Below are 115,343 nucleotides of genomic sequence, written 5' to 3'. Positions count from 1 at the left end.
CCGCGCGATCGAAAGCCCTGCCCAATTTCGTCAGTGCCAGAGCGTGCGAACCATCCGGCGGCGGTGTCACAGTGAGCCTCCCCTGGAGAATCTCCACGCGGTGGCCAGGCAGTGCACGGGCAAGCTGGTCGGCAGCCTCGCCCAGGGTCAGCTCCTGCTGCGGTACGGCCATGGCGTCCTCCTTTTCGGGGCCCACTCTCCGACGAGAGTAACCGGGGACGGGCGGCTTCCGCCCATGATCACCCATACGGTTAACAGCCCAGCTCAGAAGGCATCCGACGGCACATGGGTCCCCCAAACCTCGCGCAGTGCATTGCACACCTCGCCCACCGTCGCGCGGGCGCGCAGCGCCTCCTTCATCGGGTACAGCACGTTGTCCTCGCCCTCGGCCGCCTTCTTCAGCGCGGCCAGGGCCGAGTCAACCGCGGACCGGTCCCGTTCCGTGCGCAGCCTCGCCAGCCGGGCCGCCTGCCGGGCCTCGATCGCGGGGTCCACGCGCAGCGGCTCGTACGGTTCCTCCTCGTCCAGTCGGAAGCGGTTGACGCCGACCACCACCCGCTCGCCGGAGTCCGTCTCCTGGGCGATGCGGTAGGCACTGTGTTCGATCTCGCTCTTCTGGAAGCCGTGCTCGATGGCGGCGACCGCCCCGCCCAGTTCCTCGACCTTGCGCATCAGCTCCAGCGCCGCCGCCTCCACGTCGTCCGTCATCCGCTCGACGGCGTACGAGCCCGCGAAGGGGTCGACCGTCGCCGTCACATCCGTCTCGTGGGCGAGGACCTGCTGCGTACGGAGGGCCAGCCGGGCCGACTTGTCCGTCGGGAGGGCGATCGCCTCGTCGAAGGAGTTGGTGTGCAGGGACTGGGTGCCGCCGAGCACGGCCGCCAGGCCTTGGATCGCGACCCGGACCAGGTTCACCTCGGGCTGCTGGGCCGTCAGCTGGACCCCGGCCGTCTGGGTGTGGAAGCGCAGCATCAGCGACTTGGGGTTCCGCGCCCCGAACTCCTCCCGCATCACCCGCGCCCAGATCCGCCTGGCCGCGCGGAACTTCGCGACCTCCTCCAGCAGCGTCGTACGGGCCACGAAGAAGAAGGACAGCCGGGGGGCGAAGTCGTCGACGTCCATGCCCGCCGCCGCCGCCGTACGGACGTACTCGATGCCGTCCGCGAGGGTGAAGGCGATCTCCTGCGCGGGTGAGGCACCCGCCTCCGCCATGTGGTAGCCGGAGATCGAGATGGTGTTCCATCTGGGGATCTCGGTACGGCAGTACTTGAAGATGTCTGCGACGAGTCGGAGTGAGGGCTTGGGCGGGAAGATGTACGTCCCCCGCGCGATGTACTCCTTCAGGATGTCGTTCTGGATCGTGCCGGTCAGCCGGTCGGCGCTCACCCCCTGTTCCTCCGCGACCAGTTGGTAGAGGAGCAGCAGCAGCGCGGCCGGGGCGTTGATCGTCATCGAGGTCGAGACCTGGTCCAGCGGGATGCCGTCGAACAGCACCCGCATGTCGTCGATCGAGTCGATCGCCACGCCCACCTTGCCGACCTCGCCGTGGGCGAGCGGGGCGTCGGAGTCGTGGCCCATCTGGGTCGGCAGGTCGAAGGCGACCGACAGTCCGGTCGTGCCGTGGGCGATCAGCTGCCGGTAGCGGGCGTTGGACTCCGTCGCCGTGCCGAAGCCGGCGTACTGGCGCATCGTCCAGGGGCGGCCGGTGTACATGGAGGGGTAGACGCCACGGGTGAACGGGTACGCCCCCGGCTCGCCCAGCCGTTCCGCCGGGTCCCAGCCCTCCATGACCTCCGGCCCGTACACCGGCTCGATGGGCAGTCCGGACTCCGACTCACGCGTCATGGTCTCGCCTCCGCGTCGCTTCCTCGCACCGGGATCTCACCGGGGCCTCGCACTGGGACCTCGCTCACCACCATGCCCCCTGGTTCGCGAACGGTCACACCCGGGAAACCTCTCCGGAGTGAGATCGGCGGGAACCGACAACCGGACACCACCGTCGCACCTCGGGGCACGACGCGGTGCGGCGTGAGACGTGTGAGACGACGGGGGGGCCGAATGCGCGCCAAGGACATACGGAGATCGGCGGTCGCGCTCGCGGCACTCGTCGTGGTCGGCGGCTGTACCGGCCAGCCGGTCGATGTACGGACCGGCCAGCGACAGCCCGTACGCGTCGACGCGACGGCCACGCCCACCACCCCCGACGGCGGCGTCCCGAAGCAGGACACCGACGACGGGCTCGGCGGAACGGGCACCGACAAGAGCGACGACGGCCGCACACCGACGGCCCCGCCCACGACGCCCCCCGCCGCACCTCCCGTCCACACCCCCACCCCAACACCCACCCCCACGCCCAAGGTCCTGTGGTCACTCGGCGACGAGGGGCTGGAGGTACGGGAGTTGCAGGCGCGCCTGCGGCAGGTCGCCTGGCTGTACGTCGGGCCCACGGGGACGTACGACGATCTGACCGTACGGGCGGTCAAGGGGTTCCAGGGCAAACGGGGGCTGCCGCAGACCGGCAGGACCGACAGCGAGACCTGGCGGCGACTGGTCAACATGACGCACGAGCCGGGCAAGTGGGACCTGTACGCGTACGGCGGTCAGCCGGCCGCCGCACCGGACCCCCGGTGCATGAGCGGCCGGGTGCTCTGCATCAGCAAGACGAGCCGCACGATGCGCTGGATGGTGAACGGGCAGACCCTGTCGAAGGTCGAGGTCCGCTTCGGCTCGGACTCCACACCCACCCGGGACGGGGTCTTCAGCGTGTACTTCAAGTCCCGCCACCACTGGTCGACCCTCTACGACACCGCCATGCCGTACGCGATGTTCTTCAGCGGCGGCCAGGCCGTCCACTACTCCTCCGACTTCGCGGCCCGGGGCTACTACGGGGCGTCCCACGGCTGCGTCAACGTCCGCGACGAGGCGGCGATCGCGAACCTCTTCGCGCAGGTGCGGAACGGGGACAAGGTCGTCGTCCACTGGTGACGGCGAGAGGAGGGGGTTATGGGGCGCGGGCGGGACCGGGGGAACGTGTCCCGCCCGCGCCAGGTGCACGAGCCGTAGGTACGGGGGGAACCCCGGCTCAGTGCGACGGCCGATGACCAGTCGGCTCACTCATTACTGCGCCCGGACCGCCAAAAGTGTTACCCCTGCCGGAAAGATTTTCCGACGAGGAAGGAAAGTGCAGGTCAGAGGGGGTGGATTGGGGAGCCCTCTCATACGAGGCAGACTGCAGCGCCCCTTCAGGGGCGCGGGGCTGTGTTTGATCTGCGGCTTCCGCCGCGTGGGCGCGACCAGCCACATACGGCCAGCAGCCCGCAACGAACAAGAGCCGGCAGACGAGACCCGGGAATCAGACCGGCTGCGCTCCGCCATTGCTCCGGTGGCCGTTGCCGCCCTTGCCGCTGCCCTTGCCGCTCTTACCCTTGCCGCCCTTGCCGTGACGCTTCCCGTTGTCGTCACCCGCACGGTCGGAGTCGTCATCATCGGGGTCGAGGCCGGAACGGGTCTTGGTACCGGCACCGGACCCCGAGTCGCCGGACCCCTTGCCCCCTCCGGCACCCTTGTCCGACCCGGTGCCGGTGCCCGCACCCGGAGGGTTCGCACCCCCGCCCGACAGAAGGCTGTCGCAGTACTTCTTCAGCCACTCCTCGCCCTTGCCGCCCGCCGCGTCCTCCAGACCACGGCGGCGGTCGGAGTCGAGCCCCTTGCCGTCACGGACATCACGGCAGGAGGAGAAGACCCGGTTCCACCACTCCTGGGAGCGGTCGTCACCCTTGTCCTCATCGGTGTCGTCCTCGGACTTCTCGTCCTCGGTGGCGCCACCCGAGCCCCGGCCCACGCCGGTGTCGCCCTTCGACACACCCCGCGACGACCGGGGCGTCGGCTCGCCCTGCGCCTCCGGCTCGGCATCGTCCTCATCCGTACCGGGCGGGCTCGGCGACACCAGCCGGCGCTCCGGGCTCTCGGCCGCGGGAACGGAGACGGAGGGTTCCGGTTCATCATCGCGGAACGCGCTCAACGCACCCGTTCCGACCACCGCACCGACCCCGCCCAGCATTCCGGCGGTCAGCGCCGCGGCCAGCCCGAAACGCACCGGGCGGCGGCCCCAACGGGCCCGCCGCGCCTCGACCGCCACCCTCCCCAGACGGATGAGTCCGGCATCGGCGACGGCCCCCGAGGCCGCCGTACGACCACCGTGGCCGGGCGCGGCCCCGGGGTCCTCCCCCGTCGCCGTACGAGCGGCCTCACCGTTCGCGGCAGCAGCCGAGCGAACGGCGCGGGCCGAGCGGAAGGCGGCCAACGCGGCTTCCTCGCCCGGGAGTTCGACATCCGACGGAGAGGAGGGAGAGGGCGCAGAGGAGGGAGAGGACAGAGGCGACGCGGACGGCGACGGGGACATCTGAGTCGCTTCGGCGGTCAGTGCGGCGAGCGCCTCGGCGAGCCGGTCGGCCTGGGCGCGGGCATCGGCGTCGACGGCTTCGAGCGGCTCACCACGCAGCAGCCGCTCCGCGGCGTCGCGGCTCAGCCACCTGTACTGCTCGTCGGCCATCACACATCCTTCTGCGTCCGCGAACGCGTATGCGTCACACCCGTGGACGAGGCCGCACGGGTACGCGGTTCTCTCGGCGGGGGTACGGCGTCGAGGGGCCCGCCGGATTCCGGATCGGCCGCCGCGGCCCCCTCCGGATTGTCCCCGATCAGTTCCGCGAGCCGCTTCAGACCCCGGTGCGCCGCCGTACGGACCGCGCCGGCGCGCTTGCCGAGCGTCTCGGCGGCGGTCTTGGCGTCGAGGCCGACCACGACACGCAGCACCACCGCCTCGGCCTGGTCCTGGGGCAGCTGGGCTATGAGCGACAGGGTGTGGTTGGTGGCGAGGGCCTCCATGGCCTCGCTCGCCGTGTCGGACTCGGCCGGCTTCCCGGTCAGCTCGGTCTCGTCGCCGCCGATCGCGGGACGGCGCCCCCGCATCCGTATGTGATCGAGAGCACGGTTACGGGCGATCCTCGCCGCCCAGCCGCGGAACCGGTCGGCGTCCCCCTCGAACCGCTCCAGATCGCGGGCTATCTGCAGCCACGCCTCGGAGGTGACGTCCTCCGCGTCCGGATCGCCGACCAGCGTCCGTACGTACCCGAGCAGCCGTGGGTGCACGGCGCGGTACACAGTCCGGAACGCGGTCTCGTTCCCGTCCTGTGCCGCAAGCACCGCGGCGGTCAGCTCCGCGTCGTCCCCCAGCACCCGTGCGCGCCCCTCTTTGCGCCTAGACCGGCGCCGCTCTCGCGGTCGCCCCTTGCGCCTAAACCGGCGCCGCTCTCGCGGACCGGGTTCGCCCTCTTTGCGCCTGAACCGGCGCCGCTCTCGCGGACCGGGTTCTCGCCGTCGTGGTTCCTCAATTGATGGTTGCGGCCTGAGGACCGCAGTGGTTGCGGTGGTCTTCCGCGTGCCGCGCGATCCGGCGCGAATGGCACGTTACGGCCTGAAACCGTTGCCCGTCCATGTCCGTAGAACATGCAACTAACTCGTGATGCGGGGAGGTGTGACAGAAATCGGGGGTACGGCGCTGTAGGTAGTACGGGCCGCCGCGCGGTCCGTGCCGCGCGACGGCCGGGGCCTCTCCTGTGGGGGGTGGCGGCCCCGGCCGTTGCCATCGGCGGAGTCGGCCGGGTGCCTTGCGAGTACGGGGGTCTTGCGAGCACGCCGGCCTTACTTCTTTCGCCGGCGGTACATCGTTCCCCGACTTCCACCGTGGACGCCGCCTTCACTTCCTGGCCTTCTGCTCGCCCTGGTCGCTCTGGCCCGCCTGGTCGTTCTGGCTGTTCTGGTCGCTCTGACCGCTCTGCTTCTCCGGTTCCGCGGTCCCGGCCGTCCCGCCGTTTCCGTCCGGCCGCCGCGCCTTGTCCTGTGGGGCCTCGGTGGCCTCGCTGGGCTGCTCCGGCTTCTCCGGGGTCTCCGTAGCGGCCTCGCCCGGCGTCTTCGTACGGTCCTGGCCGCTCTCCCCGTCGCAGGACGTGCCGTTCTTCCGCTCCTCGTTCTTCTTCTGGGTGTCCTCGGTCCTGTCGGCGCGGCAGTCCGCCTCGGGGTCCGGATTCCGCCCCGGGCGGTCGCCCGGACGTCCCCGCGCGCCCCGGTCCTCCGTGGTGCCGGGCCCGTAGGGGTCGCCGTCCGAGGAGCCCGTACGCCCGTCCCGCTCCCCCCGGTCGTAGCCGTAGCCGTGTCCGCCCCCGTCGTCGTGGTGGGACGCCGTGCCGATCGCGGCGAAGGCGGCTCCGCCGAGGGTGAGGCTGGACAGGGCCACGGCCAGGGTGGTGCGGAAGGAGAGCTGGACGCGGCGGCGGGGGTTGGGGCGCCAGTCGTCGCGGCGCCGGGTGCGTGCGGAGCGTACGCCCTGTTCCCGGGCCGTCCGGAAGGCGGCGAGGGCGCGGGCCTCGCCCTCGCCGCCGGCCTCGGGACGGCCCCGTACGGCGTTGGCGAGGAGGGCGTCGACGGTCTGGGAGCCGAGGAGGGGGGCGGCGGAGGTGGGGGTGCTCGTGGTCCGGGGGGCGTTCCCGGCCCCTGTGTCGTGTCGCTCACCCATGTCCGACTCCGTCTCCGCCCCCGAAGGCGGTGTGTCGCGCCCTTCGCCGTCGCCGAGCCGCCCGCTGCCACCGTGGCCGGGGCGGCTGCCGTCGCTGCCGTTCATCCCGACTCCCCCAGCGTCCGGGAGCCGTCATCCGTCACACCCTCGATGCGCAGGAGCTGGGCCAGCCGCTTCAGGCCCCGGTGGGTGGCGGTACGGACGGCGCCGGGGCGTTTGCCGAGGACACGGGCGGCGGCGGGGCCGTCCAGACCGACGACGACCCGGAGCAGTACGGCCTCGGCCTGGTCGCGCGGCAGCCGGGCGATCAGGGCGAGGGCCTGCTGGGTGGAGAGGGTTTCGAGGGCCTGGTCGTGGGTGCTGTGGGTGCCGGGGAGGTCCAGCAGGTCGTTCTCCAGCGCGGTGCCCCGGGGTCTGACCCGTTGGCGGCGCAGATGGTCCAGGGCGCGGTGCCGGGCGATCGTCGCGGTCCAGCCCCGGAAGCCGGCCCCGTCGCCCTTGAACCGGCCGAGGTCACGCGCGATCTCCAGCCAGGCGTCCGAGGCGACATCCTCCGCGTCGTCCCCGACGATGCCGCGCAGATAACCCAGCAGCCCCGGCTGCACCAGCCGGTAGGCCACCGCGAACGCCGCCTCGTCCCCGGTCTGGGCCCGCGCGACCGCCTCGCCCAGTTCCCCGTCGTACGCCTGCACTCGGCGAGGTTCCCCTCCCTGGCCCCTGAGCGGTTCCGGCCGCGACCGGTACCGCTGTCCGGGACCCGTACCCGGCGGGTCAGGGTCCCCATGGCCATCTGCGTCGGGCCGCGCGGAAGTGTCACAGCCACCGGCCGCGCCACCGCCGCCGATCCCGACTCCGGATGCCGCCGCCGCGCCCACGCCGACCCCGGCTCCCGGTACCACGGCCGCACCGACGCCCTCGCCGGGCCCGGACCCGTGTTCCGCCGCCGTACGCTCCGCCGTGCCCCTCACGTCCCGGACGTCATCGCGTCCCGGCACAGCAGCCGGAGCGAGCCGTCGCCCTCGAAGCAGCGGCGGGCCTCGTCGAAGGGGTCCCAGAAGCGGCCGTCCCGGGTGCGAACCCAGTGGCCGCCGCCCGACTCCACCCACTCACCCCCGGCGCACCTCACGACGACCTCCCCGGCGTACGCCCCGAAGCCCCGCAGCACCCCCTCGACGGCGGCGTACGGGGTGCCTTCGCCGCGTATCTCCTCGATCACGCGGTCGACCCGCCACAGACTTCGCGCCGAGTAGTCGAGGCGTACCCGCGCCCCCTCCCGCATCGTCGTGACGGCGTCCGCGGCCCACCGCACGGGCTTCGGCACGCTTCGAACGGTGCGTGGAAAGGTGACGGAACCGAATGTCTGCTGTGCGCTCACACTGGGGAAAGCGCGCGGCCCGCGCCGGATGTCACACGAATGCGGCGCGTGCGCCACACCGGTGCAGGACCACCACACCCCGCCCCAGGACACCCACAGGACCCGCTCAGAAACGAGGTTTACGCCTGGGGCGCCACCGCGAGGTATACCCACGCGAGGCTCACGCCGGGCGCCGCGCGGGGTGTCGGGCGAGGCTCGCGCCGGGCGCCGACGAGACGCACGCCGAGCCGCCCCGAGGCTCGCGCCAACCGTCGGGCGCCGCCGGGCGCCACCCCGAGGTCTACCCCGCACGAAGCTCGCGCCGAGTGCCGCGCCAGGTGTCACGCGAGGCTCGCGCCGCACGTCGAGGCTCGCGCCGAGCGCCGCCCCGAGGTCCACTCCGCGCGTCGGGCGAGTTCGCGCCGCGCGTCGGGCGCCGCCCGAGGTTCGCGCCGCGCCCGGCGCGACTGCGGGGGCACCCCAGGCCCGGCCCCGCCTACCTCCGCCGAGCCCGGCGCGACACGACCGCGCGCAGGACCCGTCGTCCCTCCGTGGACACGTCGAGTGCCTGGCGGACACCGGCGGTGCCATGGGCCGCGAGGAGTTCGAGGATGATCATCTGGCGTCGCAGTTCGGAGCCGACGAGGTGGCCGACGCCCTCGGTGCCGCCCTCGCGGCAGGCCGCCACGGAGTCGAGGGTCCCCCTGTCCAGGGGGTCCAGCAGCTGATGGATGCGCAGGGCGGCGACGGAACTCGTCTCGGCCCACGCACGGAGCACATCGGCGGACCACTCCTGGGGAATCCCGCCGAGGATGCGCCGGGCGAGCGCCACGACGTCGTCGTCGGCCTCCTCGGCAACGGAGGAAGGGGCCGTGGCACCGGAAGCGGCGGCGGCAGCCGAAGCGGCGGCCTCCAGCTCACCCCGTGCCTTCGTCACCCGCTCCCCCCACTCACCCCCCTCCACCAGTCCGGCCCACAGGGGGCGCAGGGTCTCGTCGTCGCCTCCGAGAAGCGGTACACAGCGGTCCAAACAAGCCAACCCGGTTGCCGCCAGGCCACGCTCGTCGGCCTGGGCGATCAGTTTCACCAGGCTCATCACGCCCTCCCTCGATCTCGCCGAGGCCCCACTCGACCCCCCTCGATCCCGCTCGTATCCCCACCGAACCCGCCCCACCGAGCCCGCAGCTATACGGAGCCCACACTTCCCCTTACCGTGTGCGACGGTCCGGGGGTGTCACAGAGGCATGACCCCGAGCCGGTCGAGCAGTCGGAAGAGGATGTTTTCAGCCAACGGGTCCGCCGGTCCAGGTTCCGAGGTCAGCACGTCGACGAGTGAGCGTTCGACGACGGTCCGGCCCGCCTCGGCCGCCCAGGCGACGGCCCGCTCGGCGGCGTCATGTGGTTGCAGAAAGTAGTCGTCGACGGAGCGACCCTCACCGCCGTCACCGTCACCGTCACCGTCGCCGTCGCCGTCGCCGTCGCCGAGACAGCGGGCCATGGCGCGACGGGCCAGACAGGTCGTCCACGCCCCGCTCTCCGGCCCGGCGGCCTCGACGACCACGCACTCGCTGCCCATGACGAAGCCGAACAGCGCGGGCGCCCCGGTCTCCAGGGCGAGCGTGTTCATGTTCCCGACGTCACCGGCGTCCTCGTCCATGCCCGTCGGGTAGACCCAGAGCTGCCATCCGTCGGCCGCGTGCCGCCAGAACCGCAGATCCTCGGCCCCGGCCAGCGTGCGCAGTTCGGCGAGGGGTCGCTCGCTGCGGCCGACGACGTAGTACCCCCAGAACCCCATGCCGGGAATACACCACAGCCGTACGGGAGTTCGCGCCCGGAATGCCGCCATCCGCACGGTTGCGCGGAGGCGGTCCGGGTGGGTGGCGCGACGCCAGGGCGGGCGTCAGACGGCGGCGGGCTCCGGCGCACGCGGGCCGCTGCGGGCCTTGTCGTCCTGCATCCGGGTGAGCGTCAGGATGAAGAGGACGGCGAGCACGGCGCTCGGGATCTCGACGGCATCGGCGAACAGGACCTGCTCGGTGGCCGAGTGGATCTCCTCGGGCGTCTCGGCGGCGCGGTAGGCCCGCCAGCTGACCTGGCTCGCGACCCCGCTGATCAGCCACATCGTCCACCAGGCGTTGACGAGCGCATGCGAACGGGGCCTGCCCCAGGGGCCGCTGGCGTCCCAGCTGTCGAGGGCGATCCGGCGCGGGAACCACAGGTTCACCACCGGCACGAACCAGCCACCGATCGCCCAGCCCCGCTTCTTCCGGTGCCCGAACGGTTCGAAAACCTCGGCGTTGACCCGCACCCGGTGGAACCAGATCAGGAAGACGACCGCCGAGGCGAGGTAGGTGACGAACTGGGCGATTCCGGTCATCCCGTAGATCTGGTCGGCCCGGTCGGCGTCCTCCTCCAGGGCCACCCCGTACTCGCCGTCCACGATCCTGCCCAGGACGTCGAGCATGTTCAGGTCCGCCCACACGGCGGCCAGGTCGGTGAGGGCGACCACCCCGATCAGGATCGCCGCGGCCCGTCCGAGCCCCACCGGCGACTGCAGCCAGGCCCCCTTGGCGGCCGGGACGCCGGCCGTGAACGGCGGAGCCTGCGGCAGCCCGCCCGCCGGGCCCGGACGGGTGCCCGGATGCGCGTCCGCCGCCTCGCAGGCCCGGCACAGCACACCGTCGGGCGCCGCTTCGAAGCGGGCACAGCGCAGACAGGTCATGGATGAAGCCCCCCGTGTAGGTCGCGTAGTTCGCGTAGATCACATACGTCGCGAGTGAGCCGAACGGGGTCCTCCCCAGACCTTCACGCTCGGCGATCAGAACATGCGGAACATACGGTTCGGACACCTCACCCGTCCACCCGTTTGCCCGCGCATCGGAGAAGCCGTTCCCCTGCGCCGGAGAAGCCGCTCTCCTGCGTCGGAGAAGCCGTCCCCGGTCCCGGAGAAGCCGCGTCCCCGACGCCGGGGAAATCAGCTCACCTCGCCCGCCAGCGTCCGGAACTCCGCCCAGGTCATCCCCGGCTTCCGCGCGTCCCACAGCTTCTGGGAGAGCGCCCGCAGCGGCATCCGCACCCCGGCCGCCACCTGCGCCTCGGTCTGCCGGTCGGCGAGGTCGCACCAGACGGCGAAGACACCACCGAGGATCTGATCGTCGTACTGCGCGGGCACGGCGGCGGTCTTGCGCAGCACCCTCGGCGTCCACTGCTCGTAGATGCGCTGCCCGGTCGGATAGAAGAACTGGTTGGGCTCGCCGAGGACGTAGTACAGGAACTCGTCGTTGTAGTTCACGACCTGCCGCCCGGCGCTCAGATACTCCACCGGCTGCCGGGCCCCGATCTCCTTGCCGGTCCAGTAGGCGACCTGGATCTCCTTCGCCGCCTGCACCGACCCGCCCCGGAAGAACCCGTCGTTCCAGGCCCGTACGGTCCGGTCATGGCCGAGCATGACCTTCGCCCGGTCGTTCAGCCAGCCGGTGGCGAGGTCGGCGACGGTCGCCCCGGCGCCGTACTTCTGCCGCGCGGCGGTGGCCAGCTGCGGATACGACGCCTCGGGGTTCGACACCATCAGCGCCCGGTACTCGTCGCCCCCGAGATGCCAGTTCCGCCCCCGGAACAGATCCGCGTACTCATCGAGCAACTCGTCGACGACCTCGGCGGCCTCCGGCTTCGAGATGTCGACGGCACCCCGCGCGGCCACCCCGGAGGCGTTCACCAGCTGCAACTCCGGGTTCCCGGCGATCACGGCCCCCAGATGCCCCGGCGAGTCGATCTCCGGCACGACCTCGATGTGCCGGCTCTCGGCGAGAGCCAGGATGTCCTTCACCTGGGCCTTGGTCAGATGCTGCTGGGACACCACCTCGGGATGGGTGCTGGACTCGATCCGGAAGCCCTGGTCGTCGGAGAAGTGCAGCCCGAGCTGGTTGTACTTGAGGTCGCCCAGCTCACGGATGCGGTCCTCGATCCAGTCGGCCGTGAAGTGCTTGCGGGCGATGTCGAGCATGAACCCGCGCTGCGGCTTGGCCGGCTCGTCCCGTACGACGCCCTCCGGCGCCGTCCGGCCGCCGCGCACCTCCTGCTTCAGGGTGCGGGTCCCGTAGAAGACCCCCGCCTCGGCGGGCGCGGCGATCCGCACCCGGCCGCCCTTCACGGTCATCGTGTACGCCTCCGAGCCGGACGTCCCCGACCCGCTGAGCACCAGCTCCACGTCCCCGTCCCGGGGCGCCGCCTTCCCCGCGTACGACAGCCCCAGCTCATCGGCGGTCAGCCGCCCCTCGTCGGCCAGCGCATCGCCGTTGACGACGACCCGGGCCCCCTTGGACGGTTTCCAGCCGGGCCCGCGCGCGGCCTCGTGCTCGCGCACGGCCGGAATGGTGCGCGGGGCCTTCGACAGCGGATACGAGCGCGTGGGCGACGGAGAGGGCGAGGGCTGCGCCTCGGCCGCCGCGCCCACGGACGACCGCGCCCGGGAGGGCTCCGACCCGCTGGGCACACCCGTCTCCCCGCCGGGCCACACGGTCGCGGCCACCGCGACCGCACCACCCGCCACGGCGACACCCGCGCCGAGGAGCAACCCTTTCGAGGTGATCGCCGTCTTCCCATCAGGGGCCCGGCGCCGACCACGGCTCACGACATGCCCCCGGTCACCGTCCGCCACATCTCGCACCCTTCCTCACACCCGATACGCCCGATGTTCCGAAGCGGCCCCCGCGCCTCCCCGAAACGTTCCTCTCGAACCTACGACGTCCCCGCACCCCATCAGTCCACCACAGGTTCCGAAACTCCCCCGTACAGGTGAATTTCGGGCATCGAACGGACAGCCCATGACCCGCCTCGATAACGTGGTGGCCCATCTCGCACACCCTGCCCCGCCACCCCCTACGCACCGCCGAGGACCCACGCTGCCTCCGCACCGTCTCCCGCATCTCCCCGGCCACGTAGCCCTACCCGTACCGGAGCAGGCCCCGAGCCCTTCGGCCCTGAAGGCGTTCAACGAAGCCCCCGCCCGCGCGGCGCAGCACACCCTCCTCACCTGCCTGCGCAGCCTCCGCTGGGCCGACCGCCTCACCGCCCACCGCCCCTACCCCGACCTGGGCTCCCTCCTGGCCGCCTCCGACGAGGCCGCCTACGACCTGACCCCGTCCGACCTGGCCGAAGCCCTGGCCGGCGAGTCCCTCCCCACCCTCCCGGACGACACCTACGGCGTGGCCCACACGGCCCTCAACGCCGCCCACGCCGCCTACGAGGCCCGCTTCGGCCACGTCTTCGTGATCGCCCTGGACAAAACCCCACCAACCGAACTCCTCAACCACTCCCTGGAAGCGATCAGGTCACGATTGTCAAACGACCCGGAGGAGGAGCGCATGGTGGTATCAGAGGAACTACGCCGCCTGGCGAGAACAAGGCTGAGCAGCAAATTCTGAGGGCGAAGCCCGAAAAAAGGGGCGCGGGGCTGTGACATCTGCGGCTCCGCCGCGGGGCGCGACCAGCCACAACACACCCGCACCCGCCAAACAACCAGAACCCCCGAGCCATTAGGCACCCCGCTTAAGCCAAGCGCCGCGGCATCGCTAACATGGCCGGGGCCGGTGGACCGTACCCGGCCGGGTCAGACCGACACAGAAAGCCGGCCGGCCCCAATCCCCGCTCCCGGAGGGTTCTTCCGTGCCGGCTGGAACGCTGTACCGCGGCCGGGAAGGAATGTGGTCCTGGGTGGCTCACCGAGTCACCGGCGTCCTCATCTTCTTCTTCCTGTTCGTACACGTGCTGGACACCGCTCTCGTCCGTGTCTCCCCCGAGGCCTACGACAAGGTCGTGGCCACGTACAAGACGCCCCTCGTCGCGCTGCTGGAGTACGGCCTCGTCGCCGCGATCCTCTTCCACGCGCTGAACGGTCTTCGGGTGATCGCCGTCGACTTCTGGTCGAACGGCCCGCGCCACCAGAAGAAGATGCTCTGGATCGTCGTCGGCGTCTGGCTGGCGCTGATGCTCGGGGCCCTGTACCCCGTCCTCGGCCACGCCGTTCGTGAAGTCTTCGGGAGCTGAGGCAGATGTCCACCACTGAGACCACCGCTTCCGGCATCGGCCCCGTCGAGGGCACCGGCGCGCTGGCGGGCTACGGCCCGGACAACCCGGCCCCGGTCATCGAGCCGCCCCGCAAGCGCACCAAGAAGACCCCCCGGACGACCCGCGGCAACTTCGAGATGGCCGCCTGGCTGTTCATGCGGCTGTCCGGCATCCTCCTGGTCGTCCTGGTCATCGGCCACCTGGTCATCCAGCTCGTCCTCGACGGCGGCGTCTCCAAGATCGGCTTCGCGTTCGTCGCCGGCCGCTGGGCGTCCCCGTTCTGGCAGGTCTGGGACCTGCTGATGCTGTGGCTCGCGATGCTGCACGGCGCCAACGGCCTGCGCACGGTCATCAACGACTACGCGGAGCGCGCGAACACCCGGCTGTGGCTGAAGGGCCTGCTCTACACCGCCACGGTGTTCACCATCCTGCTGGGCACGCTGGTGATCTTCACCTTCGACCCGAACATCCGCTAGGCACGGGGCTGAGGCAACCACCATGAAGATCCACAAGTACGACACCGTCATCGTCGGCGCCGGTGGCGCCGGTATGCGCGCGGCCATCGAGTCCACGAAGCGCAGCCGCACCGCCGTGCTGACCAAGCTGTACCCCACCCGCTCCCACACGGGCGCCGCGCAGGGCGGTATGGCCGCCGCGCTCGCCAACGTGGAGGAGGACAACTGGGAGTGGCACACCTTCGACACGGTCAAGGGCGGTGACTACCTGGTCGACCAGGACGCCGCCGAGATCCTGGCGAAGGAGGCCATCGACTCCGTCCTCGACCTGGAGAAGATGGGTCTGCCGTTCAACCGCACCCCGAACGGCACGATCGACCAGCGCCGCTTCGGCGGTCACTCCCGCAACCACGGTGAGGCGCCGGTCCGCCGGTCCTGCTACGCGGCCGACCGCACCGGCCACATGATCCTCCAGACGCTGTACCAGAACTGCGTCAAGCACGGCGTGGAGTTCTTCAACGAGTTCTACGTCCTGGACCAGCTGATCACCGAGGTCGACGGCGTCAAGAAGTCCGCCGGTGTCGTGGCGTACGAGCTGGCGACCGGTGAGATCCACGTCTTCCAGGCGAAGGCCGTGATCTACGCGTCCGGCGGCTGCGGCAAGTTCTTCAAGGTGACGTCGAACGCGCACACGCTGACCGGTGACGGCCAGGCGGCCGTGTACCGGCGTGGGCTGCCGTTGGAGGACATGGAGTTCTTCCAGTTCCACCCGACCGGCATCTGGCGCATGGGCATCCTGCTGACGGAGGGCGCCCGCGGTGAGGGCGGCATCCTCCGCAACAAGGACGGCGAGCGCTTCATGGAGAAGTACGCGCCGGTCATGAAGGACCTCGCGTCCCGTGACGTCGTCTCCCGCTCCATCTACACGGAGATCCGCGAGGGCCGCGGCTGTGGCCCCGAGGGCGACCACGTCTACCTCGACCTCACCCACCTCCCGCCGGAGCAGCTGGACGCCAAGCTCCCGGACATCACCGAGTTCGCGCGGACGTACCTCGGTATCGAGCCGTACACGGACCCGATCCCGATCCAGCCGACCGCGCACTACGCCATGGGCGGCATCCCGACGAACGTCGAGGGTGAGGTCCTGAGCGACAACACCACCGTCGTCCCGGGTCTGTACGCGGCCGGTGAGGTCGCGTGTGTGTCGGTGCACGGCGCCAACCGCCTGGGCACCAACAGCCTCCTGGACATCAACGTCTTCGGGCGGCGGGCCGGTATCGCGGCGGCGGAGTACAGCCAGAAGGCCGACTTCGTCGAGCTGCCGGAGGACCCGGAGTCCCTGGTCGTCGAGCAGATCGAGCGGCTGCGCGCCTCCACGGGCAACGAGCGCGTGGCGGACCTCCGTCGTGAGCTGCAGGAGACCATGGACGCCAACGTCATGGTGTTCCGCACCGAGCAGACCATCAAGACGGCGGTCGAGAAGATCACCGAGCTGCGCGAGCGCTACAAGAACGTGGCGATCCAGGACAAGGGCAAGCGGTTCAACACCGACCTCCTTGAGGCCATCGAGCTGGGCAACCTGCTCGACCTCGCCGAGGTCATGGCCGTCTCCGCCCTCGCCCGCAAGGAGTCCCGCGGCGGTCACTACCGCGAGGACTATCCCAACCGCGACGACGTCAACTTCATGCGTCACACCATGGCGTACCGCGAGGTCGGCGACGACGGCACCGAGACCGTCCGCCTCGACTACAAGCCGGTCGTCCAGACGCGCTACCAGCCGATGGAGCGTAAGTACTGATGGCTACCCCTGTTCTGGACAAGGTCGAGGCGGAGGCCAAGGCCTCCCCGTACATCACGGTCACCTTCCGGGTGCGCCGCTTCAACCCCGAGGTGTCGGCGGACGCGGAGTGGCAGGACTTCCAGCTGGAGATCGACCCGAAGGAGCGTGTGCTCGACGGTCTCCACAAGATCAAGTGGGATCTGGACGGCACGCTGACGTTCCGTCGCTCCTGCGCGCACGGCATCTGCGGCTCGGACGCGATGAGGATCAACGGCAGGAACCGTCTTGCCTGCAAGACCCTCATCAAGGACATCAACCCCGAGAAGCCGATCACGATCGAGCCCATCAAGGGCCTCACGGTCCTGAAGGACCTGGTCGTGGACATGGAGCCGTTCTTCCAGGCGTACCGGGACGTGATGCCCTTCCTGATCACGAAGGACACCAACGAGCCCACGCGTGAGCGGTTCCAGACCGCCGAGGACCGCGAGCGGTTCGACGACACCACGAAGTGCATCCTGTGCGCCGCCTGCACCTCGTCGTGCCCGGTGTTCTGGAACGACGGCCAGTACTTCGGTCCGGCCGCGATCGTCAACGCCCACCGCTTCATCTTCGACTCGCGTGACGAGGCCGGTGAGCAGCGTCTGGAGATCCTCAACGACCGTGACGGCGTGTGGCGTTGCCGCACCACGTTCAACTGCACGGACGCCTGCCCGCGTGGCATCGAGGTCACCAAGGCGATCCAGGAGGTCAAGCGGGCGCTGATCACGCGCCGCTACTGATCTCCCAGGTGGTACATGCTGAGGGCCCCGCTCCGGGATCGGAGCGGGGCCCTCAGCATTCTTGCCGTGTCACGGTGTCACTTGTGCGGTGTCACTGTGACGCCGAGCCGGTGAGCGCCGGGCTCAGCCGCGCAGCACACGACCCTGGGAGTCGGTGCGGTCGTTGCTGGTGAGGAAGATGATGCCGTCGATCAGCGCCCAGATGCCGAAGCCACCGCAGGTGAGGAGCTGTGCGACACCCACACCGGCGTTGCCCACGTAGAAGCGGCCGATGCCGAGGCCGCCCAGGAAGAGCTGCAGGATGCCGGCGACGATCTTCGACTTGTCGGAGTACGGACGGCCCTGCGGGTCGTAACCGAACGGGGCGTCAGGGGTGGGGACGGTCATGAAAGTTGCTCCTGGAAGTACTGACTGAAAGACCGAGGCGGATTCGCCTCGGGGGGATTCCAGGAGGGAAGGCGCGGCGATACCGGACACCGAGTGGGTACGGCGAACACCGGCACCCTGCGAGCACGACGTATCCCCCGTCATCCCCCCTGTTGCCGTTGCAGCGTATGGAGAGCGGCGGGCCGACGGGAGGGGGTTCGGACGATCGTTCCTGTTCCGTGACACGGTTCCAGCCAAGTTGCCACAAGTCCTCGACATAAAGGTCACGTAAGGGATTTACGGGGTCGGGAAAAGGGAAGGGAGGCCGACCCGTCTCGGCTCAGCGGAGGTTGCGGAGGACCGTCCATGTCACGGCGAGGGCGAGGATCGCGGCCTGGGTGCGGGGCTTGAGACGGGGGCGCCAGCGGCGTCCGCGCAGGCCCTCCACGGCCCAACGGCCCAGCAGGGCCAGGGCGAAGGGGGCGGCGAGGAGCAGCGCCCTGTTGTCGTGCCAGGCGGCGGCGAAGTGGCCGTGCATCAGGTCGTACACCATGCGGGTGCCGCCGCAGGCGGGGCAGAGCAGCCCCGTGACATAGCGGAACGGGCACTGCGGCAGCAGATGGCTCGGCTCATGCGGGTTGGTGCCGTACAGATAGGCGGCGCCCGCCAGCCCGGCGGCGGCCACCGCGAGCGGGGCCGTCGCCGGATGCCGGAGGAGCTGGGGGCCGCGCTCAGCCACGCAGGACACGCCCGTTGGAGTCGGTGGTGTTGCTGCTGGTGAGCAGGACGATGCCGTCGATCAGGGCCCAGATGCCGAAGCCACCGCAGGTGAAGAGCTGACCCAGGCCGAGACCGACATGGCCGAGGTAGAAGCGGCCGACGCCGAAGGAGCCCAGGAAGAGCGAGAGGATACCCGCGACGATCTTCGACTTGTCGGAGTACGGCCGGCCGTAGGGGTCGTACCCGTAGGGGGCGTTGGGGTCACCCGTGTACGCGCCGCCGGGCGTCGGAGGCGCCTGGTAGCCATAGCCCGGCTGAGCCCCCGCCGGGTAGCCGTAGCCCGGCGCGGCACCCGGCTGCTGGTAACCGCCCTGGGCGCCGTACGGGTCACCGGCCTGCTGGGCGCCGTACGGGTCCGCGCTCGGCGGGGTGCCGTACGGATTGGCCCCCGGCGCCTGTCCCGGAGCCTGGTTGGGGTACCCGTATCCGGGCTGCGGCGGCTGCGGGGGCTGAGCGGGCTGCTGGGGCTGCTCGGTCACGGTACTGACTCCTGCGCGTTGATTGGTCGAGCGTTATGGGCTGTCCGTCATATTGCAGGAGAAGTGGCCCCGGAGAGAAGTTGTTACCTCGCGGTCACACCTGGCGTTCACAGTTGGCTGAGGATCGTCGGGTCCGTGATCTCCGTGTCCTTGGCGAGCAGCATCGCTTTGCTGAGGATGACCGCGAGCATGCGGTCGCCCTCGAAGGGGAGATAGCCGGTCGTGGTGTTTCGGTTCCCGGGAACGATGCACAGATACCGGTCGTTCGGCGACATCAGGATGTTCCCCGAACCCAGATGAATCCTGTACGTGTGCAACTCCCCCTTGACGTGCAGGAACCGCCCTTCGACCGTGCACCGGTCGGCGATCGCGAGCCGGGGTATCAGCCGTTCCAGGAGGACCCGGCGGGTCTCGGCGCTCTCGTTCAGCTCCCCGAAGCCGTACGACGTCCAGTACTCGCGGAACCGGCCGCCGGGCCCGCCGTCCTGCCAGGTCGGGTCGTTGCCGACGCTCGCGACGCCCACGAACAGGTCGACGTCGCGCAGGACTTCGGAGAGGACGAGCGGGGGGATGTCGGTGAGGGGGACCGGGTCGAACGGGTGTTGGCCGTCCCGCAGCCACATCGAGTACGCGCCTCCCCAGCAGGGCGCCTGGTTCTCGGGAGCCTCGATCGGATAGAAGCGGACCTGGTCGGTCCGCAGCCGCAGAAAGCTGCCGGAGTCGGTGAGATCCTCACCGAACTCATGCCCGTCGCCCTCGATCCAGTACTCGGCGCGCAGCCCCCACCGCGGCAGTTCGCGGGTGGCGGGCGGGGCGACGTCGTCGACGCTCAGCCGCAGTCTGTTGCGCCAGCCCCGGATCGCGGCGAGGGAGTTGAACTGGTGCTGACGCAGGATGTGCGCCGCGAAGCGGTTGGAGTACGTGCCGGTCGCGCGCTCGGCGTCGGTGAGCAGATACACCTCGCGGTGGGCCTGCTTGAAGGGCTGGGTGATGCCGTGCCGCTCCAGCCAGTCCCGCCAGGCCACGACCTCGGAGGGGTCGCGGCCGACGGGGTGCCACAACTCGACCTCGCCGCTCTCGGGGGCGGGGGCGCCGTCGAGGGTGCGCGGTTCGCCGGCGGCGGCTTCGGTGCCGGCTGTCGGCCCGGGCAGCGGGCTGTCATCGAGCGTACGCAGCTCACCGTCGGCGAACCCGACCGTCGTACCGTCCACGGTCCACAGCAGCCGGCGGGCGAGCGTCCCCACGAGCGGATGGTCGAGATACCGCTCCCGCCAGGCCCCGTACTCCCAGGTCCGCCGGGCGAGGAACTGCCGGTCCAGCCGCTCGCTCTGCGCGGTGAGCATCTTGTCGATGTCCTTGACGGCGGCCTTGAGTTCCTTCAACTCGTCGGTGTGCTCGTTCCGTACGACGGCGGGCACGCTCTTGACGGCCTTGCCGGAGGCGTTGCGCCAGCTGAGCACGGCCCGGGTGCCCTGGACGTCGATACGGGCGGTGACCTCCCCGAACCGATGCGTCGTATGGCCCACCTCGGTGAGCCCGTACGCCGGGACGGCCAGCTCCTCGATCTCGTCCCTGCTGAGCCCGAGGGCGGTGGCGCGGGCGGTGAGGGCGGTGTCGAGGAGCTTGGCGGTGTTCTTGTAGGTGACGCGGGTGGCGAGCCGGGCCAGTTCGGCGAGGGCGCTGTCGTCGGCGATCCGGGAGAGGGCGACGACTCCGGCGTTGGCGACCTTGGGGTTGCGGGGCCCGAGCCCCGCGACCTTCTTGAGCGAGGTCTCCACGAGCGCGCCGAGGGCACGGGCCGTCTCGGGGTGCGGTGGGAGCAGGGAGAGCAGCCAGGCGAGGCCGCGCAGGGCGTTGGCGTTGTAGGGGTCGTAGGCGTTGTTGACGTCGGGCTCGTAGGGCTGGCGCTCCAGCGGGATGGTGCGGGGGCGGCCGACGAGGGTGAACCAGGACAGCACGACGGCGCGGACCCGGTCGGCGCCGACGGCGTCGACGAGGGGGCGGGCCCGCTGGTCCCACTTGGCGGTTGGTTTGGCGGCCGTGGCCGTGGTGGCATGGGCGAGCAGCGCGTGGATGTCCGGGTCGGAGGCGTCCCGGTCGGCCTGCTCGGCCCACTCCTCGCCGACGTTGACGACCGGGTGGGTGAACTTCTTTGCCAGGGCCTTCAGCTCGGGGGACTGGTAATCCTCCAGCGCCGCGCGGCGGAAGACGGCCACGACGGCGGGGGCGAGGGGGCGGCCGGTGGCCAACTCGGCCTCGGCGAGGCCCTCGTGGCGGTCTCCGATCCACAGGGAGAACCGGAGGCCGAGTTCGTCGAGCTTCCGCCGCCGCTCATCGGGGAGCCTGTCACCCGGCAGCCCGTGGGAGACCATGCCGAGCAGGGTCAGGGCGTTGTCCTGGGCGACCGGCCCAGCCGCCTCCGCGTGGTACCGCACCACCAACGCGTCGCCGAGCGCCGCGCGGATCTCGGCCGGCAGCAGGCGCAGTTCGTCCAGCACCCGTTCCCAGAGGCCGGTCCAGTTGCCGCGGTTCACGATCGCGGCCTTCAGCAGGCCGACGGCGAGCGCGTCCATGTCACCGTCGGCGGCGTGCTGCCGGATGATCTCCTTGGTCCTCTGCACATGCCCCATCGTCATCCCCCCACCAGCGGCACGAGCTTCAGGAACGTGACCTCGGTACCGAGGGCGAGGTCGATCTCCTCGTCGATCTCGGTGACCTGCCGATCCCCCACGAGCACGAGAAACCCATTACCGGCGAACGCCTTGAGCGCGAGCGCGGCCTGCTTCTCGGCGTCGATCCGCCGAGGCGTCCGCAGGGCATACCCGTTGAGCACCCGCTCGGTGTCCTCGGGCCGCACCAGCCCCTGGAACACCTCGTCGGGCCGGTTCCGCGCATGGAACTCGGCGACCTCCTGAAACACCCGTCGCCGTATCAACTCCCCCACGGACACCCGCTCCTCGGCGATATCAAGCCACCGGCTCTCGCCCCGCACCCCACTGGTCGTCTCATCGACGAAGGTCACCGTTGCCATGGGAGGACAGTAAGGGGAGGCACTGACAACGAGGTGGGACAGATCGCCGTTGGCCGGATAGCGCGCAACGTTCGTGACGGATGGGGCGGTTGGTTACAGACTGCGGCCATGAACTCCCTGAGGAAAGCCGCCGCCGCGCTGTCGGCCGCGGCCGCGATCCTGATCGCGATACCCCCCACTGCCTCGGCAACGACCGCCTCGCACGATGCGGGCGCCCCACAGACCCTGAGCGGGCCGTACGGCAAGAACCTCGTGCGGGAGAACTTCGACCGCCTCCCCCTCGGCCCGGTGACCCAGGGCCGGGGCTGGACCACGGACACCTCCAACGGCACGCTGAGCGTCGAGCCCAGCGCCGACGGACGCGGCCGTGAACTCCGTATCCGGACGGAAGGGAACGGCCGGGCCTTCGTCGTCTTCCCCGACCTGGCCCCGCCCGGCAACAGCTTCTGGGCCCGGGTGCGCCTGCGCGTCGCCGAGTTCCCCACGGCCCCCGACTGGGCCCACTGGACCCTCGCGGAAGCCTCCGGCACCGACTCCCCCACCCTGGTCCGCCCCCTCGGCGGCCAGTACGCCCCCACCGACCAGGGCAACTTCTGGGGCGTCGGCTCGGACCTGGGCCCGACCGGCGACTGGACCAACTGGCGAACGTCCGCCCCGGCCACCGCCGCGAAGTGGACCTGCGCCGAGTTCCACCTCGACGCCACCGACAACCGCGTCACCGTCTACTTCGACGGGATGGAACAGCCCGACCTCACCGTCTCCACCACCGAACACGGCGGCACCACCGACGACTTCACCTTCCCGACCTTCGACAGGCTGAAGCTGGGGTGGCAGCTGTACCAGTCCGGGCCCACTCCGGCCTCGTACGACGTGCGGATGGACGACATCGCGCTGAGCACACGCAGGGTGGGCGGTTGCACGGCCGATCGATCCTGACGACCGGCCGACGCTCAGGCTGGGCCCCGGGCTCCGCCCGCCCATCGCTCCGCGCCCTCTCCGCCCGCCACCTCCGGCGCGGGCGCTGTCGTTCCTCGGCGCTGTGAGGCGGTCGCCTTCCATGGGCGGGCGGGGTTCGAGGTGGGGTTTCAGCTGGACGAGGCCGGGATCGCGTTGTTGAAGGTGGGGAAGGAGACGCCGGGGCCGCTGCTCCGGCTGGAGGAGGCCTTGCACCGGCGGGAGCCGGTGTGGGCGTCGGCGGCGCGGGTGTGGCTGGAGGTGCGGGACGCCCGTGCCGCCGCACGGGCGCTCGCGGCGGCCGGAGTTGGGGCGGAGTACGTAACCCAGCCCACACAGGCGCCGCTTGAACACGTTCAAAAACAGGTCTACAGTCTCTCCCGTCGAGAGTTTTGAACGTGTTCAAGAAGCCCTGGAAGGGGTGGGGGAATGGACCTCACGGTCGTCGCATACGTCATCTATCTGCTGGTCAGCGTGGGGCTGACGGTCTGGGTGGCGCGGACGCTGAGCAGGAACGGGCGGATCTTCCTCTCGGACGTACTGCGGGGGAACGAGAAGCTCGCGGACGCGGTGAACCATCTGCTGGTCGTCGGGTTCTATCTCGTGAACCTCGGGTTCGTCGCGCTCTATCTGAACGAGGACGGGGCGATCGACAGCCCGCGTGAGGTGTTCGAGGCCGTCTCGGCGAAGCTCGGCGTCGTCCTGCTGGTCCTCGGCGCACTGCACCTCGGCAATGTCTACGTCCTGAACAAGTTCCGGCGCCGGGGCGTCATGGAGCGCGAACAGGTGCCGCCGGTCGCCCCGCAGGGCTGGGTGCCGCCCACCACCACGCCCACCGCGCCTCCGGCCGGGGCGTGACCGCGGTGACCGAGACAGCGACAGCGGCAAAGGCAGCCGCCGAGGGCTGGGACGCCGAGCGTGTCCCGGCCCCGGTGGTCGTCCCCGTCCGCTCGCTCACCGTCCTCTTCGACGCCCAGTGCGGCCTCTGCGCCTTCCTGCGAGAATGGCTCGGGCGGCAGCGGCAGTTGGTGCGGCTCGACTTCGTGGCGGCGGGGTCGGCGGAGGCCCGGCAGCGGTTTCCCTCGCTGGACCATGCGGCGACCCTGGAGGAGATCACCATCGTGGGGGACGGCGGCCAGGTGTATCGGGGGCCGGCGGCCTGGGTCGTCTGTCTCTGGGCGCTGCGCGACCACCGCCCGCTCGCCCACCGGCTGAGCACGCCCTCGGGAGCGCGGCTCGCTCGCGGCGCCGTCCTCGCCGCCGCCAAGTGGCGGGGGTCGCATCGGCCGCGTACGGGGAAGGGCGGGGCCGAGTTGGAGGGATGGGTGTACGACCGCCGCTCCGGGTGGACCTACTCCTCGTCCGACGGCTGTGACAGCGGCACCTGCCCCACTCGTTAGGCTCACCCCGTGCCCGCACCGATCGACAGCCCCGAACCCGAGTCCGCGTCCGAGCCTCGACCGGAAGGGGAATCCGCGCCCGAGCCCGAGCCCCGGCCCGAACGGGAATCCGCGCCCGAGTCCGCGCCCATGGGCTCCGCCAAGCCCGACTCCAAGAGTCCCGCCAAGTCCGAGCAGACCCGCGCGCTGATCCTGGAGACCGCCCTGCGGCTCTTCCAGGAGCGCGGGTACGACAAGACGACGATGCGGGCCATCGCCAAGGAGGCCGGGGTCTCGGTCGGCAACGCGTACTACTACTTCGCCGGCAAGGAACATCTGATCCAGGGCTTCTACGACCGGATCGGCGCCGAGCATCTCGCGGCGGTGCGGCCGGTGCTGGCGCGGGAGACCGATCTGGAGGCGCGGATCGCCGGGGTGCTGAAGGTGTGGCTGGACGTGGCGGAGCCGTACCACGAGTTCGCGGCGCAGTTCTTCAAGAACGCCGCCGATCCGGACAGTCCCCTCAGTCCTTTCTCCCCCGAGTCGGAGAAGCCGCGCGAGGAGGCCATCGCCCTCCATCGGGAGGTCCTCGCCGGGGCGAAGGCCAAGGTGCCGGACGAGTTGAAGGACGCGCTTCCCGAGCTGATGTGGCTCTCCCAGATGGGACTGGTGCTGTACTGGGTCTTCGATCGGACGGAGGGGCGGGAGCGCAGCTACCGGCTGGCCGAGCGAGGCGCCCGGCTCACCACCCGGGGGGTCTCACTGGCCCGCTTCCGGGTGCTGCGGCCGCTCGTCCACGAGGTGCATGAGCTGTTCACCGACTTTCTGCCGGGGATGACGGGGGTGGTGAGGGCACTGCCGGGTGCGGGGGTCAAGGGGCGCGGCTAGCGATCACTTTTGGGTGAACGGGGTCGAACGGGCCGTCTGGCCTCGTTCCTGCCTACGATGATGGTCTCGACACCAGCCCACAGGAGGCACGTGATGTCCGCAGCATCCGTCGAGCGGCCCCATGGAGACCGTCCGCTGATCGCGGAGGCCAATCGGCTCATGGACCGCAATCCGGGGTATCGCGTCGAGATCATCGGAGGCACGATCGTTGTGACGCCGCCGCCCAACGTCGCCCACGCCCGCGCGTTGTCCAGGTTGAGGGACCCTTTCACGACCGCAGGCCTGGCCGGCGGAGAATCCGAGGTTCTCGAAGGAGTGGGGCTTTGGCTCCCGAATGGGGCCGAGGACTACGCGATCCCGGATCTTGTAGTCGTCGACGGCGACATCGAAGACCATTTCGTCGAAAACAACTGCTACGACCCGATCGCCTTCCGTCTGGTCCTGGAAGTGACCTCCAGCAATTACCAGAACGACCTCCGTGCCAAGGTCACCGCGTACGCCCAGGCGAAGCTTCCCGTCTACGTCATCGTCGACCGTAGGCACCAACGCCTTCACGTCCTCACCGACCCGGCCGGAGACGAGTACGCGAACCACCGCATCCACGCCCCCGGCGAGGTTGTGACACTCCCCGACTCCATCGGCGCCGAGGTCACCCTGGACGTCGACGAAATCCTCAAAGCCGGGCAGACGAAAGCTAATTGACCGCGTCCACCTCCCCCTCCCGCGCCCCCGCCAACCCCACGTCGTACAGCAACGCCCCCTCCCCCACGACCACTTGCCGCGCATGGGCGTCGTACGACCTCGAAGTCGCCGCCAGGAGATAAGTACCCGGCCCGGGGACCGCCAGGATGTACGAGCCGTCCGCCAACGACGTCACCCGGTCCAGTGGTCGGCCGCCCCGCGAGAGCACGGTCACCACGACCCCCTCGCCCGGCTCCCCCTCCCCCGTGCTGATGAACCCGTGGATCACAGAGGCCCCGCCGTCCCGTGACTCCAGCGGCCCGCGCCTCCGACAGTTCCCGCACCCCCAGCGGTCCCGGCGACGCCGCCACCGGCGACTCCCTAGGCTCCACCGCAAGGTGCGGAAGCCTCCGCTCCGGCCACTCCGGCAGCCACCAGTTCGCCTTCCCCAGCAGATGCATCGCGGCCGGGACCAGGGCCGTACGGAGGATGAAGGCGTCCAGGGCCACGGCCGCAGCCATGCCGATGCCGGCCATCGCCGCCTCCAGTTCGCCGCTCAGCACGAACGCGCTGAAGACGCAGATCATGATCAGCGCGGCGCAGTTGATGACCCGGCTGGTCTCGGCGAGGCCGACGCGGACGGCGCGGGCGTTGTCCTTGGTGTGCACCCACTCCTCGTGCATCCGGCTGACCAGGAACACCTGGTAGTCCATGGAGAGGCCGAAGAGCAGGGACAACATGATGACCGGGAGGAACGCGGCGATCGGGCCCTCCTTGCCGATGCCCAGCAGTTCCGTCCCCCAGCCCCATAGGGGAGACGGTCGCCGGTCACCGACGCGAAGTCCTTCGAGACCGCCGTCACCCCGCCGACATGGGCCTCGGCACCCGTCGACGGGATCACGTCCTCGCGCAGGCGGTCGATCAGCTGGTCCGTCTTCGCCGACTGCGGGGACGTCGTCGGGATCACCTGGATCACCGTGACGCCGTTCGCCGGTGGTACGGCCACCACCTGGGCCACACCGTCCGTGGACTCGATACGCGGCACCAGGTCGGAGGAGGTGTCACCGTTCACGACCACCTGAAGGGGACCGTTGAAGCCGGGGCCGAAGCCCTCCGCCAGGAGGTCGTACGCCTGGCGGGTGGTCGTCGTGTCGCGGTGGTTGCCCTGGTCGGAGGTGCCGAGGCGGATGGAGAGGACGGGGATGGCGAGGGCCAGCATGACGAGCAGGGCGACCGCCGCCGTGGAGCGCGGACGACGTTCGACGTACGAGGACCAGCGGGCGCCGAGGCCCGTCGACACCTCCGGTTCGGGGCCGGCGATGGACAGTCGTGCGCGCTGGCGGCGGCTGAGGACGCGCGGGCCGAGCAGGCCCAGCAACGCCGGCAGCAGGGTCACCGCGGCCAGCACGCTCAGCACGACCGCCAGCGAGGTCGCGATGACCACGCCGTCCAGGAAGCGGAGGTTCATCACCAGCATTCCGGCGAGCGCGATGCACACCGTGCCGCCCGCGAACAGCACCGCGCGCCCGGAGGTGTTGAGGGCGGTGACGGCCGCTCCTCCGGTTTCATCCCGCGCAGGATGCCGCGCCGGTGGCGGGTGACGATGAACAGGGCGTACTCGATGCCCACGCCGAGGCCGATCAGCGAGCCGAGCAGCGGGGCCACATCGGGGATGTTCGTTACATGGCTGAGCAGGGCCGTGGCCATCATGCCGGTGCCGACACCGGCCACCGCCACCACGATCGGCAGCAGCATCGCGAAGAGCGAACCGAAGGCGAGGAAGAGAACGACGGCCGCGGCGAGGATGCCGACCGCCTCGGACGTGCCCTGCGTGGCCTCCTGCGCCCGCCCGATCGCCTGACCGCCCAACTCCACCTGCAGACCGTCCCGTTCAGGACCATTCCGTTCGGCGTTCTGAGCGGTTTCGATCACCTCGTCGATGAGTTCCTTCGGGACGGCGTTCGCCTCCTCGGTGAAGGTCACCTGGGCGTAGGCGATCCGCCCGTCCCGGCTGACGCCCGCGGAGCCGCCGCCCCGCCCCTCGTCGTACGGGCTGGTGACACCGCCGACGCCGGGCATCCGGCCGATCTCGGCGAGCGCGGGCTCGATCCGTTCGCGTACGGCCTCGTCCCGTAACGAGCCCTCGTCGACCTTCCACACCACCGTGTCGGTGTCGCCCGCGCGTTCCGGGAAGGCCTGGTCCATCAGGTCGTACGCGCGCTTGGAGTCCGTGTCCGGGAGGGAGAAGACGTTCGCGTAGTCCGTGCCGGCGACCGAGCCGGCGAAGCCGACACCGAACACCGTCCCCACCCACAACAACAGGACCACCAGTCGGTGCCGATACCACGACCGTGCCAATGTCGCCACGATCAACTCTCCTTGTACGACAGTCGATTGGTCCCCCGGGTCCTGGCACCACCCTGGTCGGCCGGACGGCCCCGGCCCCCCGGAGGGAGGGCCGGGGCCGGATACTGAGGGCATGACCGGAACCGGGGAGACGAACGGAACCGAGGGCACGATCCGCGGCGAGAGCACCGGCGTCATCGACGGCCCGGGCGCGACCGTGCTGGTCGTCGAGGACGAGCCGAGCATCACGGATGTGCTGACGATCGCCCTGCGCTACCACCGGTTCGAGGTGATGACGGCCGGTACGGTACGGGAGGCGCTGACGCTGGCCGAGCGGACGCGGCCCGACGCGGCGCTGCTGGACGTGATGCTGCCGGACGGCGACGGGCGGGCCCTCGGGCGTGAACTGCGCGCCCGGCTACCGGAGTTGGCGCCGCCCAGCTCCGCCGTTTCGTCGGCGACGCCTCCCATGAACTCCGCACCCCCTGTCGGCGATCCGCGGCTACCTCCAGCTCTACGACAAGGGCATGCTCACCGACCCCGAGCAGCGCAGGCGTGCCTGGGACCGGATGAACGCCGAGGTCGACCGCATGGGCCGTCTGGTCGACGAACTCCTCACCCTGGCCCGCCTCGACCAGCACCCCGAACTCCGCCTGCGCGACATCGACCTGACCCACCTCCTCCGCGACGCCGCCGCCGACCTCCGGGCCCAGCAGCCGGACCGCCCGATCACCGTCACAGCGGAGGGCACCCTCCTGGTCCACGCCGACGAGTCGGGCCTGCGCCAGGTCCTGGGCAACCTGATCGGCAACGTACGCACGCATACGCCGGTACGGATGGGCGTGGAGCGCGATGGCGATCGTGCAGGGGGTGGTGGAGGCTCACGGGGGCGAGGTGACAGTGCGCACGGCCTTGGGTGACGGCTTGAAAGTACGGTGACTTTACCGCCGCCGCTTTTTAGGGGCGCGGGGAACTGCGCGATCAACCACAACGCACCCGCAGCCGCGCAAGCCCAACAACCCCCTCCCCCTTAGGCGCCAAAACACCTCACCCCCACTCCAGCCCCCACAGCCGAAACACCCCGGTTCCGTCAGTCACATACTCGGCCCCGCCGACCCCCTCCGTGCTGAGCACAAACTCCTTGCGCTGCCAGAGCGGGATGACCGGAACGTCCTGGGCGACGATCTCCTCAAGTTCCTCGAAGTCCGCGACGGCCCCGCCCCGGTCCTCGTAGCGGCGGCTGTCCTGGAGAAGCCGGTCGGCCTCCTCGCCGCTGTAGCCATTCCTCATCGACCCACCCGTGCCGACGAAGGGTGCGCTGAAGGTCTCGGGGTCGGGATAGTCGGCGAGCCGGCCGACGGCGTACGCGTCCAACTCCCCGGCCGCGTAACGCCGTTGGAAGTCCGTCCACTCATACGCTCGGGTCGTCACCGCGAACAGCCCGGTCGCCTCCAGTTGCCGTGCGATCTCGGCGGCCTCGGCGGCGGCCGACTCCCGGCCCTCGGCGTACCCGTAGGTGAAGCGGACCGGCATGGTCACCCCGGCCGCGTCGAGGAGTTGCCGGGCCCGTTGCGGGTCGGGCTCGGGGTAGGCGTCGAAGAACGAGGTGGTGTGGCCGGTGATGCCGGCCGGGATGAGGGAGTACAGCGGTTCGGTGGTGCCGTGGTGGACGGCGGCGATGAGCTGCTTGCGGTTGATCAGCGTGGCCAGCGCCTGCCGGACGAGCCGGTCGCCGAGGGGCGAGCTCGCACGCACGTTGAGGACCAGATCGCGGGTCTCGGTGCTGTCCGACTCGACCACCCTCTGGTCGGGGTCGGCGGCCGAGAGTCCGGCGAGCACGGCGGGCGGCAGCGTGCGCGTGGCCACGTCGACCTGACGCGCCCGCCACGCCCGCTCCAGGGCCGCCGAGTCCTGGTAGTAGCGCATGAGGACGGGGCTGCCGGTCCGCTCGGCGGCGCCCACGTAGTTCTCGTTGGGCAGCAGCCGCGCTTGCCGTCCCTCGGTGTACGAGTCGAGCGTGTACGGCCCGGTGCCGTCGGCGCCACCGTCGGTGCGCAGCCGGTCGGCGGGGTACTCGGCGCGGTCGACGATCGAACCGGCGCCGGTGGCCAGCTTGTACGGGAAGGTCGCGTCCGGCCCGGTGAGACGGAAGCTGACGTCCGGTCCGCTCGCCTCGACCGACTGGAGGGTGGCGAGCAGCGGGGCGGGGCCGATGTCCGCGTTGATGCGTTTGATCCGGTCGAACGAGTACTTCACATCGGCCCCGGTGACCTCGCGTCCGCTGGGGAACGTCAGGCCCTCGCGCAGGGTGCAGCGGTAGACGGTGAGCGCGTTGCCGACGAACTCGCAGGACCGGGCGGCGTCCGGGACGGGGGTGGTGCCGCCCGGTTCGAAGGTCAGCAGCGACTGGAAGACATTGCTGAACAGGGCCCAGGAGCCGGTGTCGTACGCCCCGGCCGGGTCGAGGGAGGTGACGCGCTCGGCCGTACCGACCGTGATCGTCCGGTCGGCGTTCCGCTGGGCCGGCATCAGCTGCCAGGCGCCCACCGCCGCGATCGCCAGCACCACCAGCGACGCCAGAATCCGTAAGCGAACCGAGCGCACGGCGCCCCTCCCAAGACCCCCACCCGGCCCACAACGCGCAGTGGCGCCGCGATGACGCCGCTCACCTAACCACACGTGATCACGTTCGCGGAAGACGGGTTTTGTCGAGTTAAGGAAGAACTCAGCGAACGTCCCAACTGGGGGCCGCCGATGAGATCTTGATGACCAATCAGGCTGTTGTGTCAGGCCTGCTTCGACGCCAGTTCCACCACGGTGATGTCGGAGGGGGCACCGACCCGTACCGGCGGCCCCCAGGCGCCCGCGCCCCGGCTGACGTAGAGCTGGGTGTCGCCATAGCGTTCGAGGCCGGCGAGGGTGGGGTTGGCGGCCTGGGCGACATAGGTCATGGGCCACATCTGGCCGCCGTGGGTGTGCCCGGAGAGCTGGAGGTCCACGCCGTGGTCGACGGCGTCATGGATCTGCACCGGCTGGTGCGCCATGAGCACGACGGCCCGCGAGGTGTCCCTGTCGCCGAGGGCCTTCGCGAAGTCGGGGCCCTGGCCCTCGTCCTCACCGGCGATGTCGTTCACCCCGGCGAGATCGAGATAAGGCAGCTCGCGGCGGTCGTTCTCCAGCGGGGTCAGACCGAGCCGCCGCACCTCCTCGACCCACTGCTCGGCACCGGAGATGTACTCGTGGTTGCCGGTGACGAAGTAGCTGCCGTGCCGCGCCTTCAGCTGGGCGAGCGGCGCCGCCGCCGGGCCGAGGTCCGCCACATCGCCGTCGACCAGGTCGCCGACGACCGCGATCAGGTCCGGCTGGGTCGAGTTGATCGTGTCGACGACCTTCTGCGCGAAGCCCCGGCCCAGCATCGGCGACAGATGGATGTCGCTCACCACCGCGATCCGGAAACCGTGCGCGGCCCGCGGCAGCTTCGCCAGCGGGACGGTGACCCGCTTCAGCTTGGGGCCGCGTACGACGCCGTAGGTGCCGTAGCCGACGGTCCCGACGGCCGCGGCGGCGACGGCACCGCCGACGACCCGGGAGACGAAGAGCCGCCGGGAGGGGTCGGCGGGTGTGGTGGCGTCCGGCTCGGCGGGGGCGGCGGGTGTGGTGGGCCCGGAGGGGGTGCCCGGCTCGGCCGGCTCGACGGCCTTGGCGGCGCCCGCGGGGACCGGCTCCGGTTCCGGCTGGGGCTCACGCACCGCCGGTTCGGGCCGGGCCGTGGGGGCGGGGGCGCGTCGTTCGACGAGACGGCGCAGGAGGGGGCGTACGAGCTCCCCCGCCAGAAGGGCGAGCAGCAGATACAGCGTGAGGGCGAGCCACATGAAGCCCGGCCAGGTCAGCGTCTGCTGCAGCCAGAAGGGGGCGCCGGCCCGTTCGGAGGCGAAGCCGCCGACCATCAGCAGGGGCCCGGCGATGAAGACCGTCGTGCCCACGCGTCGGGCGAGGCCCGGCCCCCGTGTCGTGTCGCGCACCAGTCGGCGCCAGGCGTACCAGTGCAGGGCCGCGAAGAGGGCCAGCACCAGTACGGCCACGAGGATGAAGACGATCACCATGAAGCCGCGCTCCCCACTATGCCGTTCGCCGCAGAGCGCGCAGTCCGCGCAACCCGATGGCGCCGATGACCGTCCCAAGGACAAAGGAGACGATCGCGAGTGTCAGGTGCACCCAGAAGTACGCCGTGCGGTCGCCCGCGTCGTCGAACGCGAGGCCGCTGCCGTCCTTCCAGAGATTCCGGGCGAAAGTGATCCAAATGACCCAGCTCCATGCCCCGAAGGCGAGCAGGAACCAGGAGAGGGGGCGGCTGAGCTTCATGGGTTCAGTATCACCGGCGTGCGTGCAAGCGCTCTCGCGGGGGCCACGGCGTGAAGGACGGTGTGAGCGTGAGTCGGGGTGTACTCGGGGGGTCTGGTGGGGGGCGTTGTGGGGTTTACCGGTCGGGGGCATGTACTTTTCCGATCGTGTCCGCCTCCAAGAAGACCGTCAGGCGCTCCCTGTTGGTCACCTCCGCCACAATCGTGTCCTTCTCGCTGACGTCATTGACGTCGATCGCGATCGCGCCGGCCGCGTTCGCCGCCGACCCGACCCCGAGTCCGAGCGGCTCGCCGACGGCGACGCCCCCGGCGACCATGTCGACGGTCGGTGGTGAACTCCTGGGCAAATCCGGTACGCAGGCGTCCCTCGGCAGCGACGCGCCCGTCCTGCCCAAGGACATCAGCGCGCGCTCGTGGATCGTCGCCGACGCCGAGAGCGGTGACGTCCTGGCCGCGCACAACGCGCACTGGCGGCTGGCCCCGGCGAGCACGCTGAAGATGCTGTTCGCGGACACCCTGCTGCCGAAGTTCAACAAGGAGGACGAGCACAAGGTCGTCCCGGCCGATCTCGCGGGCGTCGGCGCGGGCTCCAGCATGGTCGGGATAAAGGAGAACGAGAGCTACACCGTCCACGATCTGTGGCTCGGTGTCTTCCTTCGCTCCGGCAACGACGCCGTGCATGTGCTGTCCTCGATGAACGGCGGCGTCAAGAAGACCGTCGCCGATATGAACGCCCACGCCGAGGAGCTGCAGGCCCTCGACACCAACGCGGTGAGCCCCGACGGGTACGACGCGAAGGGCCAGGTGTCGTCGGCGTACGACCTGACGCTGATCGCCAGGTCGGGGCTGCAGAAGAAGGACTTCCGGGAGTACTGCTCGACCGTGCGGGCCAAGTTCCCCGGCGAGACCAAGAAGGGGAAGAACGGCAAGAAGAGCCGCTCGTCCTTCGAGATCCAGAACACCAACCGGCTACTGACCGGTGACTACGGCCTCGACGCCTACCAGGGCATCGCGGGTGTGAAGAACGGCAACACGACCAACGCCGGGGCCACCTTCACCGGGGTCGCCGAGCGGGGCGAGCGGGTGCTGCTCGTCACCGTCATGCATCCCGAGAAGCAGGAGAGCAACCGGGTCTACAAGGAGACCGCACAGCTCCTCGACTGGGGCTTCAAGGCGGCCGGCAAGGTACAGCCGGTGGGGGAGCTGGTGCCGCCCAAGAGTGCGGAGACCTCCGAGGGGGGAACCGACGCCACGGCCCAGCCGGGGGCCACGGCTTCGGCCTCGGCCTCCACCGGAGCGGGCGGCAAGACCGTGGCCGCGGGTACGACCGGCGGCGCCAGCGGTATCGGGACCGCGCTGGGGATCACCGGAGGAGTGCTCGTCCTCGTGGCCGGCGGGGTGTACCTGGTCAACCGCAAGTGGCCGCTGCCGGAACTGATGCGACGCCGTAAGCCGTAAGCCGTAAGCCGTGAGGAGAAGCGCCCTACGCGCCCTCCTCCTCGGAGTCGGCCCCCTCCCCGGAGTCGGTCTCCTCCCCCTCGCCGCTCCCCTCCGCCGTCCAAGCCGCGCAGTACAGCAGCAACTTGGCGGTGAAGTTGATCCACAGAAGGAGGGCGATGGGGACGCCGAAGGCGCCGTACATGCTCTTCGACGCGACGTACTGCATATAGCCGCTGAGGACGAGCTTGAGGAGTTCGAAGCCGAGGGCTCCGATGAGGGCCGCGACGACCAGGCGGCGGCGCGGGGGCTGGACACCCGGCAGGAGGGTGAGGACGTAGAGGAGGAGCAGGAAGTCGGCCAGTACGGCGATCGCGAACGCGGCGATCTGGAGCAGCAAGCCGCCCCATCCGTCCCGGTCGACCCCGAGGCGGTCGGCGGTCCAGCCGACCATCGACGAGGCCACGGTGGAGGCGGCGAGGGAGACGAGCACCGCACCGCCGAGCCCCACCAGCACCCCCGCGTCCTTGGCCTTGGCCAGTACCGGGTTCTCCTCGGGCTCGGGCCGCTCCCACACCGCCCGCAGACAGCCCCGCATCTCGCTCACCCAGCCGATACCGGTGAAGAGCAGCAGCGCTCCGGCGATGATCCCCACCGTCCCGGCGTTGTCGACGAGGCTCGCGATGTCGAGTTGCTCGGAGATACCGGGCACCTGCTCGGCCAGCTTGTCCTCCAGCTCCCGCTGCCGCCCCTCGCCGAGCGTCGCCGCGGCCACCGCCGCCGCCAGGGTCAGCAGCGGGAACAGCGCCAGAAAGCTGATGAACGTCATCGCCGCGGCCAGCCGCGTCCACGCGACCCGCTCCAACCGCTCGTACGAACGCCACGTGTGCGTGGCCATCACCCGCTCGGCCAAGGGGCCGACCCCCGGGAGCCTCTTCAGCCAGTCCATGATCCGACTCTGCCCTGGTTGTGGTGGTGCGACCCCGGCGTACGCGTGCCGTCCTCGACAGCACCCGTGGATCACCCGTTTCAGTGAGCCGCCGTCCCGAGGCACACCGGCAGACCCGGCGGACGGCGGACACGGCGATACGTTCACGAGCGTACGAAGTCAGCGGCAAGCCCGGCCTCGCCCCCCAGGAGGAGCTGTCATGAAGGACGCCTTCAGCGCACCCCGGTCCCTGTTGATCCTCGGCGGTACGTCGGACATCGCCCTCGCGACCGCCCGCCGGCTGATCGCCCGGGGCACCCGCACGGTGTGGCTGGCCGGACGTCCCTCCCCCGCGCTGGAAGAAGCGGCGATCCATCTGCGCAACCTCGGCGCCGACACCCACACCATCAGCTTCGACGCCCTCGCCCCGGACTCCCACGAGGCGACCCTCGGCAAGGTCTTCACCGAGGGCGACATCGACCTGGTGCTGCTCGCCTTCGGGGTGGCGGGCGACCAGGCCACCGACGAACGCGACCCCCTGGCCGCCGTACGCGTCGCCCAGACCAACTACACCGGCGGTGTCTCGTCCGGCCTGGTCTGCGCGCGGGCCCTCCAGGCCCAGGGCCACGGCTCCCTCGTCGTCCTCTCCTCGGCGGCCGCCGAACGCCCCCGCCGCTCCCACTTCATCCATGACTCCACCAAGGCCGGCCTGGACACCTTCACCCAGGGCCTGGCCGACGCCCTCCACGGCACCGGAGTCCACGTCATGCTCGTACGCCCCACCCACGTCAGCACCCGCAAGACCGCCCGCGTCCCGTCAACACCCCTCTCGACAACCCCGGAAGCCGTGGCGACAGCCATCGAACTGGGCCTGCGCCGCCACGCGGAAACGGTATGGGTCCCCGGCGCGATGCGCTGGATCACGGCGGCCCTACGGCACGCGCCGAGACCACTGTCCCGCCGCCTACCGCTGTAGAGGGCCGCAGCCCTTGATGGGCCGAAGGCCCAAAAGGGGCGCGGGGCTGTGTCGATGTGCGGCTCCGCCGCGTGGGCGCGAGCAACCCCCACCGACCCGCAGCCGTGAAACAACCCAAGTCACCCCTCCCGGAGCGACTCCACAACCCCCTGCGGCTGCGGCAGCACAACAGACCCCCCGAACAAAAACTCCCGCAACTTACGCCACACCCCATCGGGCCCCTGCTCGTACAGCGCGAACCCACCACACGCCCACTCGGCGTCGTACGAGGCCAACTCCTCGAACGCCCGGTCCATCGCCTCCTCGGCGATCCCGTGCGCCACCGTCACATGCGGGTGATACGGGAAGTTCAGCTCACGCGCCACCGGCCCCGACGCGTCACGCACCTGCTTCTGCAGCCACGTACACGCCTCAGCCCCCTCGACCACCTGCACGAACACGACGGGCGACAACGGCCGGAACGTTCCCGTGCCGGACAACCGCATCGGGAACGCCCGTCCGGCCGCCGCGACCTCGGCGAGATGCGCCTCGATCGCGGGCAGTTCGTCGTCCTCGACCTCGGTCGGCGGCAGCAGCGTGACATGCGTGGGGATACCGTGAGCCGCGGCGTCGCCGAAGCCCGCGCGCCGCTCCTGGAGCTGGCTGCCGTGGGGCTCCGGGACCGCGATCGACACACCGATCGTTACGGTCCCCACGTCGTCTCCTGTCGTCGTGTCATACGACCGCGTCGTATGAGTTGTCGGGCGGCCGAGGCGTGCCACCGGCTATCGACTGTACGGCCACAGCGGTGTTCCGGGCAGGCGCAGCCGTAGTGATGTACGGCGCTGTCAGTGGCGCGTTCGGCGCTCGGGGGTCGGGGTGGGACGGCTCAGTGCTTGGCGGGCAGGAAGCCGACCTTGTCGTACGCCTGGGAGAGCGTCTCCGCGGCGACGGCACGCGCCTTCTCGGCACCCTTGGCCAGGATCGAGTCGAGTGTCTCCGAGTCGTCCAGATACTGCTGGGTGCGCTCCCGGAAAGGCGTCACGAAGTCGACCATGACCTCGGCGAGGTCCGTCTTGAGCGCACCGTACATCCTGCCCTCGTACTCCTGCTCCAGCTCGGCGACGGTCTTGCCGGTGAGGGTGGAGTAGATGGTGAGCAGATTGCTGACGCCGGGCTTCTCGACGGCGTCGTAGCGGATCACCGTGTCGGTGTCGGTGACGGCGCTCTTGACCTTCTTGGCGGTGACCTTGGGGTCGTCCAGCAGATTGATCAACCCCTTCGGGGTCGACGCCGACTTGCTCATCTTGATCGCCGGGTCCTGAAGGTCGTAGATCTTCGCCGTCTCCTTCAGGATGTACGGCTTCGGGATCGTGAAGGTCTCGCCGAAGCGGCCGTTGAAGCGCTCGGCGAGGTCACGGGTGAGCTCGATGTGCTGGCGCTGGTCCTCGCCGACGGGGACCTCGTTCGCCTGGTACAGGAGGATGTCGGCGACCTGGAGGATCGGATACGTGAACAGGCCGACGCTCGCGCGGTCGGCGCCCTGCTTGGCGGACTTGTCCTTGAACTGGGTCATCCGGGACGCCTCGCCGAAGCCGGTGAGGCAGTTCATGACCCAGCCGAGCTGCGCGTGCTCGGGGACGTGGCTCTGGACGAAGAGCGTGCAGCGCTCCGGGTCGAGGCCTGCGGCCAGCAGCTGGGCGGCGGCGAGGCGGGTGTTGGAGCGCAGGTCCGCGGGGTCCTGCGGGATCGTGATCGCGTGCAGGTCCACGACCATGTAGAACGCGTCGTGGGACTCCTGGAGCGCCACCCACTGGCGGACGGCGCCGAGGTAGTTGCCGAGGTGGAACGAGCCGGCGGTGGGCTGGATGCCGGAGAGCACGCGGGGTCGATCAGAGGCCATGTTCACCATTCTCTCAGGTCCCGGGGAGCGGTCGGGAACAGGCGGGCGCTGATGATTGCCTCGCCCCCGCCGCCCCTACCCGTCCCGTCCCTGGGGGCTGCCGCCCCCAGACCCCCGCTTTCGGCCCTGAGGGGCCTCGTCCTCAAACGCCGGACGGGCTGAAAATCCAGCCCCTCCGGCGTTTGAGGAGCGGGGGTCCAGGGGGCAGAGCCCCCTGGCGGGGTCGAAGGGGCAGCTGCCCCTGGGGACGGGACGGGTAGGGGCGGCGGGGGCGAGAAGACCCCTTGCGGCCGCCCCCGTCAGCCGAGGTCGACCTCCGGGTAGAGCGGGAAGCCGGCGACCAGGTCGGTGGCCCGGCGGGAGATCTCGTCGGCGACCTTCTCGTCGAGGACGTGGGCGGCCTTGGACGGGGCGCCCGACTTCGTCGTGCCCGGCTCGGTGGTGGTGAGGACGCGGTCGATGAGGCCGGCGACCTCGTCCATCTCGGCGGTGCCCAGCCCGCGCGTGGTCAGAGCGGGGGTGCCGACGCGGATGCCGGAGGTGTACCAGGCCCCGTTGGGGTCGGCCGGGATGGCGTTGCGGTTGGTGACGATGCCGGAGTCGAGGAGCGCCGCCTCGGCCTGGCGGCCGGTGAGGCCGTAGGACGTGGTCACGTCGATCAGGTTGAGGTGGTTGTCCGTGCCGCCGGTGACCAGCGTGGCGCCCCGGCGCATCAGGCCCTCGGCGAGCGCGCGGGAGTTGTCGACGATGCGCTGGGCGTAGTCCTGGAAGGCGGGCTGACGGGCCTCGGCCAACGCCACCGCCTTCGCGGCCATGACGTGCGGGAGGGGGCCGCCGAGGACCATCGGGCAGCCCCGGTCGACCTGGTCCTTGAGGGAGTCGTCGCACAGGACCATGCCGCCGCGGGGGCCGCGCAGGGACTTGTGGGTGGTGGTGGTGACGATCTGGGCGTGCGGTACCGGGTCGAAGTCGCCGGTCAGGACCTTGCCCGCCACCAGGCCGGCGAAGTGCGCCATGTCCACCATCAGCGTGGCGCCGACCTCGTCGGCGATCTCGCGCATGATCCGGAAGTTCACCAGACGGGGGTACGCGGAGTAGCCGGCGACGATGATCAGCGGCTTGAAGTCGCGGGCCTGGGCGCGCAGGGCGTCGTAGTCGATGAGGCCGGTGGCGGGGTCGGTGCCGTAGGAGCGCTGGTCGAACATCTTGCCGGAGATGTTCGGGCGGAAGCCGTGGGTGAGGTGGCCGCCGGCGTCCAGGGACATACCGAGCATGCGCTGGTTGCCGAAGGCCTGGCGCAGCTCGGCCCAGTCCGCCTCGGTGAGGTCGTTGACCTGGCGGGCGCCGGTCTTCTCCAGGAAGGGGACCTCGACGCGGTCGGCGAGGACGGCCCAGAAGGCGACGAGGTTGGCGTCGATGCCGGAGTGCGGCTGGACGTAGGCGTGGCGGGCGCCGAACAGCTCACGGGCGTGCTCGGCGGCCAGGGACTCCACGGTGTCGACGTTGCGGCAGCCGGCGTAGAAGCGGCGGCCGACGGTGCCCTCGGCGTACTTGTCGCTGAACCAGTTGCCCATCGCGAGGAGGGTGGCCGGGGAGGCGTAGTTCTCGGATGCGATCAGCTTGAGCATCTCGCGCTGGTCGGCGACCTCCTGGCCGATGGCGTCGGCCACGCGCGGTTCGACGGCGCGGATCACGTCGAGGGCGCTGCGGAAGGCGGTGGACTCGGTGGAAAGGGGCTCGGCTGACATCGGGACCTCCGGACGTTGCGTTCAGCGTTCACGGTACGGCCCAGGCGCACGGCACTCATCATTCCCGGGCCGCTCCCCGATGGTCCGTCCCATCCCAGCGCGCCAGTCACGGCCCTGCCGGTCACCCTATCGGGCGATGGCGCTCCGCTTGCAACAGCGGTGCCGGGAGCGTCTGCCTGGTTGGCGTCGTCGGCGGTCTGCGGCTGCGTTGTGGCTGGTCGCGCCCCTCGGCGGAGCCGCAGATGTCACAGCCCCGCGCCCCTTTCAGGGGCGCGCTAGAGGATCACGTGCGGCAGGAAGCGGGCGTACTCATCCGTCACCAGGCCCGAGGACTCGCGGATGCCGAGGCCCGCCGACTCGTTCTCGACGACCCAGGCGCCGAGGACGACGTGGTTGCCGTCGAAGGTGGGCAGGGGCGCCAACTCCTGGTAGCAGCAGGGCTCTTCGCGGAGGGCCGGGTCGGCACCCGGTGGGTGGAGGGTGACGCCGGCGCCCTCGCGGCCGAGGAGGGGCTTGGCGACGTAGCCGGTGGTGGCGGCCAGTTCACGGGGGCCGTCGAGGTAGGCGGGGAGGAGGTTGGGGTGGCCGGGGTACAGCTCCCAGAGGATCGCGAGAAGGGCCTTGTTGCTGAGGAGCATCTTCCAGGCGGGCTCGATCCACATCGTGGTGCCGGTGCCGCCGCCGTTGTCGAGGGTGGCGAGGACGTGCGGGGCGAACCGGTCTGTGGTGAGCCACTCCCAGGGGTACAGCTTGAAGACGCTGCGGATGAAGCGGAGCTTCTTGTCGACGAAGCGCTCCGAGAGGCGGTCCCAGCCGATGTCCTCCATGGAGATCCAGTCGGTGTCGAGGCCGGCCTGTTCGGCGGTCTCCTTCAGATAGGCGACGGTCATCAGGTCCTCGCCGAGTTCGTCGCCGGCGGAGTGCGCGAAGTAGAGGGGGCTGCCGGGAGGGAGGAGCCCCGACTGCTTCTTCCAGGCGTCGACGAGGCGTTCGTGGAGGGAGTTCCACTGGTCGCCGTCCGGGAAGCGTTCCTCCATCCAGAACCACTGGGGGCTCGCCGCCTCGACGAGGGAGGTCGGGGTGTCGGCGTTGTACTCCAGCAGCTTGGCGGGGCCCGTGCCGTCGTAGCGGAGGTCGAAGCGGCCGTAGACGGAGGGGAGTTCGGCACGGCGGTGCCATGCCTCGGCGACCAGGTCGACGAGGCGGGGGTCGGTGATGCCGAGGTCGGCGAAGCGGTCGTGGTCGACGATGTGCGCGGCGGCGGCCAGGCACATGGTGTGCAGTTCCTCGACGACCTCCTCCAGGGCCTCGACCTCGGGGAGGGAGAAGACGTAGTACCCGCTCTCGTCCCAGTAGGGGCGGAGGGTGCCGTCCGGGTGGCGGGTCAGGGGGTAGATGAGCCCCTGTTCCTCGACGGTCTCCTGCCAGCCCGGCCTGGGGTCGATGGTGCGGCGTTCCATGGGCGGTCGTCTCCTCGGTCTCCCCTGCGGTCCCTGCCGGTGCGCTCCGGTGCGCTCTGGTGCGCTCTGGTGCGCCAGGCGCGTTCCGTGCGCTCCGTGCGCCGCGTACGCCCCGTACGCTCCGTACGCTCCGTGCGCGTCGGGTCAGCCGCCGCTGGAGCCGGAGCCCGAGCAGCCGAAGCCGTCCCGGTCGACCGCTTCGCTGCGGCTGAAGGTGCCGTAGTCGGCCCGGCCGCTGCTGACGTCGGAGTCGTAGTACCAGGCGGGGTCCACCGTGCCGGCCCGGTCGCGGTTGCCGCTGCTGCTGCTCTTGCGGTTCTTGCCGTAGACCGAGGAGGAACTGGACGAGGACGAGCTGGACTTGCAGTTCTTGTCGGCGATGACCTTGTAGCCGTTGGCGTAGTCGTAGCTGTCGCGGTCCACGCAGCGGCGGTCGGGATCGGAGCCGCAGGAGGTGAGGGCCGCCGCGACGACGCCCATCCCTCCGAGGACGACCGTGCTGGACCGTAGACGACGGCGTGCTTCTGCCATGGTGTGCTCCCCCGTCGGGCGGTGTGCCCTTGTTCTGTGCCGGTCCGGCGCGTGCGTGGACAGCGGCGACCGGCTCGTCTGCGATGTATCGGCGCTCAGACTAGTGATCGACCCCGCGCGGCGCCCAACCGGCTCCCCCGCGGCGGATCGAACGGGACAGGCCCCGTCCGGGTGAAACCGGAACGGGGCCTGTCCGAAGGGGCTGTACGACGGCGGGGTTACGGAGCTGCCGAGCCCTGAAGCCATCGGGGTGTCGAACCCTGAGGCAAGCCGTCGGGGTGTGAGGACGCTCAGATGAGGCCGAGGGCGCGGACCGCCTCGCGCTCCTCCTCCAGCTCCTTGACGGAGGCGTCGATACGGGCGCGGGAGAACTCGTTGATCTCCAGGCCCTGGACGATCTCGTACGTGCCGTCCTTCACGGTGACCGGGAAGGAGGAGATGAGGCCCTCGGGGACGCCGTAGGAACCGTCGGACGGGATGCCCATGGAGGCCCAGTCGCCCTCGGCCGTGCCGTTGACCCAGGTGTAGATGTGGTCGATGGCGGCGTTGGCGGCGGAGGCGGCGGACGAGGCGCCACGGGCCTCGATGATCGCGGCGCCGCGCTTGGCGACGGTCGGGATGAAGTCCTCGGCGAGCCACTTCTCGTCGCCCACGGCCTCGGCGGCGTTCTTGCCGGCGACCGTGGCGTGGAAGATGTCCGGGTACTGGGTGGCGGAGTGGTTGCCCCAGATCGTGAGCTTCTTGATCTCGGAGACCGGGACGCCCGTCTTCTTCGACAGCTGGGTCAGCGCGCGGTTGTGGTCCAGGCGGGTCATCGCGGTGAAGCGCTCGGCCGGGACGTCCGGCGCGGCGGCCTGGGCGATGAGGGCGTTGGTGTTGGCCGGGTTGCCGACGACGAGGATGCGTACGTCGTCCGCGGCGTGGTCGTTGATGGCCTTGCCCTGCGGCTTGAAGATGCCGCCGTTGGCCTCCAGCAGGTCGCCGCGCTCCATGCCCTTGGTACGGGGGCGGGCGCCCACGAGCAGGCCCACGTTGGCGCCGTCGAAGGCCACGTTCGGGTCGTCCGTGATGTCGATGCCCTGAAGGAGCGGGAAGGCGCAGTCGTCGAGTTCCATGGCGGTGCCCTCGGCGGCCTTCAGCGCCGGGGTGATCTCCAGCAGGCGGAGCTTGACCGGCACGTCCGCGCCGAGCAGCTGGCCGGAGGCGATGCGGAAGAGCAGGGCGTAACCGATCTGGCCGGCCGCGCCGGTGACGGTGACGTTCACGGGAGTGCGGGTCATGGCGTTCTCCGTATGACAGCTGGCGGTGGGGCGTCCCTGCCCCTGGCGAGACGTACAAATGATCGATCTCTTGGTATCAAGAGAGATCGTTGGTCAGGCTATCGCGCATCCGCGATCCGGGACGGCCGGGTCTGTGTGGCCCGCCCCACAACGCGACCGCGGGGGCGGTGCCGACAACAAACGGCGGCCGCCGGTCCGGGAGAGAGGACCATGGCGGCCGCCTGGTGGGGGTGCCGGGCCGGGAGGGTGTGCGTCTCCCGGACGGGCCGGACTCCCGTGGGGGTACTTGTCCGCCTGCCCCGGAGTTCGGAAGGCATTCCTCCTGGGGCGCGATTTTCGGGGTTCGGGTGGGCGACGCGACTTCGGGATGGTCGTCACCTCGGCCGATCAGGGGTCGGTGAGGGCCCGCGAAGGGGGCCGGGCCTCGCCGTCTCCCGGAGGGTCAGTGGCAGTGGCCCCGGCGGCCGAGGGTTTCCACGGGGGTCGCGCCCGGGCGGGTCCACTGCGGTACGGGGCGGCTGGTCGGGCCCCAGGTGGCGTTGCCGTCCGCGTCCGTGCGCCAGTACCAGCAGGCCTGGCGGCCCACGGCCGGGTGCCCCTCGCGGACATCGCCGAGCACGGGCCGGCCCTCGGGGTTGTCCTCCCATGCCTCGCCGCGGCCGTAGGGCGTCATGTCGAGGAGGCTGAGGGAGCCGTTGGCCGGCTCGTTGCCCCGGCCCGTCGTGGAGTAGGTGAGGAAGGCGCGGTCGCCGTCGCGCAGGAAGCAGGTGAGGTAGCCCATGTCGCCGCCGACCGGCGCGTCCACGTCACGTACCGAGTACCAGGGCTGGGTGTAGCCCATGAACTCGACGTAGGGGGCCACCTCCTCCCAGCGGCCCGTGGTCACGACGGCGAACGAGACACCTCGGGCGTTGAGGTAGACGGCGTCCTTCAGATGCCAGGCCGTCGTGGTGCAGCCCTCGCACTGGCCCTGGTGCGGGGCGCCGTCGTACCACATGTGCTTGTAGACCACGAGTTCGTGGCGCCCCTGGAACAGGTCCAGGAACGGCACCGGGCCGTCGGGGCCTACGACCTCGACCGTCCCGTCGAACTCCACCATCGGCAGCCGGCGACGGGCCGCGGCGAGGGTGTCGCCCTCACGGGTGTGCGCCTTCTCCCGGACCAGCAGCTCGTCCCGGGCGGCCTGCCAGGTGGCCAGGTCGACGACGGGCGGGCGGCCGGGCAACTCGGTGGTCGGGTCACCAGGCGTGCTGGTCCGGTCGTTCGGGGAGGTCGTCATGGTGTTCTCCGTGGTCTCGTCCCGGGCGGCGTCGTACGACGTTCCACGACGCTCACCGGAAGAGACTCCCGACCCGGCCGGAACTCATCGCGGCAGACGGTGCCATGCCGGGGCGCGGTCCCCGGAGGGACCGCGCCCCACGACCGTGCTCGCGTCCGGTCAGTCCGTGCAGGCCTTCTGGCCCGTCGCCAGCGTCGCGCAGGCCGTGGCCTCGCTCGCGTCCTCGACGGTGATCATCTGGGTGTACGCGATGTTGTCGCCGGCCGCTTCGATGGCGGCCGTCTCCTTCGTCGTACCGACCGTCACCTGGACCTCGTCGCCCTGGCCGGCCTGGGTGAGACGGCCCCAGGCCGCCTGGCAGGTCTCGCTGTAGCGGACCTCGACCTTCGCGGTGCCGACGAACTTCGTGGCGGTGGTCGTCACGAGGTCGCCGATACAGCCCATGGCTTCGGGGTCCTTGCCGCCGCATTCCTTGCCGCCGCACTTCACGCCCGCCGGGAGGTCGGGGTTCGTGGCCGGCGTGGTCTGCTGGGCCGTCGGCGGCTTCCGCTCGGCCTCGTTCTTGTCGCCGCCGCTGGTGAGGTAGAAGGCCCCCGCGATCACGACGAGCGTGCCCACGGCACCCGCGAGGAACATCGACATCCGCCGCTTGGGCGAGGGGTCACCGGCGTCGGGGCCGCTGCCTGTACGACTCTCGCCGCCGGGGCCACCCGTACTGCCCGTGCCGCCCGTGCCGCCGGACGGCGGGCCGAAGACGCCGGGCGGCGGTGCGGACGCGCCACCGGGTACACGGGCCGAGGGCGCGGACGGCGCCGAGGGCGAAGGGCCGCCGGAGAGGCCGGACTGTGCCGAGGCCGACGACGGGGTCATGCCCCAGCTGATACGGGGAGCGCCACCGGCGGCGGCCCCCGGCCCGCTCCCCCCGCCGTACAGGGACGGCGCGGCCGAGGAGGCGGAGGAAGGCGAGGAGGAGGACGGCGAGGGCGACGACGAGGAGGGGCGCGGTTCACCCGACGACCGCTCGCCCGGCAGACGTTCGCCCGGGAAGCGCTCCCCCTGCGATCGTTCGCCGAACGGTCGATCGACCGGCGGCCGGTCCGTCACCCATCGATCCACCGACTGGCGGTCCATCGAAGGGCGGTCCACCGGCTGGCGAGCCCCCGAAGGGCGATCCCCCGACTGACGGCCTTCGGAGTGCCGGTCCCCCGACGGGCGGTCTCCCGACGGGCGGTCCCCTGACGGGCGGTCCCCCGGTGAACGCGGCTGGGGCGGGACCGTCGGGGAGACGCCCGCGGGGCCCGCCACGCCCGGGGTCGCGGTCGCGCTCCGGCTCGTTCGGCCGTTCTTCGCCTTGGTCCCGGTCGGGGCCTTGGCGGTCGACTGGCCTCCGGTCTCCGCCAGGGCGGCGCGCGCCTGGGAGATACGGATGGCCTCCATGGTCATGTCGTGGCGCATCTCCGAGCGGCTCCAGGCGCGCTCGGCCAGCTCCCACATGGTCGTCAGATGGATGGGATGGGTGCCGGTCACCTCGGCCAACGCGACGATCGCGCCCTTCGGCGCGAGCAGTCTGCCGTTGAGATACCGCTCCCACGACGTCTTGCTGTAGCCCGTGCGGTCGGCCACCGCCGCGATGCTCAGCCCGCTGCGGTCGACGAGCCTGCGCAGTTGGACCGCGAACTCTCTGACCTGCGGATCGAGTTCATCGGACAAGGCCCTCCAACGAGGCATTGCTTCCCCCCTCTTCACCCCATACGTCTCTGGACTTTCCCCCCGTGCCGACTATCCCTGTGCCGCGCATGATGCCCTCGCTGATCCTGGTCCGAGACCGTGCCCGTACCCCGTGCCCGTACCCCACGCCTGTACCCGTGCCCGTACAAGTGCCCTGGGCCGAGGCCGTCTTCGAGGCCCCTGTCCGAAAGCCCCGTTCTGGACTACCCATTGGGATGCGCCCGGTCGGGATGTCAGTTCCCGGGAAGGGGGCGCGCGGGAGCATTTCGGGCTGTGGCGTGCGCCTTTGCACGCCCTCTACCGGTCTGTGGTCCAGTGTCCCATCCGTCTCCCGGATCGCCGGGCGGAATGACCGGTCGGCGCGCGGGACGCCCCGGACCGTCCCAAATGCTCACGTTAGCCCTGGTGTTGAGCGGATACGGGGCGAATCCTCGAACTTGTCAACACATCGACACAACGACCACACATGCGCAGCCACACGAGTCGAGGATTCCCCCCACCGTCACGACAGCGTGACGGCCGCGAGGACAGCGAGGCCGGTCAGGAGTACGACCGCGAGGACGGCGAGGGCCGCGTAGAGGGCGAGACGGCCGGGGTGACGGGGTGGCGTCTCCTCGGCGGGGGCGTCCCACCAGGGCAGCGTGGGGTCGTCCTCGTACGCCTCGGACCGCGCCCCCGAGCCGTCCGGCGACCGGGCCGAGGCCCCCTCCCCGTCCGACGGCCCGCCCCCGGGCGCGGCCGGTCGCGGCCAGGCCCGTACGGCCAGCTCCCAGCGCACCCCGAAGCGTTCGGCGTCCTCGCCGGCGACCCGGCACAGGGCGACCACGGCCTGGCGGGGCGGGGGCTGGGTGGCGTTGAGGTAGCGCTGCCAGGAGGACTTGCTGTACGCGGTGCGCGCGCCGAGCGCGACCAGACTGAGTCCCGTGCGGTCCTTGAGCTGCCTCAGCTGCTCGACGAAGTGGCGCACCTCCGGGGGGAGTTCGTCCGGCAGCGGCTGCCAGGCGCTCATCGGATGCCTCCTCGGCTTCGGGCGGGGTCTGACCAGGTGACGACGGGCGTGGGCGGGCTGGTTCCCACCGGTACGGATGCCGGCGGTGTGGTGTTCGCGGCCACCTCGCGAGGGGGCGCGGCGGGGTCGTTGAGCATGACGTACAAGGGCGTGAAGGGGGGAGGTCCGGGGTGGGGAGGTATGGGGTCGGGGGGTGTCGTTCGGGTGTCGGCGTCGTGGCTCGGTGCGGACACCTTGGCGGAATGGTCACTTCCGTGCCACAGCGGTCTGACAGATGTTGAACAGCGCGTTCTCCGTGCAGGAGGGTGGATCGCACGGCGGCGGTCCGTCCTTACTCGGGGGAGGGGACGGGCCGCCGTCCCGCGTCCGGGCCGCCGCCGTTCACCGCGGTCGCTTGCGTCGGTCGCCGCTCAGCCCGTCTCCTCGCTCACGGTGAAGTGCAGGATGTCCTTGAGGAAGGGGAGTTGCAGCCAGGGTTCGGGCTGGGCCATGAGCGCGAGGAGCACGATGGCGGTGCCCAGGACGATGTAGGTGATCATGTCCGTGAAGCGGGAGCGGACCGCGAGCATGCCGACGTCCCTGACGAACCAGCGCAGTACGGCCCCGGCGAGCAGCGCCGAACCGATCAGGATCGTGCCGATCCGGAACGCGTCGAACGCGGTGACCAGCAGGCCGAGCCCCACCGTGGCCAGCACGACGAGGATCGGCCACTGCCGTACGGGGGCCGGCGCGCTCCTCGGCGCCGCCCGGCCACCGCCCTCGGGCCGCGCGGTGTCCCGGGTGAGCATCGGGAACCGCCGGGTGCCACAGGCGGCGCCGTCGACACCGGCCCTGCCACCATCGGCGCCGACCGTGCCGCCGTCGACACCGGCCGTACCGGTGGGGCCGTCTCCATCGACGGCCGTGTCCGCATCAGCGACGCCCCTCGTCCCGGCCTCGCCCCCGGCCCCGGCTCCGGTCCCCTCGACAACCGCCCCCGACATGCCCACCCTCTCCGCCGCCCCCGCCTTCTCCGCCGTACCGGACTGCTCCGCCGCCCCGGGCGTGTCGGCCGTACCGCCCCCGGGCGCGGCGGTCTTCCGCGAGGGCCCCGTGCCGTTCCGCGCGGCCCTCGCCGAGAGGCCCTCGGGCTTGCCCGAAGTCCCCTCGGCCCCGCTGCCGGTGCCGTCAGCCGACACTGCGCTCCGCCGCCTCGACCACGTTGACGAGCAACTGGGCGCGGGTCATGGGGCCGACGCCCCCGGGGTTGGGGGAGATCCAGCCGGCGACCTCGGCGACCTCGGGGTGGACATCGCCGACGATCTTGCCGTCGGCGGAGCGGGAGACGCCGACGTCGAGGACGGCGGCGCCCGGCTTGACGTCCTCGGGCCGGACGAGGTGGGCGGAGCCGGCGGCGGCGATGATGATGTCCGCCTTCTTGAGGTGGGCCGACAGATCACGCGTACCGGTGTGGCACTGCGTCACCGTCGCGTTCTCGCTGCGCCGGGTGAGGAGCAGCGGCATGGGGCGGCCGATGGTGACACCGCGGCCGATGACCACGACCTCGGCGCCCTTGATCTCGACGCCGTACTGACGGAGCAGGGTGAGGACGCCGTTCGGGGTGCAGGGCAGCGGGGCGGGCTCGTTCAGGACGAGGCGCCCGAGGTTCATCGGGTGGAGGCCGTCCGCGTCCTTGTTCGGGTCCATCAGTTCGAGGATGCGGTTCTCGTCGATGCCCTTGGGCAGCGGCAGCTGGACGATGTAGCCGGTGCACGCGGGGTCCTCGTTGAGTTCCCGGACCACCGCCTCGATCTCCTCCTGGGTGGCGGTCGCGGGCAGTTCGCGCTGGATGGAGGCGATGCCGACCTGCGCGCAGTCGCGGTGCTTGCCCGCCACGTACTTCTGGCTGCCGGGGTCGTCCCCGACCAGGACCGTGCCGAGACCGGGTGTGACGCCTTTCTCCTTCAGCGCCGCCACGCGGGCGGTCAGATCGGACTTGATCGCGGCTGCGGTGGCCTTGCCATCGAGAATCTGGGCGCTCATGGGCCCAATCTTCGCGGATGACCGGCACCGGGTTCCAATCAGGTCCCGCCCGAGGCACATCCGCGTCCGCGCGCACCGGCGCCCGTACGCCGGGGCGCCCGACAAGATCGGATGTGTTGCACTTGCACAACACTCCCCGCAATGTGGCTGGACATCCGAGCGGGCGTATAAAACGATTGAGGGCACAGTGCCGCGGGCACTGCCGGGGGGCGTGGCCAGTTTCAAAGAATCCAGGGCATTCCTCCGACCCGTGCCGCGCGCGTCCCCGCACCAGGCAACGGAGGAAACCCCGCCATGAGCTTCGGCGACCCGAACAACCCCTACGGCGCTCCCCAGCAGCAGCCGCCCGCGCAGCAGGGCTACGGCTACCCGTCGCAGCCCCCGCCCCAGCAGCAGCCCGGCTACGGCTACCCCGCCGCTCCCCCGGTCTCCCAGGGCTACGGCGGCTACCCGGACGCGCCCGTCAGCATGCCCGGCGGTGTGAAGGCCGCGCGGATCATGCTGTACGTCCTGGGCGGCTTCCAGGCGATCGGCGGTGTGGCGCTGGTGGTGGCCAGCGCCTGGTTCGCCGACTATCTGTCGGACGCCGCGAGCACCGACAGCACGATCTCCTCGGAGGACGCGGACACCATCGGGAACTTCGGCGCCGGAATGTTCATCGTCTTCGGCGTGCTCACCCTCGGCTTCGCCGCCTGGGCGATCCTCTCCGCGGCGAAGTTCTCCACCGGGGGCGGCGGTATCCGGATCTCCGCGATCGTCTACGCCTCGTTCGTGACGCTGTTCAGCGTGATCAGCCTTCTGACCGCCAACTTCCTCGCCCTGATCGGCCTTGTCCTCGCCATCCTGGTCATCGTCTTCTGCAGCAAGCAGGAGGCCGGCCAGTGGTTCAACCGCCAGCGTTACTGAGTCCGCCGAGCCGGCGAACCCCGCGCACGCGAAGGGCCGTACCCCCGAAAGGGGCACGGCCCTTCGGCGCGTCAACGCCGGGCAGGCGCCCGTGTTCACGCAGGCAGGCGCTCGTGTTCACGCCAGACAGACCGTTCACGCCAGGCAGGCCCCGCCCGGAGGCATGGGGGCCACGGCGCTCACCGTGCTGTCCCAGGTCTGGGTGCCGCCCGAGGGGAGCGCGTAGTTCAGGCCCCCGAGCACGCAGTACGTGACGCTCGTCATATTGGTGACCTCGGTGGCCGGCACCGCGGGGCTGAACGTCATCTGCTCGCCCTGCCTCACCATCAGCACCTGCGAACCGAGCTGCTGCTGGATGCACAGGTATCCGGACCAGCAGGCCACCGCGGCCGAGTCCTCCGCGGCCACCGCCGTCCCGCTGAGCCCCGTACCGACCGCTCCGGCGAGCACCGCGCCCACCGCCACGACCCGGCGTAATCCACTCACTCTCTTGCGCATGACAGCCCCCTGCAATCCCTTGTGGTCCCCCACGAGTGGGTCGACCACTTGAGCCTCGCAGCGGAACGGGAGCCTCTGCACCGGGGTATCGGCCATTCCGCGCGGCCCCGCCGCAACCGTTGCCCCAAGGCCTGCGACGGCCGCCGCGAGCCGGTCCGGAACCGCCGGTTCCGTCGCCCGCGCCCCGCCGCGACCACCGCCGAACCTTCACGGCCCTTCACGGCCCGCCGGTCCCGAAGCCGGCGGGCCCCGGTCACCCGCACGGTAGTCTCTCGTCAACTCGCGTCGCCCCCAGGACCGTTGAGGTGACGCGCGAAGCAAGACGCACGGAACGAGAGATCACCAGTCGGGGGACCCATGTCGGACCAGCGGCCCGAGCCGCCGCCGTACTCGAAGGCGTCGGGGGACGCGGCTCTGAAACAGACGGGCGCGACCCCGCTGAGAGCGAACGACCCGGGCCGCCTCGGCCCTTACGTACCACTGGGCCTGCTGGGCAGCGGTGGCATGGGCCGGGTCTATCTGGCCCGGCCCGGTGACGACAGCGCCGGGCTCGCGGCCGTGAAGGTGATCCGGCCGGAGTACGCGGAGGACACCGAGTTCCGGCGCCGCTTCCAGCGCGAGGCGAGGGTGCACGAGCGGGTCCGTACGCCGTACGCGCCCCAGCTGCTCGGCACCGGCTTCGAGGACCAGGACGGGACCGAGCTGCTGTGGATGGCCACGCAGTACCTCCCCGGCCTCAACCTCGCCGACGCCGTCCACGAGGGCGGCCCCCTGACACCGGCGGGCACCTGGCACCTGGTCGGCGAACTGGGCCGCGCCCTGGCCGCGTTGACCACCGCCGGGGTCGTCCACCGCGACCTCAAGCCGTCCAACGTGCTGCTCTCCGCCGACGGCGTCCACGTCATCGACTTCGGCATCTCGCAGGCCGTGGACAGCAGCGCCATCACCACCACCGGAAGCCGGGTCGGCACGCCCGCGTACATGTCGCCCGAGTATCTGCGCGACGGCCGCTGCGACGCCGCCTCCGATGTCTTCTCGCTCGCCGGGACGCTGGTGTACGCCGTCACCGGGCACGCCCCGTTCGGCGACGGGACCGGGGTGGACGTGATGCACCGGGTGGCGTTCGAGGAGCCGAAGCCGGAGGTGATGGCCGAGGTCAGGGCCGTCGACCCGGCGTTGGAGGCCCTTCTGTCCGCCTGCCTCACCAAGGACCCGGCGGGCCGCCCGACTCCGGACCGCCTCGTCGGGACCGCGACAGCCGCCGGGGCCGCAGCGGCCTCGGGAGTCTTCCACGGCTCGGGCGCCCCCTGGCCGGAACCCCTCAACTCCCGCCTGATCGAACGCCGTCGGGCCTGCGAGCTGCTCTCCGCCGCCACCGCCCACCAGACCGGCCACTTCCGCGCACCCACCGAGCGCGTCAGCAAGCCGACCCCGACCCCGGGCTTCGGACCCGCCACCCCGCCGGGGGCTTACGGGATATCGACGCCACCGGGGGCGTACGGCGCACCCACACCGCCCGGCGGCTACGGGCCACCGACGCCGTCCGGTCCGCAGGGGATGTCGACACCGCCGGGGGCGTACGGAGCGGCAACCGGTCCGCAGGGCATGTCGACACCGCCCGGCGCGTACGCAGGGGCCGCGCCGGGCGGGGCGCAGGGGCCGGGGGCGCCGGGCGGCGCGTTCGGACCGTCGGCCGGAACCGGCCCGCAGGCTCCCTCAGCCGGAACCGGCCCGCAGGCTCCCTCGACCGGCGCCCCGACCACCTCCGTCGACTCCGCCTCCGCCAAGCGCCGCCGCAAGGCCCCGTACTTCGCGGTCGTGGCGGCGCTCGCCGTGTGTGCCGTGGCCGGGGGCGCCTATCTGCTCACCCGGTCGGGGGCGGACGACGCCGCCGCGTCCGCGCCCACGGCGACCTCCTCCTCGGCCCCCGACGGCGAGGCGGCCTCCCCGCTGCCCGGTTCCTCGGCGTCCCCCTCCCCGACCTCCGACAAGGGCAAGGGGAAGAAAAAGAAGGGGGAGGACGAGAAGAGCCCGTCCGCCGACCCCACCCCCGAGGCCTCCGACGCCACCCCCACCGGCGGCGCCGACGGCTCCGAGGCCGGTGGCTCCTCGGGCGGTTCCTCGGACGACGACACCGCGACGACCCCCACCCCCACGCCCACCAAGACCGCGACCAAGCCCACCACCCCGGCCTGGATCTCCCAGTGCACGTACTACTCGGGCAACGAACTCACCGACCGCGGCGACGAGGGCCAGCGCGTCGTCCAGGTGCAGTGCATGCTCACCAAGCGCGGCTACAGCGTCGGCGGCTCGGGTGTGGACGGCAAGTTCGGCGAGGACACCGAGGCGGCGGTCCGCCAGTTCCAGACCGCGAAGGGCCTGGAGGTCGACGGCCAGGTGGGCGTCAACACCTGGGCGGCGCTGCGCGAGACGACGTGATCCCCATACGGGTGACAGGCGCCGGCACAACCCCCGGACGGGTGAAGGGCGTCGGCGCGACCCCGCACGAGTGAGGCGCGACCCCGCACGGGTGAAAGGCGAAGGGCCCGCCGACGCTGTTGGCGCCGGCGGGCCCTCGCTGTTCGTTCACGTACCGCTTCACGCGCTCACACGGTCGTGGCTCAGTGGAAGAAGTGCCGCGTCCCCGTGAAGTACATCGTGATGCCGGCCTTCCGCGCGGCCTCGACGACCAGCTCGTCACGGACGGAACCACCCGGCTGGACGATCGCCTTGATCCCGGCGGCACCGAGCACATCGATGTTGTCCGGGAACGGGAAGAACGCGTCCGAGGCGCAGTACGAGCCGCGCGCCCGCTCCTCACCGGCCCGCTCCACGGCCAGCTTGCAGGAGTCCACGCGGTTGACCTGCCCCATCCCGACGCCGACCGAGGCACCGTCCTTGGCGAGGAGGATCGCGTTGGACTTGACGGCCCGGCAGGCACGCCAGGCGAAGGCGAGCTGCTGGAGCTCGTCGGCGTCGAGGGCGTCGCCGGTCGCGAGGGTCCAGTTGGCGGGGTCGTCGCCCTCGGCCTGGAAGACATCCGTGATCTGGGCCAGACCGCCGCCGTCGATGGGCTTGAACTCGGCGGACGCCTCCGGTGCTTCGGGGCAGCGCAGCACGCGGATGTTCTTCTTCTTGGTGAGGGCTTCGAGCGCGCCCTCCTCGTAGTCGGGCGCGACGATGACCTCGGTGAAGATCTCGGCGACCTGCTCGGCCATCTCCTTGCTGACCGGCCGGTTGACGGCGATCACACCGCCGAACGCGGAGAGCGGGTCACAGGCGTGCGCCTTGCGGTGCGCCTCGGCCACATCGGCACCGATCGCGATGCCGCACGGGTTGGCGTGCTTGATGATCGCGACGGCGGGCTCGGTGTGGTCGTACGCGGCACGGCGGGCGGCATCCGTGTCCGTGTAGTTGTTGTACGACATCTCCTTGCCGTGCAGCTGCTCGGCCTCGGCGAGGCCACCGCAGCCTCCCCCCGCGGCGGAGCCGCTGTTCAACACATACAGGGCGGCGGGCTGGTGCGGGTTCTCGCCGTAGCGGAGCACCTGCTTGCGCTGGTACGTCACGCCGATGAAGCCCGGGAACTCCTCGCCCCCACCGACGTACTCGCCCGCGAACCAGCCGGCGACCGCCACGTCGTACTCGGCGGTGTGGCGGAACGCCTCGGCGGCGAGCCGCTTGCGGGCGGCGAGGTCGAAGCCGCCGTCCTTGAGCGCCACGAGGACGTCGGCGTACTGGGCGGGGCTGGTGACGACCGCCACGGACGGGTGGTTCTTGGCGGCGGCGCGGACCATGGACGGGCCGCCGATGTCGATCTGCTCCACGCACTCGTCGGGGGAGGCTCCGGAGGCGACGGTCTCCTCGAACGGGTAGAGGTTGACGACGACGAGATCGAAGGGCGCCACGCCCAGCTCGTCGAGCTGCCGGCGGTGGCTCTCCAGCCGCAGGTCGGCGAGGATGCCGGCGTGCACGCGCGGGTGCAGGGTCTTGACCCGGCCGTCCAGGCACTCGGGGAAGCCGGTCAGCTCCTCGACCTTGGTGACGGGAACACCCGCGGCGGCGATGCGCCCTGCGGTGGAGCCGGTGGAGACGAGTTCGACGCCCGCCTCGTGCAGACCGCGCGCGAGGTCCTCCAGGCCCGTCTTGTCGTAGACGCTGACGAGCGCGCGACGGATGGCCCGCTTGCCGCTCCCGTCGCTGTTGCCGCTCTGGTTGCTCTCGGCCGGCGTGACAGTGCTGTCGGCGGTCACTGGATAACTACCTTTCGTCCCTCAATGCGATAGCCGTTGCGGGCGAGCCGCCCCACGACATCGACGAGCAGCCTTCGCTCGACTTCCTTGATGCGCTCGTGCAGAGCGCTCTCGTCGTCCTCGTCCCGGACCTCGACCACGCCCTGAGCGATGATCGGCCCGGTGTCGACGCCGTCGTCGACGAAGTGGACGGTGCAGCCGGTCACCTTGGCGCCGTACGCGAGCGCGTCCCGCACACCGTGGGTTCCGGGAAAACTGGGGAGGAGGGCGGGGTGTGTGTTCACCGTGCGCCCGCCGAACCGGGCGAGGAACTCCTTCCCCAGGATCTTCATGAACCCGGCGGAGACCACGAGATCGGGCTCGTACGCGGCGACGGCCTCGGCGAGGGCCTCGTCCCACGCTTCCCGGCTGCCGTAGTCCTTGACCTTCCGCACGAAGGTGGGCAGCCCGGCGCGCTCGGCCCGCGCGAGCCCCTCGATACCGTCACGGTCGGCCCCGACGGCCACGATCTCGGCGCCGTAGGCTCCGCCGCCAGTGGTCTCGATGGCGTCCAACAACGCCTGGAGGTTGGTTCCGGAACCGGATACCAGCACGACGAGGCGCTTGGCCACGGGCTTGGCGGCCACGGTGGGGCCCTTTCTACGGGTGACACGGGGCGTTCGGGGCCCGCCGCACTGTTTGTACATTCATACGAATGCTTTACGTCCCCCCATACGGGGAAGTCTACGAAGCGGCCGACCGTCAGCAACGATACCGGCACACCGGACGGCCCCCGTGGGACGGGGGCGTGGCCGGAAGGTAGCGTCTGCGAGGAGCCGGCACGGGAACGCGGCCGTCGTACGGGGCGTTCATGAAGTGACAGCTCGTGCCCTACCAGTAGATTCGTGGATTTCACCGCCGTAATCGCGGTGAACGCCCATGCCGTACCCCGCACCGACCGCTCATGCCGTACCCGCACTCACCGCTCATGCCGGACCCGCGGTGACCGCCGATCCCGGCGGCCGCCCCAAGCACCGACTCCGTCTCACCAAGGGGAAGACGCACTCCTGATGCCGGACCGCAGCCTCCGCCTCCCTTCGCTCCTGCTGCGCGAGCGGAGCTCCTCCCCCACGCCTCCGCGCGAGAGCGAGGACACCGCCGAGCAGTCCGGCCGCCCCGAAGCAGGCCAGGCCACCACGGACGGCCAGGGCGCCGGAACGCCCCCGCCGGGCTCTTCGGGTTCCTCCGGTTCCTCCGGTTCCTCCGAGGACAATCCGTTCGCGGCGCCGCCGGAGGGGGCGCCGGACCGGCCGTGGCAGCCGCGTCGACCCGCCGGTGGGCAGGGGGGTGACGGCGGTTCCGGTGGCGGGCATTCGCCGTGGGGCAGTCAGTGGAGTGACCGGCAGCCCGGTCGTGCGACGGGTGGGCACTTCGGTGAGCGGCCCGGTGGACAGCAGGGCGGCCCGGGTGGACCGGGTGGACCGGGGCAGGGCCCCGAGGGCGGCGGTCCCGGTACGGGGATGCGCTGGGACCCGACGGACCCGGCCCAGCGGCGCGCGCGGTACGCGCTCCTCGCCGGTATGTGGGCCTTCTTCTTCGCGCTGTTCGCCTGGCCGTACGTCGCCCTGCTGCTGGGTGCGCTGGCGATGTACTGGGCGATCAGCTCCCTACGGGCGAAGCCGCGGACGCCGGACCCGGCACGGCCGATGCCGCCCGAGGCGGGCGGCCGGCCCCAGAAGACGGCGGCCATCAGCGGCCTGGTGACCTCGTCCCTGGCCCTCGCCATGGTCGCCGCCACCTTCACGACGCAGTTCGTCTACCGCGACTACTACACATGCGTGAACGACGCCCTGACCACGGCTTCGGAAAAGTCCTGCAAGAACCTCCTGCCGGAGGGGCCGGTACGGGAGCTGCTGGGGAATACGCAGTAGGGGGTGCCGGGGCGGGGCTTAGGACCGCTGGGGTTGGGCGCCGTCAGGGGGCCCACCGGCACGCGGTTCGCCCGTGGCCGATTCGCCCCTCGTCGTCGAGGTGATCTCGCGCAAGGCGGCCCAGCGGGCCTCGCGGGTGGTCAGGTCCCAAGCGGGGGGTGGGGTGGGGGCGGACTCGGTGTCATCCGGTTCGAGGAGCGGGGCGGACCCCGGGCGCCGACGACTCGACTCGGCGTCGGCCGCCCCCGGCTGCGCCCCTGCCCCCGGCTGCCGCCTCGGCTCCGGCTCGGGCCTCAGCGCCCACTCCCGCTCGCGCTCCCGGTTCAGCTTCTGCTCTCTCCCCGGCTCCAACTCCGGCCCTGGCCTCACCTCCGAGCCCAGCGCCCGCTTTGGCTTCAGCGGCGGCTCCGGCTTCCGGTTCTGCTCCGAGCCCTGCCCCCACTTCGGCTCAGGCAGCCACTCCTGCTGCGACTCCAGCTCCGGCAAAGGGACCTCGGCCCCAGCTGCCCTCATCCCACCCCGGCTCGCCCCCGGTTCACCCGCGCCCGTCCCCTCCTGAGCCCTCCGCAGCAACATGTCGGCCACGGTCTCGCCTGCCAACCGACCGGTCTCGCCTGCCAACCGCCGCGTACCACCCCCCAACCGCCCAGGCTCAGCCACCCAGCGTCCGGCCTCACCCGCCGGCCGCCCAGCCTCGCGCCCCGCCTGCCCGGCCTCACCCACCAACCACTCCGTCTCAGCCCCCAGCCCTCCCGTCTCAGCCCTCCATCGCCCGCTCGCCCCCGGCGCTACCGCCTCCGTCGGCCCCCGCAGCACCCCACGCCCGGTCGCCCTCCCCTCCCCGTTCCGCTTCGCCCTCCACTTCGGCCACCGGAACCTGCCCTCGCCGCCCCGCTTCCCCTGACGCGCCTGGGCACCCTCCGCCGCAGCCCCGTTTCGGCCGTCGCCCACCGCGACACCCCGCCGCGCCCCCTCCGCCGCGCTCCCCCGCCACCCTCCCGACAGACTCCCCTTCCGCCCACTCCCCCGAGCGCCCTCCTCCGCCCTCTTCTTCTGCCCGGCCGAGCGAGCCCCCTTGGCCTCGGCTCTTCTCCCCTCGCCCCGCCAGGCCCCCGGAACCCCCGCTTCCCTCCGCCCGCGCGAGCGCACGGCGTCCGCCGTGGCCCTCGGCCGCTCGCCCGTCCCGGCCGGCCCCGCAGCCGTACGCCCCCTCTGTCCGCCCCGCCGGACGCGCTCCGCTGCGCGCGCCCTCCGCACCCGTGCGCGCCACCAGCGCCCCACCCAGGCGACCGGTACCCCCACCACTGCGGTCCAGACCCCCGTCGCGGCGCCCGTCTGCCACCAGACGGGACCGATGTGGGTGAGGGCGGAGGTGCCCAGGGGGCCGGTGGCCAGGAAGGTCAGGGCGGCGGTGGTCGTGGCGGTGAGGGCGGCGGCCAGGAGGGTCGTCGTGGTGGTGCGGCCGAACGACCAGGGCGCCCCGCGCTCGGCGGCGGCCCGGGCGGCCGTGAACCAGCCCACCGTCGCCCCCGCCACCAGCGGCACCGCACCCACCACCCACATCACCGGCGTGGCCTCCCCCGCCGGCACCGCCGCGAGCAGCGGGAACGGTGGCAGGTCGGTCGTCGGCGCCGCCCCCGACAAGGGCCCGACCACCTGCCCGGCACCCAGGACGAACCCGGGGCCGAGTGCGTAGGCCGCCCCCCACACCGCCGCGTTGGGCACCAGCGCCAGACACAGCAGCAGTACGGCGAACCGCCCCGACAACCCCTCGGTGAGCTGTGGAAACGCCTCGCGGACGGCCCCGCCGTGCCACACCAGCGACACCCCGACCACCAGGGCGCCACCCCCGACCAGCATCAGCACCCCCGCCCCGGCGGCCCGCCCGGCGGCCACCAGAACCCGTCGGCGCCCCACCGTCCGGGGGGCGCCCCCGAGGAGCGCGGGCAGTGGCACGCGGGGGCGCCCGTACGCGGCCCACACCCCCGAACCCGCCGCGAGCGCCGCGAGCAGCGGTACGCAGACCACCGCCCACGCCCACGACGGCCGCAGCACACCACCGGAGGCGTACAACGTGACCGCCCCGCCGACCGCCGAGTACCCGGCGACGATTCCGGCCCAGGTCGTACGGGCCCCCGCCCCGAAGCCGTCGTCCATGTGGTCGCGGGCCGACCTGTGCAGCAGTACCACCGGCAGGGCGAGAAGCAGCAGAGGGACGAGGCCCATCGGGGCGGGGTCTCCGGAGAGCGTGTCCGTGCGGATCAGCTCCACGCCGTGCGACAGCAGCCAGAGCGCCGCCGCCACCCGCAGCGCCCCGCCCGGCCCGCTGTCCGGATACGGCGAACTGATCCACAGCATCATCACCAGCACGGCGAACGCCCCCAGCCCGAGCCCCGCCGCCAGCGCCCCGCTCAACGCCCCCGCGACCACCTTCGACGACCGCCCCCGCGACCGGCCGAACCGTGACGACAGCGACAGGGGCAGAGACAGCGACCGCGTCGACCGGCCGCGTGCGCTTCGGTGGCGGGTGGTCCGACGGTCACCGGCATGGTGCCCGGCATGCTGCTCGGCGTGGTGCTCGGAGGTGTCGTCCGTCGCGGCTGTCGGGTCGTTCGAGTCGGTCGCGTGCGTCACGTCGGCCATGCTCCCAACGACACGCGCTTTACCGGCGTAACAGTGGTTTCACGCACGTGTCGCCCACTATGCACTTATGGGCTTTTTCGTGCGAAGGTCCTTCAACCGGGAGGCGGGACGGGATTCGCCCCACGAGACCCCCGAGACCCCCGAGACCCCCGAGTGGTACCAGCAGCCCCTCTGCACAGACCCCGCCCCCGACTCCGGCGGACCTCCCCCTCTCACCCCCGCCCAAGCCTTCGACGCCCTCTACGCCCACTGCGCCCCCAGCCTCGTACAGCAGGCGTATCTCCTCACCGGACGGCGGCGGCTCGCCCGTGACGCGGTGGAGCGGGCGTTCCACCTCGCCTGGCAGCGCTGGCCCGAAGTGGCGGTGGACCGTGACCCGGCCGGGTGGGTGCGGGCGGCGGCACATGATGTCGCCCTCTGCCCGTGGCGGCGGCTGCGCCCCCGTCTCCCCTCGCCGTTCGGCCGCCCGGAACCCGGCCCCGCCGACCCGACGGGCCGCGCCCTCCTCGACGTACTCCTGAAACTGCCGCCCCCGTACCGCCGCACCCTGGTCCTCTACGACGGCCTGGGCATGGATCTCCCGGAGACGGCGGCCGAGACGGAGGCGAGCACGCCTGCGGCGGCGGGCCGCCTGATGTACGCCAGGGAGACCGTCCTGACGCACCTCCCGGAGCCGCTCTCCCCCGACGCGCTGCATCGCCTCCTGGCCGAACTCCCGCTCGAAGTCCACCCCGGACCCACCACACCGGTCGTGCTCCGGGCCCGGGCCGACCTCCGCGCCCGGCGCTGGACCCACGCCGCCCTCGCCCTCACCGCCGTCCTGCTCACCACCACCGCCCTGGCCCTCCGCACGGCCCCCGGCCCCTATGAGCCCCCGGTCCCCCAGGGCACCCCCGTCCAGGGCCTTCCCCCGAAGCCGGTCCCCGGCCCTCTCTCCGCGTACGAACAAGCCCTCCGCGCCAAGCTGAGATCGGACGCGGCGGCGGGCCCCGGTCGGCTGCGTCCGGAGGCCCGCTGACCAACGGAGGCCCAGTGATCGACAACGAAGGCCCACTGATCAACAGGGACGGGCCCGTACCCACCAAGGGGTACGGGCCCGTCCGTCGACCAGGTCGACCAGGTCGACCAGGGAGATTCAGCCGCCCAGGATCTCGCGCGCCAGCTTGGCCGTCTCGGTCGGGGTCTTGCCGACCTTGACACCGGCGGCCTCAAGGGCCTCCTTCTTCGCGGCGGCCGTACCGGAGGAGCCGGAGACGATGGCGCCGGCGTGGCCCATGGTCTTGCCCTCGGGCGCGGTGAAGCCCGCGACGTAACCGACGACCGGCTTCTTCACGTTCGCCTTGATGAAGTCCGCGGCCCGCTCCTCGGCGTCGCCACCGATCTCACCGATCATCACGATCAGGTCGGTGTCGGGGTCGGCCTCGAACGCGGCGAGCGCGTCGATGTGCGTCGTACCGATGACCGGGTCGCCACCGATGCCGACGGCCGACGAGAAGCCGATGTCACGCAGCTCGTACATCATCTGGTACGTCAGCGTGCCGGACTTCGAGACGAGACCGATACGGCCCGGCTTGGTGATGTCCCCGGGGATGATGCCGGCGTTCGACTGACCGGGGGTGATCAGACCCGGGCAGTTGGGGCCGATGAGGCGGGTCTTGTTGCCCTTCTCCACGGCGTACGCGTAGAACGCGGCGGAGTCGTGGACCGCGATGCCCTCGGTGATGACGACCGCGAGGGGGATCTCGGCGTCGATCGCCTCGACGACGGCGGCCTTGGCGAAGGCCGGCGGTACGAAGAGGACGGATACGTTGGCGCCCGTCTTCTCGATCGCCTCGGCGACGGTGCCGAAGACCGGGATCTCGGTGCCGTCGACGTCGACCGTCGTGCCCGCCTTGCGGGGGTTCACGCCACCGACGATGTTCGTGCCGTCGGCCAGCATGAGCTTGGTGTGCTTCATGCCCGTGGCACCGGTCATGCCCTGGACGATGACCTTGGAGTCCTTGTTGAGGAAGATAGCCATGGCTGTGGTTTCCCTCGTCCCTTACTTGGCCGCGGCCAGCTCGGCGGCCTTGTCGGCCGCGCCGTCCATGGTGTCGACGCGCTGCACCAGGGGGTGGTTGGCGTCGGAGAGGATCTTGCGACCCAGCTCGGCGTTGTTGCCGTCGAGACGGACGACGAGGGGCTTGGTGACTTCCTCGCCCTTGTCCTTGAGCAGCTGCAGCGCCTGCACGATGCCGTTGGCGACCTCGTCGCAGGCGGTGATGCCGCCGAAGACGTTGACGAAGACGGACTTGACGTCCGGGTCGCCGAGGATGATCTCCAGGCCGTTCGCCATGACGGCGGCGGAGGCGCCACCGCCGATGTCGAGGAAGTTGGCGGGCTTGACGCCACCGTGCGCCTCACCGGCGTAGGCGACGACGTCCAGGGTGCTCATGACGAGGCCCGCGCCGTTGCCGATGATGCCGACCTCGCCGTCGAGCTTGACGTAGTTGAGGCCCTTCTCCTTGGCGGCGGCCTCCAGCGGGTTGGCCGACGCCTTGTCCTGGAGCTCCTCGTGCGAGGGCTGACGGAACTCGGCGTTCTCGTCCAGGGAGACCTTGCCGTCGAGGGCGATGACCTCACCGGAGGCGACCTTGGCCAGCGGGTTGACCTCGACGAGGAGGGCGTCCTCGGCGACGAAGGTCTTCCACAGGGTGACCAGGATGTCGGCGACCTTGTCGGCGACCTCGGCCGGGAACTTCGCGTCCGCGACGATCCGGCGGGCGACCTCGGGGGTCACACCCTCGTTGGCGTCGATCGGGGTCTTGGCGACGGCCTCGGGGCGGGTGGCCGCCACCTCCTCGATCTCCATGCCGCCCTCGACGGAGGCGATGGAGAGGAAGGTGCGGTTGGTGCGGTCGAGGAGGAAGGAGACGTAGTACTCCTCGACGATCTCCGGAGCGGTCTCGGCGATCATCACCTTGTGGACCGTGTGGCCCTTGATGTCCATGCCGAGGATGTCCGTCGCACGGGCGACGGCCTCGTCCGCGGACGCGGCCAGCTTGACACCGCCGGCCTTGCCGCGACCACCGACCTTCACCTGAGCCTTGACGACCGACTTGCCGCCCAGCCGCTCGGTGATCTCGCGCGCCGCCTCAGGCGTGTCGATGACTTCACCGGCCAGCACCGGTACACCGTGCTTGGCGAAGAGGTCCCTCGCCTGGTACTCGAACAGGTCCACGCGCTTCCGTCCCTATCAGTGATCGCGGTTCGTTGGATGCGTGGGCGTGCCGCGAAGGGCAACGTGACGTCCGCCGAGAGTCACAAGGGAGGCGCACACGGTGTCCGAGCGCGCGGCATGTCCGTCTCGCAGGTTATCGCTGCTTCCGGGGGGCCTCTAAATCGCACGTCACACCTGAGCGGTGATACCTGTCACATGATGCCGCGCTCACTGGCACGGCGTGCCGCGAAGTGCGGGACCTCACCGGACGGGGGTACGTCCGGTGAGGCCCCAGCGGGCCCTTCCCCTTACCGCAGAAGGGCCCCGGGCGGTTGATCCACTCCCCAATGGGGACCACCCGCCCACCCTCCGCCGCCTCCCCCGAACACAGCCGACGGATTTCGGCCGTCCGGGTTCAGCCCAACGAAGGGACGGTTTGTGTGCCACCACGACCAGTGGGGCGACGGTTGATTCGGCACGGGTTGGGGGTTGGGGGTTGGGGGTTGGGGGTTGGGGGTTGGGGGACTGAGGGTCCGGTCGGGCCTAGGGCCCGGTCGGATCGAAGGCTCGGGCGGGCTGAGGGCTCGGGCGGAGCTGACGGCTTCGGCGGGGCCGACGGTCCAGTGCCGGCAGTCGATCCCGGTGGGGCCGACAGTTCCGACGGGGTCGACGGTCCTGGCGGAGCCGGTAGTCCGGCCGGAGCCGGTGGCTCGCTCCGAACGACACCCCCCCCCGGGCCGACGTTGCCGTCCCGGCCGACTGGCTTGGCTGAGCCGACGGCCCAGTACGGGCAACCGGTCCAGGCAGGTCCGACGGTCCTGGCGGAGCCGGTAGTCCGGCCGGAGCCGGTGGCTCGCTCCGAACGACAGCCCCCCGGGGCCGACATTGCCGTCCCGGCCGACTGGCTCGGTTGGGCCGACGGCCCAGTTCGGGCAGCCGGTCCGGGCGGAGCCAACGGTCCGGGCGGAACTGTCCGTTCCGGTCCGGGGCGGTGCCCGGTCTGGCCGGCTTTCCGTCGACCGGACGCGCGCCCGGCAGTTGCCCGCCGGTCGGCCCGCCCTTCGCCAGTCGTCTGGCCGGTGGCTGCCTACCGATGAGCATCTGCCGGTGGGCTCCCGACCGGTCGGCTGCCGATCGGTGGACGCCAGTCGGTGGGGCACCGCTCGGTCAACTACTGGTCAGTGGGCCGCCGGTCAGATTCCCGACCGGCCGCTGCTCGACCGTCTGTCGCCCGGCGGGCCGGTGCCCGATCACCCGGTGCCCGGCCGTCGCGTCGTCCGTGTGCGGAGCCGCTCGGTCGTCGTACCGCTCGGTTGTCGGCTCGGGTCGCTGTCGTGGCCTGCTCGGCTGTCGGCGTTCCCGTCCGCCGGCCGCTTGCGGTTACGCGGAGGGGTGCCCGGCCGGCAGGCAGGGCTGTTCCGCGTCCGCGCGACTGGTCCGGCGGGGGAAGGCGGCCGGCTCTAGCCGGGGAACTCGGGGATGTCCCGGTGTCGATCCCGGGTGCCGTCCACGACGTCGGTCGTGATCGCACCGCGTACGAGGCTCAGGGGCGCCCGGTGAAGTGAGGTGACGGCGTGCGGCTCGGCGTGCCGGGGTCCGCCGTTGTCCGTGCCGGCGTGCCCGCCGAACCCGCCCGACGGAAGCTCATCGGGGCTCTGTGGCCCGGGCACCCGCCCACTCCGCGCATCCCCGCCACCGGCATCCCGGTGAACCACCGCCACGCCGACCACAGCGCCACCCCGGCCCTGCCGCCCGTACGCGACGGCTCCCGAACCCCCAGCGCCCCGCTCACCACGAACGACCTCGACGGCAGCCGACCGCTCGACCCCCGCACCACCCGGCGCCGACGGCGTCGCCTCGGCCGGAAGCGTGTCGCCGGGCACCACGGGCCACACCGGCAGCCCGGGCAGTCCCGGCAACTCAGGAAGCTCGGGCAACCCCGGCACCACGGGCCACGACGGCAGCGAAGTCACCGGCGGAATCTCCGCCGTGGCGTCGCCCAAACCCTCGGTCACCGACTCCACGACCTCACCGACAGGCTCGACGACCTGCTCGGCGATGGGCTTCACCACACCCTCGGTCACGGGTCGGACCAGGTCGTCGGTGACAGGCTGAACGAGATCCTCGGCGACCGGATCGACAAGGTCCCGCTCGACCGGCCGTACGGCACGATCCACCACCGGCGCGACCACGTCCTCGGCCACCGGCCGTACGACATGGTCCGTGACCGGCCGCCCCACAGGCCTCACCGCCCGGGCCACAGGCTGCGACACCTGGGCCACGGGCTCGGCCAGTTGGGTCACAGGCTTCGTCACCCCGGCCGCAGGTTCGGTCACCCGAGCCACAGGCTTCTTCACCGGCTCGGCGACCCGCTCCCGCACCGGAGCGGCCATCCGCTGGACCGGAACCACCGCGTCCAACGAGGGCACGTCCGCCGCGCTCGCCCGTTCCCCGAAGAGAACCCCGAGTACGAACAACCCCCCGACCAGCAGCACCACTTGCACCGCACGGCGCCCGGCGACCACCCCGCGCGGCATGCGCGGAGCGGCACCGGCGGCGGGCGGTACGGCTGCTGAGGTCAAGGCGGGGAGGTTCCTCCCGTGCGGCGGAACGACGTGATGACGGGTGAAGACGATGACGCCGTACGCGGTGAAGACGTAGTACGACCGTGAAGATGCGAACACCCGTGTGAAGGTCGTGAGGCGTTGCCGATCCTCGCACGGGACGCCCGCCGTCGCGCAAGCCCCGTGTCACCGATGCGCTGTCATGTCCGCTTTTCCACCTCCACTGTCCTGTTCTCAACTGTCATCTCCGTCATCGCCATCGTCACCGTCGTCACGGCGGCACCCACCCCAACACCCCGACCGTTCACGCGCTGTCCGGCATCGGCAACGGTCGCTTCTCGATCGCCGCCGCCATCACCTCGGGGAACAGATCGGGCGTGCAGGCGAACGCCGGCGCGCCGAGGGCCGAGAGTGCCGCCGCGTGCTCCCGGTCGTATGCGGGCGCCCCTTCGTCGGAGAGCGCGAGCAGCGTCACGAACTGCACCCCGGACGCCTTCATCGCCGCGACCCGCTTCAGCATCTCGTCGCGTATCCCACCCTCGTAGAGGTCACTGATCAGGACGACGACGGTGTCGGCGGGCCGGGTGATCTGCGACTGGCAGTACGCGAGCGCCCTGTTGATGTCGGTGCCGCCGCCGAGTTGGGTGCCGAAGAGCACGTCGACCGGGTCGTCCAGCTGGTCGGTGAGATCGACGACCGCCGTGTCGAACACGACCAGCCGCGTGCTGATGGACCGCATGGACGCCAGCACCGCCCCGAACACCGACGCGTACACGACGGACGCCGCCATCGACCCCGACTGGTCGATACAGAGCACGACTTCCTTCTTCACCGACCGCGAGGCCCGCCCGTAGCCGATCAGCCGCTCGGGCACGACCGTCCGGTACTCCGGCAGGTAGTTCTTGAGGTTGGCCGCGATCGTGCGGTTCCAGTCGATGTCGTGGTGGCGCGGCCGGTTGATACGGGCGCTGCGGTCGAGGGCGCCGGTGAGGGTGGCCCGGGTGCGGGTGGCGAGCCGCTTCTCCAGGTCCTCGACGACCTTGCGTACGACGGCCCGCGCGGTCTCCTTGGTCGTCTCCGGCATGGCCTTGTTGAGGGAGAGCAGCGTGCCGACGAGGTGGACGTCGGCCTCCACCGCCTCCAGCATCTCCGGCTCCAGCAGCAGCGCGGACAGTCCGAGCCGGTCGATGGCGTCCCGCTGCATGACCTGGACGACGGAGGAGGGGAAGTAGGTGCGGATGTCCCCGAGCCACCGGGCGACGGACGGCGCGGACGCCCCCAGCCCCGCCGAACGGTCCTTCCCCGACCGCGGCTTGTCCCCCTTCCCGTACAGCGCGGTCAACGCCTGGTCCATCGCCGCGTCCCGCCCACTCAACGCGCACCCGGTCCCGTCCGCCGCCTCACCGCCCAGCACGAGCCGCCACCGCCGCAGCCGCTCATCGTCCGCGCCCCCGTCCGCGCCCGCCCCCGACGTACGCGCCGCCCCGGCCGCCGCCGACGTACGCGCCGCCCCGGCCGCCGCCGACGTGTTCGGCGACGCCCCGGCCGCCGACGCGACTCCCGCGCCCGCCGTCTCTACCCTCCCCGCCGTCATCCGCGCACCCCCGTTCGAGGCCGGTCCCAGAGGGGGATCACCCGTACGCTCCCCATCGGCCCATCCCCGGCGGAGCGGAATCCGGCCGCATGCCCGTCCTCGGCGTCCGCCACCCCCGCCGCCAAGACCGCCTGCCTCGGTTTCGTCAGCTCTTCCGTCGTCATCCCGCTACCCCCACAAGGCCGTTCACCATGTCATTCACCAGGTCGTCGCCGTCCCCGGCCTTCCCGCGCCGCCCGTCGTCCAGGCCGAGCAGCAACCGCACCACCGGCACCACCGCGTCCGCCCGCTCGTCGTCGAGGTCGGCCGCGAACCCGGGTATGCCCGCCCCGACGGCCGCCGCGCTCCCCCGCTGCCCCGGCCCACGCCGCACAAGCTCGCCGAGCGTCCGACGCACCCCCGGCTCGTAGGCCGAGAACGTCCGCCTCAGCAACGGCAGTACGTCGGTGAACGCGTCCCCCGGCACCCCGGTCAGCCAGGTGTCCACCAGCCCGAGCAGCCGCTCGTCGTGCACCAGCAGCATTCCGCCGCCGGAGCCACCGCCGACGAACCCCTCGATCCATGCCGCCGCGTCGGCCGGTGCCGTCCCCGGCGACAGCACCAGTCCCATCAGCCGCGCCGCGTCGTCCTGCGCCAACTCCCCGTCGTCCAGCAGCAGTCGTACGGCCCGCCCCCGGACGACCCCCGGCACGGTGTCCCGCCCGGAGAGCACACGCAGCACGGAGTGCCAACGGCCCCGGATGCCGTCGCCCGACGCGCCGTCGCCGTCCCGCCTGGCCGACTCCTCCGGTCGTCCCTCGCCCGAAGGGCCGATCCGGTCCGTCGCCGCGGCTTCGCCCAGCAGCCCCACCGCCCCGTGCACCGCCTCCACATGGCGGCGCATCTCCTGTGCGGCCTCCGCGTCGAGGGCGGCGCACGCCGGTGGGAGCCCTACGAAGATCCGCTCGGCGAGGCCCGCGGCCACCCCGGCGAGCGCCCGCGTGTCGGTGGCGCGGACGTCGCCGTAGCGGAGGGAGCGGACCAGGGCCGGGAGGGCCTGGGCGAGGTGGCCGACGTCGGCGTCGAGGGCGGCGCGGTCGGCGAGGACCCGCATCACCACCGGCAGGGCGTCCGGCAGTTCGGCGAGGAGGCAGTGCTCGGCGAGGCCGGTGATGTCGGCGAGCGACGGGGCGGAGAGGGCGTCGGCCTCGGCCTTGGCGGTCGCCGCGGCAAGCACCGTGGTCCCCCACACCCCCGCCTCGGCGACCCGCACCGTCAGCTCCGGCTCCCAGCGCAGCCGCCAGGTCTCCCGAAACGTCCCCGTACTGCCGCGCGAGGCGGTCGGCTCGCCCCATGCGACGCCGAGCAGCCTCAGCCGGTGCAGAAGGCGGCTGCGCCCGGCGTCGTTCTCCTTGCGCAGGTCGAGTTCCAACTCCCGCTCCAGCGCCTCCGGTTTGAGCCGCAGCCGCCGCTGTGTCCGCGCCAGGTCCCGCTGCAGCGGGACCGCCGGTGCCGCCTCGGGTACCTCCCCCAGCACATCGCCGACCACCAGCCGGTCGCGCACCAGCGACAGCGGCACGTCCGAGCCGTCGCACATCACCGCCCGTACGGCGTCGGTGGTCTCGGTGAGGCCGGGCAGAGGGCGTCCGCGCATCGCGGCCAGTGTCTCGGCGAGCCGTACCGCCTCGATGACATGCGCGGAGGACACGATCCGGTCCTCCTCGCGCAGCAGCCCGGCCACCTTGGTCAGCCACCGCTCGACGGGACGGTCCGGTGCGCTGAACAGATGCCCGTACCAGCCCGGCGAGTCGATGCCCGCGCCATAGCCGCCTGCCCGCGCGAGCCTGCGATGGGTCCACGGCACCCAGGTCATGTCGGCCTTGACCTTGGGCAGCCCCTTCAGCAGCGCCCGGTCGGCCGCCACGGCCCGCCTCTCCCTGAGCGCGGGCACATGCCAGGCCCCGCACACCACGGCCACCGCGTCGTCCCCGAACTCCTTCCGCGCGGCCCGCAGTCGCAACCGCATATAGGCCTCACGCACCGCGTCCCGGTCACGGCCGCCGTCGCCGTACACCTCCCGCAGCGCCCCCATCGCCTCCTCCAGCACGACGAACGGCGCGAAGACGTCCCCGCCGATCCCTCGGTGCTCGACGACGTCCTCCCACCACCGCTCGGGATCGTCATAACCGGCGGCTTCGGCGAGGGCGGCCAAGGGGTCGACACGGACCGCCTCGCCGGCGGCCTCCGGGGGGACCTCCTCTCCGGCCGCCTCCCCCTCGATCTCACCCCCGTTCCCGTCCTGGGTGCCGTCCCCGTCCTCCCTCTCGGCGGTCGCCGACTCCTCCTTCCCCCAGGCCAGGGTGTGGGTGGCCGGCAGATCGATGAAGCGGGCCGGGACCCCCTGCTCCAGGGCCCAGCGGATGGCGACCCACTCCGGGGAGAACTCGGCGAGCGGCCAGAACGCCGAGCGGCCCGGCTCGTCGACGGCGTGGGCGAGGAGGGCGACCGGGGGCCGCATGTCCTCGTCACCGGCGAGCGGAATCAAGGCGTCCGCCTCCGGTGGCCCCTCGATCAACACCACCCGGGGCCGAGCCGCCTCCAACGCGGCCCGCACCGCCCGAGCCGACCCGGGCCCGTGATGCCGCACCCCGAGCAGCAAGGGTCCACGTCCACCCGGACGGTCCTCTTCCGTACGCCCGCTCATACGCTCACCTCACGGCAGGCTCGGTAGAAGTCGGTCCAGCCGTCGCGTTCGCGGGCGACCGTCTCCAGGTACTCCTGCCAGATGACCCGGTCGGCGGCGGGGTCGCGGACGACGGCGCCGAGGATGCCGGCGGCGACATCGGAGGGGCGCAGAACGCCGTCGCCGAAGTGGGCGGCCAGGGCGAGGCCGTTGGTGACGACGGAGATGGCTTCGGCGGTCGACAGCGTGCCGCTGGGCGACTTCAGCTTCGTACGGCCGTCCGTGGTGACCCCGTCGCGCAGTTCTCTGAAGACGGTGACGACGCGGCGGATCTCGTCGATGCCGTCGGGCGCGGCCGGCAGATCGAGGGAGCGGCCGATCTGGTCGACGCGGCGCGAGACGATGTCGACCTCGGCTTCGGCGCTCTCCGGCAGCGGCAGCACCACCGTGTTGAAACGGCGCCGCAGGGCGCTCGACAGGTCGTTGACCCCGCGGTCGCGGTCGTTGGCCGTGGCGATCAGGTTGAACCCGCGGACGGCCTGCGCTTCCTGGCCCAGCTCCGGGATCGGCAGCGTCTTCTCGGACAGGATCGTGATCAGTGTGTCCTGGACGTCGGCCGGGATGCGCGTCAGCTCCTCGACGCGGGCCGTCATGCCCTCTGCCATGGCCCGCATGACGGGGCTGGGCACGAGGGCGTCACGGCTCGGGCCGTGGGCCAGGAGCCGCGCGTAGTTCCACCCGTAGCGGATCGCCTCCTCGGGCGTGCCCGCCGTGCCCTGCACGAGCAGCGTCGAGTCGCCGCTGACGGCCGCCGCGAGATGCTCGGACACCCAGGTCTTGGCGGTGCCGGGGACACCGAGCAGAAGCAGGGCGCGATCGGTGGCGAGGGTGGTGACGGCGACCTCGATAATGCGTCGCGGCCCCACGTACTTGGGTGTGATGATGGTGCCGTCGGGCAGCGAGCCGCCGAGAAGATAGGTGGCCACGGCCCACGGTGACAGTTTCCAACGGGTCGGGCGGGGCCGGTCGTCCTGTGCGGCCAGCGCGGCGAGTTCGGCCGCGAAGGCATCCTCGGCGTGCGGCCGCAGCAACTCACCGCCGACCGATGCCTCGGGCTCATCAACCACGTCCGTCGCTTCCTTCCCTTCGGCCTCTTCGACTTCGCATCGCTCCGACTCCTCGTATGCGTCCGGGCGTGCGCTCCCGGGTGTGCGTGTGTGCGCGTTCGCGGGCGCGGACTCGTTGTGGCTCGGGTCGGCGGTGGTCGTTCCAACGGATGCGGGCATGGCTGAGTCCCCCTCCAGCTCGGCCGGTTCGGATCTGGTCACCAGACTGCACCAAGCCACTGACAATCCGGCCTGACCTGCGGAAATAGGCTGGCGAAGGCCGATTGTCAGTGGTGGGATCTACCTTCGGAACATGACTCAGCAGGGGGTGCGCTGGACGGCTGAGCAGGTGCTGGCACTGGCGCCTGACGCAGCGTCGCGCAAAGCCGGAAGCAAACTCGCCACGGCCGGACCATGGTCCGAGGCGGGTACTTCGAACGAGGGGACGGTGTGGGGACTATGCAGGGGCAGTGGAAGCAAGCCGTATCAAACGATCGTCGACGTAGCGGACTCCGCCGGGCCCGCGTACAAGTGCAGTTGTCCGAGTCGCAAGTTCCCGTGCAAGCATGCGCTGGGGCTGCTGCTTCTGTGGGCGGGGGACGAAGGCGCCGTGTCACCTGGGCAGGCGCCGGACTGGGCGGAGCAGTGGTTGTCCGGCCGCCGCGCGCGAGCGGCGGAGAGGACGACGAGGACGGGCGCGGCATCTGGGGCCACGTCCGCTGATCCGGAGGCCGCGCGCCGACGGGCCGAGCGTCGCGCCGAGCGGATCACCGCCGGCGCGACCGAGCTCGAACAGCGTCTGACCGATCTGCTCCGCGGTGGCCTGGCCGCCGCGGAGCAGGCGGGATACGGGCTGTGGGAGGAGACCGCGGCCCGTATGGTCGACGCCCAGGCTCCCGGACTCGCGGCGCGGGTGCGGGAGTTGGGCGCCCTTCCGGGTTCGGGGCCGGGCTGGCCGGTGCGGCTGCTGGAGGAGTGCGCGCTCCTCCATCTCCTCGACCAGGGCTGGCTCCACCGGGACCGGCTCCCCGAGGGCCTCGCGGCCACGGTCCGCTCCCGGGTCGGCCTGCCCGCCTCCCCGGAGGGCCCACCGGTCCGCGACCGCTGGCTCACCCTCGCCCAGTACGACACCTCCGACTCCCGCCTCACCACCCGCCGCATCTGGCTCCACGGCGCCGAGTCCGGCCGTACGGCACTGCTCCTCTCCTACGGAGCCGCCGGCCGCGCACCCGAGCTGTCACTGCCGGTCGGACTGGCGTTCGAGGCGGAGCTGTCCGCCTATCCGGGGGCGGGGCAACTGCGGGCCGCCCTGGGCGAGCGCTTCACCGCGCCCGAGCCGTCCGGCATACGCCCACCAGGGGTGACCCCGGCCGAGGCCGCGGCCCGCTACGGCGAGGCCCTGCGGGACGACCCCTGGCTGGACTCATACCCCGTCACGCTCACCCGCGTCATCCCGGCCCCGGACGGCGCCGCCTGGCAACTGTCCGACGCCGACAGCGCCCTGGCCCTCCCTGTCGCGCCCTCCGCCCACTCCCGCCCCGGCCTCTGGCGCCTCGCCGCCCTCTCCGGCGGCACCCCGGTGACGGTCTTCGGCGAATGCGGCCACCGGGGCTTCACCCCTCTCACGGCATGGGCCGAAGCGGAGCCGGGCGCTCAGGCACCGACGGCGGGGCAGGCGGTGGCGCTGTGCTGAGAACGCCCGGCGCACCGGGCAGGGTCCAAACAAGGTCGAGCGAGGTCCGTTGCAGTTCGGCAGCGCCCCATAGGGGCGCGGGGCTGTATCGATGTGCGGCTCCGCCGCGATGGGGGTCCCCCCGCGCTGGGGGTACCTCCCAGGCCCTTAAGGCACTGGGGGAGAAGCCGAGCGTGGGGGAGCGACCAGCCACAGCGAAGCCGCAGACGATCGACGACCATCGCGCCCCCGCGGCGGAGCCGCGTCTCGGCACAGTCAGCGGAGCGCTCGGCCCGCGGCGGATCGGACAAGGCGCTCACACGGCTTCGGCGACCTGTTCACCCGGACGTCCACACGGAAGGAACGCTGATGACAACCACCTCAGCCGCTTCGGCGGGACCTGGGCTCTCCTGGGAGGACCTGGTGACGACGGCTCTGCTCGGGACAGACCGGCGTACGCCCCCGGGGACCGGGTCCGGACGGGAGGCGCCGGTGGCGTTGCTGGACGCGGCGGCCGTGGAGACCGTACGGCGGAGGGCGGGGATACGACCCGTACAGGCGGCGGCGCGGCCCGAGCCGGCGCCGGCGGACGTACGGCCTCCGCTCCCGCCCGCCGCGGCGCACAGGCTCGCGACGCTGCTGGCCGACCGGCCCGGCGCGGGTGGGGGCCGCCGGGGTGCGGCGCCCGATCTGGTGGAGTTGCTGCCCCAGTGGCTCGCCCTGGCCAACGCGTACGGCTACGCGGCGCCGCCGGAGACATTGCCGGCGCTGCTCGACGCGGCACGTGGCCGTACCGATCTACGGCCCGCCGCCCTCGCCTTCGCGGGCACACGGGCGTTGTGGCTGGCCCGGCTGAACCCGGACTGGCGCTTCGCGCTGCGCGCCGCGCCCGGCAGTGGCGAGGCGCTGCCGGGCGCGGACGAGCCGGAGCGGGTCCGACGGCTCTGGCAGGAGGGTCTGTTCGCGGAGCGGGTGGCGCTGCTCACGGCGTTGCGGACCCAGGAGCCGTCCAGCGCACGCGAGTTGCTGGCCTCGACCTGGGCGACGGAACGGGCCGAGGACCGGCTGATGTTCCTCGACACGTTGCGGACGGGGCTGGGGGCGCAGGACGAGGCGTTCCTGGAGGGGGCGTTGGCCGACCGCAGTCGTAATGTACGGGCCACGGCGGCGGAGTTGCTGTCCGCGCTGCCCACCTCGGCGCTGGCCGGGCGGATGGCCGAGCGGGCGACCGCGTGTGTCGCCATCGACCGTACGGGCGACACACCCACGCTCGTCGTCGAGGCGCCGCACGAGTGCGACCCCGGCATGGAACGTGACGGGGTGCAGCCGAAGGCTCCCGCCGGGCGGGGTGAACGGTCGTGGTGGCTGGGCCAGTTGGTGGAGGCGGCACCGCTCGGGGCGTGGTCGCCGCGGTTCGGGGGGCGTACGCCGGAGGAGATCGTGGCGCTGCCGGTCGCCGACGACTGGCAGGCGGAGCTGCATGGCGCGTGGTGCCGGGCGGCGGCGCGTCAGCGGGACGCCGGGTGGGCGCGGGCGCTGCTGGGGTCGCCCTCCATGCCGGAGGCCGGGGGGCCGGGGGCGGTCTCGTTGGCCGAGCGGGCCAAGTTGTTGGCGACGCTCGGGGGCGAGGAGCGGGCCGAGTGGGTGGCCGGGTTCATCGGCACGCATGGGCTGTCGGAGGCGTTCCAGTTGTTGGGGGTGTGTGCGGTGCCGTGGGCCGCGCCGTTGGGGCGTGCGGTCGTGGACGCACTGGACATCGCGCGGGACGCGGGGAGTTATCCGTGGAGTTTCAGTGGGGTGATGGGGCTGGCGGAGCGGTGCCTCGATCCGGGGGAGGTGGGGCGGCTGGAGCCGCTTGCGGCGGTCGCGGAGGACCGCGAGGACGCGGTGCCGGGGGCCGCCGGGTACTGGGCCGAGGCGTTTCAGCGGTTGGGGACGACGTTGCGGTTGCGGGCGGCTATGCGGGCCGAGCTTGGCCCTCCGGGGGGTGCGGAGTGCGCCCAATAGCTCGGGGGGACCAGGTTGTTCGGCGGGTGCGGGTTGTTTGTGGCTGGTCGGCCAGTTCCCCGCGCCCCTGAAAAAGCGGGCTGCGCCCGCTTTTTCAGGGCGCGCAGGCCCCGTATCAGGCCGCAGGCCTGCAAAGGGGCGCGGGGCTCTGACATCAGCGGCTCCGCCGCAGGGCGCGACCAGCCCCCACCCAGCCTCAGCCGAACGAACCGCCCCAACAACACCCCCCGGCTACGCCCCCGCGTGGCCCGCATTCGCCTCAACCCACGTCACGATCGACGCCGTAGTCGCCCCCGGAGTGAAGATCTCGGCCACGCCCTTCTCCTTGAGGGCCGGGATATCGGCCTCGGGGATGATGCCGCCGCCGAAGACGAGGATGTCCTCGGCGTCCCGCTCCTTGAGGAGGTCGATGACGGCGGCGAAGAGCGTGTTGTGGGCGCCGGAGAGGATGGAGAGGCCGATGGCGTCGGCGTCCTCCTGGATCGCGGTGTCGACGATCTGCTCCGGTGTCTGGTGGAGGCCGGTGTAGATGACCTCCATACCGGCGTCGCGCAGGGCCCGCGCGATCACCTTGGCCCCGCGATCGTGACCGTCGAGCCCCGGCTTGGCCACGACCACGCGAATCGGACCGGCTGGCACACCCATCACTGCCTCCATGAGACGACTCCACCCGATCCGTAACCGGAATCCGCAGCCCCGTAACAGGGCACAGCCACACACAGAGTGCGAATCGAGGAGATCCGCTCACGCCCTCGCCGCCACACACGTCCGCCGCGGTGGGCGCGTCCACACGCGGGCGACTTCATGGAACAAGCCCTCACATCACCCACCCCCGAGAAGTGAACGAACGTTATCCACAGCATCCCGCAACCGGCGGTTTCGCGGGCGATGCCGAGGGGGAAATCACACGGTGGGACACGTTCGCCGCGCTCTGTTCCCGGTCTCCGCGGCTCACGCGTCACGGGGATCGAGGTGATCCCGGCATCCGCGCCGGGCGTCCGAACCTCCGTGGTGCGCGCCGGGGGGCGGGTGCGGGCGCAAAGGAGAGCCGCCGAGAGGACGCCGCACCACGCACCCGCACGCGCACCCGTACCACGTACGACGCACCACTACGGAACGTGCAGCGCGCACCCGCCATCCGTCGCCCGCCATCGGTCGGTTCTCCATGAGGGCACACGGGGGGGGGAGCCGGCCGCCCGTTGCCGACGGGAGGTCGGGGATGAAGGTCATCGGGGCGATAGCGCCTCTTCGTCCGCTCTGTGAGCGGTTGCTGCCGATCAGGTCGGCGGGGCTCTCCGTGGCCCTCGCCAAGGCGACCGTCCTGGAGTTGGCGATCCTCGCGGGGCATCTGCTGCTCTATCCGTCCGGAATCATCCAGGAACGCCGGACCACTCCCGCGCCTCCCCCGTCCGACGCGCCGCGCCTGCCGACCGAGGGCAGGCCGCCGGTCGTCCTCCTCCACGGCTTCATCGACAACCGTTCCGTGTTCGTCCTGCTGCGCCGCGCCCTCGACCGGGACGGCGGCCGGCACATCGAGTCGCTCAACTACTCCCCCCTCACCTGCGACATCCGCACCGCCGCCGAGCTGCTCGGACGGCACATCGAGGACATCTGCGAGCGCACGGGGCAGCAGCGGGTGGACATCGTCGGGCACAGCCTCGGCGGACTGATAGCGCGGTACTACGTACAGCGACTCGGCGGCGACCACCGCGTCCGTACTCTCGTCACGCTCGGCACCCCGCACAGCGGCACCCGGGCGGTGCCCCTCGCGAACGCGCACCCGATAGTCCGCCAGATGCGTCCGGGCTCGGAGGTCCTGGAGGAACTGAACGCACCGGCGCCAGGGTGCGGTACCCGTTTCGTGGCGTTCTGGAGCGACTTCGACCAGGTGATGGACCCGGTGGAGACCGCCCGTGTCGACCACCCGGATCTGGTGGTGCGGAATGTGCAGGTCACCGGCATCGGCCATCTTGCCCTGCCCGTGCACCCGACGGTCGCCGCCGAGATCCGCGAGGTCCTCGACACGGCCGACGCGGACGCCCGCCCCACCACCCGGCGCGGCGGTCTGACGGTGGCGTGACCGCACCGCGACTCCCCGACAGCCCCACCAACCCCCGACACTGGCCTGAAGTCGCTTGAACTTGACCTAAACCCGGCGCAACCCTGTGCGCCCCCCTCACGCGTCCGAGCCGCGACACCCCTCTCGACAGCTCCCGCGCGCCCCACCCCGGGCCCGCCGCCACGTCGAGAAACGCCCCGACCCCGGCAACTCGGCCACCCCACGGCCCTCAAAAGGCCGTCCAACATCGAACAACTTTCGAACACAAAGCCAAAGTCGTACCCGCGGGCCGCCGAAAGACGCTCGAATGCCCGTTTCCTGTGGCCGCGAAACCCGTTGAAGATTGTCGCGCCCGCATACCGCCGGGTACAGTCACCGCACTGCTCTGCCAGCCCCTGTCGTCGAGGCGAAAGAGAAGTTGGTGAACGATCGTCACCCGTCGGGGACCGCAACTTCCCCGGCTCCGGCTTCCGAAGCCGATCCGGCGCACTTCGCGTCGTACGGCCAGGAGGGAGCCACCTTCGGCGACTTCACCACGTACGGCGACTACACCGCCAATGGTTTTGAGTCCGGTTTCGACTCCGGTACGGGCGCGCACACGACCGCCACCGGCACCTTCGACACCGACCCTCTCTTCGGCGACATGCCGGGCAACGGCGACGGCACGGCCGGCACGGGTTCCTACGACGCCTCGCAGTGGTCGACGGGCAGCCATCAGACGCTGAACTACGACCCGTACGCCGCGCAGCACCAGGCCGCGTACGACTCGGGCAGCTATGACGCGACCGCCTGGTCGGCCGGTTACGAGAACCTCGCCCAGATCCCGACGCAGTCCACGGACCCCGACACCAGTGGCTGGGGGTCCCCCCTCTGGGGGAGGGACGCGAGCGGCTGGCTCCAGGCGGAACAGCTCGACCGGTCGGGCCAGTTGGACTCGGACCAGACCCAGCAGTGGGTCGGCATCCAGCACTTCGCGACGGGCGTGTTCGACGCCACCCAGTGGAACAGCGACGGCGCGTCCACCACCGGCGACGAGCACGGCGGCGACACCTCCGAGTCGTACGACCAAGGCGACGCCGCGCCCCACCCGTACGACCAGACCGGCGGCGCTCCCGACTCGTACGAGCACGGTGGCAGTGCACCGGAGTCGCAGGACGCCCATGAGCATCCCTCGGCCGAGGCCGTGGAGTTCGCCCAGCAGGCGACGGCGACCTTCGAAACACTCACCCCCTTCGACCGGGGCCAGGATCAGCCCCTCGCCTCGGACGGTGAGTTCGAGGCCGACGGTGTGAACCGTGAGGGTCTCGCCGGCGAGGAGGAGGCCGCCGCGGCGGCCCCCCGCAGCGCGAGCCCCGGTCGGGCGGCGGCCCGCGCGGCCTCGCGGTCGCGTCGTCGTGCTCCGGCCAAACGTTCCGCCCTGCTGACTGTGGCGGTTCCGTCGGCCTGCGTCATGGGGGTCGCGGGGATCGCGGCGGCTTCCGTCGGCGTCGGCGGGGACGACACGGAGACGACCGCGGCGACCAAGTCGGACGCCACCGCCGTACAGCCGTCCACCGCCAACAACCAGCTCGACACCCAGCTCGAAAGCCTCTCCGCCGAGGCGGACGACTTCGCTGACCGGGCGAGCCGCACACAGGAGCGGATCGACCTCAAGGCGCAGCAGGAGCTGGAGCAGAAGAAGGCGGCGGCCGAGGCGGCCCGCAAGGAGCGACTGCGGCCGAAGTTCGCGCTGCCGGTCTCGCAGCACGGGCTCAGCGCGTACTACGGGCAGTCCGGGGTCAACTGGATGTCCCTGCACACCGGTATCGACTTCCCCGTCTCATACGGCACGTCCGTGATGGCCGCGACCGACGGCACCGTGCGGACACAGTGGAACCCGGCCTACGGCAACATGGTCATCGTGACCGCCAAGGACGGCACCGAGACCTGGTACTGCCACCTCTCCACGTACAAGGTCGCCTCCGGTACGACCGTCAAGGCCGGCGACGTCATCGCCTACTCGGGCAACTCGGGCAACTCGACCGGGCCGCACCTGCACTTCGAGGTCCACCCCGCGGGGGGCTCCGCCATAGACCCGCTTCCGTGGCTGCGCAGCCATGGGTTGGACCCGACGTAGGTCATTGGGCCGTGGTCGCAGGGCGCCCTCTGCTGGGGTGAGCCACCGGGGGGCTACGCCCCCAGACCCCCATCGGCCTACGGCCTCGTCCTCAAACGCCGGACGGGCTTGATCGTGTCGCGGCCGAGTTCCCGGTTCCAGTGGGTTCGGCCGACCATGGGCTACTGGTCGGCCCTGGTGAAGTCCGGCCGACCCTGACGGATTTCAGGGTCGGCCCCCTTCGCTACAGCTTCTCGACCGGCGCGTACCGCAGGAGCAGTCGCTTCGGTTTGGCATCGCCGAAGTCGATCGTCGCCTCGGCGTTGCCGCCCGTGCCCTTGACCCCGACGACCGTGCCCAGGCCGAACTGGTCGTGGGTGACGCGGTCGCCTACCGCAAGCGCGACGACCGGCTTCTCGTCGGTGCGACGGGTCGCGAAGCCGGAGGCGCCGGAGGCCGAGGAACGGGAGCGGCTGCTGGAGAGGGAGGAGGCGATACCGGCGGCGGGGCCGGAGGAGACCGGGGCAGTGGCTCCCGTACGCTTCCACTCCAGGTAGGTCTTCGGGATCTCCTCCAGGAAGCGGGACGGCGGGTTGTAGGACGGTTGTCCCCAGGCGCTGCGCAGCGTGGAGCGGGTGAGGTAGAGCCGTTCACGCGCGCGGGTGATTCCCACGTACGCGAGGCGACGCTCCTCCTCCAGTTCCTTGGTCTGCCCGAGCGCGCGCATGTGCGGGAACACGCCGTCCTCCATGCCGGTGAGGAAGACGACCGGGAACTCCAGGCCCTTGGCGGTGTGGAGGGTCATGAGCGTGATGACGCCCGAGCCGTCCTCGTCCTCGTCGGGGATCTGGTCGGAGTCGGCGACCAGGGCGACGCGTTCGAGGAAGTCGGCGAGTCCACCGGAGACCGTGCCCGGGGCGGCAGCCGCGCCGCCCGCACCCGGCCCTTCACCGGCACCTGGCCCCTCACCGGCGGCCGCACCCTCACCCACGCCCTCTGCCGTGTCCGCATCGGCCCCCGCACCCACCCCGGCACCGGACTCCTGCTCGAACTCCAGGGCGACAGCCGCGAGTTCCTGGAGGTTCTCGATGCGGGTCTCGTCCTGCGGGTCGGTGGACGCCTGCAACTCCGCGAGATAGCCGGTGCGTTCGAGGACGGCTTCCAGAACGGTGGCGGGGCCGGCGCCGGACTCGACGATCGTGCGGAGCTCCTCCATCAGCGTGTTGAACCGCTTGACGGCGTTGGTGGAGCGCGCGGCCATGCCGTACGCCTCGTCCACGCGCTTGAGCGCCTGCGGGAAGCTGATCCTCTCGCGCTGGGCGAGGGCGTCGATCATCGCCTCGGCGCGCTCGCCGATGCCACGCTTGGGGACGTTGAGGATACGGCGCAGCGGAACCGAGTCCTCCGGGTTGGCGAGGACCCGCAGATACGCCAGGACGTCCCGGACCTCCTTGCGCTCGTAGAAGCGGACGCCGCCGACGACCTTGTAGGGCAGGCCGACGCGGATGAAGACCTCTTCGAAGACTCGGGACTGGGCGTTCGTCCGGTAGAAGACGGCGACGTCGCCCGCCTTGGCCTCGCGCGCGTCGGTCAGTCGGTCTATCTCGTCGGCGACGAACTGCGCCTCGTCGTGCTCGGTGTCGGCGACATAGCCGGTGATCCGGGCGCCGGCACCGGCGTTGGTCCACAGGTTCTTCGGGCGGCGGGACTCGTTGCGCTCGATGACCGCGTTGGCGGCGGAGAGGATCGTCTGCGTGGAGCGGTAGTTCTGCTCCAGCAGGATCGTCGTCGCGTCCGGGTAGTCCTCCTCGAACTGGAGGATGTTGCGGATGGTCGCGCCGCGGAAGGCGTAGATCGACTGGTCGGCGTCACCCACGACGCACAGCTCGGCGGGCGGTACGTCCCACTCGCTGGGCGGGACGTCCACGGGGTGCTCGGAGGTGCCGACCAGCTCCCTGACCAGGGCGTACTGGGCGTGGTTGGTGTCCTGGTACTCATCGACGAGGACATGGCGGAAGCGGCGGCGGTAGTGCTCGGCGACGTCCGGGAAGGCGCGGAGCAGATTGACCGTCGTCATGATCAGGTCGTCGAAGTCGAGGGCGTTCGCCTCGCGCAGCCGTGACTGGTACATGGCGTAGGCCTGGGCGAGGGTCTTCTCGAAGCCGTCAGCTGCCTGGGCGGCGAAGTCCTCCTCATCGATCAGCTCGTTCTTGAGGTTGCTGATCTTGGCGCTGAAGGACTTGGGCGGGAAGCGCTTGGGGTCGAGGTCCAGGTCACGGCAGACCAGGGCCATGAGGCGTTTGCTGTCGGCGGCGTCGTAGATGGAGAAGGAGGAGGTGAAGCCGAGCTTCTTCGACTCGCGCCGGAGGATGCGAACGCACGCGCTGTGGAAGGTCATCACCCACATCGCGTTGGCGCGCGGGCCGACGAGCTGCTCGACACGCTCCTTCATCTCGCCCGCGGCCTTGTTGGTGAAGGTGATCGCGAGGATCTGGCCGGGGTGGACGTTCCGCTCGGCGAGGAGGTGGGCGATGCGGTGGGTGAGTACACGGGTCTTGCCGGAGCCGGCGCCGGCGACGATGAGCAGGGGGGTGCCGGCGTGGACGACGGCCGCACGCTGGTTGTCGTTCAGCCCTTCCAGCAGCGCCGCCGCGTCGATCGCCGGGCGCGGGGCACCGCTTCTGTAGTACTCGTCCCGGTCCGGCGGCACGTCGAACTTCCCGCCGAACAGATCGTCCGGAACCGGCTCCGGTACGTGATCGTCCTCGGGCGGTGGCGGGGGTTCCTCCTCATGCCCGCGAGGGGTCTGGAGGTCCGCCAGGAAGCTGTCGTCAAAGAGGCTGCTCATCGCTCTCCGAGTCTAGGCGCCCCCACCGACAGCGCGGGGCCGCCCCGGGAAGACTGTGGATATCCGTCCGGGAGGACTTGGCATCCATACCGGATGCCCTCGGGGCCCGCGCCGGATGCCCTTCGGACCCATCGGCTCCCGCGCAGCACCCACCACTCAGCGCACACATGTCACAACGGTGAGCGATCGAACGTACCACCTATCGCGCCTCCGAGGTCAAGGTCACGAAAACGTATCGGGCATATCGAACATCAACCTTCACACGGGCCACACGAGTTGGCTAGCGTTTTGGTGGGCCGCACGACCCAACCGGCGAACGTCGCCGGGCCGTACGGCCTCCGCCGAGTCCGGTGCGCCTCCCGTGGCAGCCGGAGCCGGGGACCCACCGACCTCTGGGGTGAATCGACCCGACCGCCGCCCGCGGCGAGGGTCGTAGGGCAAACCTTCCGAAGCTTGCGCCCGAACCCGACAGCTAACTCGGTAGGCGGATTACGGAAGGAGTCGCCGCACCATGGCGCACCGCAAGCCGCGTCCGGCCGGCCGAACGCGCGCGGGCATACGCACCCCCGCTCTCGCCACGGCCGCGCTCACGTCCGTGGCCCTGCTCTCCCAGACCGCTCAGGCCGCCCCCTCGACCGACGACAAGCCGAGTCTTGAGGAGGTGGAGAAGAAGGTAGACGACCTCTACCGCCAGGCGGGCACGGCGACCGAGAACTACAACGCGGCCAAGGAACGGACGGCCAAGCAGAAGAAGAAGGTCGACACCCTCCTCGACGACGTCGCCAAGCGCACGGACAAGCTCAACGAGGCGCGGGAGGAACTGGGTTCGATCGCGGCGGCCCAGTACCGCACGGGCGCCTCCGCCCCCGACGCGGCGTCGCTGCTCCTCGCGGACGATCCGCAGGAGTTCTTCGACCAGAACCAGCTGATGGGCCGATTGTCGGACCGTCAGCAGGAGGCGGTCGACGAGTACACCGCCCAGCAGGCCGAGACGGCGAAGCAGCGCCAGAAGGCGACCGACAGTCTCGAACAGCTCACCGAGTCACAGAACTCGCTCAAGGCCAGCAAGGCGAAGGTCCAGGCGAAGCTCAGCGCGGCGCGGGAGTTGCTGTCGCAACTGACCGCGGAGGAGAAGGCCCGGCTCGCGGCGATCGAACAGCGCGAGCAGGAGGAGGCCGACCGCAAGGCCGAGGAACTGGCCCGTCGGCAGCAGGCCGCCCAGGCGGCGGCCACGCAGGAGGCCCAGCCCGAGGCCTCCACGGGCACCGGCACGAGCGCGGACACCGGTACGAGTACGGGTACGGCGACCGAGACCGGCTCGAACACCGCCACCACGGCCGAGGACTCGACCTACGCCGCGAAGGCGGCGAAGGCCCTCACCTTCGCCCGCGCACAGATCGGCAAGCCATACGTCTGGGGCGCCACCGGCCCCGGCTCCTATGACTGCTCCGGCCTGACCCAGGCCGCCTGGAAGGCCGCCGGCGTCGACCTCCCCCGCACCACCTACGACCAGGTCAACGCCGGCACGACCGTCTCCCTCGCCTCGGCGCAACCCGGCGACCTGGTCTTCTTCTACGACAACATCGGCCACGTGGGCCTCTACATCGGCAACGGCATGATGATCCACGCCCCCAAGCCGGGCGCGTACGTCCGCGAGGAGTCGATCTTCTACGACGGGGAGAGCGCCATCCACAGCGTCGTGCGCCCCGCGTAGGGGGCGCGCGAGCCGGGACCCGGCAGCATCCGGGTCCCGGCTTTTCCCGCACCCGCCCCGTGTCGCCGCTGTCGCGCCCTTACTTTCGACGCCGCGCCCCAGCAGTTCGGCTGCCGCGCCCTGCGCTCTCACCGTCACACCCCGGCCCTTCGTCGGCCTGTCCGGGCCTTTCCTCGTCCTGCCCCGGCCTTGGTCGGTGCGGCTCAGGTCCAGAGCACCGCGATGAAGATGTTGGCGGTGGTCAGCAGGCCGACGAGGCCGAACAGGGGCTTCTCCACCGTCTCGTCGTCGCGTTTCACATAGACGAGGCCCAGGATCACGACCAGCAGGGCCAGTTTGACGCCGATCTTGATGTTGTTGACGGGCTGGTCGTCGGCCTGGTTGAGGCCGACCAGGATGGCACCGGTGATGAGCATGGTCAGGGCGCCGTGGAGCATCGCGGGGACGAAGCGGGCGGTGCCCTGGCCCATGGCCTTCATCTGGGTGAGGAAACCGCCGAGGAGGGAGGCGATACCGATGATGTGGAGCGCGACGAAGAGGTGGATGAGTACGTCCATGGGCGGAGCCTAATGAGACGCCTGGGGGCGGACGGGCACCGGGGTCGCGGGCGCATTGGGGCGCTCGGCGCCGACACATCGCGCCGACGCATCGCGCTGTCACCGTCGACGGTCACGGCACGTGTTCGCGGCGCCCTCGGCCCGCCCATCGATCTTGCATATATGCGCCCCATAGCACCGTTCCACGCCCTCCTGGCCCCAAATCGCCGCATCGGTCATCGCAGAGCGTGAAGTCGGCGGAGCCAGGACGGGATCACGGTCACATACGGTCACCTCACGGTCGGTGCCCGCCAGTTCCGTACAACGCGTCACCGGCCGGACACGCTCAGGTTTAGCGTCCTCCACCAGGTGACCGGCTCCCCACCGCCGCCCGGGCCAGGGGCGGCAGTCGGACACCACCGCCGAGAAAGTCCGGCGGCGTCCCGCTCCCCCCTGTGCGGGACGCCGCCGGACGCGCAACCGCTCCCCCAGGCGGTCCGCGCGCAGCGACACACCGGCTGTTTCAGGTGTATCGGGCGCTTGGACGGCGGTCGTACGAGAGGACAGTGAGTCCACGTGGCAGCGCACCGCAAGCCCAGACAGCGCTCGCTCGGCGGCCAGACGATCCGCTCCGCCGCGACCCTCGCCCTAGCGGGCGCCGCGACCGCGACCGGGTTCGACGGCACCGGGCACGCCGATCCACAACTGACGCCGGAGCAGGTCAAGGCGAAGGTGGACAAGCTGTACGCGGAGGCGGAGGTCGCCACCGAGAAGTACAACGGCGCGAAGGAGAAGGCCGACAAGGCGCAGGAGAACCTGGAGGAACTGCGCGACCAGGCCGCCCGCCGCACCGACCGCCTCAACTCGGCGCGGGACCAGCTTGGTTCGATCGCCGCGGCGCAGTACCGGACCGGGGGCATCGACCCCTCGTGGCAGCTCGCGCTCTCCAGCGACCCCGATCAGTACCTCGACAGCGCCGAGTTCGCCGATCGGGCCGGCAACCGGCAGGCGGCGGATGTGGCGTCCGTACAACAGCAGTTGCAGGAGATCGAACGGCTGCGCGGGGCCGCCCGGGTCGAGCTGGGCACACTCACGTCCAAGCAGTCCGATCTGAAGCGGCACAAGAAGACGGTCACCTCGAAGCTGACCGAGGCGCGAAGGATTCTTGCCCGGCTCACGCAGGAGGACCGCGCGCGCCTCGACACCCCGGGCGCCGGCGCGGGACACGCCTCGCGCTCCTCGTCATCCTCCCAGCGCACCATCACCGGCCCTGTCTCCCCCGCCACGTCCACCGCCAACGCCCCCAACACCCGTGCCGCCGCAGCCGTTTCCTACGCCTACGCCAAGATCGGCAGCCCTTATGTCTGGGGCGCCACCGGCCCCAACGCCTTCGACTGCTCCGGCCTGATCCAGGCGGCGTACCGTTCCGCCGGAGTCTCGCTGCCCCGCACCACCTATGCCCAGATCAACGCCGGCCGCCGCGTCGCCCGCTCCGAACTCCAGCCCGGTGACCTGGTCTTCTACTACTCCGGCATCAGCCATGTGGGCATCTACGTCGGCAACGGCCAGATGATCCACGCCCCGAATCCATCGGCGTCGGTCCGCGTCTCCCCCCTCGACGAGATGCCGTACGCGGGAGCCACCCGGGTGGTGTGAGGCGGGGGCCGCGCCACAGGAGCCGGGATGCTCAGGGGCCGCCCTCACGGGCCCTCACGGGGAGGCTTGTCCGGTGCGATTCCTGACGGCCTCCTGTGCGGTACGAAGCCGAGCGGCAGTGCACATGGCATGGGAATTGGCCCTGTAACGGCGATCTCCATTGGCCCTGTTCGCCGGACCATTCTCGAACGAGGCTCACACCCCATGACGACCTCCACGCCCAAGCCCACCTCCGCGCCCTCGGCAATGCCGCCCCTCAGCGCGGCCGACACCTATGTCCATGGCTACTCCGACCACGAATCCCGTCGGCTCGCCGACCAGGCCGACACCCTCGCCGAGCTGCTCCACCACGGCACGGCCTATCCGGCGGGCGCCAAGGTCCTTGAGGTCGGCTGCGGAGTCGGCGCGCAGACCGTGCACCTGATCGCGAGCAGCCCCGAGGCGCACTTCACCGCGGTGGACATCTCGGCGACCTCCCTGGCCCTCGCCCGCGCCAGGGTGACGGCCCACGCGCCGGACGCCCAGGTGACCTGGCTCCAGGCCGACCTCTTCGAACTCCCCTTCGCTGAAGCCGAATTCGACCACCTCTTCATCTGTTTCGTCCTTGAACACCTGCCCGACCCGCACCGCGCCCTCACCACCCTCCGTCGCCTCCTGCGCCCCGGCGGCACCCTGACCGTCATCGAGGGCGACCACGGCTCCGCGTTCTTCCACCCCGACAGCCCGCACGCCCGCGCCACCGTCGACTGCCTCGTCCGACTCCAGTCCGCGGCGGGCGGAAACGGCCTCCTGGGCCGCCAACTCCACCCTCTCCTCTCCGCAGCGGGCTTCACACACGTGACCGTTCATCCCCGCACGGTCTACGTCGACCGCTCCCGCCCCGCCCTGGTGAAGGGCTTCACCCTCGACACCTTCACCGCCATGATCGAGTCCGTACAAGAGGAGGCCCTGGCCGCGAACCTGATGACCCCGGCGGACTGGGAGCGCGGCATCGCCGACCTCCGCCGCACCGCCACGGACGACAACGGCACCTTCCACTACACCTTCTTCAAGGCAGTGGCCCAAAAGTCGGCAGCTCCCGGCCCGGCAGCCGCGCCGACTGCGGTCACACCAGTCGTCGTGCCGTCGCCCACCTCGTCAGCTCATGCCGGTTCGACAGCTGCAACTTCCGCAGCACGGCGGACACATGGGACTCCACCGTCTTCACCGAGATGAACAACTGCTTGGCGATCTCCTTGTACGCATAGCCTCGGGCGATCAGCCGCAGCACCTCGCGCTCGCGCTGGGTGAGCCGGTCGAGGTCCTCGTCGACGGGTGGGGCGTCGGTGGAGGCGAAGGCGTCGAGCACGAACCCGGCCAGGCGCGGCGAGAACACCGCGTCTCCCTCCTGGACCCGGAAGATGGAGTCGACCAGGTCGGACCCCGTGATCGTCTTGGTCACATAGCCCCGCGCACCACCCCGGATCACCCCGATGACGTCCTCCGCCGCATCCGACACGGACAGGGCGAGGAACCGCACGGGCTGCTCGGTGTCCGACATCAACGCCGAGCAGCGGCGCAGCACTTCTACCCCACCGCCACCGGGCAGATGGACGTCCAGGAGCACCACCTCGGGCCGTGTGCTGGTGATCACCGAGACCGCCTGGTCGACGTCCGGCGCCTCCCCGACGACCTCGACGCCCGTACGCTCCGTCTGCCCGATCTCGGCCTGAACTCCCGTACGGAACATTCGGTGATCGTCGACCAGCACGACCCTCACATGCCGCCCCGGCCCGGAGACAACGGCCTGCTCGCCCTGGCCGCCGCCCGAACCGGCCGCCGACACGGCCTCACTTCCCTGGCCCTCGGCCGGTCCGATGCCCGAACCGCCTTGTGCGGCAAAGTCGTTCGCCCCGTTCGCGTCGCTCATGACGTCGTCTCCGCCCTCTCCATCTCCAACTCGACCTCCGTGCCGCCACCCGGTACGGCGCGGAGCCGTGCCGTACCGCCGTTGCGCTCCATACGGCCGATGATCGATTCTCTGACCCCCATGCGGTCGGCGGGTATCGCGTCGAGGTCGAAGCCGGGGCCTCGGTCACGGACGGACACGAAGACCGTGCTGCCCTCGACCTCGGCGTAGACCTGTACGGCACCCCCCTCGCCACCGTACTTGGCGGCGTTCACCATCGCCTCGCGCGCGGCCTGCATCTGCGCGGTCAGCCCCTCGTCGAGGGGGCAGTCCCCCACGACGACCACCTCTATCGGGGCACCGTGCTTGTCCTCGACCTCGGCCGCGTTGCGCCGCACGGCCTCGGCGAGCGTGCTGGGCTGCTCGTCCTCGTCCTTGCCGGTGCCCTCGGGCTTGTACAGCCAGTTGCGCAGGTCTCGCTCCTGGGCACGGGCCAGGCGGCGGACCTCGCCTGGGTTGTCCGCGTTGCGCTGTATCAGCGTCAGTGTGTGCAGCACCGAGTCATGGACATGGGCGGCGACCTCGGCCCGCTCCTGGGCGCGGATGCGCATCAGGCGCTCCTCGGAGAGGTCCTGGGTCATCCGGACGAGGTACGGCCCCGCCAGCAGCGTTATACCGACGAGGACCGCGAGCGCCGCCTGCAGCACCGAGCGGAGGTGCGCGGTGGAGCCCTGCAGGACGAACACCCCGGAGACGCCCACGGTGACCAGCAGGACGCCGGCCACGGTACGGAGCAGGGTGATCGTGGGCCGGCGGCGGCCGACCTCGGCCCAGCGGGCCCGCCGGGCGTTGTCCGCCTGCCGCCAGACCAGGGCCACGCCGGCCGCGACGAGCACGGTCGGCAGGAGATAGGCGGTGGCGGTGTCTCCCAGATTCACATTGCTGACAAAGACCATCGCCACGACGACCATCAGGAGAAGCGCGAGGATCTGGCCCCGGTCCGGCTTGCGGGCCACCAGTCTGCGGCGACCGTCGGGGGAGGTCTCGGTGGCGATGGCCGGGGGCCGTTGATTGTCCACTCCGCCCACGCCCAGCGGCACGAAGAACCAGAACGCCGCGTACACCAGGGCGCCCAGGCCGTCCGCTGTGAACAGGCCGACGAACACGAGCCGCACCCAGATCACAGGCAGGCCGAGATGTCCGGCGAGCCCTCGCGCCACTCCTCCGAGCCAGCGACCGTCGCTGCTGCGGTAGAGCTTGCGCGGGGGCCGCGGAGTGTCGACTGGCAGTGCTGCGGCTTCCGGCATGCCATCGATGTTCACACGCATGGCGGAGCGAGGCATCAGGGTCGACCCCCGAGACGCCCCTGATCTTCGGCCCGCCCGTGATCGAACACATCCCGGGTCGGATATCAGGGTTCGACCAGGGTCATCCCGACTGCCATCGGACCGGCCCGGCCGTCACGATGGACGCATGACGGATCACCAGCACGCGGCATCGGAGCAGGGCCCCGGCCCAACTCCCGACACCCAGCGGCCGAACGCAAGGCCGCAGGACGCCATGCCCACAGCGGGCACGGCGGATGCGCCGCGGGCGGACGAGGGCACGGGGACACGGCCGGCTGAGGCTACGCGCACAGCCTTGGGCGCGGGTGTGCGTAGGTACACGGGTGTGGGTACATACGCGGGCGCGGGCACAGGCGCACGCGCGGAACAAGCGGACTCGGTGACCGCCGATGCGGCCGCTGGAGCCACTGGGCCCGACCCCGCTGGACGCGGGGATGGCGACAGCCCTGCCGGATCTCGGCGTACGGGTGGCGGCAGTTCGGCCACAGGCAAGGCCGGTCCTGCCGGTCCTGCCGGTCCTGCCGGCTCTGCCGGCTCTGGTGGCTCTGGTGGCTCTGGTGGCTCTGGTGGCTCTGGCGATCCTCGCAACCCCAGCGCTTCCGGTGGTCCCGGTGGCTTGGGCGGGTCGGGTGGTTCGGCTGGACATGCCGCTCCTGGCGATCCAGGTGACCCGGACCCGAACAATCCGGACGGTGTCCTCGCGGCTCCCCTCAAATTCCGTCGCGACCGGCGGTACAAGATGGTGGGTGGCGTCTGTGCCGGGTTGGGACGGCAGTGCGACATGGACCCGGTGATCTTCCGGATCGTGTTCGCGGTGCTCTCCGCGACCGGTGGTCTCGGCCTCATTTTCTACGGCTTCGCCTGGCTGTTCGTGCCGTACGACGACGAGGAGCAGAACGAGGTACGCAAGCTGCTGACCGGCCGGGTCGACGGCCATGCCCTGGCGGCCGTGCTCTTCGCGCTGGTCGGCTGCGGTGTTTTCCTCACCATGCTGGGCAACAAGACGGCCCTCACCTTCTCCGTGATCGTCGCCCTGCTCCTGGTGGGCGCGGGGTACTGGTCGCAGCAGCGCGGCGCCCCCGACCCCGATCCGCTCGCCGCGCAGGCCGTCGCCGACGCCCCACCGGAAGCGCAGGCTCCGCCCGTGGCCGCCGCCTACCCCTCATGGTGGCGTGACCCGATAGTCAAGGACGGCACCCATGTGGGCGGCACTGGCTATCTGTGGGGCCCTTGGGACACCCGCGACCGGGACATCGCGGCGGCGGTGAACATCGCCCGTGGTGCTCCCCACCGCCAGGACATACGCGCCCCGCACCGGCCGAAGCCTCGTGGGCCGCGCTGGATAGGCGGCTGGGTCTTCCTGCTCGCCTTGCTCGCCGGCGGCGCCGGTACGGGCGCTACATGGGAGGAGCGCACGCTGGCCGCCAGCCTGCAGACCGGTATGGCCTGCGCGCTGGTCGTGTTCGGCCTGGGCATAGCCGTGAGCGCGTTCCTGGGGCGCACGGGAGCGGGCTCGATCATTCTGGCAGTGGTCACGGCTGGCCTCCTGGCCTGCGCGGCGGCGCTCCCGGCGAACATCACCACTGACTGGGCCCGTACGGAGTGGACACCGCGGAACGCGGCGAGTGTGGAGGCCCGCTACGAGCTGGGGACGGGCGTGGGCACGCTGGATCTGACGAAGGTGGATGTGCCGAGGGGGCAGACGGTGGCGACGAGCGTGGAGGTGGGCGCGGGCAAGGTGAAGGTGGTGGTTCCGTCAGATGTCACCGTACGGCTCGACATGGAGGTGGGTCTGGGTGACATCCAGTTGCCGGGTGAGGACAGGGAGGACGTGGACGTGGCACCGGACAAGCATGCTGAGCGGACGCTGGCCCCAGCGCAGGACGCGAAGAGCGGCGGCACGATCACGATCGACTTGGAGGTCGGCGTAGGACAGGCGGAGGTGACCCGTGCTACGGCATGAGTTCAAGCCGGGCAAGCTCGTCGCCGGCGCCGTCCTGACTCTCGCCGGCGTCATCTACCTGGGCGACGCGGGCGGGGCCTGGAAGACACCATGGTTCGCGGTGATACCGCTCGTCGTCGCCGGGCTGTTCCTGGCGGGCACGGTGGCGTTCCTGAACCACGCGATACGCGGCCATCGGGCGCCGGGCTGGAGGGCGGGACGACCGGTGGGGGCGGAAGGACTCCCAGGGACGCCAGGGGACCCGACGGGCGCCACAGGCCCGGTGGGTCCGGCAGGCCCGGCAGGCCCGGTGGGTCCAGCAGGTCCCGGGGGCCCTGGAGGACCGGGCGGACCGGGCGGACCGGATAGACCGGTGGGCCCCGCAGGCCGGGGTGGGCCGACAGGGGCGGCTGGATCTACTGGACGCACAGGCCGGTAGAACCAGGCCGGGCCGCCAGACCGCTTGACCGCCGCGCTGCCGCGCCCGGCCAGGGTGGGTCGGGGAAGCCGGGCCGGGCCAGACGGGACGCCCGCGCCGCAGAGTCGGGCCAAGGTCGGCCGGACCGGGAGGGTCGGAGGGGGGAGGCTGGCGTTAGCGGTAGGTGCTCGCGCGGTGGCGGTGGCTGCGGCGGGAGCGGAGGGCGGCGTCGACCGAGAGGATCGGGGCGCCGGCGAGGATGAGGGGAATCCAGGCCATGAGGTAGGGGAGGTCGTTGCCGTAATAGTAGGGGGACGCTGACCAGCTGACCGTCAGCCAGAGGCTGAGGGAGATGAGGGCGCCGCCGAAGGCGGCCAGGCGGGCGAAAAGGCCGATGAGGGTGCCGATACCGACGGCGAGTTCGCCGAAGGCGATGGCGTAGCCGAAGCCGACGGGGTTGTTGAGGGCCATGTCGATCATGGCGGGGATCGCGGAGGCGTCCCGGGCGGCGCTCATCATGTCGCCGATGGAGCCGGAGCCGGAGTCGGCCATGAAGGCGCTGTCGGTGAGTTTGTCCAGGCCGGCGTAGATGAAGGTGACGCCCAGGAAGACACGTAGAGGGAGGAGGGCGTAGCGGGTGGCCGCGTCTCTCCAGTCGCCGTTGTCGCGATAGGGGGTGTGGGAGTCCGTGCGAATGTCGTGAGTCATCAGTCTGCGCCGCCTCTTGTTCGCCGTGCCGTTGACCCCTCAACAGACGATACGGTCGGAAGGGTGGGGGTGCTCAAGAGTGCGCCACGGTTTTTCCGCCTTGTGTCATCCCGTCCCGGGGGATGCCCGGCCCCCAGGCGGTTGTCGTCGCCTCTGCTCCACTGCTCTCCCCGGCCCGTTCCAGGGGCTGCGTCCCATAACCTCCGGGGATCTCGGGCCCACCGTGGGTACCAGCCTCGCCTTCCCCTCCTCCTTTTCCCTCCCCTCCTCTTCCCCCTCTCCTTCCGATGGTTTCGGAGGGGGTTGGGAGGCCCACTGCCACACAGCTCGGTCGTGTGATGCGGGGCGTCGCGGCGAGGTGGTCCTCGGCGGGGCGGTTCCGGGCGCCGGACGTCGAGGGGTGCCGAAGCCCAGGGCCCGGGGCCCGGGGCCCTGAGGGCAGCCGGTCGGTCACGGTGACACCCCGGCCGGTTCCGGCTGGGGCGGTGGGGTCAGTCGGCGGAGACCTCGATGGTGTAGGGGTTGGTCTCCACGCCGGCGGTGGTGACGACCTGGACCTCGACCCTGCCGGGTTCCACGTCGGCGGGGACGGGGACGGTGAGGACGGTGTCGGTGGGGTTGCTGAAACCGCCGGGGATGGGGACGAGGGGGACATGGACATGGACGGGGCCGATGCGGACGACCATGCGGGAGAGCCGGTCGGCTGTCTGGGCGCCCGGGGGGACGAAGCCGGCGCCGCGGATCTCGATGTCGTCGCCGTTGCGGATGGGGGCGTCGAGGTCGCCGGCCTCGCGGGCGCGTACGACGGAGAGGATGACGGGGCGGCCTCCCTCGGCGTACTTGCCGGCGACATAGGTGGCGGCGGAGACCAGGACGAGGAGGGCGAGGCCCCAGGGGAGGTCGGGGAGTTGGTCGGGGCGGCGGGCGAGGCGTACGGCCGCGAAGAGAAGGGCGACGGTGCAGATGATCACGTACTGGATGTCGGTGAAGCTGCCTCGGCCGGAGTCGTCGGTGAGGAGGTCGGCGGCCCGGGGCCGGTGGGCGCGGACCTTCTGGAGGCGTTGGCCGAGGACGCGGAGGCCCACGATTCGGCGGACCAGGACGGCGATGCCGCAGACGACGGCGAGGACGGTCACGATGCCCGCGCCCCGGGCGAGGTCGAGGCCGGCGATCAGGGCGTCACGTTCGATGTGGTCGGAGGCGGCGGCGAGGCGGCAGACCAGCACGAGGACGGAGAAGACGACGAAGAGGACCCAGCCGGCCGCGACGGCACGGGAGGTGGAGAGACGGTTGTCCTCGCCGATGACCGGGGCGAGGGCGCCGCCGCGGGCCCGGTGGAGATAGCCGGAGCCGGTGAGGGCGCCGCCCACGAGCAGGGCGGCGATGAGGCCGGCGGTACGGGCGACGGTCCAGCCCGCGCCGATCGCGGTGAGCGCCTGGACGAGGAGGAGCACGACGACGGCGGCCCAGACGACGATCGCCGTGCGCAGCCAGAGCCGGGCCAGCCAGGCCTCGCCCTCGACACGGCCTCGTTCGGCGACGATGGCCGCGGACTGGGTGAGTTCGTCGGAGACCCACTGCCGGGAGGCGGACGCGGAGTGCGCGACGGCTGCGGGCAGTCCCTGTCCGGAGGCGAACTCCTCCCGCTTCAGCAGGAATTCGGCGACCGCGCGCCGGTGTCCCGCGCGCGCTCCGTGCGGGCAGTCCCCGCACGTGCATCCGCCGTCATGGGTTCCCGCGCCCATGCCCCCTCTCGCCTCCTGCACCGCCACGCCCGAGCCCGCCTTCCCGCGTCGCGGCCGCCTCCGCGTCCGCGTCCCTCGGCATTCGCCGTCATCGAAATCATTGCCGACATCATCGCCAACACCCACACCGCGTACGGCACCGGCATCGGCTTCGGCGCCCTCACCACGACCACCTGGGCCTCGTACGTACGTCCGCGCCTTACCACAGGCGTGCGGCCGTACAACTGCCCCGTGATGACAGCGAATTGTGCCGTATGGAACACGGCTCGCGCCCGGCAGGGGCACTGAGCGCAAGGAGAGCGCGGGGTGAAGTAGCGGCCCCCGTGTTGACCGGGCTGGGAGAACGTGTCCATGGCCGAGATCATCCAGCGGGACGGGACCTGAGCCTTCGACGGTACGCAGGTCAGGATCGGCTGGAACGACACGTGCGGCCGCGTCGAGCGCGCGACCGGCCGCGCATCATCGCGCTCGGGGATCTCGTGGGGGTGGAGTGGTTGCCCAACTCCGGTTATGAGGGCGGGGTCTTGCGGTTTGTGACGCGGGAGACGGTGTTCTCGAAGTTGCCGCCGGAGAGAGATCCGTTCGCGCTGGATCTGTGGGGCAGTGCGCGGCGCGATCTGCTGACGGCGCTGGTGGCCACGGCCGTCACCGCTCGGCTTCCGCATCCGTCCGCTCGCGCGAGCGCCGCCGGGGGTCAGCCGCAGGCGTCCGGTGCCACCATCGCCGACGCCGCCACCACCGTCGCGCCGGGCGCCGATCACCATGACGTTCTGCGGGGGTTTTGAGGGGTTGCGCCACAGCGCCGTTGCGATGAGAGGTCTTTGTGCGACTGCGGGTTCGCGGTGGCTGGTCGCGCCCACGCGGCGGAGCCGCACATCGATACAGCCCGCGCCCCTTTGGGGGAGGCTTCGCCCCCAAAAAAAGGAAAACAATCAGCTCAGCAGGTCCGGCTCGCTTCTGCTGATGTCCTGCCACAACGGCTGGTAGTTGATCCAGGCCACCAAGTCTCCGCCCGCCTGCTCCCGGGTCGCCACGGCCAAGCGGTGGTCGATGTACAGGGGGCGGCCCGCGGCCTTCGCGGTGAGCTGGACCTGGGCCGAGCGTTCCATCGACAGGAACCACCAGGCCGCGGCGTCCACCGAGTCGCCGACGGTCAGCAGGCCATGGTTGCGCAGGACCAGGGCCTTGCGGGAGCCCAGGACGGCCGCGATGCGGCGGCCCTCGTCGGCGTCGACGGCGACACCGGTGTAGTGGTCGTACAGGGCGTGGTCCTCGTAGAAGGCGCAGGACTCCTGGGTTATCGGCTCTATGAGGTCGCCGAGGGCGGCGAGGGCGCGGCCGTGTACGGAGTGGCAGTGGGCGACGGCGACGACGTCGGGGCGGGCGGCGTGCACCTGGGCGTGGACGGTGAAGGCGGCCTGGTTGACGTGGTAGCGGCCCTCGATCACCTGCCCGTCCTGGTTGGCGAGAACGAGATCACTCACCGTGACGTGCTTGAAGGGCATCCCGAACGGGTTGACCCAGAAGCAGTCGCTGAACTCCGGGTCGCGCGCGGTGATGTGACCCGAGACGCCGTCCTCGAATCCCAGTCGCCCGAAGATCCTCAGGGCCCCGGCCAGCCGTTCCTTGCGGTGCCGTCGTTCGTCCGCGAGCGTCTCGTGCATCGGCGGCATGGCGAACCGTAGCTGGTCGGTGGGTAGCGGCAGGGGCGGTGTGGGCCCGTGCATGTGTCCTCCAGAGGGGCTTCCTTTACGAAGCGGAAGTTACCGTCGGTCGCCCAGGCAGAACAGGTGCGTCCGGAGAAGAGAGTACGCAACCGTTACGGAAGTCACGGAAGCGCGGTAGTGCGACGCCTGGGGCGGCCGAGTTCGCCGGGCAAGCGGACCGAGTTCGCGGGACAACCGGACAGCGGGTGTCGGGTATCCGCGTGAGACTCGTCGTATGCCACGGAACAACTGGGCGGCCTTCGTCGCCGCCGAACCCGAACTCGCCGCCGTCGTCGAGGCCCGTTTCGGTGCCTTCACGCATCACGTCCTGGCCACGCTCCGCAAGGACGGGTCGCCGCGTACGACGGGGCTGGAGGCCAGGTTCCAGAGCGGTGAACTCTGGCTGGGGATGATGCCGGACTCGTTCAAGGCGCTCGATCTGCGCCGCGACCCGCGTTTCTCGCTGATGGCCAATCCGGGGGCCGGTACGGAGATGGGCGGGGGTGATGTGCGGATCAGTGGACGGGCGTTCGAGGTCGACGATCCCGCGGTGAAGGCCACGTACGGAGAGGGCGACAAGGGTGGTGAAGAACGCGAAGAGGTGAAACCGCCGGAGCCGTTTCACCTCTTCCGCACCGAGTTGACGGAGGTCGTACGGACCTACGTCGAGAACGACAAGTATCTGGTCGTCCAGGTCTGGAAGCCCGGAGAGCCGGTGCGGACTCTCAAGCGGACCTAGACCATCACAGGAGCGCCGGGGTCACTCCCACTCGATCGTGCCCGGGGGCTTGCTGGTCACGTCGAGGACGACGCGGTTGACGTCGGCGACCTCGTTGGTGATGCGTGTGGAGATCTTCGCGAGGACGTCGTAGGGCAGGCGTGACCAGTCGGCGGTCATGGCGTCCTCGGAGGAGACCGGGCGCAGGACGATCGGGTGGCCGTACGTACGGCCGTCGCCCTGGACGCCGACGCTGCGGACGTCCGCGAGGAGGACGACCGGGCACTGCCAGATGTCGCGGTCGAGGCCGGCGGCCGTCAGCTCCTCGCGGGCGATGGCGTCGGCCTCGCGCAGCAGGTCGAGACGGTCCTTGGTGACCTCGCCGACGATGCGGATGCCGAGGCCGGGGCCGGGGAACGGCTGGCGCTGGACGATCTCCTCCGGCAGGCCCAGCTCCTGGCCGACCATGCGGACCTCGTCCTTGAACAGCTTCCGGAGCGGCTCGATGAGCTTGAACTCCAGGTCCTCCGGCAGGCCGCCCACGTTGTGGTGGGACTTGATGTTGGCCGTACCGGTGCCGCCGCCGGACTCGACGACGTCGGGGTACAAGGTCCCCTGGACGAGGAACTCCACCGCCGGGCCCTCGTCCGCGATGATCTCGGCCTGGGCCTGTTCGAAGACCCGGATGAACTCGCGGCCGATGATCTTCCGCTTCTCCTCGGGGTCGGACACCCCGGCGAGCGCCTTGAGGAAGCGCTCCTCCGCGTCGACGACCTTCAGCTGGACGCCGGTGGCCGCGACGAAGTCCTTCTCGACCTGCTCGGTCTCGTTCTTGCGCATCAGGCCGTGGTCGACGTACACGCAGGTCAGCTGGGAGCCGATGGCCTTCTGGACGAGGGCCGCGGCGACCGCCGAGTCGACGCCGCCGGAGAGGCCGCAGATGGCGCGCTTGTCGCCGACCTGCTCGCGGATGGCCGCGACCTGCTCCTCGATGACGTTGCCCGTGGTCCAGGAGGGGGTCAGGCCCGCGCCCCGGTACAGGAAGTGTTCGAGTACCTGCTGGCCGTGGGTGGAGTGCATGACCTCCGGGTGGTACTGGACGCCGTACAGCTTCTTCTCGTCGTTCTCGAAGGCGGCGACCGGTACGACGTCGGTGGAGGCCGAGACCGTGAAGCCCTCGGGGGCGGCCGAGCAGGCGTCGCCGTGCGACATCCACACCGACTGCTCGGCCGGGGTGCCCTCGAAGAGGGTCGAGCCGGACTTCGATACGTGCAGAGGCGTACGGCCGTACTCGCGCGCCCCCGTGTTGTCGACGGTGCCGCCGAGGGTCTGGGCCATCAGCTGGAAGCCGTAGCACATGCCGAAGATCGGGACGCCGGAGTCGAAGAGGGCGCGGTCGAGGCGGGGGGCCGCGTCGGCGTAGACCGAGGAGGGGCCGCCGGAGAGGATGATCGCCGCCGGGTTCTTGGCGAGCATCTCCGTGACCGGCATGGTGCTGGGGACGATCTCGCTGTAGACCCGGGCCTCGCGGACGCGGCGGGCGATGAGCTGGGCGTACTGCGCGCCGAAGTCGACGACCAGGACGGTGTCGGGGGTGGCGGTTGCAGCGGGGGTCGCTGATGACACGGGGTGCCTTTCGGCGATGGGGCGAGGGTCTTGTGCGGCCGAGTCTACCGGGGCGCCCTCCTCTGCCGCCGTCCAGCCTTTTTCGCCCACCCGCCCACCCGACTCGGTCCGCTGGGAAGCGAACGTTCAGGGCGTGACGGTGACCGCCGGGGAGCATCGGGGAGCAACTTTGGGGAGGGATTCGAGGGAGGTCGATTCGGGCGGGTGCGCGGTGAGAGGGCTGAGAGGCCGGGGCCGTTCGGCACCGCCGGAACGCGTCGCTGTGGTTACTCGCCGTTGCGGCGGAGAAAGATGGGTGCGCGGTGACGGGCTGAGAGGCCAGGACCGTTCGGCACCGCCGAAATGCGTCGCCGTGGTCGCTCGCCATTGCGGCCGAGAAAGTCGGGTGCGCGGTGAGAGGGCTGAGAGGCCAGGACCGTTCGGCACCGCCGGAACGCGTCGCCGTGGTCGCTCGCCGTTGCGGCCGAGAAAGTCGGGCGCGCGGTGACGGGCTGCGGAGCCGGGGGCATTCCGTATCGCCGGAATGCGTCGTCATGGTCGCTCGCCGTTGTGGTGGAGAAGGCGTAGGCGGGGACAGGGCAGAGGACGGGGGCGCGGGAGGAACCGCCCGCTCCGGGTGGTGCGGGGGCGTGGCATACTGGGCGCGTGTTCTCGCACTCGACCTTCGTGTTTATCTATGGCAGCCGGTCCGCCGGGTGTCATGGTCGTGTTGCTTGAGCTGCTGACAAGCGACTTCCCAGGCGCCCCGGACCGACAAGGTCCGGGGCGTTCGGCGTTTTCGGGGCTTGCCGGTCAGTCGGTTCAGGGGCGTCTCCCGCACGCATCACCCACACGCATCACTGATGAGGAGACCTGACATGACCGTCACCGCTGGCGACCGTACCGGTGCGCGTACCCCTGAGGCCGCTGATCTGATCAGCGGGGCCCGAGAGCGGATCGACGCGATCGACGATCGGATCATCGGGCTGGTGCAGGAGCGGATGGCCGTGTCGGCGGTCATTCAGGAGGCCCGCATCGGGTCGGGCGGCCGGCGCGTGAACCTCTCCCGCGAGATGGAGGTCCTCACTCACTACAGCGACGCCCTCGGCAAGCCCGGCACCGCCCTCGCCATGACCCTGCTGGAACTCTGCCGGGGACGTATCTGAATCCGGCACAGCCGTAGCGCACCGGCGGCGCACGTACGTACGGCTGCTCTCTCACCCGTACGGCGCGTGACCGCCGTGCGACACGCCTCGTTGGTCCGGATGCCCGTGCCAGCCAGGTCCGGGCCCGAAAGAACCACGCGTGGCTCCGCTGGAGCGATGAGGTGTACGGATCGTGCCGTGCGCCGTGGGACCTCGCTCCAGGGTTGTGACCGGACTGCAGGGGACAGCAGCCCGGTCACTCAAGAGAACGGTCGGCTCCGGGGACGCCCGGGGCCGACCGGCGGACCGTTCAAGGGTGGTCGACACGGTTGCGGAGGCCGTTCGCCACCGGCACGAACCACAACAGCCCGCCACCCCACACACCCGCCATCCCCCACACCCGCCGTCACCTCACAGCAGTCATTCATCCCTGACCACCTTCCCCACCAGCGGCGCAACCCCCCGGCGCCGCTTCTCGGCACCGGCGCCGCCCTGACGTCGGTGCTGACAGAGAAGGGCCCCGCCGGATCACGGAATCGCGCATTCCGGCCGCGGGGCCCTTCGTCGTGCGTGGTGTGTCAGGCGGTCGCCTTCTCCAGCTTCGCCAGCTGGGCTTCCAGGACCGCGTCCGGCACCTGGGCCTTGTTCGCGTCGAGGATGTTCATCGCGTAGAACGCGGCCAGCGTCGAACCGCTGCGGACGATCGTGAAGCTCATCGGGATCGAGGTGCCCTCGATGTCGCCCTTCAGCTTGTACGAGACGGCCTCGTCGCCCTTCTCGGGGGCGGTGAGGGCCTCGATACCGCTGTACTTGTTGCCGACCTGCTCGTACTCGGTGCAGTTCTTCGACGCCGTACGCAGATCGGCCATCAGCTTCTCGGCGTCGCTCTGCTCGTAGGCGAGGAGGGCGGTCGTGACGACGGTGCCGGTGAGGTCGGTCTTGGCGGTGAGCGTACGGCCGACCCGGGCCTCCGCGTTGGGGTCGGAGGTGAAGAAGAACATGTTGGCGAGGGGCTGGCAGGCCGCCGGGTTCGCGGGGACGGTCTCGGCCGGCATCTCCGCGGCCGACTTCTCCTCGACCTCGTAGCCCTTGACGTCACCGTCGGCCAGCGAGGCCTTCTTCAGCTGGGCCTCGGTCAGCGCGCCCTGGCCCGACGTGTCCTTCGTGTCCTCGGCGGCCGAGGCGGTGGCCTTCGCCGACGGCTTGGTGTCCGCGCCCTTGTCCTCGTCACCGCCGCCCCCGCCGCAGGCCGCGGTGAGCGACAGCGCCGCCACGGCCGACACGGCCGCCACCATCCGCGCCGCCTTCGTCTTCTTTGTTCTCCCGGTCGCCGTCGAGCGCACGATCCCCGTCCCCATCCCCATCCCCGTCATGGTCCCCGTCCTCGCGGCCTTCGCCGCTTCGCGTCTCATGCCTCACAGAGGCCCCACGCCTCACAGAAGCTCCATAGAGGGCCATCAGATCATGTTCAGATCATTTCCGTGACATCGCGTCCCATGAGCGCCCTCCCTCACCTCACCCCCACCAGAATGTGACTCACGTCACTTCAAAAATGTGTGATCGGGAGGGCAACCCTTCCTCCGCCTCACCAGTCACACCCTGCGTAAGTCACACCTGGGACTGCGCAAGGCGTCACGCCCCGCAACGCAGGGAGACGCAGGAAGGACCCGCACTCGGAGGGGGGTGCGGGTCCTTCTCGTCTTGTGACGGGCTGCTGCTACATCTACTTCTTCGGCGGCACCGTCGGTACCGGCAGTATCGGCAGACGCAGTGCGCCGAAGGCGTCCGCCGGGACCGCCGGGGTGTGCGGGGGCACCGGGGTGAGGCGTTCGTAGGACGCGCCGGGGGCGGGGCGGGGGTCCGGCTCGCCCTTGTTGGGCCAGTACGACATCGCGCGCTCGGCCTGGGCGGTGATCGTCAGGGACGGGTTGACGCCCAGGTTGGCGGAGACGGCGGAACCGTCGACGACCGAGATACCGGGGTGGCCGTACAGGCGGTGGTACGGGTCGATGACGCCCTCGTCGGCGGTGGCGCCGATGGGGCAGCCGCCGAGGAAGTGGGCGGTGAGGGGGGTGCCCATCAGTTCGCCCACGTTGCTGCCGGGGAAGCCGTTGATCTCGGTGGCGATGGCGTCGGCGGCGGTCGTGGCGGACTCGATCTGGGTGGGGTTGGGGGCCCCATGGCCCTGGCGGGCCGTCAGCAGGCCCTTGCCGAGGCCCTTCGGCTTCAGATAGGTGCTCAGGGAGTTGTCCAGGGACTGCATTACCAGGGCGATGATCGTGCGCTCCGACCAGCGGCGGTTGGAGAGCGAACGGACCACCAGAAGAGGGTGTTTGGCGGCGTGCGCCAGCCAGCCGAGGACACGTGACGCGCCGGAGGCCCCCGCGCCCGCGTAGGGGACCTGGACGATCGAGAGGCCGCCCATCGAGTTGGAGCCCTTGCCATAACGGACCGGCTCGATATGGGTGTTCTCGTCGGGGTGGATGGACGACGTGATCGCCACGCCCTTGGTGAAGTCGGCCTTCGGGGCGCCATGGGCCTTGCGGTAGCGGCGGTCGTCGGTCTGGGCGCCGACCAGGGCCTCGGAGTTGGTGCGGGTGAGCATGCCCAGGTGGTCGGAGAGGTGCGGGAGTTGGCCGTTCGCCTTCATACGGTGCAGGAGGGTCTGGGTCCCGTAGGTGCCGGCGGCGAGGACGATCCGGCGGGCCTTCAGCACCCGGCCCTTGCCCTTCCTGCGGTTGTCGGTCGGGAGGGTCGTCACGGCGTAACCGCCCTGCGAGTCCTCCGTGACGGCGACGACCGCCGTCATCGGGTGGACGACGGCGCCCGCCTTCTGGGCGAGGTGGAGGTAGTTCTCGTTGAGGGTGTTCTTCGCGCCGTGGCGGCAGCCGGTCATGCACTCGCCGCACTCGGTGCAGGCGTTGCGGGCCGGGCCCGCGCCGCCGAAGTAGGGGTCCGCGACGGTTTCGCCGGGCGCGGCCTTGGCCTTGCCGTCGGCGTCCTCCCCGTCACCGAAGAAGACGCCGACCGGGGCCATGTGGAAGCTGTCGCCGACCCCCATCCGCTCGGCGGCGGCCTTCAGATGGACGTCCGACGGGGTCGTGGTCGGGTTGATCCGTACGCCGAGCATGCGGCGGGCCTGGTCGTAGTACGGCTTCAACTCCTCCTGCCAGTCGGTGATGTCCTTCCACTGGGGGTCGTCGAAGAAGGCCTTCGGCGGTACGTAGAGGGTGTTGGCGTAGTTGAGCGAGCCGCCGCCGACGCCGGCTCCGGCCAGCACCATGACGTTGCCGAGGAGATGGATGCGCTGGATTCCGTACATGCCGAGGGCGGGGGCCCAGAGGTAGTTCTTCAGGTCCCAGGAGTTCTTGGGGAGGGTGGCGCGGGTGAAGCGACGGCCCGCTTCCAGGACGCCGACCTTGTAGCCCTTCTCGGTCAGGCGCAGGGCGGTCACGCTGCCGCCGAAGCCCGAGCCGACCACGATGACGTCGTAGTCGTAAGCGGTTTGAGGCACGTTTGCTCCTCGTTGAGTTTCCGTGCGGGCCGTATGTGGCTGGTCGCGCCCCTGCGGCGGAGCCGCATATCGACAGGGCCCCGCGCCCCTACGGGGCGCTCACCTGAGCCGAAGTGCCTTCATCACCCTCAGGCTCCGGCTCATGAACTCCGCGTACTTCTCGTCGTCCATGCCCAGCGCCGGAGCCATCGGCAGAACCCGCTGCTGGGCCACCGTCTGGGCCTCCGTGTACTTGAGGATGCCCTCCGAGCCATGGCGGCGGCCGAGGCCGGAGTCCTTCATTCCGCCCATGGGGGACTGGACGCTTCCGTAGGCGGAGGCGTAGCCCTCGTTGACGTTGACCGTGCCGGCGCGGAGGCGGGCGGCGACGGCCCGGCCGCGGCGGCCGTCCTTGGTCCAGACGGAGGCGTTGAGGCCGTACGCGGTGGAGTTGGCCTCCTCGATGGCCGTGTCCTCGTTGGTGAAGCGGTAGATGGAGACGACCGGGCCGAAGGTCTCCTCGGTGCAGACGGCCATCGGCTCCGAGACGCCGTCGAGGATGGTCGGCTCGAAGAAGTACGGACCGATGTCGGGGCGGGCGACGCCGCCGGCCACCACCTTCGCGCCCTTGGCGACCGCCTCGTCGACGTGCCGGGTGACCGTCTCCAGCTGGCGGTCGCCGACGAGGGAACCCATCTCGGCGCCGTACGCGAGGGACGTGCCGAGGCGCATGGCCTTGGTGCGGGCGGCGAAGCGCTCCAGGAAGGCGTCGGCGATGGACTCGTGGACGTACAACCGCTCGATGGAGATGCAGAGTTGGCCGGCTGAGGAGAAGCAGGCGCGGACGGCGCCCGCCGCCGCCTTCTCTATGTCGGCGTCCTGAAGGACCAACATCGCGTTCTTGCCGCCGAGTTCGAGGGAGACGCCGACGAGGCGGGCGGCGGCGCCCTGGGCGACCTCGCGGCCGGTGCGGGTGGAGCCGGTGAAGGAGACGTAGTCGGCGTGGCGGACGACCTCGGGGCCGACGACCGGGCCCTCGCCGATGACGACCTGGAAGACCTCGGCGGGCAGGCCGGCCTCGATGAGCAGGTCGCGGGCCCACAGGGCGGTCAGACAGGTCTCGGTGTCGGGCTTCATGACGACCGCGTTGCCCGCGACGAAGGCGGGGAGGGCGTCGCCGACGGAGAGTTCGAGGGGGTAGTTCCAGGGGGCGATCTGGCCCACCACACCGCGCGGGTGGCGGAGTTCGGTGACCTTGGTGAGGGTCGGCATGGCGCCCGCGTGCCGCTTGGGCTTCAGGTAGTACGGCGCCCTGCGGCCGTAGTGGCGGGCGGCGACCGCGACGGCCTGGACCTCCTCGTGGGCGTGGAGGCGGGCCTTGCCGGTCTCCAGCTGGATGAGGTCGAGGACCTCGGCCTGGCGTTCGAGGACCAGGTCGTGGAAGCGGAGGAGGACGGCGGCGCGGTCGCGCACCGGCACCTGGGCCCAGACCGCCTGGGCGGCGCGGGCCCGCTCGTAGGCCTTCTCCACGTCCTCGGGGGTGGACTCGGGCAGGTCGGCGAGCTTCTCGCCGGTGAACGGGGTGTGGTTGGCGGTACGGCCGGAGCCGACCACGCCCTTGGTGAGCTGGGCGACCAGTTCGGGGGTGACCACGTCCGCGGCGGTGCGGGCGCCCTGCGGGGCGGGCGCGAGGGGGTTGGTGCCGGTCGTTCCCGTGGCGGTCGTGCCGGTCGTACCGGTCTTTTCGGGGGCCTGCGAGTCCGTCATGACGCGCAGGGTATTCCGGAGCGGACGACTTTGGGTACCCGGCGGTAACAGGCTTTCACCGGGCACACACACCACGCCAGTGATCGGTGGCACGAACGTACTGATCAGGGCGTCGGGCACCACGCGTCACGGCTCCGCCGCACGACTTCGTCACATCGCTTCGTCACATCGCGAGGATCTCCAGACGCTCTCGCGCCCCCTTGAACACCGCCGTGCCCTTCTTCTCGTCCGCCGTTCCCTTGGGCATGTCCACGCGCAGTTCGTACATCCGGCTGTCGTCGGTACGGACGATCAGTTCCATGACACGGGTGGGGGTGCCGTCCAGGTAGTGGGTGGTGTCGGCGAGGACGGCCTCCTGCTCGTCGAAGCTGGTACGGGTGTACTGGGCGGTCGTCTTCTCGTCGCCCTCCACGATGTCGCTCGCGTCCTTGGCCTGGGCCATGGGGGACGCCGGTGCCTTGTCCCACTGGGTGAGCCGTACCTGGATGACGTCCTCGCCGTCGTAGGTGACCGTGCGGGGTTGGGCGTCGGCGCCGCCGGTGACGCGGCCCCGTTCGTAGGCGTCCGGGAGGGAGAGGACGGCGTCCATGGCGGTCTCGCGGTGGGCGATCCAGTCGGCGTCGGCGGTGGAGTCGACTCGGGGTACGGCTTGCACGTCGGCCTCCAGATACGTCAACTCCCGCTGACCGAAGTACCTCCCGGCCCAGACTCCCCCACCCGTCAGCAGCAATCCGGCGACGACCGCGACGACCAGCGGCCGCCGGGAGCCGAGCCCGCGCCGGGGACCCCCGGTCTCGCCGGTCCCGGTCCGCACGACGACGGTCTCGCGGGCCGGCTCCCCCTCCCCCGAGCCGCCCCGGACATCCCCCACGCCGTCCCCGACGCCCCCTTCGCCGCCCCCGACGCCCTCCTCGCCGTCTCCAACACCCTCTTCGCCGTCCCCGACGGCCTCCCGCGCGGGCGCGGCGGCCATTCCCCCGAGCCGTACGGTCCCCACGTCCTCCCCGAGTTCGCGGAGGCCGGACGGGGTCTGGGTGTCGGGAGCCCGTTCCTCCGCCACGGCCTGAAGGATTCCGATGGTCTCGTCGGCGTCGGGGCGCTCGGCCGGGTCCTTGGCCAGCAGGCGTACGAGGAGGGGGCCGAGCGGGCCCGCGCGTTCCGGCCGCGGGGGCTCGGTGGAGAGGATCGCGGCGAGGGTGGACTCCAGGGTCGTACGGCGGAAGGGGGACCAGCCCTCGACGGCGGCGTACAGGAGGACGCCGAGGGACCACAGGTCGGACGGCGGGCCCGCGGCGCCGGGGCCGGACATGCGCTCGGGGGCGACGAACTCCAGTGAGCCGATGAACTCGCCCGTCACGGTGAGCGATTCCTCGCCCTGGACATGGGCGATGCCGAAGTCGGTGAGGACGACCTGGCCGTGCGGGCCGAGCAGGACGTTGGCGGGCTTGACGTCGCGGTGGACGATGCCGACGGAGTGCGCGGCGCGCAGGGCGCCGACGACGTGGAGGCCGATACGGGCGGTCTCGACCGGCGAGAGGGCACCGCGTTCCAGCACGTCGTGGAGGGACGCGCCGCGGACCAGCTCCATGACGATCCAGGGGTGTCCGTCCTCGACGACGACGTCGTGGATCGTGACGGCGGACGGGTGATCGACACGGGCGGCGGCGCGGGCCTCGCGGTAGAGGCGGTTGGCGGCCCGTCGGCGGACCTCGCTCTCCGGGTCGTCCGCGTCGCCGGGCAACCTGGGCTGTTTGACGGCTACTTCGCGGTCCACGAGTTCGTCGACGGCTCTCCATACGGTGCCCATGCCGCCGGAGCCGATGCGCTCCGCCAGGCGGTAGCGGCCGCCGATGAGACGACCGGCTCGGTCACCGTCCGGGCGTCTCTCGTACTGGGGTACGTCGTGCGGATGTTCGCCGTCGTCGCTCATGGAACATGAGTATCGTGCGCCGCTCCGCGGAAATTCCAGTGCGTCAGCCGCCGGTGCGTCGTGGCTGGTCACTCCCCCACTCTCGGCTTCGCTTGAGCGGGCGGGCCCCCATCGCGGCGGAGCCGCACATCGAACGCAGCCACCGCGTCCCTTGAGGGGCGCGGCCGTCGGTCGGCGGTCCTAACGCCGCCGGTTCCACAACTCACTCGCCCAGTCGTACCGTTCGCGGTGCTTCGGCAGGGCCGTGCGGCCGACGGCGGCGGCGAGTTTGCGCAGCCGGCGCCAGTCGAGCGGAGGCTTGGGCTCGGGGACGCCGGGGCGGTCGCGGGGGACGCGGACGCGCAGGGCCTTCTCGGAGACACGGCAGTGGACGGGGGTGGGCAGGACGAGGGCCTCGCCGTCGATGCCGACCTCGATCTCGGGGCGGTCGGCCTCGACGACGATCTCGTCGGCGACGAGCAGGCTGAGGCCGGGCGCGTTCGGGCCGAGGACCAGCCCGGCGGCCTCGGCGGCGCTGTCGACGCGGACGCCGACGACCCCGAGCACCCCGGCGTCGAGGCGCTCACGGCGGCCGAGGCCGACGAGGTCGTCGCTGCGGTAGACGTTGTTGCTGACGAGCACGGCCTGCGGGGCGTCGATCACGGCGTCGCCGATCCGCGCGGTGAGCCTCGGGCCCCGCTGGTGCGTGAGCAGTTCGGGCAGCAGTTGGAGGGTGGTGCCGACCTTGTCGTCGCGGTACGCGGGGCTCTGTACGACGGCGGCGTAGGCGCCGAAGGAGGCGTTGTTGACGAAGGGGTGGCCGCTGGCGTAGCCGAGGTCGACATGGAGTTCGACGCCCTTGTCGGTGAGGGCGTCGAGGCAGGCGGCCGGGTTGGCGCGGTCGAGGCCGAGGTCCATGGCGAAGTGGTTGCGGGTGCCCGCGGAGATGACGAGGAGGGGGACGTCGTAGGCGGCGGCGATGGCCGCGACCTGGGCCTGGGTGCCGTCGCCGCCGGCGACACCGAGGAGGTCGTGGCCCGCCCGTACGGCGTCCCGGGCCAGTACGGCGACGTCCTCATGGTGCGAGGGGTCGAGAAGGTGGACGGTGGCGCCGAGGCGCTCGGCCCTCTCCTTGAGCCGGAAACGTTCGACCTTTCCGCCGCCGGACCTGGGGTTCATGATGAGGAAGGGGCGCGTGGGCGGCGGGACGCGGTGTTCGGGTACCTCGATCCGGTGGGACTTGGTGCTGCTGAGGGCGAACTTCCCCAGCCAGACGGCCGCGCCCCACAGCGCGAGCGAGACGACCACGACCCACAGCAGATTGACGGCGGCGAACCACCAGATGATGCCGACCGGCGCGGCCACGGCCAGCACGGCCGCCGCGATCCGGGGAGCGCCGCGCCGGGTGAGCACCCACCACAGACAGGCCACGGTCAGGCCGGCGCCGAGGAGGAGTCCCGCGACGAGGAAGAGGCTCGCCCCGCGCGCGTAGCCGAGCGGCAGCAGTAAAGCGAGGGCGGCGCAGCCGAGGGCGAACCGGGCGGCCCAGCGCTGCCTGCCGTGAGCCCGCACGTCAAGGTGTTCGATGCCCACGCCCGTCAGCCCTTCGCGCCGATCATGCACTCGTCACGGCATGGTAGGGCCGATCGGCGGAAAACGGTGACGGCCCCACGGAGTTCGACCGCCTCCTTCACGGCACGGGCGGTGTCCGCCACCGTCCTGGGGCCTGGAGCCCGAGGCTGCCGGCCGAACGGGTGCCAAGGTGTCCGAGGCAAAGACTTCAGGCCAACTCCGGGGGTACTTGACGGTCGTTCCGGCGCGCCGCATATAGTTCCGGATTGCTCACGCACAGCAGGCCGCGTGTGCGGCCCCCGGCCGGGACGTTCGCGTCGGAACACCGGAACGCCGAACATCCGGGGGAGGTCGGTCGCCTGCAAGCCATCTCTCCTCGTGCGACCTCGTGCGGACCTTCGTGCGACGTCGCGCCACTTCTCGAAGGGCGGGTAGCCGTGCGTCGGCTCTGGGGTTGTCTCGTTCTGTGCGGTGTCACGGTCGCGACCCTCATCGCCGTGGACGCGCGCGGCAGTGAGGCCGCCGGGCGCCACGAGGCCGCGTACTCCTATGGCGCGCACCCCCGTCAGTCCGTCGACGTCTACTGGAACACCCCTGGTGAGGAGCGGGACGAGGAGCAGCCGGGGATCGTGATCCTGCACGGCGGCTACTGGTACGAGGACACCGGCTGGACCACCTGGGCCCGCCGCTTCGCGGACGCCGGGTACGCCGTGTTCGACGTCGACTACCGGCCGAACACCGACGCCGCCTGGCCCGCCCAGCGCGACGACGCCCTCTCGGCGCTGGAGTGGATCGAGGACCACGCCGACGCATTCGACCTCGACGCCAACAAGCTGATCCTCTTCGGCTCCTCCACCGGTGGCCAGATAGCGACCACCGTCGCCACCTACGGCTCGGGCGCCTATCGCGTCGACGGCGTCGTGGCGCTGTCGCCCGTGGTCTCCCCGTACCGCGTCTGGCAGGACGGCAACGCCACCACCGCGACCGAACAGCAGCGCAAGCTCCGCGACAACGCGACCCTCCTGGCCCGCTGCCACCCGGACCCCAAGGACAACGAGGCCAGGGACGGCGGCGGGTCACCCGGCTGCTGGGACACCTGGCTGGACATGTCCGCGCGGTCCCGCGCCTCCGGCGCCGACGACGCCCCCATGTATCTGATCCACTCCGAGGACGACCCCGCGCCGGCGACGTACTCGCGCGAACTGGAGGCCTCCGAGGAGATCGACCACAACATGCCCGCCAATGGGGTCACGGTGGAAACGGTGCCCGGTTCCTCGCACGGTGGCGCACTGTTGAAGGAGAAGGGCGTGGCCGACCGGGTGCTGTCCTGGATCGGCGAGCGGACGCCCTGACACCGCGTACGGTCGCGCGAGCGGGCCTGCGCACAGCACGAGCCCCGCCCCCGACGACCGGACCGACCGCCCCATGAAGATCACCTTCCTGCTCCACAACGCGTACGCCATCGGCGGCACCGTCCGCTCGACCCTCACCCTCGCCGGTGCCCTCGCGGCCCGGCACGAGGTCGAGGTCGTCTCGATGTTCCGCACCGAGGAACACCCGCCGCTCGGGGTGAGCGGCAGGGTCCGGCTGGTCCCCCTGGTCGACGAACGCCCCGACTCCCCCGCGTACGACGGCGGCCATGAGCTGATGTCCCGCCCGTCGGCCGTCGTCCCGCCCACCGAGGTCCTCGCCCGGCGCTACACGGCACTCGTCGACGAACGTCTGCGCGCCTTCCTCGACACCACCGACGCCGATGTCGTCATCGCCACCCGCCCGGCCCTGGTGGTCTTCCTGGCCCAGCACGCCGCCCCCGGCACCTCCCGCCGCCGCCCGCTGCTCATCGGGCAGGAGCATCTGTCGTACGACAACCACGTGCCCGGCGTACGCGCCGCGCAGAACGAGGCGATCGCCCGCCTCGACGCGTTCGTCACCGTCTCCGCGCGGGACGCCGAGGACCACCGCCGCCGTCTGCCCGGTGTACGTGCCCGGATCACGGACATCGCGAACGCCGCGCCCCGCCCCCGGGCCGAACCCTCCGATCTGCGCGCCCCCTTGGTGGTCGCCGCCGGACGGCTGTACCCGGTCAAGCGGTACGACCTGCTGATCGAGGCGTTCGCCAAGGTGGCGGCGGAACGAGGGGAGTGGCGGCTGCGGATCTACGGCAAGGGCCCCGAGCGGGCGAAGCTGCGCGCCGCGATCGACCGGCTCGGCCTGAACGACCACGTGTTCCTCATGGGCCCGCACGCCGCCCTGGAGACCGAGTGGGCCAAGGCGTCCGTCGCCGCCGTCAGCTCCGAGTGGGAGTCGTTCGGCATGACGATCCTGGAGGCCATGCACGCCGGTGTCCCCGTGGTCGCCACCGACTGCCCCCACGGCCCCGGCGAGATCATCACCGACGGCACCGACGGCCTCCTCGTCCCTGCGGGCGACCCCGACGCCCTCGCCACGGGCCTGCTCCGCCTCATCGACGACCCCGCCCTGCGCCACCGCCTCGGCACGACCGCCCGCGCGACGGTCCAGCGGTACGAGCCGCGCACGATCGCCGCCGAGTACGAAGAGCTGATCGCCGAGCTGCGGGAGGCCCGTACGCCGGTCGCGGCGAGGCTGGCGGGGCGGGTACGGCGGGGCTTCGGCACGCTGTGGGCTCGCGGGACGGGGAGCGGGGCGGCCGAAGCCGGGGGTGCGGGGGCGGCGAGGGGGACCACCGCATCGGCCGGGGCGGCGGCCGAGGCTCCGGCGGGCCAGGGTGCCAAGCCGCGAGCGCTGCGGCCGAAGGCCGACTGCCGGGTCGATACCGACGGGGGCGTACGGATCTCCGTGGGCGCCTCCGGGGTGGCGGGCGGGGCCGGGGTGGCGGGCGGGGCCGGGCCGGGCCTCGCTCTCACCCTCGTCCTGCGCCGGCGGCACGGCGACGACGAGGTCCGCGTGCCGCTGGAGCGGGAGTCGGCGGAGGACCCCGAGAGCCCCTGGACGGCCGGACTGACCCGTACCGGCCTCGCCCTCGCCGAGGGCCGCTGGGACCTCCATGTGGAACGGGCCGAGGACGGCACCCGCCGCCGGGTGAGGGCCGGACTGGTCGAGCAGCGGGGCCTGTTGAACGCGGCGGCGGGCGGCACCCATGAGATCCCGGTGACGTGGTGCGTCCCGTACCCGACCAAGGACGGCTTCCTCGCCCTGCGCACCTTCCGCCGCCCCGCCCACGCCGAGGTCACCGCCCTGCCGATCGGCGAGACCACGATGACGGTGGAGGGCACCCTCCACGGCGCCGAACTCGGCGAGGGCGCGGCCCTGTTGGGCATCCCCCGCGACGAGCACCTGCCGGACTTCGAGACCCCGGCGACGCCCCTCGGCGAGCCCGACAACGCCCGGCTGTTCCAGGCCCGTCTCACCTCGCTCCCGGCAGTGCCCGCCCGGGACGACAAGGCCATCTGGGACCTGTATCTGCGCCCCTCCGCCACGGCCGGACCCATCCGTCTGGGGCGCCTCTTCGACGACATCGTGGACCGCAAGGACACCGACAAGTACCCGGCGGTCACGCTCGCCCCGCCCATCGACGCGTCGCGGCAGGCCCGGTTCTTCTTCACGGTCACCAACGACCTGGCGCTCAGCGTCTCCTGAGCCCGCCCCGGCGCCCTCCGGCGGCTACGGGTTGTCGATCTCCAGCGTCTCGATCGCCGTACGGGCGATCTCCCGGCCCTCCTCGGTGAAGTGGCCCTTGCCCGGATAGTCGATCCAGAGCCGGTACATGTCACCGTTGCGCGCCTTGTAGTAGAGGACCCTGGCCTCGCGCGGCAGCGGATTCTGGCTGTCGGTCGTCGAGTAGGCGATGGTGTTCTCGGCGGCGTCCCGGTCCTGGTACTTGGCCTCGTGCGGCCTGCCCTTCGGCGCCGGGTCGTCGGCGATGTCCCAGCTGTACTCGCCGTCCTTGACCAGGTCCCAGTCGACATACGCCCGGTCCAGCGCGGTGCCGGGGATCTCGTTCTCCTTGTCGTCCTTCTCGATGTCCCGGTCCACGAGAATCCGCACCATGCCGCTCGGATCGTGGTACTGCGCGACCGTGCCGTCCGAGTAGTCCGTGTCGTCCGGATCGATCTCGGTCCTGACGAAGCCGTCGGGCACCCCGATGCTCGCCGCGACCTTCGCACCGAGGTCCTTCCGCGTCCACCCGTCGGGCAGCGGCCCCGCGAACGGCTCGGCGATCACCAGATACGCCGCCACCGCCGCCGCGACGACCACCGCGCCCATCCCGACCAGGGCCTTACGACCGAGACGTACGGTGAGACCGCCCTTGCCGGCCGAGCCCGAATCCGGTCCCGGCCCCTGCCCCGTCCCGGGCCCGACCCCGGTCATGCCGAGGACCACCTGGGTGGGCGCCGGGACCGGCGGGTTCGCGGCCTGTTCCAGCAGGTCGCGGACGCGGGCGGCGTTCGGGCGGCGGGCGGGGTCCTTCTCCAGCAGCCCGTTGATGGCCTCGGCCAGCGGCCCCTTCGCGGAGGCGGGCGGGGCGGGCGTGGCGTTGAGCACGGACTGCAGGGTCGCGGGGGTGTTGCTGCGCCGGAACGGCGAGACGCCCTCGGTGGCCGCGTAGAGGACGACGCCGAGCGACCACAGGTCGGAGGCGGGACCGGGCCGCTGGCCCACCACCCGCTCGGGAGCGATGTACTCGGGGGAGCCGACGAAGCCACCGGTGTCCGTCAGATTGGTCTCGCCCTCGATCTGGGCGATGCCGAAGTCGGTGAGGACGACCCGGTCGTGGCGGCCGAGGAGGACGTTGTCGGGCTTGACGTCACGGTGCAGGATGCCCGCCGCGTGCGCGGCCTCCAGGGCGCCTAGCACATCGAGGCCGATTCTCGCCGCGTCCCGTGCCCCGAGGGTGCCCTCCTGGAGCACATCGCCCAGCGAACGCCCCTGAACCAGCTCCATCACGATCCACGGCCGGCCGTCCACGACCGCCACATCGTGCACGTTCACGACCGACGGATGATCGAGTCCCGCCGCCGCCCGTGCCTCACGACGCATCCGCTCATAGGCGTTGGCCTGTTCGCGCTCGGGAAGATGGTCCGGTACGCGGGGCTCCTTGACGGCGACCTCACGATCCACCGTCTCGTCCTTCGCCCGCCACACCGTGCCCATACCGCCGTGCCCAAGCCTCGCGAGCAGCCGATAACGCCCGCCGATCAACCGCCCGGCACCGGGGTCCTGCGGGGGCTGCGCCGACTGGGTCGGCGTCGGCCGGGCCTGCGGGGGTACGGCCTGGTGAGGCACGGCCTGAGTGGGCCGGGCGGACTGCACATACGGGTTCCCCGGGTGCGGCACAGACGGCTGCGGCGGTTGCAGACCGAAACTCGTCGGCTCGTCAGATCTGTGGCCCGACCCGTAAGGGGCTCCCCCATTGCTGCTCATATGCCTATCTGTATCGCGATGGCCCCGCCCGCTTCCACCCAGGTCGCTTTCCGGTCACAGACCCGTGACGCGTAGGGGACCCATATCCCCGTTTCGCCCCTCTATGGACCGGCGGTCACTCGTGCAGGAAGGTGTCCACCGCCACGTCGAAGTACTCCCTCGCCTCGCTCACCTTCCCGACCGGCGCCGAGACCCATACGTCGTACAGCCGGCCGTCCCGCTCCCAGCACAGGTCGTATGTGTGCCTGGGCCCCTCCGCCGCGCTGAACCCGTCCCAGGTGAACTCCCAGAGCGCGGCGGTGAATCCGTCGTGCGTGGTCGCGGTGACCCGGCCGTCGCGGTAACCGGGGTTGGTGGAGGGCCCCTTGGCGTGTGCGCGCCGCATCGCCCCGACCGGGCCGCCCTCCTGCGGGTCCCCGAACCTGATGCCGATGCGGATGGCCCTCCCCGGCGACATGTAGAAGACCCGCTCCCCCTGCGGCTCCCTCGTGAACCCCTCCGGCACGGCGAGGCTGAACCCCCGCTCGTCCTCGGCGAGTCGGTACCCGGAGGGCACGGTGGGCGCGGTCGCGGCACGCGAACCGGTGGGGGTGCCCCCGGCCGCCGTACCCGCCGTACCCGAGGCACCGGCCGTACCGGCTGTCGCCCCCGCCGTCGCTCCCTCCGAACGGCCCGCCCCGGAGGCACCGGTCGGCGTCCCCGTCGCGCTCGCCTCGTCGGCCGTGCCCGAGGTGTCCGCCGTACCCGGCGTACGGGGCGCCGAGGTCGACGGCGTACCGCCCCCGCCGCTCCCGTCCCGCATGAGCAGCGCCGCCGCCGAGACACCGGCCCCGGCCATCGCGGCGACCAGCGCGGCGACGAGCAGCACGCTCCTGGTGGACTGCGGCTGCCGCCCCTGCGACGCGGGCTGTTCCCGCAGATCGGTGGCCGCCGAGGCCACCGCGTCGGGCGTGGACGGCTCCCCCGCCTGCCCGGCCCCGGCGGCCGAGGCGCCCTCCTGGTCCCGGGGTTCGCGCGAGGCCGCGTGCGGTACGTCCCGCCGGGTCGGCGTGTACCCGATGTGCACGCGGGGCACCCTCGACAGCCTCGGAGTCCTGGGCGTCCGGTGCTCGTCGGCCGTCCTCGGCGTACGGCCGGTCTCCAGGAAGGTCCGCAGCAGCCGCTCCGCCTCCGCCGCGTCGAGTCGCCGGTCGGGGTCGCGCTCCAGCAGCCCCCGTACGACGGGGAGCAGCGGCGCCGCCTGGGCCGGGGGGCGGATCTCGTCGAAGACGACCGCGTGCAGGACGCCGCCCAGCGAGTCCCGCCGGAACGGCGACTCCCCGCTGAGCGCCGCGCACAGCAGGGCACCCAGCGACCACAGGTCGGACTCCGGCCCGGTCCGCACGCCGGACATCCGTTCGGGCGCGGTGTATTCGGGCGAGCCCACGAACGACCCGGTCTCGGTGAGCGTGGTCGCGCCCGCGACCTGGGCGATCCCGAAGTCGGTGAGGACGACCCGGTCGGTGCCGGCCTCCAGAAGGACGTTCGCGGGCTTGAGATCGCGGTGCAGCACCCCGGCGTCATGGGCCCGCCGCAGCGCGCCCAGCAGAGCGATGCCGATCCGGGCCGCCTCACGGGCGTCGACCGGGCCGCCCGCCACGATCCGCTCGGCGAGGGAACCGCCGTCGATCAACTCCATGACGATGTAAGGGCGTTCGTCCTGCTCGACGACGTCGTGGACGACGATGATGTGCGGATGGCCCAGCCGAGCGACCGCCCGGGCCTCTCGCAGGGTGCGCTCCCGCAGTCGCCGGGACGCCTCATCGGGCAGCGAGGTGTCGAAGGCCAGTTCCTTGACGGCCACCTGACGGTCGAGGAGTTCGTCGGTGGCACGCCACACGATGCCCATACCGCCGCGGCCGATCCTGGCCTCCAGACGGTAACGGCCCGCTATGAGACGGACGTTTTCCCCCTCGGTCCCCATACGCCCCATCATGCCGCACCGGACCGAAACCCTCCGCTGTCGAAAACCGGCCCTGGCCGACAAGCGACGCCCGCACGACGCTCAAGCGCCGCACACGCGCCGCCCGACCGTGACACTCCCGCGCCGGACAGCGCCCCGGGGCGCCGCCCACCCTCACTGCTGCGGCGCCCGCCACGCCGTCACCATTGCGGCATCCGCCACGCCCTCACTGTTCCGGCGCCCGCCAACTCCGCAGCACCCGGTCGAACTGCTCCCGCGCGGTGTCCCAGTCGGCCACGGGCGACGACATATAGATCGTGTACTCGACGCCGTCCCGGTCCAGATAGGTCTGCTCGATCGCCCGGCGCGGCCCGGGGAAGTCGCTGTCCTTCGCCGTCGCGGTCCAGGTGAAGTCCCACAGCGCGCCCGGGCGGTCCCGGTAGACGTTCTCCTCCAGGCTCACCCGCTGATAGTCGGCCAGCCGGTCCCGTACCTGTTCCTCCAGATCGACCTGGTGGTGGTACGGACTGTCGAAGTCGGGCGCCCCGTCGACGGCCACCCGCACGAAGTGCTCCCCCTGGTCGGGTGTGTAGTCGATCTGCGCCCCGTCCACCCGCCGCTTCCACCCCTCGGGCAGCGCGAGGCCGAACCCCTCCGGATCGTCGACCCGAACCCAGCCCTCGGGCACCGCGTCGCTTCCCGACGACTCCCCGCCCGCGTCCTCCGTGGAGGCGGAACCACTGTCCGTCCGCCCCTGGCCCCAGGCGTACAGCCCGGCGGCGATACCGCCCCCGACGAGCACCGCCACCAACACGATGATCGCGAGCACGCGCCCGCGCCCCCGCCGGCGGGGAGCGCCCGCAGCGGCCTGATGAGCGATGACCACCGGCCCGCTCGAACCGACGGGCGTCCCGTACCCGTCCGAGCCGACGGGTGCCCCGTGCCCGAGCGAACCGTACGCGGCGGAATCGGCGTGGGCCCCCGTCGAGGAGGGGTTGTGCCCCGGCGCATACCCGGCAGCCCCCCATGCTTCCGTCCCCCGCGCACCCCGTACGCCGCCGCCCCGCGAACCCCACGGTTCGGCACCCCCGCCCGGCCCACCGGCACCGGCACCGGCACCGGCCCCCGGTACGCCGCCATCCGCGCCCGTACCCGACGCACCGCCACGCACCCCACCGCCGGGCGTCTCGCGCGCCGCCTCCCCACCAAGGGCACCCTGTACGCCCGACCCGCCGGTGGCCCCGTCCGTCCACACGTCTCCGGTGGTCCTGGTTGACCCCACCCCTCCGGTGGACCCGCCCGTGCCCGACCCGCCACTGCCCGTCCCCGGCCCGGCCGTCGCCGTACCCCCGAGGCCGCCCGCGCCCGTACCCCCCGTACGGCTACCGCCACCGCCACCGCTCTCCTGCTGCCCCGTGGCCACGAAGGGCTCCGTCTGCCGGGGCCGGCGGCCCTCCGCGGCCTCGGCGAGCATCCGCTCGGCCTCGTCGGCGTCGGGGCGTACGGCGGGGTCCTTGCACAGCAGCGCGGCGATGACCGGCGCCAACGGCCCGGCGGAGAC

General features: G+C 71.3%; 87 protein-coding genes, 5 pseudogenes and 2 riboswitches (2 of these 94 cut by a window edge). Of the genes and pseudogenes, 33 read left to right on the top strand and 59 right to left on the bottom strand.

The window, feature by feature from the left end; translation table 11 throughout:
* Positions 1–172, bottom strand: partial view of a Uma2 family endonuclease gene (locus ACWD4G_RS25930; protein ID WP_451297308.1) — the beginning only. It extends 404 nt beyond the left edge of the window; the window shows 172 of its 576 coding nt (coding positions 1–172); its start codon is at positions 170–172; its stop codon lies off the left edge, out of view.
* A gap of 92 nt (positions 173–264) precedes the next feature.
* A complete protein-coding gene (locus tag ACWD4G_RS25925; protein ID WP_451297306.1) occupies positions 265–1,845 on the bottom strand; it encodes an acyl-CoA mutase large subunit family protein in 1,581 nt (526 codons plus the stop codon).
* Between the two features lie 213 nt (positions 1,846–2,058).
* On the opposite strand from ACWD4G_RS25925, the gene ACWD4G_RS25920 reads away from it, so the two are divergent.
* Positions 2,059–2,985, top strand: a complete 927-nt coding sequence (locus ACWD4G_RS25920) for a L,D-transpeptidase family protein (protein ID WP_451297304.1) — start codon at positions 2,059–2,061, stop codon at positions 2,983–2,985.
* Positions 2,986–3,352: 367 nt separating this feature from the next.
* On the opposite strand, the gene ACWD4G_RS25915 is transcribed toward ACWD4G_RS25920, so the two are convergent.
* The 9 genes from ACWD4G_RS25915 to ACWD4G_RS25875 form a co-directional block, all read right to left on the bottom strand.
* Positions 3,353–4,552: a hypothetical protein gene (locus ACWD4G_RS25915; protein WP_451297302.1), complete on the bottom strand. Its 1,200-nt coding sequence runs from the start codon at positions 4,550–4,552 to the stop codon at positions 3,353–3,355.
* A complete protein-coding gene (locus ACWD4G_RS25910) occupies positions 4,552–5,238 on the bottom strand; it encodes an RNA polymerase sigma factor (RefSeq protein ID WP_451297300.1) in 687 nt (228 codons plus the stop codon). Before ACWD4G_RS25910 ends, ACWD4G_RS25915 begins: the two co-directional genes overlap by 1 nt.
* A gap of 520 nt (positions 5,239–5,758) precedes the next feature.
* Positions 5,759–6,679 (bottom strand): hypothetical protein, encoded by a 921-nt coding sequence (locus tag ACWD4G_RS25905; RefSeq protein WP_451297298.1) that lies wholly within the window; start codon positions 6,677–6,679, stop codon positions 5,759–5,761.
* Positions 6,676–7,266: an RNA polymerase sigma factor gene (locus tag ACWD4G_RS25900; protein ID WP_451297296.1), complete on the bottom strand. Its 591-nt coding sequence runs from the start codon at positions 7,264–7,266 to the stop codon at positions 6,676–6,678. Before ACWD4G_RS25900 ends, ACWD4G_RS25905 begins: the two co-directional genes overlap by 4 nt.
* A gap of 272 nt (positions 7,267–7,538) precedes the next feature.
* Positions 7,539–7,853 carry a hypothetical protein gene (locus tag ACWD4G_RS25895; RefSeq protein ID WP_451297414.1) on the bottom strand — a complete coding sequence of 105 codons (315 nt, stop codon included), beginning with the start codon at positions 7,851–7,853 and terminating at the stop codon, positions 7,539–7,541.
* A gap of 571 nt (positions 7,854–8,424) precedes the next feature.
* A complete protein-coding gene (locus ACWD4G_RS25890) occupies positions 8,425–9,024 on the bottom strand; it encodes a hypothetical protein (protein WP_451297294.1) in 600 nt (199 codons plus the stop codon).
* Positions 9,025–9,162: 138 nt separating this feature from the next.
* A complete protein-coding gene (locus tag ACWD4G_RS25885) occupies positions 9,163–9,723 on the bottom strand; it encodes a hypothetical protein (RefSeq protein WP_451297292.1) in 561 nt (186 codons plus the stop codon).
* Between the two features lie 105 nt (positions 9,724–9,828).
* Positions 9,829–10,650, bottom strand: coding sequence for a DUF4328 domain-containing protein (locus ACWD4G_RS25880; RefSeq protein ID WP_451297290.1), 822 nt, complete (start codon positions 10,648–10,650; stop codon positions 9,829–9,831).
* Between the two features lie 252 nt (positions 10,651–10,902).
* Positions 10,903–12,501 carry a beta-N-acetylhexosaminidase gene (locus ACWD4G_RS25875; RefSeq protein ID WP_451297412.1) on the bottom strand — a complete coding sequence of 533 codons (1,599 nt, stop codon included), beginning with the start codon at positions 12,499–12,501 and terminating at the stop codon, positions 10,903–10,905.
* 250 nt (positions 12,502–12,751) lie between these two features.
* Between ACWD4G_RS25875 and ACWD4G_RS25870 the strand changes: the two genes are divergently transcribed.
* From ACWD4G_RS25870 to ACWD4G_RS25850, 5 genes are all read left to right on the top strand, one after another.
* The gene (locus tag ACWD4G_RS25870; RefSeq protein ID WP_451297288.1) at positions 12,752–13,351 is read left to right on the top strand and encodes a 2-oxo-4-hydroxy-4-carboxy-5-ureidoimidazoline decarboxylase; all 600 of its coding nucleotides are present in this window, start codon (positions 12,752–12,754) and stop codon (positions 13,349–13,351) included.
* 241 nt (positions 13,352–13,592) lie between these two features.
* Positions 13,593–13,973, top strand: coding sequence for a succinate dehydrogenase, cytochrome b556 subunit (sdhC, locus tag ACWD4G_RS25865; RefSeq protein WP_451297286.1), 381 nt, complete (start codon positions 13,593–13,595; stop codon positions 13,971–13,973).
* 5 nt (positions 13,974–13,978) lie between these two features.
* On the top strand, positions 13,979–14,470 hold the full coding sequence (locus tag ACWD4G_RS25860) for a succinate dehydrogenase hydrophobic membrane anchor subunit (RefSeq protein WP_451297284.1): 492 nt from the start codon (positions 13,979–13,981) through the stop codon (positions 14,468–14,470).
* Positions 14,471–14,492: 22 nt separating this feature from the next.
* On the top strand, positions 14,493–16,247 hold the full coding sequence (gene sdhA, locus ACWD4G_RS25855; RefSeq protein WP_451297282.1) for a succinate dehydrogenase flavoprotein subunit: 1,755 nt from the start codon (positions 14,493–14,495) through the stop codon (positions 16,245–16,247).
* A complete protein-coding gene (locus ACWD4G_RS25850; protein ID WP_451297280.1) occupies positions 16,247–17,008 on the top strand; it encodes a succinate dehydrogenase iron-sulfur subunit in 762 nt (253 codons plus the stop codon). The genes sdhA and ACWD4G_RS25850 overlap by 1 nt, the downstream gene beginning before the upstream one ends.
* A 123-nt stretch (positions 17,009–17,131) precedes the next feature.
* Here ACWD4G_RS25850 and ACWD4G_RS25845 read toward each other — a convergent pair whose 3' ends face one another.
* The 5 genes from ACWD4G_RS25845 to ACWD4G_RS25825 form a co-directional block, all read right to left on the bottom strand.
* Complete coding sequence (locus ACWD4G_RS25845; protein ID WP_451297278.1) at positions 17,132–17,395, bottom strand: TM2 domain-containing protein; 264 nt, start codon at positions 17,393–17,395, stop codon at positions 17,132–17,134.
* 319 nt (positions 17,396–17,714) lie between these two features.
* Positions 17,715–18,113, bottom strand: coding sequence for a DUF2752 domain-containing protein (locus ACWD4G_RS25840; RefSeq protein ID WP_451297276.1), 399 nt, complete (start codon positions 18,111–18,113; stop codon positions 17,715–17,717).
* On the bottom strand, positions 18,106–18,633 hold the full coding sequence (locus tag ACWD4G_RS25835) for an NINE protein (RefSeq protein WP_451297274.1): 528 nt from the start codon (positions 18,631–18,633) through the stop codon (positions 18,106–18,108). Before ACWD4G_RS25835 ends, ACWD4G_RS25840 begins: the two co-directional genes overlap by 8 nt.
* A 107-nt stretch (positions 18,634–18,740) precedes the next feature.
* A complete protein-coding gene (locus ACWD4G_RS25830) occupies positions 18,741–21,263 on the bottom strand; it encodes a DUF4132 domain-containing protein (protein ID WP_451297272.1) in 2,523 nt (840 codons plus the stop codon).
* A gap of 2 nt (positions 21,264–21,265) precedes the next feature.
* Positions 21,266–21,664, bottom strand: coding sequence for a hypothetical protein (locus ACWD4G_RS25825; protein WP_451297270.1), 399 nt, complete (start codon positions 21,662–21,664; stop codon positions 21,266–21,268).
* Between the two features lie 108 nt (positions 21,665–21,772).
* Here ACWD4G_RS25825 and ACWD4G_RS25820 point away from each other — a divergent pair, with 108 nt between their 5' ends.
* The 6 genes and pseudogenes from ACWD4G_RS25820 to ACWD4G_RS25795 all read left to right on the top strand — a co-directional run bounded on the left by ACWD4G_RS25820 (position 21,773) and on the right by ACWD4G_RS25795 (position 25,587).
* Positions 21,773–22,600: a hypothetical protein gene (locus ACWD4G_RS25820; RefSeq protein ID WP_451297268.1), complete on the top strand. Its 828-nt coding sequence runs from the start codon at positions 21,773–21,775 to the stop codon at positions 22,598–22,600.
* Positions 22,601–22,705: 105 nt separating this feature from the next.
* Positions 22,706–22,927: pseudogene (locus ACWD4G_RS25815) on the top strand (VOC family protein); the annotation flags it as partial.
* Positions 22,928–23,047: 120 nt separating this feature from the next.
* Positions 23,048–23,476, top strand: a complete 429-nt coding sequence (locus tag ACWD4G_RS25810) for a hypothetical protein (protein ID WP_451297266.1) — start codon at positions 23,048–23,050, stop codon at positions 23,474–23,476.
* A 74-nt stretch (positions 23,477–23,550) separates the two neighbouring features.
* The gene (locus ACWD4G_RS25805) at positions 23,551–24,018 is read left to right on the top strand and encodes a thiol-disulfide oxidoreductase DCC family protein (protein ID WP_451297410.1); all 468 of its coding nucleotides are present in this window, start codon (positions 23,551–23,553) and stop codon (positions 24,016–24,018) included.
* Positions 24,019–24,147: 129 nt separating this feature from the next.
* Complete coding sequence (locus ACWD4G_RS25800) at positions 24,148–24,885, top strand: TetR family transcriptional regulator (RefSeq protein ID WP_451297408.1); 738 nt, start codon at positions 24,148–24,150, stop codon at positions 24,883–24,885.
* Positions 24,886–24,978: 93 nt separating this feature from the next.
* Positions 24,979–25,587 carry a Uma2 family endonuclease gene (locus tag ACWD4G_RS25795; protein ID WP_451297264.1) on the top strand — a complete coding sequence of 203 codons (609 nt, stop codon included), beginning with the start codon at positions 24,979–24,981 and terminating at the stop codon, positions 25,585–25,587.
* On the opposite strand, the pseudogene ACWD4G_RS25790 reads toward ACWD4G_RS25795, so the two are convergent.
* Positions 25,580–27,924 (bottom strand): annotated as a pseudogene (locus tag ACWD4G_RS25790) (MMPL family transporter). The gene ACWD4G_RS25795 and the pseudogene ACWD4G_RS25790 sit on opposite strands and share 8 nt — an antisense overlap.
* 205 nt (positions 27,925–28,129) lie before the next feature.
* On the opposite strand from ACWD4G_RS25790, the pseudogene ACWD4G_RS25785 reads away from it, so the two are divergent.
* Both ACWD4G_RS25785 and ACWD4G_RS25780 read left to right on the top strand, forming a co-directional pair.
* Positions 28,130–28,345 (top strand): annotated as a pseudogene (locus tag ACWD4G_RS25785) (response regulator); the annotation flags it as partial.
* Positions 28,345–28,851, top strand: a pseudogene (locus ACWD4G_RS25780) (sensor histidine kinase); the annotation flags it as partial. The pseudogenes ACWD4G_RS25785 and ACWD4G_RS25780, both read left to right, overlap by 1 nt.
* A 108-nt stretch (positions 28,852–28,959) precedes the next feature.
* Here the strand turns inward: ACWD4G_RS25780 and ACWD4G_RS25775 are convergent.
* The 3 genes from ACWD4G_RS25775 to ACWD4G_RS25765 all read right to left on the bottom strand — a co-directional run bounded on the left by ACWD4G_RS25775 (position 28,960) and on the right by ACWD4G_RS25765 (position 32,274).
* Positions 28,960–30,516, bottom strand: a complete 1,557-nt coding sequence (locus ACWD4G_RS25775) for an ABC transporter substrate-binding protein (RefSeq protein ID WP_451297262.1) — start codon at positions 30,514–30,516, stop codon at positions 28,960–28,962.
* Between the two features lie 182 nt (positions 30,517–30,698).
* Positions 30,699–32,015 (bottom strand): metallophosphoesterase, encoded by a 1,317-nt coding sequence (locus ACWD4G_RS25770; protein ID WP_451297260.1) that lies wholly within the window; start codon positions 32,013–32,015, stop codon positions 30,699–30,701.
* Between the two features lie 16 nt (positions 32,016–32,031).
* On the bottom strand, positions 32,032–32,274 hold the full coding sequence (locus ACWD4G_RS25765; RefSeq protein WP_451297258.1) for an SCO4848 family membrane protein: 243 nt from the start codon (positions 32,272–32,274) through the stop codon (positions 32,032–32,034).
* 146 nt (positions 32,275–32,420) lie between these two features.
* Between ACWD4G_RS25765 and ACWD4G_RS25760 the strand changes: the two genes are divergently transcribed.
* Positions 32,421–33,731 (top strand): D-alanyl-D-alanine carboxypeptidase family protein, encoded by a 1,311-nt coding sequence (locus ACWD4G_RS25760; protein WP_451297256.1) that lies wholly within the window; start codon positions 32,421–32,423, stop codon positions 33,729–33,731.
* A gap of 25 nt (positions 33,732–33,756) precedes the next feature.
* Here the strand turns inward: ACWD4G_RS25760 and ACWD4G_RS25755 are convergent, their stop codons facing one another.
* Complete coding sequence (locus tag ACWD4G_RS25755) at positions 33,757–34,659, bottom strand: YihY/virulence factor BrkB family protein (RefSeq protein ID WP_451297254.1); 903 nt, start codon at positions 34,657–34,659, stop codon at positions 33,757–33,759.
* Positions 34,660–34,858: 199 nt separating this feature from the next.
* On the opposite strand from ACWD4G_RS25755, the gene ACWD4G_RS25750 reads away from it, so the two are divergent.
* The gene (locus tag ACWD4G_RS25750) at positions 34,859–35,614 is read left to right on the top strand and encodes an SDR family NAD(P)-dependent oxidoreductase (RefSeq protein ID WP_451297252.1); all 756 of its coding nucleotides are present in this window, start codon (positions 34,859–34,861) and stop codon (positions 35,612–35,614) included.
* 119 nt (positions 35,615–35,733) lie between these two features.
* Here ACWD4G_RS25750 and ACWD4G_RS25745 read toward each other — a convergent pair whose 3' ends face one another.
* From ACWD4G_RS25745 to ACWD4G_RS25695, 11 genes are all read right to left on the bottom strand, one after another.
* Positions 35,734–36,309 carry a 2'-5' RNA ligase family protein gene (locus ACWD4G_RS25745; protein WP_451297250.1) on the bottom strand — a complete coding sequence of 192 codons (576 nt, stop codon included), beginning with the start codon at positions 36,307–36,309 and terminating at the stop codon, positions 35,734–35,736.
* Between the two features lie 173 nt (positions 36,310–36,482).
* Positions 36,483–37,496: a tryptophan--tRNA ligase gene (trpS, locus tag ACWD4G_RS25740; protein WP_451297248.1), complete on the bottom strand. Its 1,014-nt coding sequence runs from the start codon at positions 37,494–37,496 to the stop codon at positions 36,483–36,485.
* A gap of 299 nt (positions 37,497–37,795) precedes the next feature.
* Entirely contained in the window at positions 37,796–39,244 is a 1,449-nt protein-coding gene (locus ACWD4G_RS25735; protein ID WP_451297246.1) for a glycine hydroxymethyltransferase, read from the bottom strand.
* 31 nt (positions 39,245–39,275) lie between these two features.
* Positions 39,276–39,364: riboswitch (ZMP/ZTP riboswitch) on the bottom strand.
* A gap of 155 nt (positions 39,365–39,519) precedes the next feature.
* Entirely contained in the window at positions 39,520–40,704 is a 1,185-nt protein-coding gene (locus tag ACWD4G_RS25730) for a glutathionylspermidine synthase family protein (protein WP_451297244.1), read from the bottom strand.
* 144 nt (positions 40,705–40,848) lie between these two features.
* A complete protein-coding gene (locus ACWD4G_RS25725; RefSeq protein ID WP_451297242.1) occupies positions 40,849–41,235 on the bottom strand; it encodes a hypothetical protein in 387 nt (128 codons plus the stop codon).
* Positions 41,236–41,525: 290 nt separating this feature from the next.
* Positions 41,526–42,515, bottom strand: a complete 990-nt coding sequence (locus ACWD4G_RS25720; RefSeq protein ID WP_451297240.1) for a malate dehydrogenase — start codon at positions 42,513–42,515, stop codon at positions 41,526–41,528.
* A 442-nt stretch (positions 42,516–42,957) separates the two neighbouring features.
* Complete coding sequence (locus tag ACWD4G_RS25715) at positions 42,958–43,794, bottom strand: DUF899 domain-containing protein (protein WP_451297238.1); 837 nt, start codon at positions 43,792–43,794, stop codon at positions 42,958–42,960.
* A 159-nt stretch (positions 43,795–43,953) separates the two neighbouring features.
* Positions 43,954–45,522, bottom strand: a complete 1,569-nt coding sequence (locus tag ACWD4G_RS25710) for a helix-turn-helix domain-containing protein (RefSeq protein WP_451297236.1) — start codon at positions 45,520–45,522, stop codon at positions 43,954–43,956.
* Between the two features lie 502 nt (positions 45,523–46,024).
* Entirely contained in the window at positions 46,025–46,531 is a 507-nt protein-coding gene (locus ACWD4G_RS25705; RefSeq protein WP_451297234.1) for a helix-turn-helix domain-containing protein, read from the bottom strand.
* Between the two features lie 410 nt (positions 46,532–46,941).
* Positions 46,942–47,514, bottom strand: a complete 573-nt coding sequence (locus tag ACWD4G_RS25700) for a DUF3017 domain-containing protein (protein ID WP_451297406.1) — start codon at positions 47,512–47,514, stop codon at positions 46,942–46,944.
* A 184-nt stretch (positions 47,515–47,698) separates the two neighbouring features.
* Positions 47,699–48,553, bottom strand: coding sequence for a bifunctional methylenetetrahydrofolate dehydrogenase/methenyltetrahydrofolate cyclohydrolase (locus ACWD4G_RS25695; RefSeq protein WP_451297232.1), 855 nt, complete (start codon positions 48,551–48,553; stop codon positions 47,699–47,701).
* A 294-nt stretch (positions 48,554–48,847) separates the two neighbouring features.
* Here ACWD4G_RS25695 and ACWD4G_RS25690 point away from each other — a divergent pair, with 294 nt between their 5' ends.
* Positions 48,848–49,459, top strand: a complete 612-nt coding sequence (locus ACWD4G_RS25690) for a hypothetical protein (RefSeq protein ID WP_451297230.1) — start codon at positions 48,848–48,850, stop codon at positions 49,457–49,459.
* A gap of 135 nt (positions 49,460–49,594) precedes the next feature.
* Here the strand turns inward: ACWD4G_RS25690 and ACWD4G_RS25685 are convergent, their stop codons facing one another.
* The gene (locus tag ACWD4G_RS25685; RefSeq protein WP_451297228.1) at positions 49,595–49,957 is read right to left on the bottom strand and encodes a hypothetical protein; all 363 of its coding nucleotides are present in this window, start codon (positions 49,955–49,957) and stop codon (positions 49,595–49,597) included.
* A 357-nt stretch (positions 49,958–50,314) separates the two neighbouring features.
* Here ACWD4G_RS25685 and ACWD4G_RS25680 point away from each other — a divergent pair, with 357 nt between their 5' ends.
* Positions 50,315–52,396, top strand: coding sequence for a protein kinase domain-containing protein (locus ACWD4G_RS25680; protein ID WP_451297226.1), 2,082 nt, complete (start codon positions 50,315–50,317; stop codon positions 52,394–52,396).
* A 182-nt stretch (positions 52,397–52,578) separates the two neighbouring features.
* Here the strand turns inward: ACWD4G_RS25680 and purH are convergent, their stop codons facing one another.
* Both purH and purN read right to left on the bottom strand, forming a co-directional pair.
* Positions 52,579–54,210: a bifunctional phosphoribosylaminoimidazolecarboxamide formyltransferase/IMP cyclohydrolase gene (gene purH / locus ACWD4G_RS25675; RefSeq protein WP_451297224.1), complete on the bottom strand. Its 1,632-nt coding sequence runs from the start codon at positions 54,208–54,210 to the stop codon at positions 52,579–52,581.
* Positions 54,207–54,836, bottom strand: coding sequence for a phosphoribosylglycinamide formyltransferase (purN, locus tag ACWD4G_RS25670; RefSeq protein WP_451297222.1), 630 nt, complete (start codon positions 54,834–54,836; stop codon positions 54,207–54,209). The genes purH and purN overlap by 4 nt, the downstream gene beginning before the upstream one ends.
* A gap of 423 nt (positions 54,837–55,259) precedes the next feature.
* Between purN and ACWD4G_RS25665 the strand changes: the two genes are divergently transcribed.
* Positions 55,260–56,120, top strand: a complete 861-nt coding sequence (locus tag ACWD4G_RS25665) for a hypothetical protein (protein ID WP_451297220.1) — start codon at positions 55,260–55,262, stop codon at positions 56,118–56,120.
* 18 nt (positions 56,121–56,138) lie between these two features.
* Here ACWD4G_RS25665 and ACWD4G_RS25660 read toward each other — a convergent pair whose 3' ends face one another.
* On the bottom strand, positions 56,139–58,763 hold the full coding sequence (locus tag ACWD4G_RS25660; protein ID WP_451297218.1) for a cell division protein PerM: 2,625 nt from the start codon (positions 58,761–58,763) through the stop codon (positions 56,139–56,141).
* A gap of 67 nt (positions 58,764–58,830) precedes the next feature.
* Here ACWD4G_RS25660 and ACWD4G_RS25655 point away from each other — a divergent pair, with 67 nt between their 5' ends.
* Positions 58,831–59,781 (top strand): RNA polymerase sigma factor, encoded by a 951-nt coding sequence (locus ACWD4G_RS25655; protein WP_451297216.1) that lies wholly within the window; start codon positions 58,831–58,833, stop codon positions 59,779–59,781.
* 117 nt (positions 59,782–59,898) lie between these two features.
* Here ACWD4G_RS25655 and sucD read toward each other — a convergent pair whose 3' ends face one another.
* The 6 genes from sucD to ACWD4G_RS25625 all read right to left on the bottom strand — a co-directional run bounded on the left by sucD (position 59,899) and on the right by ACWD4G_RS25625 (position 70,068).
* Positions 59,899–60,783, bottom strand: a complete 885-nt coding sequence (gene sucD / locus ACWD4G_RS25650; RefSeq protein ID WP_451297214.1) for a succinate--CoA ligase subunit alpha — start codon at positions 60,781–60,783, stop codon at positions 59,899–59,901.
* A 21-nt stretch (positions 60,784–60,804) separates the two neighbouring features.
* Complete coding sequence (gene sucC, locus ACWD4G_RS25645) at positions 60,805–61,983, bottom strand: ADP-forming succinate--CoA ligase subunit beta (RefSeq protein WP_451297213.1); 1,179 nt, start codon at positions 61,981–61,983, stop codon at positions 60,805–60,807.
* Positions 61,984–63,422: 1,439 nt separating this feature from the next.
* Entirely contained in the window at positions 63,423–64,646 is a 1,224-nt protein-coding gene (locus ACWD4G_RS25640; protein ID WP_451297211.1) for a hypothetical protein, read from the bottom strand.
* A 184-nt stretch (positions 64,647–64,830) separates the two neighbouring features.
* Complete coding sequence (locus ACWD4G_RS25635) at positions 64,831–66,120, bottom strand: vWA domain-containing protein (RefSeq protein WP_451297209.1); 1,290 nt, start codon at positions 66,118–66,120, stop codon at positions 64,831–64,833.
* A gap of 160 nt (positions 66,121–66,280) precedes the next feature.
* The gene (locus ACWD4G_RS25630; protein WP_451297207.1) at positions 66,281–68,803 is read right to left on the bottom strand and encodes a DUF5682 family protein; all 2,523 of its coding nucleotides are present in this window, start codon (positions 68,801–68,803) and stop codon (positions 66,281–66,283) included.
* Positions 68,800–70,068 (bottom strand): ATP-binding protein, encoded by a 1,269-nt coding sequence (locus ACWD4G_RS25625; protein ID WP_451297205.1) that lies wholly within the window; start codon positions 70,066–70,068, stop codon positions 68,800–68,802. The genes ACWD4G_RS25630 and ACWD4G_RS25625 overlap by 4 nt, the downstream gene beginning before the upstream one ends.
* Before the next feature lie 133 nt (positions 70,069–70,201).
* Here ACWD4G_RS25625 and ACWD4G_RS25620 point away from each other — a divergent pair, with 133 nt between their 5' ends.
* Both ACWD4G_RS25620 and ACWD4G_RS25615 read left to right on the top strand, forming a co-directional pair.
* Positions 70,202–71,581 carry an SWIM zinc finger family protein gene (locus ACWD4G_RS25620; protein ID WP_451297203.1) on the top strand — a complete coding sequence of 460 codons (1,380 nt, stop codon included), beginning with the start codon at positions 70,202–70,204 and terminating at the stop codon, positions 71,579–71,581.
* Positions 71,582–71,929: 348 nt separating this feature from the next.
* Entirely contained in the window at positions 71,930–73,567 is a 1,638-nt protein-coding gene (locus ACWD4G_RS25615) for a DUF5691 domain-containing protein (protein ID WP_451297201.1), read from the top strand.
* A gap of 231 nt (positions 73,568–73,798) precedes the next feature.
* Here ACWD4G_RS25615 and ACWD4G_RS25610 read toward each other — a convergent pair whose 3' ends face one another.
* Entirely contained in the window at positions 73,799–74,212 is a 414-nt protein-coding gene (locus tag ACWD4G_RS25610) for a cobalamin B12-binding domain-containing protein (RefSeq protein WP_451297199.1), read from the bottom strand.
* 574 nt (positions 74,213–74,786) lie between these two features.
* On the opposite strand from ACWD4G_RS25610, the gene ACWD4G_RS25605 reads away from it, so the two are divergent.
* A complete protein-coding gene (locus tag ACWD4G_RS25605; RefSeq protein WP_451297197.1) occupies positions 74,787–75,647 on the top strand; it encodes an esterase/lipase family protein in 861 nt (286 codons plus the stop codon).
* 400 nt (positions 75,648–76,047) lie between these two features.
* A complete protein-coding gene (locus ACWD4G_RS25600; RefSeq protein WP_451297196.1) occupies positions 76,048–77,742 on the top strand; it encodes a M23 family metallopeptidase in 1,695 nt (564 codons plus the stop codon).
* A 223-nt stretch (positions 77,743–77,965) separates the two neighbouring features.
* On the opposite strand, the gene ACWD4G_RS25595 is transcribed toward ACWD4G_RS25600, so the two are convergent.
* Positions 77,966–80,569: an ATP-dependent DNA helicase gene (locus tag ACWD4G_RS25595; protein ID WP_451297194.1), complete on the bottom strand. Its 2,604-nt coding sequence runs from the start codon at positions 80,567–80,569 to the stop codon at positions 77,966–77,968.
* 329 nt (positions 80,570–80,898) lie between these two features.
* Positions 80,899–81,071: riboswitch (cyclic di-AMP (ydaO/yuaA leader) on the top strand.
* A gap of 9 nt (positions 81,072–81,080) precedes the next feature.
* Here ACWD4G_RS25595 and ACWD4G_RS25590 point away from each other — a divergent pair.
* Positions 81,081–82,283, top strand: coding sequence for an NlpC/P60 family protein (locus ACWD4G_RS25590; protein ID WP_451297193.1), 1,203 nt, complete (start codon positions 81,081–81,083; stop codon positions 82,281–82,283).
* Between the two features lie 203 nt (positions 82,284–82,486).
* Here the strand turns inward: ACWD4G_RS25590 and ACWD4G_RS25585 are convergent, their stop codons facing one another.
* Positions 82,487–82,840 carry a hypothetical protein gene (locus ACWD4G_RS25585; protein WP_451297191.1) on the bottom strand — a complete coding sequence of 118 codons (354 nt, stop codon included), beginning with the start codon at positions 82,838–82,840 and terminating at the stop codon, positions 82,487–82,489.
* A gap of 555 nt (positions 82,841–83,395) precedes the next feature.
* Here ACWD4G_RS25585 and ACWD4G_RS25580 point away from each other — a divergent pair.
* Positions 83,396–84,475, top strand: coding sequence for an NlpC/P60 family protein (locus tag ACWD4G_RS25580; RefSeq protein WP_451297189.1), 1,080 nt, complete (start codon positions 83,396–83,398; stop codon positions 84,473–84,475).
* A 204-nt stretch (positions 84,476–84,679) separates the two neighbouring features.
* Entirely contained in the window at positions 84,680–85,690 is a 1,011-nt protein-coding gene (locus ACWD4G_RS25575; RefSeq protein ID WP_451297187.1) for an L-histidine N(alpha)-methyltransferase, read from the top strand.
* Here ACWD4G_RS25575 and ACWD4G_RS25570 read toward each other — a convergent pair.
* Together ACWD4G_RS25570 and ACWD4G_RS25565 are read right to left on the bottom strand one after the other, a co-directional pair.
* The gene (locus ACWD4G_RS25570; RefSeq protein ID WP_451297185.1) at positions 85,581–86,384 is read right to left on the bottom strand and encodes a LuxR C-terminal-related transcriptional regulator; all 804 of its coding nucleotides are present in this window, start codon (positions 86,382–86,384) and stop codon (positions 85,581–85,583) included. The genes ACWD4G_RS25575 and ACWD4G_RS25570 overlap by 110 nt on opposite strands.
* On the bottom strand, positions 86,381–87,706 hold the full coding sequence (locus tag ACWD4G_RS25565; protein ID WP_451297183.1) for a PspC domain-containing protein: 1,326 nt from the start codon (positions 87,704–87,706) through the stop codon (positions 86,381–86,383). Before ACWD4G_RS25565 ends, ACWD4G_RS25570 begins: the two co-directional genes overlap by 4 nt.
* Before the next feature lie 382 nt (positions 87,707–88,088).
* Here ACWD4G_RS25565 and ACWD4G_RS25560 point away from each other — a divergent pair, with 382 nt between their 5' ends.
* Entirely contained in the window at positions 88,089–89,672 is a 1,584-nt protein-coding gene (locus ACWD4G_RS25560) for a PspC domain-containing protein (RefSeq protein ID WP_451297404.1), read from the top strand.
* Positions 89,673–90,243: 571 nt separating this feature from the next.
* Here ACWD4G_RS25560 and ACWD4G_RS25555 read toward each other — a convergent pair.
* Both ACWD4G_RS25555 and ACWD4G_RS25550 read right to left on the bottom strand, forming a co-directional pair.
* Complete coding sequence (locus tag ACWD4G_RS25555; protein ID WP_451297181.1) at positions 90,244–90,777, bottom strand: DoxX family protein; 534 nt, start codon at positions 90,775–90,777, stop codon at positions 90,244–90,246.
* Between the two features lie 491 nt (positions 90,778–91,268).
* Entirely contained in the window at positions 91,269–92,522 is a 1,254-nt protein-coding gene (locus ACWD4G_RS25550) for a hypothetical protein (RefSeq protein ID WP_451297179.1), read from the bottom strand.
* 384 nt (positions 92,523–92,906) lie between these two features.
* On the opposite strand from ACWD4G_RS25550, the pseudogene ACWD4G_RS25545 reads away from it, so the two are divergent.
* Positions 92,907–93,295: pseudogene (locus tag ACWD4G_RS25545) on the top strand (DUF4429 domain-containing protein); the annotation flags it as partial.
* 159 nt (positions 93,296–93,454) lie between these two features.
* Here ACWD4G_RS25545 and ACWD4G_RS25540 read toward each other — a convergent pair.
* Positions 93,455–94,249, bottom strand: coding sequence for a class II aldolase/adducin family protein (locus ACWD4G_RS25540; protein WP_451297177.1), 795 nt, complete (start codon positions 94,247–94,249; stop codon positions 93,455–93,457).
* 214 nt (positions 94,250–94,463) lie between these two features.
* Here ACWD4G_RS25540 and ACWD4G_RS25535 point away from each other — a divergent pair, with 214 nt between their 5' ends.
* A complete protein-coding gene (locus tag ACWD4G_RS25535) occupies positions 94,464–94,967 on the top strand; it encodes a pyridoxamine 5'-phosphate oxidase family protein (RefSeq protein WP_451297175.1) in 504 nt (167 codons plus the stop codon).
* A 21-nt stretch (positions 94,968–94,988) separates the two neighbouring features.
* On the opposite strand, the gene guaA is transcribed toward ACWD4G_RS25535, so the two are convergent.
* The gene (gene guaA, locus ACWD4G_RS25530) at positions 94,989–96,572 is read right to left on the bottom strand and encodes a glutamine-hydrolyzing GMP synthase (protein WP_451297173.1); all 1,584 of its coding nucleotides are present in this window, start codon (positions 96,570–96,572) and stop codon (positions 94,989–94,991) included.
* 857 nt (positions 96,573–97,429) lie between these two features.
* On the opposite strand from guaA, the gene ACWD4G_RS25525 reads away from it, so the two are divergent.
* Positions 97,430–97,717 (top strand): chorismate mutase, encoded by a 288-nt coding sequence (locus tag ACWD4G_RS25525; RefSeq protein ID WP_451297171.1) that lies wholly within the window; start codon positions 97,430–97,432, stop codon positions 97,715–97,717.
* A gap of 557 nt (positions 97,718–98,274) precedes the next feature.
* Here the strand turns inward: ACWD4G_RS25525 and ACWD4G_RS25520 are convergent.
* From ACWD4G_RS25520 to ACWD4G_RS25500, 5 genes are all read right to left on the bottom strand, one after another.
* The gene (locus ACWD4G_RS25520; protein WP_451297169.1) at positions 98,275–99,069 is read right to left on the bottom strand and encodes a hypothetical protein; all 795 of its coding nucleotides are present in this window, start codon (positions 99,067–99,069) and stop codon (positions 98,275–98,277) included.
* A 350-nt stretch (positions 99,070–99,419) separates the two neighbouring features.
* Complete coding sequence (locus ACWD4G_RS25515; RefSeq protein WP_451297167.1) at positions 99,420–101,210, bottom strand: GMC family oxidoreductase N-terminal domain-containing protein; 1,791 nt, start codon at positions 101,208–101,210, stop codon at positions 99,420–99,422.
* Positions 101,211–101,309: 99 nt separating this feature from the next.
* Positions 101,310–102,956: a succinic semialdehyde dehydrogenase gene (locus ACWD4G_RS25510; RefSeq protein ID WP_451297165.1), complete on the bottom strand. Its 1,647-nt coding sequence runs from the start codon at positions 102,954–102,956 to the stop codon at positions 101,310–101,312.
* 163 nt (positions 102,957–103,119) lie between these two features.
* A complete protein-coding gene (locus ACWD4G_RS25505; RefSeq protein WP_451297163.1) occupies positions 103,120–104,886 on the bottom strand; it encodes a serine/threonine-protein kinase in 1,767 nt (588 codons plus the stop codon).
* A gap of 180 nt (positions 104,887–105,066) precedes the next feature.
* Positions 105,067–106,458 (bottom strand): diacylglycerol/lipid kinase family protein, encoded by a 1,392-nt coding sequence (locus ACWD4G_RS25500; protein WP_451297402.1) that lies wholly within the window; start codon positions 106,456–106,458, stop codon positions 105,067–105,069.
* A gap of 416 nt (positions 106,459–106,874) precedes the next feature.
* Between ACWD4G_RS25500 and ACWD4G_RS25495 the strand changes: the two genes are divergently transcribed.
* Both ACWD4G_RS25495 and ACWD4G_RS25490 read left to right on the top strand, forming a co-directional pair.
* Positions 106,875–107,789: an alpha/beta hydrolase gene (locus ACWD4G_RS25495; protein ID WP_451297161.1), complete on the top strand. Its 915-nt coding sequence runs from the start codon at positions 106,875–106,877 to the stop codon at positions 107,787–107,789.
* Between the two features lie 73 nt (positions 107,790–107,862).
* Positions 107,863–110,055, top strand: coding sequence for a glycosyltransferase family 4 protein (locus tag ACWD4G_RS25490; protein ID WP_451297159.1), 2,193 nt, complete (start codon positions 107,863–107,865; stop codon positions 110,053–110,055).
* A 24-nt stretch (positions 110,056–110,079) separates the two neighbouring features.
* Here ACWD4G_RS25490 and ACWD4G_RS25485 read toward each other — a convergent pair whose 3' ends face one another.
* From ACWD4G_RS25485 to ACWD4G_RS25475, 3 genes are all read right to left on the bottom strand, one after another.
* Positions 110,080–111,840, bottom strand: a complete 1,761-nt coding sequence (locus ACWD4G_RS25485) for a protein kinase domain-containing protein (RefSeq protein WP_451297157.1) — start codon at positions 111,838–111,840, stop codon at positions 110,080–110,082.
* A gap of 115 nt (positions 111,841–111,955) precedes the next feature.
* Positions 111,956–113,803 (bottom strand): serine/threonine-protein kinase, encoded by a 1,848-nt coding sequence (locus ACWD4G_RS25480; RefSeq protein ID WP_451297155.1) that lies wholly within the window; start codon positions 113,801–113,803, stop codon positions 111,956–111,958.
* Between the two features lie 205 nt (positions 113,804–114,008).
* Positions 114,009–115,343: the 3' portion of a serine/threonine-protein kinase gene (locus ACWD4G_RS25475; protein ID WP_451297153.1), read on the bottom strand. 699 nt of this gene lie beyond the right edge of the window; 1,335 of the gene's 2,034 nt are visible here — the last part of the coding sequence; its start codon lies off the right edge, out of view — the gene reads right to left on this strand; its stop codon occupies positions 114,009–114,011.

Source organism: Streptomyces sp. NPDC002643, assembly GCF_053592555.1.
Note: the sequence above shows the minus strand (reverse complement) of the source record. Positions and strands in the feature narration are given on the sequence as shown.

What these genes read in the sequence shown, in the direction of transcription:
- ACWD4G_RS25925 (WP_451297306.1), bottom strand. Translation starts at nt 1,845, where the DNA reads ATGACGCGTGAGTCGGAGTCCGGACTGCCCATCGAGCCGGTGTACGGG.
- ACWD4G_RS25920 (WP_451297304.1), top strand. Translation starts at nt 2,059, where the DNA reads ATGCGCGCCAAGGACATACGGAGATCGGCGGTCGCGCTCGCGGCACTC.
- ACWD4G_RS25915 (WP_451297302.1), bottom strand. Translation starts at nt 4,552, where the DNA reads ATGGCCGACGAGCAGTACAGGTGGCTGAGCCGCGACGCCGCGGAGCGG.
- ACWD4G_RS25905 (WP_451297298.1), bottom strand. Translation starts at nt 6,679, where the DNA reads ATGAACGGCAGCGACGGCAGCCGCCCCGGCCACGGTGGCAGCGGGCGG.
- ACWD4G_RS25895 (WP_451297414.1), bottom strand. Translation starts at nt 7,853, where the DNA reads ATGCGGGAGGGGGCGCGGGTACGCCTCGACTACTCGGCGCGAAGTCTG.
- ACWD4G_RS25890 (WP_451297294.1), bottom strand. Translation starts at nt 9,024, where the DNA reads ATGAGCCTGGTGAAACTGATCGCCCAGGCCGACGAGCGTGGCCTGGCG.
- ACWD4G_RS25885 (WP_451297292.1), bottom strand. Translation starts at nt 9,723, where the DNA reads ATGGGGTTCTGGGGGTACTACGTCGTCGGCCGCAGCGAGCGACCCCTC.
- ACWD4G_RS25880 (WP_451297290.1), bottom strand. Translation starts at nt 10,650, where the DNA reads ATGACCTGTCTGCGCTGTGCCCGCTTCGAAGCGGCGCCCGACGGTGTG.
- ACWD4G_RS25870 (WP_451297288.1), top strand. Translation starts at nt 12,752, where the DNA reads ATGACCCGCCTCGATAACGTGGTGGCCCATCTCGCACACCCTGCCCCG.
- ACWD4G_RS25860 (WP_451297284.1), top strand. Translation starts at nt 13,979, where the DNA reads ATGTCCACCACTGAGACCACCGCTTCCGGCATCGGCCCCGTCGAGGGC.
- sdhA (WP_451297282.1), top strand. Translation starts at nt 14,493, where the DNA reads ATGAAGATCCACAAGTACGACACCGTCATCGTCGGCGCCGGTGGCGCC.
- ACWD4G_RS25850 (WP_451297280.1), top strand. Translation starts at nt 16,247, where the DNA reads ATGGCTACCCCTGTTCTGGACAAGGTCGAGGCGGAGGCCAAGGCCTCC.
- ACWD4G_RS25845 (WP_451297278.1), bottom strand. Translation starts at nt 17,395, where the DNA reads ATGACCGTCCCCACCCCTGACGCCCCGTTCGGTTACGACCCGCAGGGC.
- ACWD4G_RS25830 (WP_451297272.1), bottom strand. Translation starts at nt 21,263, where the DNA reads ATGGGGCATGTGCAGAGGACCAAGGAGATCATCCGGCAGCACGCCGCC.
- ACWD4G_RS25825 (WP_451297270.1), bottom strand. Translation starts at nt 21,664, where the DNA reads ATGGCAACGGTGACCTTCGTCGATGAGACGACCAGTGGGGTGCGGGGC.
- ACWD4G_RS25820 (WP_451297268.1), top strand. Translation starts at nt 21,773, where the DNA reads ATGAACTCCCTGAGGAAAGCCGCCGCCGCGCTGTCGGCCGCGGCCGCG.
- ACWD4G_RS25810 (WP_451297266.1), top strand. Translation starts at nt 23,048, where the DNA reads ATGGACCTCACGGTCGTCGCATACGTCATCTATCTGCTGGTCAGCGTG.
- ACWD4G_RS25800 (WP_451297408.1), top strand. Translation starts at nt 24,148, where the DNA reads ATGGGCTCCGCCAAGCCCGACTCCAAGAGTCCCGCCAAGTCCGAGCAG.
- ACWD4G_RS25795 (WP_451297264.1), top strand. Translation starts at nt 24,979, where the DNA reads ATGTCCGCAGCATCCGTCGAGCGGCCCCATGGAGACCGTCCGCTGATC.
- ACWD4G_RS25770 (WP_451297260.1), bottom strand. Translation starts at nt 32,015, where the DNA reads ATGGTGATCGTCTTCATCCTCGTGGCCGTACTGGTGCTGGCCCTCTTC.
- ACWD4G_RS25765 (WP_451297258.1), bottom strand. Translation starts at nt 32,274, where the DNA reads ATGAAGCTCAGCCGCCCCCTCTCCTGGTTCCTGCTCGCCTTCGGGGCA.
- ACWD4G_RS25755 (WP_451297254.1), bottom strand. Translation starts at nt 34,659, where the DNA reads ATGGACTGGCTGAAGAGGCTCCCGGGGGTCGGCCCCTTGGCCGAGCGG.
- ACWD4G_RS25750 (WP_451297252.1), top strand. Translation starts at nt 34,859, where the DNA reads ATGAAGGACGCCTTCAGCGCACCCCGGTCCCTGTTGATCCTCGGCGGT.
- trpS (WP_451297248.1), bottom strand. Translation starts at nt 37,496, where the DNA reads ATGGCCTCTGATCGACCCCGCGTGCTCTCCGGCATCCAGCCCACCGCC.
- ACWD4G_RS25735 (WP_451297246.1), bottom strand. Translation starts at nt 39,244, where the DNA reads ATGTCAGCCGAGCCCCTTTCCACCGAGTCCACCGCCTTCCGCAGCGCC.
- ACWD4G_RS25730 (WP_451297244.1), bottom strand. Translation starts at nt 40,704, where the DNA reads ATGGAACGCCGCACCATCGACCCCAGGCCGGGCTGGCAGGAGACCGTC.
- ACWD4G_RS25725 (WP_451297242.1), bottom strand. Translation starts at nt 41,235, where the DNA reads ATGGCAGAAGCACGCCGTCGTCTACGGTCCAGCACGGTCGTCCTCGGA.
- ACWD4G_RS25720 (WP_451297240.1), bottom strand. Translation starts at nt 42,515, where the DNA reads ATGACCCGCACTCCCGTGAACGTCACCGTCACCGGCGCGGCCGGCCAG.
- ACWD4G_RS25715 (WP_451297238.1), bottom strand. Translation starts at nt 43,794, where the DNA reads ATGACGACCTCCCCGAACGACCGGACCAGCACGCCTGGTGACCCGACC.
- ACWD4G_RS25710 (WP_451297236.1), bottom strand. Translation starts at nt 45,522, where the DNA reads ATGCCTCGTTGGAGGGCCTTGTCCGATGAACTCGATCCGCAGGTCAGA.
- ACWD4G_RS25705 (WP_451297234.1), bottom strand. Translation starts at nt 46,531, where the DNA reads ATGAGCGCCTGGCAGCCGCTGCCGGACGAACTCCCCCCGGAGGTGCGC.
- ACWD4G_RS25700 (WP_451297406.1), bottom strand. Translation starts at nt 47,514, where the DNA reads ATGTCGGGGGCGGTTGTCGAGGGGACCGGAGCCGGGGCCGGGGGCGAG.
- ACWD4G_RS25695 (WP_451297232.1), bottom strand. Translation starts at nt 48,553, where the DNA reads ATGAGCGCCCAGATTCTCGATGGCAAGGCCACCGCAGCCGCGATCAAG.
- ACWD4G_RS25690 (WP_451297230.1), top strand. Translation starts at nt 48,848, where the DNA reads ATGAGCTTCGGCGACCCGAACAACCCCTACGGCGCTCCCCAGCAGCAG.
- ACWD4G_RS25685 (WP_451297228.1), bottom strand. Translation starts at nt 49,957, where the DNA reads ATGCGCAAGAGAGTGAGTGGATTACGCCGGGTCGTGGCGGTGGGCGCG.
- ACWD4G_RS25680 (WP_451297226.1), top strand. Translation starts at nt 50,315, where the DNA reads ATGTCGGACCAGCGGCCCGAGCCGCCGCCGTACTCGAAGGCGTCGGGG.
- ACWD4G_RS25665 (WP_451297220.1), top strand. Translation starts at nt 55,260, where the DNA reads ATGCCGGACCGCAGCCTCCGCCTCCCTTCGCTCCTGCTGCGCGAGCGG.
- ACWD4G_RS25660 (WP_451297218.1), bottom strand. Translation starts at nt 58,763, where the DNA reads ATGGCCGACGTGACGCACGCGACCGACTCGAACGACCCGACAGCCGCG.
- ACWD4G_RS25655 (WP_451297216.1), top strand. Translation starts at nt 58,831, where the DNA reads ATGGGCTTTTTCGTGCGAAGGTCCTTCAACCGGGAGGCGGGACGGGAT.
- sucD (WP_451297214.1), bottom strand. Translation starts at nt 60,783, where the DNA reads ATGGCTATCTTCCTCAACAAGGACTCCAAGGTCATCGTCCAGGGCATG.
- ACWD4G_RS25635 (WP_451297209.1), bottom strand. Translation starts at nt 66,120, where the DNA reads ATGACGGCGGGGAGGGTAGAGACGGCGGGCGCGGGAGTCGCGTCGGCG.
- ACWD4G_RS25630 (WP_451297207.1), bottom strand. Translation starts at nt 68,803, where the DNA reads ATGAGCGGGCGTACGGAAGAGGACCGTCCGGGTGGACGTGGACCCTTG.
- ACWD4G_RS25625 (WP_451297205.1), bottom strand. Translation starts at nt 70,068, where the DNA reads ATGCCCGCATCCGTTGGAACGACCACCGCCGACCCGAGCCACAACGAG.
- ACWD4G_RS25620 (WP_451297203.1), top strand. Translation starts at nt 70,202, where the DNA reads ATGACTCAGCAGGGGGTGCGCTGGACGGCTGAGCAGGTGCTGGCACTG.
- ACWD4G_RS25615 (WP_451297201.1), top strand. Translation starts at nt 71,930, where the DNA reads ATGACAACCACCTCAGCCGCTTCGGCGGGACCTGGGCTCTCCTGGGAG.
- ACWD4G_RS25610 (WP_451297199.1), bottom strand. Translation starts at nt 74,212, where the DNA reads ATGGGTGTGCCAGCCGGTCCGATTCGCGTGGTCGTGGCCAAGCCGGGG.
- ACWD4G_RS25605 (WP_451297197.1), top strand. Translation starts at nt 74,787, where the DNA reads ATGAAGGTCATCGGGGCGATAGCGCCTCTTCGTCCGCTCTGTGAGCGG.
- ACWD4G_RS25595 (WP_451297194.1), bottom strand. Translation starts at nt 80,569, where the DNA reads ATGAGCAGCCTCTTTGACGACAGCTTCCTGGCGGACCTCCAGACCCCT.
- ACWD4G_RS25590 (WP_451297193.1), top strand. Translation starts at nt 81,081, where the DNA reads ATGGCGCACCGCAAGCCGCGTCCGGCCGGCCGAACGCGCGCGGGCATA.
- ACWD4G_RS25585 (WP_451297191.1), bottom strand. Translation starts at nt 82,840, where the DNA reads ATGGACGTACTCATCCACCTCTTCGTCGCGCTCCACATCATCGGTATC.
- ACWD4G_RS25575 (WP_451297187.1), top strand. Translation starts at nt 84,680, where the DNA reads ATGACGACCTCCACGCCCAAGCCCACCTCCGCGCCCTCGGCAATGCCG.
- ACWD4G_RS25570 (WP_451297185.1), bottom strand. Translation starts at nt 86,384, where the DNA reads ATGAGCGACGCGAACGGGGCGAACGACTTTGCCGCACAAGGCGGTTCG.
- ACWD4G_RS25565 (WP_451297183.1), bottom strand. Translation starts at nt 87,706, where the DNA reads ATGCCTCGCTCCGCCATGCGTGTGAACATCGATGGCATGCCGGAAGCC.
- ACWD4G_RS25555 (WP_451297181.1), bottom strand. Translation starts at nt 90,777, where the DNA reads ATGACTCACGACATTCGCACGGACTCCCACACCCCCTATCGCGACAAC.
- ACWD4G_RS25550 (WP_451297179.1), bottom strand. Translation starts at nt 92,522, where the DNA reads ATGGGCGCGGGAACCCATGACGGCGGATGCACGTGCGGGGACTGCCCG.
- ACWD4G_RS25540 (WP_451297177.1), bottom strand. Translation starts at nt 94,249, where the DNA reads ATGCACGGGCCCACACCGCCCCTGCCGCTACCCACCGACCAGCTACGG.
- ACWD4G_RS25535 (WP_451297175.1), top strand. Translation starts at nt 94,464, where the DNA reads ATGCCACGGAACAACTGGGCGGCCTTCGTCGCCGCCGAACCCGAACTC.
- ACWD4G_RS25525 (WP_451297171.1), top strand. Translation starts at nt 97,430, where the DNA reads ATGACCGTCACCGCTGGCGACCGTACCGGTGCGCGTACCCCTGAGGCC.
- ACWD4G_RS25520 (WP_451297169.1), bottom strand. Translation starts at nt 99,069, where the DNA reads ATGACGGGGATGGGGATGGGGACGGGGATCGTGCGCTCGACGGCGACC.
- ACWD4G_RS25510 (WP_451297165.1), bottom strand. Translation starts at nt 102,956, where the DNA reads ATGACGGACTCGCAGGCCCCCGAAAAGACCGGTACGACCGGCACGACC.
- ACWD4G_RS25505 (WP_451297163.1), bottom strand. Translation starts at nt 104,886, where the DNA reads ATGAGCGACGACGGCGAACATCCGCACGACGTACCCCAGTACGAGAGA.
- ACWD4G_RS25490 (WP_451297159.1), top strand. Translation starts at nt 107,863, where the DNA reads ATGAAGATCACCTTCCTGCTCCACAACGCGTACGCCATCGGCGGCACC.
- ACWD4G_RS25485 (WP_451297157.1), bottom strand. Translation starts at nt 111,840, where the DNA reads ATGAGCAGCAATGGGGGAGCCCCTTACGGGTCGGGCCACAGATCTGAC.
- ACWD4G_RS25480 (WP_451297155.1), bottom strand. Translation starts at nt 113,803, where the DNA reads ATGGGGACCGAGGGGGAAAACGTCCGTCTCATAGCGGGCCGTTACCGT.